The 115,343-nt window shown below is 66.8% G+C and carries 102 protein-coding genes and 1 tRNA gene (2 of these 103 only partly in view); 26 read left to right on the forward strand and 77 right to left on the reverse strand.

All coding sequences use genetic code 11. The annotated features are described in order from the left end of the window. Positions 1-472, forward strand: the 3' portion of a protein-coding gene (locus QQK63_RS03670) for a DedA family protein (protein ID WP_277827439.1). 155 nt of this gene lie to the left of the window's left edge; only the last 472 of its 627 coding nucleotides appear in the window; its start codon lies beyond the left edge, outside the window; its stop codon occupies positions 470-472. A gap of 43 nt (positions 473-515) precedes the next feature. Then, a complete protein-coding gene (locus QQK63_RS03675; protein WP_277827437.1) occupies positions 516-1,214 on the forward strand; it encodes a M48 family metalloprotease in 699 nt (232 codons plus the stop codon). Between the two features lie 58 nt (positions 1,215-1,272). On the opposite strand, the gene QQK63_RS03680 is transcribed toward QQK63_RS03675, so the two are convergent. From QQK63_RS03680 to QQK63_RS03780, 21 genes are all read right to left on the reverse strand, one after another. Further along, on the reverse strand, positions 1,273-1,815 hold the full coding sequence (locus tag QQK63_RS03680; RefSeq protein WP_277827435.1) for an RSP_2648 family PIN domain-containing protein: 543 nt from the start codon (positions 1,813-1,815) through the stop codon (positions 1,273-1,275). Then, positions 1,812-3,020 (reverse strand): RSP_2647 family RNA methyltransferase, encoded by a 1,209-nt coding sequence (locus QQK63_RS03685; RefSeq protein ID WP_277827433.1) that lies wholly within the window; start codon positions 3,018-3,020, stop codon positions 1,812-1,814. The genes QQK63_RS03680 and QQK63_RS03685 overlap by 4 nt, the downstream gene beginning before the upstream one ends. A 37-nt stretch (positions 3,021-3,057) precedes the next feature. Beyond that, positions 3,058-3,690: a DUF6778 family protein gene (locus tag QQK63_RS03690; protein WP_277827431.1), complete on the reverse strand. Its 633-nt coding sequence runs from the start codon at positions 3,688-3,690 to the stop codon at positions 3,058-3,060. Positions 3,691-3,901: 211 nt separating this feature from the next. Continuing rightward, the gene (locus QQK63_RS03695) at positions 3,902-4,663 is read right to left on the reverse strand and encodes an HpcH/HpaI aldolase family protein (protein ID WP_277827429.1); all 762 of its coding nucleotides are present in this window, start codon (positions 4,661-4,663) and stop codon (positions 3,902-3,904) included. Between the two features lie 78 nt (positions 4,664-4,741). Next, positions 4,742-5,761 carry a FliM/FliN family flagellar motor switch protein gene (locus tag QQK63_RS03700; protein WP_277827427.1) on the reverse strand — a complete coding sequence of 340 codons (1,020 nt, stop codon included), beginning with the start codon at positions 5,759-5,761 and terminating at the stop codon, positions 4,742-4,744. Positions 5,762-5,839: 78 nt separating this feature from the next. After that, the gene (locus QQK63_RS03705; RefSeq protein ID WP_277827425.1) at positions 5,840-8,524 is read right to left on the reverse strand and encodes an ATP-binding protein; all 2,685 of its coding nucleotides are present in this window, start codon (positions 8,522-8,524) and stop codon (positions 5,840-5,842) included. Further along, a complete protein-coding gene (locus QQK63_RS03710; RefSeq protein ID WP_277827423.1) occupies positions 8,524-8,811 on the reverse strand; it encodes a hypothetical protein in 288 nt (95 codons plus the stop codon). The genes QQK63_RS03705 and QQK63_RS03710 overlap by 1 nt, the downstream gene beginning before the upstream one ends. Positions 8,812-8,821: 10 nt before the next feature. Continuing rightward, the gene (locus QQK63_RS03715) at positions 8,822-9,217 is read right to left on the reverse strand and encodes a response regulator transcription factor (RefSeq protein ID WP_277827421.1); all 396 of its coding nucleotides are present in this window, start codon (positions 9,215-9,217) and stop codon (positions 8,822-8,824) included. A gap of 173 nt (positions 9,218-9,390) precedes the next feature. Then, positions 9,391-10,083, reverse strand: a complete 693-nt coding sequence (locus tag QQK63_RS03720) for an RraA family protein (RefSeq protein ID WP_277827830.1) — start codon at positions 10,081-10,083, stop codon at positions 9,391-9,393. A 5-nt stretch (positions 10,084-10,088) separates the two neighbouring features. Next, positions 10,089-10,775: an alpha/beta fold hydrolase gene (locus QQK63_RS03725; RefSeq protein ID WP_277827419.1), complete on the reverse strand. Its 687-nt coding sequence runs from the start codon at positions 10,773-10,775 to the stop codon at positions 10,089-10,091. Further along, on the reverse strand, positions 10,772-11,893 hold the full coding sequence (locus tag QQK63_RS03730; RefSeq protein WP_277827417.1) for a cobalamin-independent methionine synthase II family protein: 1,122 nt from the start codon (positions 11,891-11,893) through the stop codon (positions 10,772-10,774). Before QQK63_RS03730 ends, QQK63_RS03725 begins: the two co-directional genes overlap by 4 nt. After that, positions 11,893-12,858, reverse strand: a complete 966-nt coding sequence (locus tag QQK63_RS03735; protein ID WP_277827415.1) for a cupin domain-containing protein — start codon at positions 12,856-12,858, stop codon at positions 11,893-11,895. Before QQK63_RS03735 ends, QQK63_RS03730 begins: the two co-directional genes overlap by 1 nt. After that, complete coding sequence (locus tag QQK63_RS03740) at positions 12,855-13,856, reverse strand: nuclear transport factor 2 family protein (protein ID WP_277827413.1); 1,002 nt, start codon at positions 13,854-13,856, stop codon at positions 12,855-12,857. Before QQK63_RS03740 ends, QQK63_RS03735 begins: the two co-directional genes overlap by 4 nt. Then, a complete protein-coding gene (locus QQK63_RS03745) occupies positions 13,853-14,878 on the reverse strand; it encodes a LacI family DNA-binding transcriptional regulator (RefSeq protein WP_277827411.1) in 1,026 nt (341 codons plus the stop codon). Before QQK63_RS03745 ends, QQK63_RS03740 begins: the two co-directional genes overlap by 4 nt. Further along, positions 14,875-15,639, reverse strand: coding sequence for an SDR family NAD(P)-dependent oxidoreductase (locus QQK63_RS03750; RefSeq protein ID WP_377134768.1), 765 nt, complete (start codon positions 15,637-15,639; stop codon positions 14,875-14,877). Before QQK63_RS03750 ends, QQK63_RS03745 begins: the two co-directional genes overlap by 4 nt. Continuing rightward, positions 15,639-16,142, reverse strand: a complete 504-nt coding sequence (locus QQK63_RS03755) for an ester cyclase (RefSeq protein WP_277827407.1) — start codon at positions 16,140-16,142, stop codon at positions 15,639-15,641. The genes QQK63_RS03750 and QQK63_RS03755 overlap by 1 nt, the downstream gene beginning before the upstream one ends. Further along, positions 16,139-17,449, reverse strand: coding sequence for a histidinol dehydrogenase (gene hisD, locus QQK63_RS03760; protein ID WP_277827406.1), 1,311 nt, complete (start codon positions 17,447-17,449; stop codon positions 16,139-16,141). Before hisD ends, QQK63_RS03755 begins: the two co-directional genes overlap by 4 nt. 25 nt (positions 17,450-17,474) lie before the next feature. Next, positions 17,475-18,527: an ABC transporter ATP-binding protein gene (locus QQK63_RS03765; RefSeq protein ID WP_277827404.1), complete on the reverse strand. Its 1,053-nt coding sequence runs from the start codon at positions 18,525-18,527 to the stop codon at positions 17,475-17,477. Positions 18,528-18,532: 5 nt separating this feature from the next. Beyond that, positions 18,533-19,417, reverse strand: a complete 885-nt coding sequence (locus QQK63_RS03770) for a carbohydrate ABC transporter permease (protein ID WP_277827402.1) — start codon at positions 19,415-19,417, stop codon at positions 18,533-18,535. A 15-nt stretch (positions 19,418-19,432) separates the two neighbouring features. After that, positions 19,433-20,455, reverse strand: a complete 1,023-nt coding sequence (locus QQK63_RS03775) for a carbohydrate ABC transporter permease (protein WP_277827399.1) — start codon at positions 20,453-20,455, stop codon at positions 19,433-19,435. Between the two features lie 154 nt (positions 20,456-20,609). Beyond that, on the reverse strand, positions 20,610-21,866 hold the full coding sequence (locus tag QQK63_RS03780) for an ABC transporter substrate-binding protein (RefSeq protein ID WP_277827397.1): 1,257 nt from the start codon (positions 21,864-21,866) through the stop codon (positions 20,610-20,612). 186 nt (positions 21,867-22,052) lie between these two features. Between QQK63_RS03780 and QQK63_RS03785 the strand changes: the two genes are divergently transcribed. After that, the gene (locus QQK63_RS03785) at positions 22,053-23,132 is read left to right on the forward strand and encodes a nuclear transport factor 2 family protein (RefSeq protein WP_277827395.1); all 1,080 of its coding nucleotides are present in this window, start codon (positions 22,053-22,055) and stop codon (positions 23,130-23,132) included. Positions 23,133-23,183: 51 nt separating this feature from the next. Here the strand turns inward: QQK63_RS03785 and QQK63_RS03790 are convergent, their stop codons facing one another. The 10 genes from QQK63_RS03790 to aptA form a co-directional block, all read right to left on the reverse strand. Further along, the gene (locus QQK63_RS03790) at positions 23,184-24,500 is read right to left on the reverse strand and encodes a helix-turn-helix transcriptional regulator (protein ID WP_277827393.1); all 1,317 of its coding nucleotides are present in this window, start codon (positions 24,498-24,500) and stop codon (positions 23,184-23,186) included. A 530-nt stretch (positions 24,501-25,030) separates the two neighbouring features. Continuing rightward, positions 25,031-26,014, reverse strand: coding sequence for an ABC transporter substrate-binding protein (locus QQK63_RS03795; protein ID WP_277827391.1), 984 nt, complete (start codon positions 26,012-26,014; stop codon positions 25,031-25,033). A gap of 51 nt (positions 26,015-26,065) precedes the next feature. Beyond that, positions 26,066-26,983, reverse strand: coding sequence for an ABC transporter permease (locus QQK63_RS03800; RefSeq protein WP_277827389.1), 918 nt, complete (start codon positions 26,981-26,983; stop codon positions 26,066-26,068). Next, positions 26,980-27,978: an ABC transporter permease gene (locus QQK63_RS03805; protein ID WP_277827387.1), complete on the reverse strand. Its 999-nt coding sequence runs from the start codon at positions 27,976-27,978 to the stop codon at positions 26,980-26,982. The genes QQK63_RS03800 and QQK63_RS03805 overlap by 4 nt, the downstream gene beginning before the upstream one ends. A 10-nt stretch (positions 27,979-27,988) precedes the next feature. Further along, positions 27,989-28,321 carry a hypothetical protein gene (locus QQK63_RS03810; protein ID WP_277827385.1) on the reverse strand — a complete coding sequence of 111 codons (333 nt, stop codon included), beginning with the start codon at positions 28,319-28,321 and terminating at the stop codon, positions 27,989-27,991. Between the two features lie 86 nt (positions 28,322-28,407). Then, the gene (locus QQK63_RS03815; RefSeq protein ID WP_277827383.1) at positions 28,408-29,229 is read right to left on the reverse strand and encodes an ABC transporter ATP-binding protein; all 822 of its coding nucleotides are present in this window, start codon (positions 29,227-29,229) and stop codon (positions 28,408-28,410) included. Continuing rightward, positions 29,229-30,686 carry a dihydropyrimidinase gene (gene hydA / locus QQK63_RS03820; RefSeq protein ID WP_277827381.1) on the reverse strand — a complete coding sequence of 486 codons (1,458 nt, stop codon included), beginning with the start codon at positions 30,684-30,686 and terminating at the stop codon, positions 29,229-29,231. Before hydA ends, QQK63_RS03815 begins: the two co-directional genes overlap by 1 nt. Positions 30,687-30,712: 26 nt before the next feature. Next, a complete protein-coding gene (locus QQK63_RS03825) occupies positions 30,713-30,970 on the reverse strand; it encodes a hypothetical protein (RefSeq protein WP_277827379.1) in 258 nt (85 codons plus the stop codon). Beyond that, positions 30,967-32,217, reverse strand: a complete 1,251-nt coding sequence (locus QQK63_RS03830; protein WP_277827377.1) for a Zn-dependent hydrolase — start codon at positions 32,215-32,217, stop codon at positions 30,967-30,969. The genes QQK63_RS03825 and QQK63_RS03830 overlap by 4 nt, the downstream gene beginning before the upstream one ends. Positions 32,218-32,254: 37 nt before the next feature. Beyond that, complete coding sequence (gene aptA / locus QQK63_RS03835; RefSeq protein WP_277827375.1) at positions 32,255-33,586, reverse strand: omega-aminotransferase AptA; 1,332 nt, start codon at positions 33,584-33,586, stop codon at positions 32,255-32,257. Positions 33,587-33,855: 269 nt separating this feature from the next. Between aptA and QQK63_RS03840 the strand changes: the two genes are divergently transcribed. Next, the gene (locus QQK63_RS03840) at positions 33,856-34,467 is read left to right on the forward strand and encodes a TetR family transcriptional regulator C-terminal domain-containing protein (protein WP_277827373.1); all 612 of its coding nucleotides are present in this window, start codon (positions 33,856-33,858) and stop codon (positions 34,465-34,467) included. A 67-nt stretch (positions 34,468-34,534) separates the two neighbouring features. Here the strand turns inward: QQK63_RS03840 and preA are convergent, their stop codons facing one another. Beyond that, positions 34,535-35,839, reverse strand: coding sequence for an NAD-dependent dihydropyrimidine dehydrogenase subunit PreA (gene preA / locus QQK63_RS03845; protein WP_277827371.1), 1,305 nt, complete (start codon positions 35,837-35,839; stop codon positions 34,535-34,537). Between the two features lie 78 nt (positions 35,840-35,917). Continuing rightward, on the reverse strand, positions 35,918-37,252 hold the full coding sequence (locus tag QQK63_RS03850; RefSeq protein ID WP_277827369.1) for an NAD(P)-dependent oxidoreductase: 1,335 nt from the start codon (positions 37,250-37,252) through the stop codon (positions 35,918-35,920). 285 nt (positions 37,253-37,537) lie between these two features. Between QQK63_RS03850 and accB the strand changes: the two genes are divergently transcribed. The 3 genes from accB (at position 37,538) to aat (ending at position 40,211) form a co-directional block, all read left to right on the forward strand. Then, positions 37,538-38,035 carry an acetyl-CoA carboxylase biotin carboxyl carrier protein gene (accB, locus tag QQK63_RS03855; RefSeq protein WP_277827367.1) on the forward strand — a complete coding sequence of 166 codons (498 nt, stop codon included), beginning with the start codon at positions 37,538-37,540 and terminating at the stop codon, positions 38,033-38,035. A gap of 15 nt (positions 38,036-38,050) precedes the next feature. After that, a complete protein-coding gene (gene accC, locus QQK63_RS03860; protein ID WP_277827365.1) occupies positions 38,051-39,397 on the forward strand; it encodes an acetyl-CoA carboxylase biotin carboxylase subunit in 1,347 nt (448 codons plus the stop codon). Between the two features lie 151 nt (positions 39,398-39,548). Next, complete coding sequence (gene aat / locus QQK63_RS03865; RefSeq protein WP_277827828.1) at positions 39,549-40,211, forward strand: leucyl/phenylalanyl-tRNA--protein transferase; 663 nt, start codon at positions 39,549-39,551, stop codon at positions 40,209-40,211. Here aat and QQK63_RS03870 read toward each other — a convergent pair. The 3 genes from QQK63_RS03870 to QQK63_RS03880 form a co-directional block, all read right to left on the reverse strand. Then, entirely contained in the window at positions 40,175-40,753 is a 579-nt protein-coding gene (locus QQK63_RS03870) for a DUF2155 domain-containing protein (protein WP_277827363.1), read from the reverse strand. The two genes, aat and QQK63_RS03870, sit on opposite strands and share 37 nt — an antisense overlap. Next, a complete protein-coding gene (mlaD, locus tag QQK63_RS03875) occupies positions 40,750-41,208 on the reverse strand; it encodes an outer membrane lipid asymmetry maintenance protein MlaD (RefSeq protein ID WP_277827361.1) in 459 nt (152 codons plus the stop codon). Before mlaD ends, QQK63_RS03870 begins: the two co-directional genes overlap by 4 nt. 101 nt (positions 41,209-41,309) lie before the next feature. Then, positions 41,310-41,687: an NADH:ubiquinone oxidoreductase subunit NDUFA12 gene (locus tag QQK63_RS03880; RefSeq protein ID WP_277827359.1), complete on the reverse strand. Its 378-nt coding sequence runs from the start codon at positions 41,685-41,687 to the stop codon at positions 41,310-41,312. Between the two features lie 378 nt (positions 41,688-42,065). Between QQK63_RS03880 and QQK63_RS03885 the strand changes: the two genes are divergently transcribed. Next, a complete protein-coding gene (locus QQK63_RS03885; protein WP_277827357.1) occupies positions 42,066-43,358 on the forward strand; it encodes an O-acetylhomoserine aminocarboxypropyltransferase/cysteine synthase family protein in 1,293 nt (430 codons plus the stop codon). A 200-nt stretch (positions 43,359-43,558) separates the two neighbouring features. Beyond that, a complete protein-coding gene (locus QQK63_RS03890) occupies positions 43,559-46,969 on the forward strand; it encodes a hypothetical protein (protein WP_277827355.1) in 3,411 nt (1,136 codons plus the stop codon). 134 nt (positions 46,970-47,103) lie between these two features. On the opposite strand, the gene mgtE is transcribed toward QQK63_RS03890, so the two are convergent. After that, complete coding sequence (gene mgtE, locus QQK63_RS03895) at positions 47,104-48,510, reverse strand: magnesium transporter (protein ID WP_277827353.1); 1,407 nt, start codon at positions 48,508-48,510, stop codon at positions 47,104-47,106. A 109-nt stretch (positions 48,511-48,619) separates the two neighbouring features. Here mgtE and guaD point away from each other — a divergent pair, with 109 nt between their 5' ends. Then, positions 48,620-49,906 (forward strand): guanine deaminase, encoded by a 1,287-nt coding sequence (guaD, locus tag QQK63_RS03900; RefSeq protein ID WP_277827351.1) that lies wholly within the window; start codon positions 48,620-48,622, stop codon positions 49,904-49,906. Between the two features lie 52 nt (positions 49,907-49,958). On the opposite strand, the gene glmM is transcribed toward guaD, so the two are convergent. Further along, a complete protein-coding gene (gene glmM / locus QQK63_RS03905) occupies positions 49,959-51,302 on the reverse strand; it encodes a phosphoglucosamine mutase (protein ID WP_277827349.1) in 1,344 nt (447 codons plus the stop codon). Positions 51,303-51,320: 18 nt separating this feature from the next. Next, positions 51,321-52,352, reverse strand: a complete 1,032-nt coding sequence (gene folP, locus QQK63_RS03910) for a dihydropteroate synthase (protein ID WP_277827347.1) — start codon at positions 52,350-52,352, stop codon at positions 51,321-51,323. A 113-nt stretch (positions 52,353-52,465) separates the two neighbouring features. Between folP and QQK63_RS03915 the strand changes: the two genes are divergently transcribed. Next, positions 52,466-52,960, forward strand: a complete 495-nt coding sequence (locus QQK63_RS03915; protein ID WP_277827345.1) for a GNAT family N-acetyltransferase — start codon at positions 52,466-52,468, stop codon at positions 52,958-52,960. Here QQK63_RS03915 and QQK63_RS03920 read toward each other — a convergent pair. The 7 genes from QQK63_RS03920 to QQK63_RS03950 form a co-directional block, all read right to left on the reverse strand. Continuing rightward, positions 52,908-53,852 carry a dihydroneopterin aldolase gene (locus tag QQK63_RS03920; RefSeq protein WP_277827342.1) on the reverse strand — a complete coding sequence of 315 codons (945 nt, stop codon included), beginning with the start codon at positions 53,850-53,852 and terminating at the stop codon, positions 52,908-52,910. The genes QQK63_RS03915 and QQK63_RS03920 overlap by 53 nt on opposite strands. 74 nt (positions 53,853-53,926) lie before the next feature. Continuing rightward, a complete protein-coding gene (locus tag QQK63_RS03925) occupies positions 53,927-54,649 on the reverse strand; it encodes a cell wall hydrolase (RefSeq protein WP_277827340.1) in 723 nt (240 codons plus the stop codon). A 170-nt stretch (positions 54,650-54,819) separates the two neighbouring features. Then, positions 54,820-57,363, reverse strand: coding sequence for a putative PEP-binding protein (locus tag QQK63_RS03930; RefSeq protein WP_277827338.1), 2,544 nt, complete (start codon positions 57,361-57,363; stop codon positions 54,820-54,822). Positions 57,364-57,464: 101 nt separating this feature from the next. Continuing rightward, complete coding sequence (gene glyS, locus QQK63_RS03935; RefSeq protein WP_277827336.1) at positions 57,465-59,678, reverse strand: glycine--tRNA ligase subunit beta; 2,214 nt, start codon at positions 59,676-59,678, stop codon at positions 57,465-57,467. 4 nt (positions 59,679-59,682) lie between these two features. Further along, positions 59,683-60,375: an FkbM family methyltransferase gene (locus tag QQK63_RS03940; protein ID WP_277827333.1), complete on the reverse strand. Its 693-nt coding sequence runs from the start codon at positions 60,373-60,375 to the stop codon at positions 59,683-59,685. 3 nt (positions 60,376-60,378) lie between these two features. Next, entirely contained in the window at positions 60,379-60,846 is a 468-nt protein-coding gene (locus QQK63_RS03945) for a DUF6446 family protein (RefSeq protein WP_277827331.1), read from the reverse strand. Then, on the reverse strand, positions 60,843-61,778 hold the full coding sequence (locus tag QQK63_RS03950; RefSeq protein WP_277827329.1) for a glycine--tRNA ligase subunit alpha: 936 nt from the start codon (positions 61,776-61,778) through the stop codon (positions 60,843-60,845). Before QQK63_RS03950 ends, QQK63_RS03945 begins: the two co-directional genes overlap by 4 nt. Before the next feature lie 226 nt (positions 61,779-62,004). Here QQK63_RS03950 and QQK63_RS03955 point away from each other — a divergent pair, with 226 nt between their 5' ends. Continuing rightward, a complete protein-coding gene (locus QQK63_RS03955; RefSeq protein WP_277827826.1) occupies positions 62,005-63,801 on the forward strand; it encodes a serine protease in 1,797 nt (598 codons plus the stop codon). Positions 63,802-64,031: 230 nt separating this feature from the next. On the opposite strand, the gene QQK63_RS03960 is transcribed toward QQK63_RS03955, so the two are convergent. The 3 genes from QQK63_RS03960 to QQK63_RS03970 form a co-directional block, all read right to left on the reverse strand. Beyond that, positions 64,032-64,586 (reverse strand): fasciclin domain-containing protein, encoded by a 555-nt coding sequence (locus QQK63_RS03960; RefSeq protein ID WP_277827327.1) that lies wholly within the window; start codon positions 64,584-64,586, stop codon positions 64,032-64,034. 132 nt (positions 64,587-64,718) lie between these two features. After that, a complete protein-coding gene (locus QQK63_RS03965) occupies positions 64,719-65,483 on the reverse strand; it encodes an anti-sigma factor (RefSeq protein ID WP_277827325.1) in 765 nt (254 codons plus the stop codon). After that, positions 65,480-66,022 carry a sigma-70 family RNA polymerase sigma factor gene (locus QQK63_RS03970; RefSeq protein WP_277827323.1) on the reverse strand — a complete coding sequence of 181 codons (543 nt, stop codon included), beginning with the start codon at positions 66,020-66,022 and terminating at the stop codon, positions 65,480-65,482. Before QQK63_RS03970 ends, QQK63_RS03965 begins: the two co-directional genes overlap by 4 nt. 149 nt (positions 66,023-66,171) lie before the next feature. Between QQK63_RS03970 and cobS the strand changes: the two genes are divergently transcribed. The 4 genes from cobS (at position 66,172) to QQK63_RS03990 (ending at position 69,129) form a co-directional block, all read left to right on the forward strand. Then, a complete protein-coding gene (gene cobS / locus QQK63_RS03975; RefSeq protein ID WP_277827321.1) occupies positions 66,172-67,158 on the forward strand; it encodes a cobaltochelatase subunit CobS in 987 nt (328 codons plus the stop codon). Further along, positions 67,155-67,565, forward strand: coding sequence for a hypothetical protein (locus QQK63_RS03980; protein ID WP_277827319.1), 411 nt, complete (start codon positions 67,155-67,157; stop codon positions 67,563-67,565). The genes cobS and QQK63_RS03980 overlap by 4 nt, the downstream gene beginning before the upstream one ends. Before the next feature lie 80 nt (positions 67,566-67,645). Continuing rightward, positions 67,646-68,101 carry a thermonuclease family protein gene (locus tag QQK63_RS03985; RefSeq protein ID WP_277827317.1) on the forward strand — a complete coding sequence of 152 codons (456 nt, stop codon included), beginning with the start codon at positions 67,646-67,648 and terminating at the stop codon, positions 68,099-68,101. A gap of 74 nt (positions 68,102-68,175) precedes the next feature. Further along, positions 68,176-69,129 carry a threonine/serine dehydratase gene (locus tag QQK63_RS03990; RefSeq protein ID WP_277827315.1) on the forward strand — a complete coding sequence of 318 codons (954 nt, stop codon included), beginning with the start codon at positions 68,176-68,178 and terminating at the stop codon, positions 69,127-69,129. A gap of 111 nt (positions 69,130-69,240) precedes the next feature. Here QQK63_RS03990 and QQK63_RS03995 read toward each other — a convergent pair whose 3' ends face one another. Next, positions 69,241-70,254 carry an alpha/beta fold hydrolase gene (locus QQK63_RS03995; RefSeq protein WP_277827313.1) on the reverse strand — a complete coding sequence of 338 codons (1,014 nt, stop codon included), beginning with the start codon at positions 70,252-70,254 and terminating at the stop codon, positions 69,241-69,243. 171 nt (positions 70,255-70,425) lie between these two features. Between QQK63_RS03995 and cobT the strand changes: the two genes are divergently transcribed. The 3 genes from cobT (at position 70,426) to QQK63_RS04010 (ending at position 74,660) form a co-directional block, all read left to right on the forward strand. Continuing rightward, complete coding sequence (gene cobT / locus QQK63_RS04000) at positions 70,426-72,300, forward strand: cobaltochelatase subunit CobT (protein WP_277827310.1); 1,875 nt, start codon at positions 70,426-70,428, stop codon at positions 72,298-72,300. 118 nt (positions 72,301-72,418) lie between these two features. After that, positions 72,419-74,227: an aminopeptidase P family protein gene (locus QQK63_RS04005; RefSeq protein ID WP_277827308.1), complete on the forward strand. Its 1,809-nt coding sequence runs from the start codon at positions 72,419-72,421 to the stop codon at positions 74,225-74,227. A gap of 91 nt (positions 74,228-74,318) precedes the next feature. Beyond that, positions 74,319-74,660 (forward strand): DUF427 domain-containing protein, encoded by a 342-nt coding sequence (locus QQK63_RS04010; RefSeq protein WP_277827306.1) that lies wholly within the window; start codon positions 74,319-74,321, stop codon positions 74,658-74,660. On the opposite strand, the gene QQK63_RS04015 is transcribed toward QQK63_RS04010, so the two are convergent. The 25 genes from QQK63_RS04015 to QQK63_RS04135 all read right to left on the reverse strand — a co-directional run bounded on the left by QQK63_RS04015 (position 74,661) and on the right by QQK63_RS04135 (position 104,087). After that, complete coding sequence (locus QQK63_RS04015) at positions 74,661-76,292, reverse strand: chloride channel protein (RefSeq protein WP_277827824.1); 1,632 nt, start codon at positions 76,290-76,292, stop codon at positions 74,661-74,663. A 201-nt stretch (positions 76,293-76,493) separates the two neighbouring features. Further along, positions 76,494-78,143 (reverse strand): DNA repair protein RecN, encoded by a 1,650-nt coding sequence (gene recN, locus QQK63_RS04020; RefSeq protein ID WP_277827304.1) that lies wholly within the window; start codon positions 78,141-78,143, stop codon positions 76,494-76,496. Positions 78,144-78,194: 51 nt separating this feature from the next. Beyond that, entirely contained in the window at positions 78,195-79,067 is an 873-nt protein-coding gene (locus QQK63_RS04025) for an outer membrane protein assembly factor BamD (protein ID WP_277827302.1), read from the reverse strand. Positions 79,068-79,222: 155 nt separating this feature from the next. Next, on the reverse strand, positions 79,223-80,140 hold the full coding sequence (lpxC, locus tag QQK63_RS04030) for a UDP-3-O-acyl-N-acetylglucosamine deacetylase (protein WP_277827300.1): 918 nt from the start codon (positions 80,138-80,140) through the stop codon (positions 79,223-79,225). Positions 80,141-80,413: 273 nt separating this feature from the next. Further along, entirely contained in the window at positions 80,414-82,024 is a 1,611-nt protein-coding gene (ftsZ, locus tag QQK63_RS04035) for a cell division protein FtsZ (protein ID WP_277827298.1), read from the reverse strand. Positions 82,025-82,220: 196 nt separating this feature from the next. Further along, the gene (gene ftsA / locus QQK63_RS04040; RefSeq protein WP_277827296.1) at positions 82,221-83,555 is read right to left on the reverse strand and encodes a cell division protein FtsA; all 1,335 of its coding nucleotides are present in this window, start codon (positions 83,553-83,555) and stop codon (positions 82,221-82,223) included. Continuing rightward, positions 83,552-84,550 carry a cell division protein FtsQ/DivIB gene (locus QQK63_RS04045; protein ID WP_277827294.1) on the reverse strand — a complete coding sequence of 333 codons (999 nt, stop codon included), beginning with the start codon at positions 84,548-84,550 and terminating at the stop codon, positions 83,552-83,554. Before QQK63_RS04045 ends, ftsA begins: the two co-directional genes overlap by 4 nt. After that, on the reverse strand, positions 84,538-85,431 hold the full coding sequence (locus QQK63_RS04050; RefSeq protein ID WP_419789594.1) for a D-alanine--D-alanine ligase: 894 nt from the start codon (positions 85,429-85,431) through the stop codon (positions 84,538-84,540). The genes QQK63_RS04045 and QQK63_RS04050 overlap by 13 nt, the downstream gene beginning before the upstream one ends. Before the next feature lie 128 nt (positions 85,432-85,559). Next, positions 85,560-86,489, reverse strand: a complete 930-nt coding sequence (gene murB, locus QQK63_RS04055; RefSeq protein ID WP_277827290.1) for a UDP-N-acetylmuramate dehydrogenase — start codon at positions 86,487-86,489, stop codon at positions 85,560-85,562. Positions 86,490-86,541: 52 nt separating this feature from the next. Then, on the reverse strand, positions 86,542-86,823 hold the full coding sequence (locus QQK63_RS04060) for a DUF2484 family protein (RefSeq protein WP_277827288.1): 282 nt from the start codon (positions 86,821-86,823) through the stop codon (positions 86,542-86,544). 157 nt (positions 86,824-86,980) lie between these two features. Then, positions 86,981-88,420, reverse strand: coding sequence for a UDP-N-acetylmuramate--L-alanine ligase (gene murC, locus QQK63_RS04065; RefSeq protein ID WP_277827286.1), 1,440 nt, complete (start codon positions 88,418-88,420; stop codon positions 86,981-86,983). Then, complete coding sequence (locus tag QQK63_RS04070; RefSeq protein ID WP_277827284.1) at positions 88,417-89,520, reverse strand: UDP-N-acetylglucosamine--N-acetylmuramyl-(pentapeptide) pyrophosphoryl-undecaprenol N-acetylglucosamine transferase; 1,104 nt, start codon at positions 89,518-89,520, stop codon at positions 88,417-88,419. The genes murC and QQK63_RS04070 overlap by 4 nt, the downstream gene beginning before the upstream one ends. Positions 89,521-89,527: 7 nt before the next feature. Further along, positions 89,528-90,694, reverse strand: a complete 1,167-nt coding sequence (locus QQK63_RS04075; RefSeq protein WP_277827282.1) for a peptidoglycan glycosyltransferase FtsW — start codon at positions 90,692-90,694, stop codon at positions 89,528-89,530. A 128-nt stretch (positions 90,695-90,822) separates the two neighbouring features. After that, the gene (gene murD, locus QQK63_RS04080) at positions 90,823-92,217 is read right to left on the reverse strand and encodes a UDP-N-acetylmuramoyl-L-alanine--D-glutamate ligase (RefSeq protein WP_277827280.1); all 1,395 of its coding nucleotides are present in this window, start codon (positions 92,215-92,217) and stop codon (positions 90,823-90,825) included. Between the two features lie 50 nt (positions 92,218-92,267). After that, complete coding sequence (locus QQK63_RS04085) at positions 92,268-92,747, reverse strand: AAA family ATPase (protein WP_277827278.1); 480 nt, start codon at positions 92,745-92,747, stop codon at positions 92,268-92,270. A 70-nt stretch (positions 92,748-92,817) separates the two neighbouring features. Further along, on the reverse strand, positions 92,818-93,489 hold the full coding sequence (locus QQK63_RS04090; protein WP_277827276.1) for an SDR family NAD(P)-dependent oxidoreductase: 672 nt from the start codon (positions 93,487-93,489) through the stop codon (positions 92,818-92,820). Beyond that, on the reverse strand, positions 93,489-94,574 hold the full coding sequence (mraY, locus tag QQK63_RS04095; RefSeq protein ID WP_277827274.1) for a phospho-N-acetylmuramoyl-pentapeptide-transferase: 1,086 nt from the start codon (positions 94,572-94,574) through the stop codon (positions 93,489-93,491). Before mraY ends, QQK63_RS04090 begins: the two co-directional genes overlap by 1 nt. Further along, on the reverse strand, positions 94,575-95,999 hold the full coding sequence (locus QQK63_RS04100) for a UDP-N-acetylmuramoyl-tripeptide--D-alanyl-D-alanine ligase (protein ID WP_277827272.1): 1,425 nt from the start codon (positions 95,997-95,999) through the stop codon (positions 94,575-94,577). It abuts the gene before it with no gap. A 48-nt stretch (positions 96,000-96,047) separates the two neighbouring features. Beyond that, a complete protein-coding gene (locus QQK63_RS04105; protein ID WP_277827270.1) occupies positions 96,048-97,532 on the reverse strand; it encodes a UDP-N-acetylmuramoyl-L-alanyl-D-glutamate--2,6-diaminopimelate ligase in 1,485 nt (494 codons plus the stop codon). 34 nt (positions 97,533-97,566) lie between these two features. Next, complete coding sequence (locus QQK63_RS04110; RefSeq protein WP_277827267.1) at positions 97,567-99,348, reverse strand: peptidoglycan D,D-transpeptidase FtsI family protein; 1,782 nt, start codon at positions 99,346-99,348, stop codon at positions 97,567-97,569. Further along, complete coding sequence (ftsL, locus tag QQK63_RS04115) at positions 99,345-99,707, reverse strand: cell division protein FtsL (RefSeq protein WP_277827265.1); 363 nt, start codon at positions 99,705-99,707, stop codon at positions 99,345-99,347. Before ftsL ends, QQK63_RS04110 begins: the two co-directional genes overlap by 4 nt. Next, positions 99,707-100,702: a 16S rRNA (cytosine(1402)-N(4))-methyltransferase RsmH gene (gene rsmH / locus QQK63_RS04120; RefSeq protein WP_277827263.1), complete on the reverse strand. Its 996-nt coding sequence runs from the start codon at positions 100,700-100,702 to the stop codon at positions 99,707-99,709. The genes ftsL and rsmH overlap by 1 nt, the downstream gene beginning before the upstream one ends. After that, on the reverse strand, positions 100,699-101,217 hold the full coding sequence (locus QQK63_RS04125) for a division/cell wall cluster transcriptional repressor MraZ (protein ID WP_277827261.1): 519 nt from the start codon (positions 101,215-101,217) through the stop codon (positions 100,699-100,701). Before QQK63_RS04125 ends, rsmH begins: the two co-directional genes overlap by 4 nt. A 561-nt stretch (positions 101,218-101,778) precedes the next feature. After that, a complete protein-coding gene (locus QQK63_RS04130; protein ID WP_277827259.1) occupies positions 101,779-102,852 on the reverse strand; it encodes an Mrp/NBP35 family ATP-binding protein in 1,074 nt (357 codons plus the stop codon). Between the two features lie 38 nt (positions 102,853-102,890). Further along, positions 102,891-104,087 carry an MFS transporter gene (locus QQK63_RS04135; RefSeq protein ID WP_277827257.1) on the reverse strand — a complete coding sequence of 399 codons (1,197 nt, stop codon included), beginning with the start codon at positions 104,085-104,087 and terminating at the stop codon, positions 102,891-102,893. Between the two features lie 196 nt (positions 104,088-104,283). On the opposite strand from QQK63_RS04135, the gene QQK63_RS04140 reads away from it, so the two are divergent. Then, the gene (locus QQK63_RS04140; protein WP_277827255.1) at positions 104,284-104,508 is read left to right on the forward strand and encodes a DUF1127 domain-containing protein; all 225 of its coding nucleotides are present in this window, start codon (positions 104,284-104,286) and stop codon (positions 104,506-104,508) included. 441 nt (positions 104,509-104,949) lie between these two features. On the opposite strand, the gene QQK63_RS04145 is transcribed toward QQK63_RS04140, so the two are convergent. After that, a complete protein-coding gene (locus QQK63_RS04145; protein WP_277827252.1) occupies positions 104,950-105,402 on the reverse strand; it encodes an Lrp/AsnC family transcriptional regulator in 453 nt (150 codons plus the stop codon). 73 nt (positions 105,403-105,475) lie between these two features. Here QQK63_RS04145 and QQK63_RS04150 point away from each other — a divergent pair, with 73 nt between their 5' ends. Further along, entirely contained in the window at positions 105,476-106,072 is a 597-nt protein-coding gene (locus tag QQK63_RS04150; protein WP_277827250.1) for a LysE family translocator, read from the forward strand. 3 nt (positions 106,073-106,075) lie between these two features. Here the strand turns inward: QQK63_RS04150 and QQK63_RS04155 are convergent, their stop codons facing one another. Beyond that, positions 106,076-108,550: an ATP-dependent helicase gene (locus tag QQK63_RS04155; RefSeq protein WP_277827248.1), complete on the reverse strand. Its 2,475-nt coding sequence runs from the start codon at positions 108,548-108,550 to the stop codon at positions 106,076-106,078. 189 nt (positions 108,551-108,739) lie between these two features. Here QQK63_RS04155 and QQK63_RS04160 point away from each other — a divergent pair, with 189 nt between their 5' ends. The 5 genes from QQK63_RS04160 to QQK63_RS04180 all read left to right on the forward strand — a co-directional run. Next, positions 108,740-109,885: an alpha-hydroxy acid oxidase gene (locus QQK63_RS04160; protein WP_277827246.1), complete on the forward strand. Its 1,146-nt coding sequence runs from the start codon at positions 108,740-108,742 to the stop codon at positions 109,883-109,885. Between the two features lie 138 nt (positions 109,886-110,023). Next, positions 110,024-113,464, forward strand: coding sequence for a pyruvate carboxylase (locus QQK63_RS04165; RefSeq protein ID WP_277827244.1), 3,441 nt, complete (start codon positions 110,024-110,026; stop codon positions 113,462-113,464). A 64-nt stretch (positions 113,465-113,528) separates the two neighbouring features. Beyond that, positions 113,529-114,146 carry a glutathione S-transferase family protein gene (locus QQK63_RS04170; RefSeq protein ID WP_277827242.1) on the forward strand — a complete coding sequence of 206 codons (618 nt, stop codon included), beginning with the start codon at positions 113,529-113,531 and terminating at the stop codon, positions 114,144-114,146. A gap of 94 nt (positions 114,147-114,240) precedes the next feature. Further along, positions 114,241-114,315 (forward strand) — tRNA-Gly (locus QQK63_RS04175). 270 nt (positions 114,316-114,585) lie between these two features. Then, on the forward strand, positions 114,586-115,343 hold the 5' portion of the coding sequence (locus tag QQK63_RS04180; RefSeq protein ID WP_277827240.1) for a DUF1972 domain-containing protein. 355 nt of this gene lie beyond the right edge of the window; only the first 758 of its 1,113 coding nucleotides appear in the window; the start codon lies at positions 114,586-114,588; the stop codon falls past the right edge of the window.

Consider the following 115,343-nt stretch of genomic DNA (forward strand, 5'->3'; position numbering starts at 1 on the left):
GGCGGCGGCTGCGGCGCTGGCGGGCGCGGTTCTGGGCGATCAGGCGGGATACCAGATCGGGCGGATCGGTGGGCGGCTGGTGTCGGGGCGCGCGCCATTTGATCGCCGCGCGGCCCCGCGCGCGCCATCTGATCGCCGCGCGGCCCTGCGCGCGAGGGCGACCGAGTATCTGGCAACCCGTGGTAGCTGGGCGGTGTTTTTCAGCCGTTGGCTGGTGTCGCCGCTTGGGCCTTACGTGAATTTTGCGGGTGGGGCGGCGCAACTGGACTGGGGGCGGTTCACCCGGGCGGGGGTGGCGGGCGAGGCGATCTGGGTCGCGCTTTACATCGGTCTTGGCGCGGCCTTTGCCGAGGATATCGTGGCGCTTGCCGATCTTTTGGGCAGCGCCTCGGGGTTGCTGGTGGCCTTGGCGGTGGCCGGGGGTCTGGCGGCATGGCTGCGCGCAGCCCTGCGACATCGGGCGCATCCCTGATTGCGCCGTTGCCGATGCCCGGGGCGCGCCCCATATCCGGTTCATGTTGAAGTTGACCCCGATCCTTCTGGCCATCGGCTACGCGCTGGTGATGTATCAATTCTCGGCTTGGCGCACCAAGCGCGAGCTGGACGCGCGGTCGACCGAACTGGCCGATCCGCGCCTGCGCACGATCATGGCGCGGATGGCCGAGGCGTTGGGGGTCGAGCGCATCCGCGTGAACATCTACGAGGTGGAGCCGGTGAACGGGCTGGCCGCGCCCGATGGGCGGATTTTCCTGACGCGGGGCTTTTACGACAAGTATCGGTCGGGCGAGGTTACGGGCGAGGAATTGGCCAGTGTCGTGGCGCATGAATTGGGCCATGTGGCGCTGGGGCATTCGCGGCGCCGGATGATCGACTTTTCGGGCCAGAACGCTGTGCGCGTGGCGCTGGCCACCGTTCTGGGGCGTCTGGTGCCGGGCGTTGGCGTGTGGATCGCCAACATGCTTGCGGGGCTTTTGGCCGCGCGGCTGAGCCGGCAGGACGAATACGAGGCAGATGCCTATGCCGCGGCCCTTCTGACCAAGGCGGGGATCGGGACGGACGCGCAGAAATCGCTGTTCCTGAAGCTGGAAAGCCTGACGGGGATGGGCGGGCGCGGGATGCCCGCGTGGTTGATGAGCCATCCCAAGACCGCCGACCGCGTCCACGCCATCGAAGCGCTGGAGGCGCGCTGGTCCAAGGAATTGCCGCAGGAGTGAGGGCGTTTTGCTGCGGCAAAACTGCGGGTGGCCCCCCGGCCGCCCGCGCGGTTTGCCTTTATGCCAAAGCCTTGGCGAGCCGTGGCAGGCGCACCCGTTTGAGCAGGGCGCGCTTGTCCAGCTGTTCGCCAGACAGGTGCTGCGCCGTTGCATGAACCCCTGCGACAACCCCGGCCACCTGTTCGGGATGGGAGAGCCAGAGATCGTACAAGGCTGCATCGGGATGAAGCGCCCGCACCCCCTGCCCCGACACTTCACGCGCGGGAAAATCGCGCAGGTTCAGCGTGATGATCGCCTCCGCCTGTCCGGAGACGGCGGTGGCCAGCACATGAACATCGCCCTCGTCGGGGAGCCAAAGCCGCGCCTCGACCCCTAGATCGGCGGGGATCTTGGCTTGCGGAAAGGAGAGCGCAAGCGCCGCGATATCGCCCCGCGCGATGGCCTCGTCGACCGCGCCGCCATGACGGGCGGCCGTGCGCGCCCATTCCTCCAGCAGGCGGTCGGACCAGAGCGGCTCAATCAGGCCCGCACGCGCCACGCCCAACACGATCTCGCGCAGGACCGTGGGATAGAGGACGCAGGCGTCGATCACCGCCCTCATGGCATCAGGCGGAAGACCAGCGCCTTGAGATAGCCCGTTTCCGTGAGCGCCGGATGCTGCGGGTGATCGGGCCCGGCAAAGCCGGTGTGGATCAGGCGCGGATCGCCGCTCGCCCGCCCGATGCCGCGCAAACAGGCGGCGCGGAATTTCGACAGGTCGGCGGCATGAGAACAGGAACACAGGATCAAGATACCGCCCGGTGCCACCAGCGCCGTCGCAAGCCGCGCCACGCGTTCATAGGCGCGCAGGCCCGCCTCGAGCGCCGTCTTGCCGGGGGCAAAGGCGGGCGGGTCGCAGATCACGAGGTCGAACCGCGCGCCTTCGGCGGCCAGCGCCTCCATCTCGGTGAAAGCATCGCCGCGCCGCGTGGTGAATTTTTCCACGACACCCATGGCCGCCGCGCCATCTTGCGCCAGCGCCAAGGCGGGTTCCGACCCGTCGACCGCCACGGCGCTTTCCGCCCCCGCCGCAAGGCAGGCAAGCGCGAAGCCACCGACATGGGAAAACACGTCGAGAACGCGCGCGCCGCGGGCCAGTCGCGCGGCAAAGGCGTGGTTGTCGCGCTGGTCGTAGAAAAGGCCCGTCTTCTGCCCGCCCATGACATCGGCCATGTAGGTCGCGCCATTCATCGGCACGGTGATCGGCCCCTCGGGCGCCTTGCCCGCCAGAACCGCCGTCACCTCGGGCAGACCTTCGGCCAGACGCGCGCGGCCGGTGCCGTTCTTGATGAGCGTGCTGCAGCCCGTCGCCGCCAAGAGGCCACTGACCAGCATCTCTTCGCGGTCTTCGAGCCAGATCGCATTGGGCTGCATCACCAGCGTGTCGCCGAACCGGTCCACGATCAGGCCGGGCAGGCCATCGCCCTCGGCATGGATGAGCCGATAGAAGGGCGCGGCGAAGGCGCGGTCGCGCAACGCCAGCGCCGCCGCGATGCGGGCGGAAAGCCAGGCGGCGTCAATGACTGCGGCGGGATCGCGGTCCAAAAGGCGCAGGCCGATCTTGGCCTCGATCGTGGCGACGCCAAGTCCGAGCGGTTGACGCTCGGCATCTTCCAGCACGGCCAAGGCCCCGGCGGGGATGGCGCGCGACCGGCGGTCGAGGACGAGATCATCCGCCCAGGCCCAGGGGGCGCCGTGGCGGATCTTGCGGGCATCTGCCTTGGGTTTCAGGCGCAGCACCGGATGGGAATGGGGGGGCATGGTCATGCCCCCCCTCTATCCTTGCGCGCGGATCAAAGGAAGATCAGTTCTGCGCCTGAGCCACCGCGATCAGATCGGCGGCGGGCATCGGAAACTCGGCCCGCGCCCAAGCTTGCAGGCGTTCGGTGACGCGGACACGCTGGGTGATGCCCTGCGCCTCTTCGGCAAGCGCGGCCTGCCCACCCGCCGCGCGGAAGGTCAGATCGACGGGGCGCGGTCCGGACAGGACGCGGCCGGTCCGTGCATCGGCCACGGTCAGCATGAAGACGATCTCATGCGCGCCGCCCGTCGTGTAGCGCGCCCGCTCGGTCAGGGCGTGGAATTGCATGACCTCGAGCGAGACGATCACGGGCGTCGAGGCGGCGTCGCGCGGGCGCAGGACCGGCGCCAGCGCCTCGGTCATCAGCGCCTCGACCTGCTCGTAGCGGTCGCCCATCGGATCCTCGCGCCAGACGATATCGGCGAAGGGGCGGATGGAATTGGCTTCGGAGACGGTGAGGCTGCGCGGCACGTCGATGCGCACCTCAACGATCGACCAATCCTGGGTCGGGGTGGCGATCACGGGCGAAATGTTTGTGATCGACGCGTCGCGCGACACGTCGAAGGGCATCGCGCAGGCCGACAGGCCTGTCATGGCCGCAACGATCAGGGCGGATTTGAGAAGTTTTTTCATCATGGCCGTGCCTCCTTGCCGTTCTTGTCGGGCCTGCGGGCGTTTTGTTCGAAATCGGTGCCGTCCGGTGAGGGCCGACAGGATCAAGATCGCCCGTCGAGGCGGCGAAAAGAGGGTCGGACCGCGACAGGGGCGCGATATTCCAGCGGTGATTTCCCGCCCTGTTTGCGTCGGATTTTCGGCAATTGTGGCGGAAAGCGGGTGCTGGCCCGGTTCATTCGGGGGTGAGGCCCGCCTTGGCGGCACGCGCGCCCGCCACGATCCAAGCCTGTTCGGAGGCGACGAACCACGCGTTCACGCCATGGACCGCAAGGGCGCGCCCGGCTTGGGCATCGGTGACGAAGGTCGCGTAGCCCTTGCCCGCGCCGCGCGCCGCCTGCCCCACATGGTCGAAGGCCGCGCGGAGTTCGGCGCTGGATTGATCGGTCTTGCCCAAGGCGACCGAGAGATCGGCGGGACCGAGGAACAGGGCGTCGATGCCGTCCACCGCCGCGATGGCATCGGCCGCGGCCACCGCTTCGGGGTCTTCGATCTGGGCGATGACCACGGTTTCCTCGGCCGAGCGGGCCAGAAGCGTGGCCATGTCCGTCCCGCCGAAACCCGCCCAGCGCGTGGAGCCGGCAAAGCCGCGCCCCTGCGGGCCGAACCGCGCGGCGCGGGCGATGCGCGCGGCCATGGCGGCATCCGTCACATGGGGCACGACGACGCCCGTCGCCCCCAGGTCGAGCGCCGCGCCGATCTGGTCGGGCGCGTCCGAAGGAACGCGCACCAGAAGCGGCAGGCCGGTGGCCCAGGCCAGCGCGCCGCAGGCATTCATCGCGGCGCGGTCGAAGGGCGCGTGTTCCCCGTCGAGGCAGACAAAATCGAGACCGGCATGGATCAGGATCTCGAGCACGTCGAGGGCCGGTGTCTTCATGAAAGTGCCGACCAGTGTTCGCCCCGCGATCAGGTCGCGGCGGAAGGTGGTGTGGCGCATATGACGGCCCCCTTTGTCTATCCCCGGAGGCAGAGTGGCGGCGCGCCCGCAACTTGGCAATCCGTCGTGGGCCCGTGGTCAGGGCGGCGCGGGATCTGGCGGCAGTGTCGGCAGTGGCGGCATCGGGGGTGTTGGCGCGGATTGCACCGCCAAGCCCGGTGGCGGAGCGGGTTCGGGCCGGGGCGTTGCACCGGCCCCGGCCGCGTCGCGGGCCGCAAGACAGATCGCGCGGCGACCGCCCTTTTGCCCCAACCGCCCCGTCGCCAGCGCACGGCCCCCCGGCGCCTCGAGCGTGACCGAGTGCAGATCGGCGGCGTCGAAGCGCATCAGATCCCCGACGGCGAGGCCCTGCACCTCGGCCAAGGGACGGCGCAGGCGCAGCAGAACCGCCTCGAGCGGGAGTTCCAGCGCCTCGACCATCCGGGTGCGCGCGGCGAGCCAGGACGGATCGGGGGAGATCTGCGCCCCATCGGGCCGGGAGGCCCCCATGGCGGTCGGATCAAGCGGGAGGACAAGGACAAGGGGCGCGCGCCGCGTCACCCCGTCGAAACCGACCGTGGCCGAGAGAAGGCGATAGTCGCCTTCGGGGAGCAGGAGCGCGACCTGACCGCGATCCCTGATCCGGCTGGCATAGGAAAACCGGGCAGGCCAGTCGCGGCCGGGGATCCCTGCCAGTTCGCGGCCGAGGGCTGCCAGCGCAAGATCGACGAAATCCCGCGCCAAGGCCTCGTCTATGCGGGTGACGGGGCGCGGCGACATTTCCACCGATTCGATGCGGCCAGTGGTCTGCACCTCGACCAACGCGTCGATCAGGCCATGGCCAAGGGCGATCAGGCCGCGCAGGCCCGCCGCATCCTCGATCACGGCCAAAAGCCCGCGTTCGGGCAAGGCGGAGAGGCAAGCGTCCAGATCGCACGGTGCGCCAAGGGCTGCATCACCGGGCACAAGGCCAAGCCCGTCGAACGGGGTTGCGGCATGGCGCAGGGCGCGGCCGAGCCCGCGCGCGGCCAAGGGCGCGGGATCGGGCCGGGCCGCGGGCGGCCGCCTGTGGGCCGCGATCTTGCGGCGCAGCACGGTGGGATCGACCGGGAATGTCATGCCTGCCAAAGCTCTTGCGACCGGGAAACAGGGCCCGACCCTGCCATGCCGAGGCTTAACAGGGCGTGAACGCCCCCGTCAGGCGGCGCGCAAGGCCCGGGCGGGCAGGCGCACCCGGAAGCGCACCCCGCTGTCACTGGGGATGTAGCTGAGACCGCCGCCCAGCCGCGCCATGATCTCGCGGCTGATGGCAAGCCCGAGGCCCGCGCCCGGTGCGCCCTTGGCGGTATCGGCGCGGGCGAATTTCTCGAAGATCAGGGCGCGTTGCCGGGTCGGGATGCCACTGCCGTTGTCGGCGAATTCCACCTCGACCCGGCCGGGACGCTGCTGGACGGAAATGGTCAGTTCGGGCCGGTCGGCGTCGCAATATTTCTGCGCATTCGAGATCAGGTTGATGAAGACCTGCGCCAGCCGGTCGGCATCGGTCCAGAGCGTGACGGCCTCGGCGGCGGGATCGCGGCGGATCGCGAGCTGTTCGGTGCCGACCTGCGCCCCCGCCGATCGGATCGCGCGGTCGAGCACGTCGCCAAGGCTGGTTTCGCCCTCATGCAGCGTGACGCGGCCATGTTCGAGAACGGCCAGGTCGAGCAGGTCGTCCAAAAGCCGCGTCAGCCGCAGGCTTTCGTCGTGGATGATCCGCGAGAACCGCGCGCGGGCGGCATCGTCGACCGGATCGGCCTGCATCAGGATTTCCGAAAACGCCCGGATGGAGGTCATCGGGGTGCGCAATTCGTGGCTGATCTGGCCGAGGAAAGCATCCTTTTGCCGGGAAAGCTCGGTCAGTTTGGCATTGGCTTCGCGCAGGCGCGCGGCGGTCTGGGCGAGTTCGGTCGATTTCGCCTCGAGCTGGCTGGAATATTCCATGATCTGGGCGGTTTCATCGGCAACCGCCAAGAGATCGCGGACCGAGACGCTGGCCCCGCCGATGATCTGGGCGACCATGGCATGGGCGGTCGCGGCCCCGACGGAACCGGCCATCTCGCGTTCCAGCCGTTGCAGGAAATCGGGTGTCAGATCTGGCAGGGTTCCCGGGCGTCCCTGCGTTTCGGCCGCCGCCTGAAACAGCCGGCCTGCCCGCCCTGCCCCAAGGATGCGCTGCGCCATGATCAAGAGGTCGTCGGCCATGCCCACGGCGCCTTGCCAGCCGTAAAGCGGGCGGGAATGGTCGTAGACATTGACGAATTGCGCGCCCTGCAGGCGTTCCAGGGGGCTCGGGAAGGACAGGAGCGAGCCGAGGATGAACAGGAGCGTGTTGACGCCGAGCGACAGGATCATCGCGGTCAGGAGCGGGTCGGTCGCCTGCAATCCCAGCGGTGTCGCGGGACTGAGCCAGCCGATGCCGAAAGGCCCGGCCTCGAGCACGGGCGTGATCAGGCCACCGGTTTCGGCGACATTGGGGATGAGCAAAAGCCAAGCCCAGATCGCAAAGCCCGAGCCGATGCCCAAGGCAGCCCCGATCCGCGTCGCGCCGCGCCACAAGATCCCCCCCAGAAGGGCGGGCAGGATCTGCGCCACGCCCAGAAAGGCGATCAGCCCGATATCGGCCAGCGCATCGGCCCCGCCCGACAGCCGGTAGTACCCATAGCCAAGGAACAGGACACCCCCGATGGACAGACGCCGCGCCATCAGGGCCACGCGCCGCATATCGCCCGACATCGGGTCGTCATGGCGCGTCAGGCGCAACCACAGGGGCATGATGATGTGGTTGGACAACATGGTCGAGAGCGCGAGGGCCGCCACGATCACCATCGAGGTGGCGGCCGAGAAACCGCCAAGGAACACGAGCAGGGCCAGACCCTGCTGGCCCATGCTGAGCGGCACGGTCAGCACGAAAAGGTCGGGGTTGCCCGAGGTCCCGAAGATCTCGAGCCCCACGACCGCGATGGGCACGACGAAGAGGCTGATGAGAAGGAGATAGAGCGGAAAGGCCCATGCCGCTGTCGCAAGGTGGCGTTCGTCCGAATTCTCGACCACCAGAACCTGAAACATGCGCGGCAGGCACAGGATCGCGGTCGCGGCCAGAACCGTCAGGCCGAGCCAGCGCGCCCCGTTCCAGCTGGCCTGCGAGACCGGGCTCGCCTCGATCCGGGCGAGCATGTCGGCGGGCCCGTCCGCGACACCCCAGACGACGAAAATCCCGACGGTCAGGATCGCGGTGAGTTTCACGATGGCCTCGAGCGCGATGGCCGAGACCAGGCCCGGATGCCGTTCGTTCACGTCGAGCGAGCGTGTGCCGAAGATGATGGTGAAAAGCGCCAGCCCCGCCGCGACCCAGATCGCGGTCTGTTCGGCATCAGGCGTGCCGAAGGCGCCGGGGCTGGCAAAGACCGAGAAGGAGAGCGTGACCGATTGCAGTTGCAGCGCGATATAGGGCGTCGCCCCCAGCACCGAGAGAAGCGTGACGAGCGCTGCCAAGGCACCCGATTTGCCGTAGCGGCTGGAGATCATGTCGGCGATGGAGGTGATGCGCTGCGCGCGCCCGATCCGGACCATTTTCCTGAGGAGCCAGAACCAGCCGATGAAGATGAGCGTCGGCCCGAGGTAGATGGTGAGAAATTCGAGCCCCGTGCGCACCGCCGATCCGACCGCGCCGTAAAAGGTCCAGGCGGTGGTGTAGATCGACAGCGACAGCGTGTAGGTGATGGGCGAGTTGAGCCAGCGCGCCTTGCCTTCGGCCGCGCGTTTCTCGGCCAGGAAGGCGATCCCGAAGAGCATCAGCACATAAAGGACGCAGACGGCGACCAGACCGTCGAAGCTGAGCATCAGGTGCCCCCCTCGCGGTCGGGATCGGGGGAGGCGGCGGCCGCATCGACACGTTCCGTCCGCATCAGCGCCCGGGACAGGAACCCTGCCACGACGATAAGGCCAAACCAGACGCTGAAATAATAGATGAGCCAGCCCGACAAGAGCTCGTCGGAGGCCGGGGCCTCGCCGCGGATGAAGCTGGGGCTGAAGAACAGGACGAGGCCCAACACCGGCAAGAGCCGCGCGGCATCTTGCAGCCGTGCCTGCCGGTAGGTCCGGCGTTCGAGGAAAAGCCGCCGCGCCACGATTGCGGCCCTAGCCCGCGCCGCGCGCGTGACCTGCGGGGTCCGCGGCCAGCCGGTCGATGGTCGCCACGAGATCGGCGTTGGAAAACGGTTTGGTGAGGTAGCCCGTCGCGCCCAGTTCCAGCGCGGTTTCGCGATCCTTGGCCTGACCGCGCGCGGTCAGCATCAGGATCGGCAGATCGGCTGTGGCCGCATCGGCGCGCAGGTCGCGCAGGATGTCGAGGCCGGAGCGACCCGGCAGCATGACGTCGAGCACGACCATGTCGGGCGCGACGCGTCGCACCGCGTCAAGCGCGGTCGCGCCATTGCCATGGCCCTGCACCTCCCATCCCGCGCGGGACAGGATGAAGGTGATGGCCTCGAGGATATTGCCCTCGTCCTCGATCAACAGGATCCGTCCGCCCACGGCTGTCCTCCCTCCGCCTTGGGTGGAGGGAGTGTGCAGCGCGGCGCGGGATTAGGCAATGGGGATGACGGACCGGCCAAGACGGAGGCGCGCGGGATGCCAAGTGGCCATCGGCGCGGGCCGAATGCCCGAGCCCGCCCATTGCAGCGCGACGCCTGTGCCCGTGGCAGGGGTCAGGTACGGGCTTTTTCGAAGGCGCTCCACGCCGCCTCGAAGGCTGCAAAGTCGAAGCCGGGTTGGCGCGCGGGATCGAGGATCAGGCGTTCGGTGTCCAGAAGCTTGCGGATCGCGCCGGCCAGCTGCGGCACGACCTCGGGCGGGATGACGAGCGCGCCGTGGCGATCGGCGTGGATCAGATCCCCCTGGGCGATGGTCAGGCCGAAGATGGTGACAGGCTCCCCGATGCTGCGGACATGGACGAAGCCGTGGCTGGGGCCGACAGAGCCCGCCACCACCGGAAAGCCGTCGGGCAGATCGCCGAGGTCGCGCATGACGCCATTGGTCAGTGCGCCCGACATGCCAAAGCCCTTGTGGATCGTGGTGTTCACCTCGCCCCAATAGGCGCCGATGCAATGGGGGTAATCGAGATCTTCGACCACGGCGACCGACGGTTTGGGGCCGTCGTGCATCGCCTTGTAATAGGCCATGCGACGGGCACGGATCACCTCGGGCGGCTCGGTTGGCGGGGCGAGCGCGGCGATCTGGGCGGTGACGGCAAAGCCCACGATGGCGCGGCCCGGTTCGGAACAGAGCATGGTGCCGCGGGTGAAGGCGGCAAAGCCGCGCTTGCCTTGGGCCACCTCGATGGCGTTGCAGACGGTGGGCGTGTCGACGCGCGACAGGAGATCGAGAAGTTCGGGGGTCAACGGGGTCATGGGTCAAGCCAGTCCTTGAATGTGGCCAGTGTCGGGCCGGGGGTTTCGAGCGGCGGCAGATGGCCCGCGCCGGGCACGATCACCAGCCGCGATTGCGGCATGAGGGCGTGCATCAGGTCATGCCGGTCGCGGGGGCAGAGCCGATCCTCCGCCCCCATCAAAACGAGCGCGGGGCCAGTGAAGCGGGCGAGCGTCGCGGTGCGATCCGCCCTGCCCTGCAAGGCGAGCGACTGGCGGCGGAACACATCGGGGCCGAGCGCCTTGGCCATGGCGAGGCAGAGGTCGAGCGTGGCGGTATCGCCCGCATCGGCGAGGTAATTGGGCTTGAGTTCATCGCGCATCACGCCCGTCAGATCGCCGGACAGGGCGCGCGCGATCTGGGGCGCGCGGCGGGCCGCGACCTCCGCACGCTCAGCGAGCGGATTGGTGTCGAGAAGGGCCAGACGTTCGACCCGCTCGGGTTCCTGTTCGAGCATCTCCATTGCCACGATCCCACCCATCGACAGGCCCGCCAGCGCGAAACGCGGCGGGGCGGCCGACAAGATCGCCGCCGCCATCTCGGGGATGGTGTCACCCGTCACCGGCAAGGCGTGATGCACCGGCCGGGGGGCCAGCGCATCGGGCAGGTCCCCCCACATGCGCGCGTCGCACATCATGCCGGGGATCAGGACAAGGGGTGTCATCCCGCCCGCCTTGCCCCCTCGGACAGGGTGGCGAGCTTGGCCCATGCGATCTCGGGATCGACCGCACCGAAGCCCGCGAAGGTACCGAAACCGCAATCGCTGCCCGCGATCACGCGGTCCTTGCCCACGATCTGGGTGAAGCGTTCCAGCCGCTGAGCGACCAGATCGGGGTGTTCGATGAAATTGGTGGTCGTGTCGACGGCACCGGGGACCAGCACCTTGTCGGACGGGATATCCCCCGCCCGGTCGCGGAAGACGGCCCATTCGTGGCCGTGACGCGGATTGGCGGTTTCGAACAGGACGTAGCGCGCGGGCACCCGCATCAGGAGCGGGAACATCGTGGCCATGTCGATGTCGCAGCAATGCGGCCCTTCGTAATTGCCCCAGCAGATGTGGAGCCGCACCCGGTCGGTCGGCAGACCGTCAAGCGCGCGTTCCAGCGCCTCGACATGGGTTTCCGCCACGGCCACGAATTCGGCATCGCTGAGATCCGTGAAAAGCATGTGCCGCGACAGCGCGAGGTCGGGACAATCGAGTTGCAACTCGAGGCCCGCGTCGAGGATCGTCTTGTATTCGTCGCGCATCGCATCGGCCAGCGCGGCGAGATAGGCGGCGCGGTCGGGGTAATGCGCGTTTTGCAAGAACAGCGAAATGACGCCCGGCGAGGCCGCGTTCATGAAGCCGCGTTCAACCCCGTGGGCGGCCATTGCAGCCTTGAGGTTGGCGATATCCTTTTGCAGCTCCCCCTGCCCTTTCGAGGTCACGGGGCCGGTGCATTGCGGGCGCGCGTAGGTCGGTGTGCCGCCCGATTTCGCCAGACGTTCCAGAAAGGTCGGGAACATCTTGAGATCGGCGGGTGCGTTGCGTTTGCTTTCGCCGGAAAAGCCGGTGTAGCGGTCCTTGACGTAGGTGGCGTAGCTGATCTTGGAGCATTCGCCGTCCGACACGATGTCGATGCCTGCCTCTTTCTGGCGGCGGACATTTTCCATCACGGCCTCGGCCATGCAGGCGTCGAAGGCATCCGCGTCATAATCCTCGCCGCGTTCGCGGGTGAAGAGGAAATCCACGACCTTCTGGCTGCGCGGCAGGCTGCCGACATGGGTGGAAAGAAGCGTCATCACAATCTCCGTGTCAGGCCGGCGGGATCATCGGTGTTGCGCACCCGGTAGAGCGAGGCCTCGCCCGTCATCGAAGGGGTGAGGCTGCGCGCGATGCCGGGGGGCACGGCCATGGTGTCGCCGGGGTTGAGAACGGCCGCGCCACCGTCCCAGGACAGCCGCCAATGGCCGCGCATGGGCATCAGCACCTCGTGCCGGTCGGTGGTGTAGGGCGTATCGGGGATCGAGCCGCGCGAGAGGAATTCGACCTCGAACCCGGGCCGGTCGCGCAAGATGCCGTCGGCGGCGATCACGCGGGCAGGCTGCCGGTCGGACAGCGCCATGAGGTCCCAGTAGCGGGCGACGAATTCGGGCACGACATCGGCGGTGGTGGGTTCGGGGAAAGCGGCCAGTTCCGCATCGGTCAGGAGCGGCATGGGGACCACCCCGTCGGGCAGGTTCTGGCCCTGCTTGGTATCGTAGAGCTTGCCGTTCTTGCCGAGGACAAGGCCATGATCGCGCGCATCCTCGATCACCTGCGGGGCCCAGATCACGCCGCCGCCCGCGTCATCGCCACCCAAAATGGCCATGATCATCCCGTAATCCGTGCCGATATTCTCGAAGCCACGGAAAATGCCGGTGGGAATGTTGAAGATGTCGCCCTCTTCCAGAACGACTTCGCCTGCGTTGCCCCAGCGGCCCCAGAAGAAACGCCAGCGTCCCTTGAGGACGAAGAACACCTCGGCGGTGCGGTGGCTGTGCAGGCTGTTGCGGCATTTGGGCGGCTGGCCTGCCGCACCGATGTTGAAGCCGGGTGTGTCGCGGATATGGACATGTTGATCGGGGCTTTCGCTGACGCCGCCGCCGATGATGGTGAAATTCTCCTTCTGGTTCGAGCCGGGGGTATGGGCGTCGATGAAGGCGGTCTTGCAGGGTCTCAGATCGCCGTAGCGGACGATGCGGGCTTCCATCTCTTGCGGGGTCATTCCGTGTCACCTGTGTGTAGTAGGATTTGTTTCCAGATCGCGATTTCGTCCCAGAGCGCGCATTCACGGCGCAGCCCCCCGGTCTCGCGCGGGCCGTCCGGTCCGAAGGGGCCGAATTCGGCATGGGCCATGCCCATGACATGGACGCGCGCGCCCGTGGGCGGGCCGAAGGCGCCCCAACCGTCATGGATGCCGTCAAGCGACCAGCGGATCGCGGCGCGCGGCGGCATCATCCCGCCCTCCATCCCGATCACGTGGTGGATGGTGAAGCGCGCCGAGGGGAAGGAGGCGCGCAGGGCCATCCAGCTGTCGGCGATGGCACGCGCGCCGACCAGATGCCTGCCGCCCGCGTGGTCCGCCTGTGCGGCGCGGTCGTGGCTGTCAAGCACATGGGCCAGATCGCCCGCCATGATGCGGGTCAGCGTTTCGGCATAGCGCGTGCCCCATGGATTGTCGTTGCCGCGCCCGGTGTAGGGGCCGGGGCAATCGGCATCGGGGGTGAAGGGGCGGCGAGCCTTGTCCGGTCCGCCCGCCCGCATGATGAGGGCGCGGGCGAAATCCCGGGGATCGCCGCCCAGTTGACGGATCAACCCGCCATTGTCGCGCACCAGCCATTCGTCGTCGATGATATCGCCGCGCGCCGCGCAATCGGCGATGACGCGCACGGCGAACCGCCGCCCCGTCGCGGCCCCGAAATAGCCGTCGCCCGTATGGGTGCCGGTGGAGAGGATCCGGTGGGAGGAGAGGTAATGCCCATCGGTTTCGGACCAGATCACATCTTCGCCCAGCAATTCGCGGTCGGGAAATTCATGCAGCGTCGCCATGGTCGAGGCGATGACGCCCGCATTGCCGGTGGCGACCCCCATCGGCGTGCGCACCGGGATGTCGGGTGCGTACCAATGGTCGAGGCCCGCGATGTCGCGGCCTTCCCAGATGTCGCGGGTGATCCCGAGGATGTAATGGGGGAAATCGCTCCAGCGGTTCGAGAAGCCCTTCATGGCTTGTATCCTTGGGGTATGCGGGCCGAGCGGCGCACCATCAGCGGGCCGTCGATGCGGGTTTTCTGGGGGCTGGCCGTGCCATCGATCAGGCCAAGGATGGCGGTCGTGGTCGCCTCGACCATGCGGTTCACGGGTTGGCGGATCGTGGTGAGGTCATAGGCGGGCCAAGCCGCCATCGGCACGTCGTCATAGCCCACGATCGAGATCTCGCCCGGCACGTCGAGACCGAGGCCGAAGCGCAATTCATCCATCACGGCGAAAGCCATGTGATCGTTGCCGACAAAGATCGCGTCGGGCCGGTCGGGACCTTCGCACATGGCGCGGGCGGCGGCGGCAGCGGTGTCGCGCGCAAACATGCCGTCGACCATCGCCACGGGGGCGAGGCCTGCGGCGGCCATCGCCTGCCGGAACCCTTCGGCGCGGTCGCGGCCGGTCGATGACCCCTGCCAGCCCATGACATGGGCGATGCGTTCATGCCCGCCCGCGATCAGGAATTCGGTCGCGCGCCGCCCACCCGCGACATTGTCCGACGTGATGTCGGTCAGCCGCGCGTCATCCTGCCCGCGGTTGAAGTTCACGACCGGGATGCCCAGCGCCAGAAGCCGCGCGGTCAGGTCGTTGGACATGGAGACGGAGGCGGTGATGATCCCGTCGACGCGGTAATCGATCAGTTCCTGCACCACCTCGGCCACTTTCTCGGTCGAGTTCTCGGCCATGAAGACGAGGATGTGGTAGCCGCGATCCTGAAGCGCGCGGCTGAGGCGTTCGAGCGCCATGGGGTAGAACTGGTTTTCGAGATAGGCGACGACGAGCCCGATGATGCGGGTGCGGCCCGTGATCATGGCGCGCGCCAAGGGATCGGGGCGATAGCCCAGTTGTTCGGCCGCCGCGCGCACCTTGGCCACGGTCGCCTTGCTGGCGGAGGCACCGGGGGTGAAGACGCGGCTGACCGCCGATTGGCTGACGCCTGCAAGGCGCGCGACATCATGGGCGGTGACCTTGGCGGGCGCGTCGCTCATTCGGCGGTCCACCCGCCGTCGACGATCAGATGGGTGCCGGTGATCAGTGCCGCTGCGGGCGAGGCGAGAAAGACGACCGGCCCCATGATATCGGCGATCTCGCCGACGCGGCCGAGCTTGATCTTGGACAGGATCCACGCCTTTTTCGCCGGGTCCTTGAGCGTTTGTTCGCCAAGGGGCGTCCGGATGAAGGTGGGGCAGATCGTGTTGACGCGGATGCCCTGCGGGGCCCATTCGAGCGCCATGGCCTTGGTCATCCCCTCGATCGCGTGCTTGGAGGCGCAATAGACGCTGCGGTCGGGGCCGCCGACATGGCCCATCTGGCTGGAGATATTGATGAGGCTGCCGGGTTTACCCGCATCGATCAGGCTGCGCGCCACGGCACGGGTCAGGAAATGCGCGGCCCGCAGGTTCAGGCCCATGACGGCGTCGAAATCCTCGGGCGTGGTGTCGAGCGCGGGGGCGTGGCGGGCGAGCCCTGCCGAATTGACGAGGATGTCGAAGGGGCCATGATCCGCGACGGTCTTGGCCGTGGCGGCGATATCGGTGATGTCGAGGACGAGCGCCTGCGCCTGCCCGCCCGTGGCGCGGATCGCATCGGCCACGGCATCGAGTTCGGCCTGACGGCGGGCGACAAGCGTCACATGCGCCCCGGCCCCTGCCAGCGCGGCTGCAGCGCCAAGCCCGATGCCGGAGGAAGCACCCGTGACGAGCGCGCTGAGACCATCGAGCCGGAAGGAGGGGGTTTGGGGCAGATCGATCATGTCCCCTCCGGCGCGGGCGGGGTGGCGCGGCCCTCGTCATAGGCTTCCCAGCCTTCGCCGCCAAAGACATCGCGGCCAAGCTGGAACAGAACCTCGGCGAAATCGACGAAAACCGGGTTGTCGGCGATGCGCCCCTCCTCGATGCGCCAGAAATCCATGTAGGGGATGCGCACGCGCTGACCCGTCGGCGCGATCCCCATGAAGGGGCCGGAATGGGTCGCCGCGATATGCCCGAAACAGGCGGCCCAATCGCCATCCGCGATCATCTGTTCGGTCTTGTAGACACGCTCGGTAAAGGCCGCGCGCAAGGGGCGTTGCCAGTTGCGGCGAAACTCCTCCAAGCCCCGCTTGGTCCCCGAGCCGCGATTGCCGCGCCACAGGAAATCCGGTGTGAAATGGGGCGTCATGTCGGTCTCGCCGCGGCCAAGCGCCTCCTCCATCGCGCGGACTGCGGCGAGGGAAGCCCGGCTGCGGGCCATGTGTTCTTCCGCGTCGGTCATTCGGCGGCGACCCCGTAGGGCACGTTGCGCCCACCGTAGCGGCGCACGCGGATGTTGCATTGCTCGGCATGGCCCACGAAGCCTTCGAGCATGCAGAGCCGCGAGCCGTATTCGCCCACCATCGCCGCCGCCGCATCGGTCGTGACGCGCTGGTAGCTGTGGGTCTTGAGGAACTTGCCCACCCAGAGCCCGCCGGTATAGCGACCGGCCTTTTTCGTTGGCAGGGTGTGGTTGGTGCCGATGACCTTGTCGCCATTGGCGACATTGGTGCGCGGCCCGAGGAACAGCGCGCCGTAGCTGTGCATGTTCTCGAGATACCAGTCATCGCGGTCGGTCATGACCTGCACATGTTCATAGGCCATGTCATTGGCGACCTTGAGCATCTCGTCATGCGTGTCGCAGACGATCACGTCGCCATAATCGCGCCAGCTGACGGCGGCGGTGTCGCGCGTGGGCAGGATGGTCAGCAGGCGGTCGATTTCGGCCAGCGTCGCCTCGGCCAATTTGCGGGAATTGGTGATAAGGCAGGCGGGCGAATTGTAGCCATGCTCGGCCTGCCCCAGAAGGTCGGTGGCGCACAGTTCTGCGTCGACGGTATCGTCGGCGATCACCATGGTTTCGGTCGGACCGGCGAAAAGGTCGATGCCCACGCGGCCATAAAGCTGCCGCTTGGCCTCGGCCACATAGGCATTGCCGGGGCCCACCAGCATGTGGACGGGTTCGATCGTCTCGGTCCCGATCGCCATGGCGCCGACGGCCTGGATACCGCCCAGCATGTAAATCTCATGCGCGCCGCCCATGTGCATGGCGGCGACGATGGCGGGATGGGGTTCGCCCTTGACCGGGGGGGCGCTGGCGACGATGCGCGGCACACCGGCGACCGAGGCCGTCAGCACCGACATATGCGCCGAGGCGACCATGGGAAACTTGCCGCCCGGCACGTAGCAGCCGACCGATTGCACGGGGATGTTCTTGTGGCCGAGGATCACGCCCGGCAGCGTTTCGACCTCGATATCGGTCATGGAGGCGCGCTGCGCCTGCGCAAAGCGGCGGATCTGGTCCTGCGCGAAGCGGATATCCTCCATGTCGCGGGTCGACACGCGGTTCACCGCTGCCTCGATCTCCGACGTGGTCAGGCGGAAGGCGGGCCGGGTGACGCCGTCGTATTTCTGGCTCAGCTCCGATATGGCGGCATCGCCGCGCGCCGCGATATCGGCCAAGATCCCTTCGACCGTGGCCCGAACGGCGGCGTCATCCTCGGCGCGTTCGGCTTCGGGTTTGCCGGATTTCAGATGCGTGATGGGCATGTCTGTCTCTTCCTTGGCAGAACGATCAGGGGCGTTCGATTCGCTGGCCTGTGGCCGCGTCGAACAGGTGGCAGATATCGGCCGGAACATGGGCGGCAATGGGCTGTCCGATCTGGGCCATGAAATCCTTGGCGGCCTTGATGGCGACCAGCGCGCCGCCGGCCTGAACGGTGGCCATGGAGGCATCGCCCAGAAGTTCCATCGAATAGACGGGGGCAGCGATTTCACCGGTGTCGGCGATGCGCGCATCCTCGGCCCGGAAGCCCAAGGTGACGGGGCCATCGGCGATGCCGCCGAAACCGGGGATGCGGACGCGATCCGCCTCGAACACGCCGCCGGTCATCCGCCCCTCGATCAGGTTCATCGCCGGGCTGCCGATGAAGCCCGCGACGAAGGTGTTGGCGGGCCGGTCGTAGATGTCGAGCGGTGTTCCCACCTGCTGGACCGCGCCCTTGTTCATCACCACGACCCGGTCGGCGAGCGTCATCGCCTCGATCTGGTCGTGGGTGACGTAGATCGTCGTGGTCTTGAGTTCGTGGTGCAGGTTCTTGATCTGCGCCCGTGTCGAGACGCGGAGTTTCGCGTCGAGGTTCGACAGGGGTTCATCCATCAAGAAGACCTTGGGCTTTCTGACGATGGCGCGCGCAAGCGCCACACGCTGTCGCTGCCCGCCCGACAGGGCCGCCGGTTTGCGCTGCAAGAAATCGTCGAGTTCCACCGTGGCCGATGCCCGCATGACACGTTCATGATGTTCGGCTTGCGGGATGCCGCGCACCTTGAGCGGGAAGCGGATGTTCTCGTAGACCGTCATGGTCGGGTAAAGCCCGTAGGACTGGAACACCATGGCGATGTCGCGGTCTTTCGGTTCCAGATCGTTGACGCGCGCGCCGCCGATCAGGATGTCGCCCTCGGTCGTGTCCTCGAGCCCCGCGATCATGCGCATCGTCGTGGTCTTGCCGCAGCCCGATGGCCCGAGCAGCACGAGGAATTCCCCGTCCGCGATATGCAGGTTCATGGTCTGCACACCGACAAAGGTGCCCCAGCGTTTGGACAGGTTCTGCAACTGGATATCGGCCATGTCTGTTATCCTTTCACGGCGCCGGCGGTCAGGCCGCTGACGATTTGGCGCTGGAAGAACATCACGAGGATGAAAAGCGGTGCGGTGACCGACACGACCGAGGCGACGGCGAACATCACGTTGCCCCGCGTCTGGGTGGTGCCAAGGAAGCTTTCGATCTTGGGCACCATGGTCAGGTTCTCGCGGCTGAGGAGCATCGAGGTGACGGCGAAGTCATTGTAGGCAAGCAGGAACGAAAACAGCCCCGTGGTGATGACGCCCGGCCACATCACCGGGATGATCACATGCCGGAACGCCTGGAACCGCGAACAGCCGTCGACCATGGCGCTTTCGTCCAGATCCTTGGGGATGTTGCGGAAGAAGCTGGTCAGCATCCACAGGGTAAAGGGCTGGTTGATCGCAACCAAAACGATGATCGTGGTCGGTAGATGCCCCCAGAGGTTCCATTCGAAGAAGGGCAACAGGTAGCCCGACACGAGCGTGATCGGCGGCATGGCGCGGAAGACCAGGGCGATGATCAGGAGCCAGAAAGCGTAGCGATAGGGCGAGCGCGACAGCGCGTAGCCCCCGAGCGTGCCGAAGGTCAGCGAGATGACTACGACCGACACGGTGACGATCACGGTATTGAGGCCCGCGCGCCAGAATTCTTCCTGCACCCAAGCCCCGTAATAGCCGTCGCCGGTGAAGGGCGCGCCGGTCTCGGCCTCGGTCAGGGTGCCGGAGACGGCATTCATCCAGTCAGCGCGGGAAAAGAAATCACCCTCGACCTTGAAGGAGCCCCAGAGCGTCCAGAGAAACGGAAAGGCCGCGAGGATCAGCCAGAAGACGAGGAAGGCCCCAAGCGCAAGACGAAGGCTGGCGGGACGACGATCGGCGACGGTGGTGGACATGTGCGTGTTCCCCTCTCAGGCCTTGCCGAAACTGCGCCAGGTGCGCACGAGGACCGGCGACAGCAAGATCACGATGCCGATGATCGTCAGCACCGAGGTCGCCGCCGCGGACGACAAAAGCCGCGTTTCCCCGCCAAGGTCGGAATAGATGAAATAGCTCAGCGATTGTGCATGGGCGCTGGCCTGAAAGCTGATGATCGGCTCGAAGACCCGGAAATTGTCCATGATCTTGATCAGCGCCATGAAGGTCGTCAGCGGCAGGAGATGGGGCAGCATCACGTAGCGGATGCGCTGCCAGCGCGTCGCCCCGTCAATCATGGCCGATTCCAGCGTGTCCTGCGGCACCGTCTGAAGCCCCGCGTAATAGACGACGAAGGCGAAGGGGGCGGATGACCAGATGCCGTAGACGATCAGCATCACCCACATCATCGGGGTGGAGGCCTTGACCGACAGGTCGGGATCGCCGCTGAGGTACTGGAAAAAGGCGCCCAGAACACCGCGGCTGTCGATCATCCAAAAGAGGATCAGACCCCCGACGAGCGGCGTTACGATCATCGGCAGGAGCGAAAAGAAAATGGTCGGCCCGCGCAGGATGCGGGGCAGCGCATTGACCGACAGCGCGATGACAAAGCCCAGCATCAGCGAAAAGGGCGTCACGAGGAAGGTATAGGTCAGCGTGAAGGACAGCGCGCCGTAGAACGGCAACCCCAGAAGCCGGGAGAAGAACGTGCCGAGATCGGGTGCGGCAGTCCAGAGCGCGCCGATTTCCGACACGGCCAGATGGGCGCGGTTGAAATAGATGTCGAGCCCGACGAACCGGCCCATCGGCTGCGCCTCGCGCAGCGCGCGGGTCGCCTCCTGATCGACGGTCGTGGTGGCGGTGCAGCCAAAGGGGCCGCAATTCTCCACCTCGATGATCACCTGTTCATGCGGCGCGTAGACCGACTGGATCAGGACCGAGACGATGGGGAACGCGATGAACAGAAGCATCGCGGTCGCCGTCGGCAGGAAGAACCAGAAAAAGCTGCGATGTTTCATGTCGGCTCCGGCTGTCTTCGGGGCAAGCGAAGCCCCTTGGCCTGCGCCCGCGATGGGGGCGGCGGCGGGAGTGCGGGCCAGTCACGGCCGCGGCGATCAAGTATCGGGAAGGCGCGTCGGCGGCAGGAACCCGCCGCCGACGCAAAGCCCAAGATCAGTTCAGGAAACCGCGCTCGCGGGCAGCCGAAGTATAGGCGGCCTCGACGGCTTCCAGCACTTCGGTGGCGCTGGCACGACCCTGAAGGAAGGGCGCAAGGTTATCGCCGAGCGCCGTGTGCAGCAGGCCCATGTAGGGCAGCATCGGATAGGGCTGCGCCTGCGCCGAGATGGTATCGAGAACACCAGAGGACACCGGCGTCGGCTCGTAGCCTTCGATCATCCAGACGGCCATCTGTTGCGTCTCGTCGTTCAGGAGATCGGGCTGGATCGCATGGGCGAGCGCGCGGAAGGTCGCCTCCGCATCGGCGTCGGAGGCGTTCTTGGCCACCGTCCAGCCATCCCACCACAGCGTCGTCGCGGGCACGCCGCTGTCACCGACCATCAGAGGGCCGCCGACGCGGGTGTTGGTGTGGACCTCGGGCGCGGAGCCTTCGGGCTCCATCAGGACCTGCGTGCGCGACCCCCACATGTTCATCAGCGCCACGTTGCCCGCCATCCATTCGGTCGAGGTGGCGTTGCTGTCATGGGTCAGGAAATCGGGGTTCATGTATTCGGTCAGGGCCGCCATCATCTCGAGCGCGGCAACGCCGGCCTCGTTGTTGATGGTCACTTCGGCCGAACCGGGCGCGAAGAACTGCCCGCCATGGCCAAGATACATGTTCACGAATTCCTGCGCGAGGTTCCAGCCCGAGGCATAGGCCCCGCCCACCGGATACTGCATCACGCCTGCGGCGCGAATCTGTTCGGCGGCGGCCAGAACTTCCTCGTAGGAGGTCGGAACGGCGATACCCAGATCGTTCAACACATCCTCGCGGTACACGAGGTGCTGCGCGTTGGCCATGAAGGCGACGGCCATGATGTCGCCGTTGATGGTGATCAGCTGGTGGGGCTGAAGTCCGTCGCCATAGGCCGCGACCAGATCGTTCAGCGGGCGGATCACGTCGTCGTTGATCAGCGCCACGATGGACGAGTTCGCGATGATGGCGCTGGTGTATTCGGGCGGCGTCGTCGACATGCCGGCCACGTTCAGCGTCTGGTGCTGCGAGGTGAGGTTGGCGTTCACCTCGACGCCGCCTGCCGCGCATTCGGCGGCACGGTCGGCGACGGCGCGGATCGCCGGGAATTCATTGCCGATGATGGACACGCGGCCTTCGGCGAAACCGCAATCGGCCAGCGCGGTCCCGGCCGTCATGGCCAGCGCGCTGCCCCCCAGAAGGGCCGAAAGCGTCAGCCCGCGAAGCGTCTTGTTCATGTCTTTCTCCCTGTACTCGGCGCCCGTTCGGTCCACGGCGTTCCCGACGGGGGAATCGCTTGCGCGGCTGGCTCCATGAAGAAGGCTCGGTGTTTTTGCATGCGTATGCAAGAAAAAAGTTGCGCGCCCCGCGGGCCTCGGACAAGGCTGCGCCGACAGGAGTGGACAGCCAGAGGAACCGCACCCGTGTTGTCAGATGGATTCGATCCCCATGCCGCGCCCGACAGCGCGACGCGCACCGCCTTCAAGGCCCGGCTTGACGCGCTGGCCGAGGCCCCGCAGGCCGGGATGGCCGCGGCGCTTGACCGGCTGGCGCGGCCCGATGCCCAGTGGCGCGCCGCCCACCCGATGAACGAGAGCGCGGGCAATGCGGCCGCCCTTCAGGCGATCTGGGCCCCGCTCAAAACCGCCCTGCCCGACCTCGAACGCCGCGACCTGATCCTTGTCGGGGGCAGCTACCTTGGCCGAACCTACATCGCGGCCATGGGCCATTATTGCGGCACGATGCGGGGCGATTGGTTGGGCATCCCCGCCACCGGAAAGACCGTGACGCTGCGCTATGGCGAGGTCTGGCAGATCGACGCGGCCGGTCATGTGGTGCAGGCCAACCTGCTTTGGGATGTTCTGGACGTGATGCGGCAGGTGGGTCTCTGGCCGCTTGCCCCGTCGCTCGGCGTGGAGGAGCCTTGGCAGGGGCCGATCACGGCGGATGGGTTGCGCCTGGACCTGTCCGACCCGGAAGATGGCCGCGCGAGCCTCGAACAGACGCTGGCCATGCACAAGTCGCTGGCCGAATTCGACGACAGGGGCCGCCTGTCGCGCGAGGCGCTGATCGCCATGCCCCAGCGCGACCACTGGCATCTCAAGATGATGTGGTACGGCCCTGCGGGCATCGGCACGACGCGCGGGCTGGACGGCTTTGTCGACGGCCACCAGTTGCCGTTCCGCATCGCGTTTAACAGGCCGCAAGGGACATTCGAAGAGGTCACCGCCGAACGCGCCCGCCATGGCGCGGGCCATTACATCCGGATCGGGGACGGCCACTATTCGGTCACGGGCGGCTGGCCCTCGGTCTATGCCATGCACATGGGGGGCGGGTTCTGCGGGATGCCGCCCACGGGCAAGCCGGTCTTCATGCGGGTGATGGATTTCTACCTGCACCATGAAGGGTTGATCCGCGAGAACTGGGTGCCGCTCGACATGCTGGACCTGTTTTGCCAGATGGGTGTGGATATGCTGGGCCGGTCGCTGAACGCCATCCGATAAGGGGCGTAATGCCGACACGCCCGGACGCCTGTCGCCTCATGGTCCCGGCGCTCAGCGCCGGGCCGCGCAATCCCGCCGGGGACACAGGTGGCAGCCCGGTCCGGCCGCGATGATCTCTGTCCCGGTGCCGGACGGTGCCGGTGTGACCAGCATCACCGCCTGCATCACCGGCACCGCCCCGAACCCCGCAGGCGCGACGGCCTGACTGACGGCCCAGACGCGAAACCGCGCGCCTTGCGGCATCTCGATCAGCCCCGCCTCGGGTTGGCCCGGTCGCGACAACGCCCGGTAGAGCGGCCAGAGCGGGCAACCCGCGCCGAACCGGGGAATGGAAAAGGCGGTCAGGCGGCGGCGAAAGATCAACGCGCCCGAGGCATCGCAGACCGCAAGGCCGAAGGGCGGCGGCCCCTCGCCCGCAGCACCCGTGCGCGGCAAGGTCGCAAGGCGGCGCAGGACAAGCGCCACATCGCCCTGCCCCAAGGCGAGCAGCGCGGCAGGGTCATGGCCCGCGGCCTGTGCGGCGGGCTGGATCACCGCAAGCGGCAGACGCGCGGCATCGGCGGCATAGGCGGCCAGCCACCGCTCGGCCAGCGCGCGCGTGGCGGGATCGTCCATCCCGGCCGCCCGGGCGAGCACCGCGGGAATGGCGGCGGCCCCCATCGCCTCGATCTGCGGGAAGTGATGGCCCGCGGCCTCGAACATCGCCTCAACCGTTTCGATCGGGGTCGAGGCAGCGCGGGGTCCGGTCTCTTCCTCGGCCTCGAAATGGCGCAACAGAGCCGTGGCGCGGACCGACAGACGCTCGGCCTCTTCGTGGAGGTTGCGGTGAAATCGGGCGCGCCACGCCGGGTCGATATCGGCTTCGCGCACGAGAATGTCGGCGGTCGACCGGATGGCGGCGACGGTCGACAGCACCTCGTGCATCGCATCGGCCAGAACCGGATCATGTCCCAGGCGGTCGCGCAACCCTTCGACCAGCGCCTCCAGCCCGGCATTGCGGCGTTGCTGCGCCGCGATCAGGCTTGCCCAACCGGGGTAGCGGCCTGCGAATTCGTCGATCCGGTCGGTTTCGGGCCCGCTGCCCGGGGCAACGGGAAGGCTCGATGCGGCAGACTGCAGGGCGTCTTGCAGGCTTGCATCCGCACCTTCGGATAATTGTGCGGGTTCCACGTCGAGCGCGCGGGCGATGGCGACCAGAAGCTTGCCACCGATCCGGCGGCGGTTGTGTTCGATCAGGTTCAGGTAGGAGGGCGAGATCGCGACGCGAAGGGCCAGATCGGCCTGTTTGAGCCCCATGACCAGCCGCCGTTCCCGGATGCGCGATCCGGTCAGCTGTGCGCGGCGCGGGGTGGAATGGGCCTGAACCATCGGGTCGCCTTGCGGGATTTGGGGCCTGATTGACAGGAAAATCCATGGTTGGTCTGGGTTTGTCCAGAGATTTACAAGCTGGGGCAGGACAGGTGCCCTGAAATGCACAGCAATTTAGGGATCGCATTGGCCACTGCCTGCCGCGCTGGCATGATGGCCGCAGGTGGGGGCGCGCCGGGACCGGAGGCCCCAGATGGTGAATTTTACCCTTCCGCCGATGGGACAGATCCCCGCGATCCCCGCTGCGGGGGCGCAGGCGGCAACGACAAGCCCGCCCGACCTGGGGACGCGCGCGGTGACGGCACCCGCCAAGGGCAAGATGCTGCGACATGATCCGGGGGGATCGCCTGCGCAACCCCTGCCCGCCAAACCCCCGCCCACACCGATCAAAGGCTTGGGGGTGGATCCACTCGACACCAGACAGGTGGGAGACCGGGACCGGCCACGCGCACTCGACCTCAGGCGCTGAAACGCACACGGCCCCGGACTATACCGGGGCCGTGGCAAGGAGTGTTGGCGAAAATGTGGGCTCAGTTGCCCAGCGCAGCCTCGGTCACCGCATGGGTCCATGCGCCCATGGGTTCGGTGGTGATGACGGCATCGCCGCCTTCCAGAAGGGTGCGCACCGTGCGCTCGTAGCTTTCGACATCGAGCGTGCCATTGCCGCCTTCGACCAGAAGCGCAACCTCGCCCATCATGCGCAGTTGATGCTCTTCGGTCTGGGCGCCGGTCTCGTCATAGTCGAGCACGATCATCGCAGCCTCGGTCGGGTTGGCTGCTGCCCATTCCCAGCCACGCATAGAGGCGCGGACAAAGCGGACCATCTTGTCGAAGAAGGCGGGATCCTCGAGGTTTTCCTCCAGCACCCAGATGCCGTCTTCCAGCGTGTCGACGCCGTAATCCGAATAGCGGAAGGTCACCAGTTCCTCGGGCGAGATGCCCGCATCGATGATCTGCCAGTATTCGTTGTAGGTCATGGTCGAGATGCAATCGGCCTGACGCTGCAGAAGCGGATCGACGTTGAAGCCCGCCTGCAACAGCGTGACGCCGCCTTCGGAGCCGTCGACCGGGATGCCCAGCTGGTTCATCCAGCCCATGAACGGGTATTCGTTGCCGAAGAACCAATGCGCGACCGTGTGGCCCGCAAGATCGGCGGGTTCCGCGATGCCCGCATCGGCCCAGCACGACAGCATCAGGCCCGACCGCACGAAGGGCTGGGCGATATTGACGACCGGCAGGCCGCGTTCACGTGCCGCCAGCGCCGAGGGCATCCAGTTCAGCATGGCATCCGCGCCGCCACCCGCCAGAACCTGCGGGGGTGCGATATCGGGGCCGCCCGGCAGGATCGTGACGTCGAGGTTCTCTTCCTCGTAATAGCCGTTCTCGAGCGCGACGTAGTAGCCCGCGAACTGCGATTGGGTCACCCATTGCAGTTGCAGCCGAACCTCGTCCTGTGCCTGCGCCGCGGTGGCCGCGAGGCCGAGGGCGATGGCCGGGATCAGTGTCTTTTTCATGGTTTCAGTTCCTCCTGTTGGTCTTGCTGTTGGTTTTGGTCTTTGGTGCCGTCACCCTCGCCGTTGCGAGGGATGCCAGAATGTCAGCCGTTTCTCGATCAGGGCCACCAGCCCGTAAAAGCCCGAGCCCGCCAAGGCCGCTACTGCGATTTCCGCCCAGACCATGTCCATGGCAAGGCGTCCCATCTCGATCTTGATGCGGAAGCCCATCCCCACGGTGGGAGAGCCGAAAAATTCGGCAACGATGGCCCCGATCAGCGCAAGGGTCGTGCAGATCTTCAATCCGTTGAAGACGAAGGGCATGGCGGTCGGCAGGCGCAGTTTCACGAGCGTCTGGCCGTAGCTGGCCGCATAGGTCCGCATGAGATCGCGCTGCATGGCGTCGCTGGCCTTCAGCCCCTGCACGCAATTGACCAGCATCGGGAAGAAGACCATGGCGACCACGACCGCCGATTTCGATTGCCAGCCGAAACCGAACCACATCACGAAAATGGGTGCTGTGCCGACGATGGGCAGGGCCGCGATGAAATTGCCGACCGGCAAAAGGCCCTTTTGCAAGAAGGGGGAGCGGTCGACGGCAAGTGCGGCAAGAAAGGCCGCGCCGCACCCCATGATATAGCCCGCCAGCGCGCCCTTGAGGATCGTCTGCTGGAAATCGGCCCAGAGCGTCGGCGTCTCCGTCACCATGCGCGCCCAGATCGCCGATGGCGCGGGCAGGATGACGAAGGAAATGTCGTAAAGCTGCACCGCCATCTCCCAGAGCGCGAGCAGCGTCACCCCGAAGAGGAGCGGGACGAAAAAGCGCGCACCCCTGCCACGCGCCCGCTCTGCGAGGACCGCATTGAGCGCCCACGCGCCGAACCAGACGGCCAGGATGAGTGCCAGCCTTGCGTCGGTCAGCGCCGCCAACGCGATCAACGCGGCACCGAGTGCAGGCAGACCCCATTGGGGGATGGCGGAGGCTCTCATGATCGCGCCCCCATCCGCTTGAGCACAATTTTTTCCAGCGCGCCGAGCAAGATCACAAGCGCCGCCGCACAGATGGCCGCCATGAAGAGCGCCGACCAGATCTGGATCGTCTGCCCGTAATAGCTGCCCGTCAAAAGCCGCGCACCAAGGCCGAACCGCGCCCCCGTGGGCAGTTCGGCGACAATCGTGCCGACCAGCGCGGCGGCGATCGACACCTTGAGCGAGGTGAAGAGGAAGGGCACCGAGGCCGGCAGCCGAAGTTTCCAGAAGGTCTGGCCCCGGCTTGCGGAATAGGTGCGCATCAGGTCGAGGTCGGTTGCCTGCGGGCTGCGCAGGCCAGCGACCATCCCGACGACGACGGGGAAAAAGCTGAGATAGGCCGAGATCAGCGCCTTGGGCACCAGAAGCTTGGTATCCTCGGATATCCAGCCTTGGGAGACGGCGTTGTTGAGGGCGGGAAGGTTCGACACCACGACCACGATGATCGGCGCGATGGCGAGGATCGGGATGGTCTGGCTGGCGATGGCCCATGGCATGACGCTCATGTCCATGGCGCGCGAATGGGTGATGCCGATGGCCAGCAGGATGCCGAGAAAGCTGCCGATGCCAAAACCGAGGATCGTGGGCCAAAGCGTGTGATAGGCATGGAAGACGAGGTTGCGGGGGTTGCCCTGCATTTCACCGCGCCGTTCACGCATCACGGGCTCGCCCACGGTGGTGGACCATAACTCGTCGAACACCTGATGCGGCGTGGGCAGGACGGGCCGTTCCTGGTTCATCGCGTCGGACACGATCTCCATCACGGTCAACTGGACGCCGCGGCGCTCCGCCTCGTCCAGCGTCCAGGCGCGGTTCATCATCACGCTGGCGGCATACCAGATGGCGACGATGGCCAGAACGATGGTCAGGACAGGCAGGACGGTCGAAGACAGCGCCGCGATCCAGCCTGCCGCGCCCGACCTGTCATTGGCCCCATATGCGGTTGCGGCACTCATGCCGCCGCTCTCAGCCCGGGCGTGTCGGCCAGACGATCAGCGCCACCGCAACGACACCGAGGACAAGGCCCATGGATTGCAGCATCCCCGGCCTTTCGCCGAACAGCACCATGCCGACACCCGCGGCCAGAACCAGTTGCAAGACCGCAGAGATCGAGATGGCTACTGCCATCCCCGTCTCGCGCATCAACCGGACCATGATGAGGTTGCCGATCGTGTAGAGCAGCAAGGCCCCGACCAGCAACGCAAGCTTGGGCGCGGCCACATAGCTCCGCAAGGCCGTGCTGCCGGTCAGGAAGACGACCATCGCCACGCCAAGCCAGGCGAAGAACCCTGCACTCATCCATCGCGCCTTTCGAAACGATCACGATGGCTTGTGCGCCGACACGACGGCCCGCGCGCGCCGGATTGCGACCTGCGGATGCGTCGTTAATCGTCATAGGCATGCCCCGCTCGCAGCCCTTCGCGGACACGATGGGCGATTGCCAGGAATTCGGGAGTGTCGCGGATGTCGAGCGGCCGCTCGCGCGGCAGGTCGCTTTCGATCACATCGGTGATGCGCCCCGGACGCGGCGACATGACGACGATCTTGGTCGACAAATAGACCGCCTCGGGGATCGAATGGGTGACGAAGCCGATGGTCTTTTCGGTGCGCGCCCAGAGCTTCAGAAGCTGTTCGTTCAGGTGATCGCGCACGATCTCGTCGAGCGCGCCGAAGGGTTCGTCCATCAGGAGGATATCGGCATCGAAGGCCAGCGCGCGGGCGATGGAGGCGCGCTGCTGCATGCCCCCCGAGAGCTGCCATGGAAATTTCTTGCCGAACCCTTCAAGATCAACAAGTCGCAGAACATTCCTCACGCGTTTTTCCTGCTCGGCGCGGTCAAAGCCCATGATCTCGAGCGGCAGGGCGACGTTCTTTTCGATGGTCCGCCACGGGTAAAGGCCCGCGGCCTGAAAGACATAGCCATAGGCGCGCTTGAGCCGCGCCTCTTCGGGCGTCATGCCGTTGACGGTGATGGTGCCGCCTGTGGGCTGTTCGAGCGCCGCGATCACGCGCAGAAAGGTGGTCTTGCCGCAGCCCGAGGGACCGATGAAGCTGACGAAATCCCCCTTGTCGATGGTGAGGGACACATCGCGCAGCGCCTGCACCGGCCCATCGGCAGTCTGGAACACAAGATCGAGGTTTTTTGCCGCAATCACGGGGCTTTGCGGGGCGGTATTCATCTCGATCGCGCGGGCGGCTTCGGCCATCACACCCCCGTTGCCGGAATGCCCGACCGCTCGACAGGCCGGGGTGCGGTCAGCTCTTTCCAGGTCGACAAGGCGCGGTTGACCGTGCCGTTGCCGGGACGCTTCACGAATTGCCCATGCCCTTCTTGTGTGCGGATTTCGCCGTCATGGACGGCAACATGTCCGCGCGTGAGGGTGAAGCGCGGCAGGCCCTTGACCTTGTGCCCTTCGAAGACGTTGTAATCGATGGCAGATTGCTGGGCGCTGGCGGTGATGGTCTTTTCCTTGGTCGGGTCCCAGACCACGATATCGGCATCTGCCCCCACAAGGATCGCACCCTTTTTCGGATAGCAATTCAAGACCTTGGCGATGTTCGTTGATGTGACGGCGACGAATTCGTTGGGGGTAAGCCGCCCGGTCGCAACGCCATGGGTCCAAAGCATCGGCATCCGGTCCTCGAGCCCGCCGGTGCCATTGGGGATTTTCGAAAAATCGCCGATGCCATAACGCTTCTGCTCGGTGGTGAAGGCGCAATGATCGGTCGCCACGACAGAGAGCGACCCCGACATGAGGCCCGCCCAGAGACTGTCTTGATGTTTCTTGTTGCGGAAGGGCGGCGACATGACGCGGCGGGCGGCATGGTCCCAATCGGGATGGAAATATTCGCTTTCATCCAGCGTCAGGTGCTGGATCAAGGGCTCGCCCCAGACACGTTTGCCCAAGGATCGCGCGCGCCGGATCGCCTCATGCGCGTCCTCCGACGAGACATGGACGACGTAGAGCGGAACACCGGTCATGTCGGCGATCATGATGGCGCGGTTCGTCGCCTCCCCCTCGACCTGCGCGGGGCGGGAATAGGCGTGGGCCTCGGGGCCGCTGTTGCCCTCGGCCAGCAGCTTTGCGGTCAGTTCGGCCACCACGTCGCCATTCTCGGCATGGACCATAGCGATCCCGCCCAATTCCGCCAGACGGCTGAAGGAGGCGTACATCTCATCGTCATTGACCATGAGCGCGCCCTTGTAGGCCATGAAATGCTTGAACGTGTTGATGCCGCGATCCTCGATCACGGGCTTCATCTCGTTGAAGACCTGCTCGCCCCACCATGTCACGGCCATATGGTAGGAATAATCGCAATTGGCGCGGCCCGCCTTGTTGTCCCACATCTGGAGCGCGTCGAGCAGCCCCTGACCCGGCGAGGGCAGCGCGAAATCGACAACCATGGTGGTGCCGCCCGAAAGGGCCGCGCGCGTACCGCTTTCGAAATCATCGGCGGAATAGGTGCCCATGAAGGGCATTTCGAGATGGGTATGGGGGTCGATCCCGCCGGGCATCACATAGCAGCCGGTTGCATCGAGCACCGTGTCGCCCGAAAGGTTGGGGCCGATCTCGGTGATGCGGCCGCCCTCGACCCGGACATCGGCGGTATAGGTCAGATCGGCGGTAACGATGGTGCCGCCCTTGATAACCGTGCTGCTCATCCGTGGTTCCCCCGTGTTGCGTGGTCTCAGGTTGTGGGCGTCCGGACGCAGATCATCCGGTTGTCGCGCGTCATCAGCGGCAGGAAGGTCGTTTCGACCCGACCCTCGTAGCGATACCAATAGCAGCCGTCGCTTTCGATGCGGACCTGCGCAAGGTTCTGGCCCGGTGCTGCCAGCGCCCGTACCTCTTCGCTCAATTCCTCGGTCTGACCTTCGGGCGTGGTCGTGGCACAGGCCGACAAAACAAGAATTCCGGCCAGACCGGCAAGGCGCATCAGGGTCATTCTACTATCTCCGCGGTGTCCACGACGGCGTGGAACAAGACGTTGCAGCCGGCGGCGGCCCATTCGGGGCTGATCTCCTCGGCCTCGTTATGGGACAGCCCGTCGACACAAGGGCACATGACCATCGCCGTGGGGGCCACGTCGTTGATCCAGCAGGCATCGTGCCCCGCGCCGGAAACGATGTCCATGTGGGAATATCCAAGCCGCACGGCCGCTTGGCGGATCGCGTTCACGCACCCCTCGTCAAAGGCGGGCGGATCGAATTGGCCCACGATCTGCGCCTCGAAACTGACGCCGATCCCCTCGCAAAGCGCGGGCGCACGTTCCATGAACTCCGCGACCATGGCGTTGAGCTTGGGCAGGATGTGGGTCCGCATGTCGACGGTGAAGACGACCTTGCCGGGGATGATGTTGCGGCTGTTGGGGTAGACGTCGATCTGCCCGATGGCGCCCACGGCATTGGGCTGGTTCTTCATTGCGATCTCGTGGACAAGCTCGGTCACCAGCGCGAGGCCCCTGCCCGCATTCTTGCGCATGTGCATCGGCGTGGAGCCCGTGTGGCTTTCCTTGCCCGTCACCGTGCATTCGATCCAGCGCAGGCCCTGCCCATGGGTGACGACGCCGATATCCTTGCCCTCGGCCTCGAGGATCGGACCCTGTTCGATATGCAACTCGAACATGGCGTGCATCTTGCGGTCACCGACCTTTTCGTCGCCCTTCCAGCCGATCCGTTCCAGTTCGTCGCCGAAACGCTTGCCCTTGGCGTCCACCCGGTCATAGGCCCAGTCAAGGTTATGGCGGCCCGCAAAAACGCCCGAGGCGAGCATGGCCGGCGCGAACCGCGTGCCTTCCTCGTTCGTCCAGTTCACGACGACAATGGGATGTTTCGTCTTGATGTTCAGATCGTTGAGAGTGCGGATCACTTCGAGGCCGCCCAGAACGCCCAGCACCCCATCATACTTGCCGCCCGTGGGCTGCGTATCGAGGTGGGACCCGACATAGACCGGCAGCGCGTCGGGATCGGTGCCTTCACGGCGGGCGAACATGTTGCCCATCTCGTCAAGACCCATGGTGCAACCCGCCGCCTCGCACCAGGACTGGAACAGCGCGCGGCCGCGGGCATCCTCGTCGGTCAGGGTCTGGCGGTTGTTGCCGCCCGCCACACCCGGCCCGATCTTGGCCATTTCCATCAACGAATCCCACAGCCGCTCGCCGTCGATCCTCATGTTCTCGGCTGGTGCCGGCATGACTTCACCTTCCCTATCAGCGTCTTGGCAGCCGTTCTCAATGCAGCCGCTGCAAGATGTCCCTCAGCGTCCCCACCAGCGTATCGATATGCGCCTTTTCGATGATCAACGGCGGCGACATGGCGATGATGTCGCCCGTGGTCCGGATCAGCACGCCCTTGTCATAGGCCTCCAGAAACGCGCTGAAGGCGCGCTTGGTCGGCTCTCCCGCGATGGGTTCCAGTTCGATCCCCGCAATCAGGCCCATGTTGCGGATGTCGATGACATGCGGGCAATCGCGCAAGGAATGCACCGCCTCTTCCCAATAGGGCGCCATCTCGGCGGCGCGTTCGAACAGGCCTTCCTCCTTGTAGGTTTCCAGCGTCGCAAGGCCAGCGGCCGAGGCGATCGGATTGCCCGAATAGGTGTAGCCATGGAACAGCTCGATCAGATGCTCGGGCCCCTGCATGAAGGCGTCGTGGATCTCCTTGGTCGCCAGCACCGCGCCCATCGGGATGACGCCGTTGGTCAGGCCCTTGGCACAGGTGATCATGTCGGGCATCACCCCGAAATGATCGGCGGCAAAGGGGCTGCCCAGACGGCCGAACCCGGTGATGACCTCGTCAAAGATCAACAAGATGCCGTGCTTGGTGCAGATGGAACGCAGCTTTTCCAGATAACCCTTGGGTGGCATCAGAACGCCGGTCGAGCCTGCCATGGGTTCCACGATCACGGCCGCAATGGTCTCTGGCCCGTGCAGCGCCACGATGCGCTCCAACTCATCGGCCAGATGCGCGCCATGTTCCGGCTGGCCGCGCGAAAACGCGTTCTGCGCTGGCAGGTGGGTGTGCGGCAGGTGGTCGACGCCGGTCATCAGCGTGCCGAAGAACTTGCGGTTGTTGACGATCCCGCCCACGGAAATACCGCCGAAGCCCACGCCGTGATAGCCGCGTTCGCGCCCGATCAGGCGCGTCCGCGTGCCTTGGCCGATAGCGCGCTGATAGGCGATGGCGATCTTCAGCGCGGTATCGACGGCCTCCGAGCCGGAATTGGTGAAGAACACATGTTCGAAGGGCTGGGGCGCCAGATCGCGCAGCCGGTTGGCGAGTTCGAACGCCTTGGGATGGCCCATCTGGAACGCGGGCGCGTAATCCAGTTCGCCGGCCTGCTGGCGGATCGCCTCGACGATCTTGGGGCGGTTGTGACCCGCGTTGCAGCACCAAAGGCCTGCGGTCCCGTCCAGCACCTCGCGCCCGTCGGCGGTCTTGTAGTGCATCCGGTCCGCGCTCACGAACATCCGCGGCGTCTTCTTGAACTGCCGGTTCGCGGTAAAGGGCATCCAGAATGCGGACAGATCGTTGGGCACCGGGTTGGAACGGTCGAGCGCCATGGCGGCTTTCCCTGTCTTGCGCCCCCGGTCGCGCGCCGCCGGAGGCTTGGATTGGTATCGACCAGAGGGTCAAGGTCGTGTTTTGACCAAATGGTCAAGGCCACGCTAGCAGAGGCGCTGTGCCAGTCAACGAATTGTCCGCGACGCCATGCGCAAAGACAAGGCAAATGATGGTCAAATGATCGCTCTGCCCGTGTCGCTGCCCGATGGCTGGGCAGCGGGCGAAAGCGCCTCTTGTCTCCGCCCGCGCAGACGGGTCTGATGCAGCCATGCCCAGCGCCCGCCCCCGCACCCGGATCCAGACCAAGAACCGCGAAACGATCCTCGACGCGGCGCTGGAGGTGTTTTCCCAACACGGATTCCGGGGCGCGACGCTCGACATGATCGCGGCCGAGGCCGGGCTGTCGAAACCCAACCTGCTTTACTATTTCCCGTCCAAGGAAGCGATCCACGTGACGCTCTTGAGCCAATTGATGAACACTTGGCTCGATCCGCTGCGCGCACTCGACCCCGACGGCGATCCGGTGGCCGAGATTCTCGCCTATGCGCGGCGCAAGCTGGAGATGAGCCGGGATTTCCCCCGCGAATCGCGGCTTTTCGCCAATGAGATCGTGCAGGGCGCGCCCCGGATGCAGGCGGCGCTGGCGGGTGATCTGAAAAACCTCGTGGACGAAAAAGCCAAGGTCATCCGAGCTTGGGCAGCCGAGGGGCGGATCGCCGATATCGACCCGCATCATCTCATCTTCTCGATCTGGTCGCTGACACAGCACTATGCGGATTTCGACGTGCAGGTCCGCGCCGTTCTGGGCACCGGGCGCGATCCCATCGCCGAGGCGGACCTGTTTCTCGACAGGCTGTTCCGCCGGCTTCTGGCCCCCTGATCCCTTCATCTTTCCACAAATACGGTCGGGGGAGCCCGAGGGGGCCGACAGCCCCCTCGGTTCCGTCCTATTCCGCCGCGCTGCGGGCCGCGGGGTTGTTGGGATGCGTCGTCCAGTTGGCGTAGTCATCGGACACGGTCACGCCCGTGCGCGGATCGACGGCGCCCGCCTCCATCTGCTCCATCGTGATGCAGCCCTCGACCGGGCAGACGTTCACGCAGAGATTGCAGGCGACGCATTCATCATCCTGCACCTCGAACACGCGGTCGGGCGACATGGTGATCGCTTGGTGGCTGGTATCCTCGCAGGCCGCGTAGCAGCGGCCGCACTTGATGCAGGCGTCCTGATCTATGCGGGCCTTGGTCACGTAATTGAGGTTCAGATACTGCCAATCGGTGACATTCGGGGTCGCGCGACCGATCAGGTCGGACAGTGCCATGTCCTTTTCATCAAGATATTGCGACAGGCCCGAGATCATCTCCTGCACGATCTTGAACCCATAGGTCATGGCGGCGGTGCAGACCTGCACGTTGCCTGCACCCAAGGCCAGGAATTCGGCCGCATCGCGCCATGTGGTGACGCCGCCGATGCCGGAAATCGGCAGGCCATGGGTTTCGGGGTCGCGCGCGATTTCGGCCACCATGTTGAGCGCGATGGGTTTGACCGCCGGGCCGCAATAGCCGCCGTGGCTGCCCTTGCCGTCGATCGACGGCTCCGGGCTGAAATTGTCGAGGTTCACGGAGGTGATGGACGACACGGTGTTGATGAGCGACACGGCATCCGCCCCACCCTTTTTCGCCGCCCTTGCGGGGCCACGGATATCGGTGATGTTGGGCGTCAGCTTCACGATCACGGGCATCCGCGTGGTCTGCTTGCACCAGCGGGTGATAGCCTCGATCAAATCGGGCGCCTGACCCACGGCGCTGCCCATGCCGCGCTCGCTCATTCCGTGCGGGCAGCCGCAGTTGAGTTCGATCCCGTCCGCGCCGGTTTCCTCGACCAGCGGCAGGATGGCTTTCCACGCCTGTTCCTCGCAGGGCACCATGAGCGAGACGATCATCGCGCGGTCGGGCCACTTGCGCTTGACCTCCTTGATCTCGCGCAGATTCACCTCCAGCGGGCGGTCGGTGATCAATTCGATGTTGTTGAGACCCAGAAGGCGGCGGTCGGCGCCCCAGATCGCGCCGTAGCGCGGGCCGTTGACGTTCACGACCGGCGGCCCGGCCTCGCCCAGCGTCTTCCAGACTACGCCGCCCCAACCCGCCTGAAAGGCACGCTCGACGTTATAGGCCTTGTCGGTCGGCGGGGCCGAGGCCAGCCAGAACGGGTTGGGCGACTTGATGCCCAGGAAGGTGGAGGTAAGATCTGCCATGGTCCCGGTCTCCCTTTTGCCTGTCAGAATTTTCGCTGGAAAATTCATGAGTTGCGGATAATCGACTGAATGGTCCCATCAGCCCATGAGGCTGGAGTGGATATCTTCGGCAGCGTCGCGGCCTTCGGCGACGGCGGTGACGGTCAAATCTTCGCCGCCACTGGCGCAATCGCCGCCCGCCCAGATGCCCTTCAGGGTTGTGCGGCCCGGACCGTTGACCGCGATCTTGCCGCCGGTGATGTCCAGCCCGTCCGGTGCGCCGTCGAGCGTCTGGCCGATGGCCTTGAGAACCTGGTCGGCGGGAATGTCGAAGGTTTCGCCCGTGCCGACGAGGGACCGACCCTCGGACCTTGTGTATTCGACCCGGACGCCGGTGACCGCGCCATTGCCGAGGATTGCGACGGGCATGGCGTTGAAGACGAAGCGCACGCCCTTGGATGCTGCAAGGTCCTGTTCGTAGCGGCTGGCAGGCATCGCGTCGCGTCCGCGCCGGTAGAGAACCGTCACGCTTTCCGCGCCCAGAAGCTTGGATTGCACAGCCGCGTCGATGGCGGTCATGCCACCACCGATGACGACGACATTGCGCCCGACAGGCAGCGCGGCAAGATCGGACGATTGACGCAGGTCCGCAATGAAATCGACGGCATCGCGAACACCAGACCGATCTTCGCCTGTGGCGCGCAGCGCGTTCACCCCGCCAAGACCCATGCCGAGGAACACCGCGTCGAACTCGGCGCGGAGCCCGTCGAGCGTGATGTCGCGGCCCAGCGCCTTGCCGGTTTCCATCGTGATGCCGCCGATCTCGAGCAGCCAATCGACCTCGGCCTTGGCGAAATTTCCAACGGATTTGTAGTAGGCGATGCCGTATTCGTTCAGCCCGCCGCCCTTGGGTTTGGCGTCGTAGATCGTCACGTCATGCCCGTGCAGGGCAAGGCGATGGGCACATGCTAGACCCGCAGGCCCCGCGCCCACGACCGCCACGCGCTTGCCGGTGGCAGCGGCGCGGGTGAAGGGGTGGATGCCCTGCTCCATCAGCGTGTCGGTGGCGAAGCGTTGCAGGCGGCCGATCTCGACCGGTTTGCCCTCGGCGGCCTCGCGCACGCAGGCTTCTTCGCACAAGGTCTCGGTCGGGCAGACGCGGGCGCACATGCCGCCAAGAATGTTTTGATCGAAAATGGTTTTGGCCGCTGCCTCGGGCGTACCCGTGGCGATCTGGCGGATGAACAGCGGGATGTCGATCGAGGTGGGGCAGGCCGTGATGCAGGGCGCGTCATGGCAGAAATAACAGCGGTCGGCGGCCACCAGCGCCTCGTGCGCATCGAGCGGCGCGTGCAGATCGGAAAAGTTTTCGGCCAGCGTCGCCGGGTCGAGACGGGCGGGCGCGATGCCGGGGGTGAAAGGGCTGTTCGTCATCGGGTGCATCTCCCTGCAGGCGAATGGCTGTGATCTGATCGGAGGCTGGCACGGGTCCCAAATTTTATCAAATGGTAAATTTCTGCGGGGAGGTGTTTCGCAAAGGTTAACGCCACAAGCCGATCGTCGTGCCGAAAAAACGGGCAGCTCCGGGATGGGTCGGGATGCACGGGGCGGGTTTTCCCCGCACGACGCCTGCGCTATACGCGTCAGCCAGACGGACCCGACGAGAGGGTGGAGCGCGGCCAAGGTCTTTTGACCCGCCGCCGAGCTGCGAGGACAAAGATGAGCGACAAGAACGATGCAACCCGCGCCAGCGACGTGGCCTTCATCAAGGCGCTTGCCGAGCTGCTGGACACGAGTGACCTGACCGAGATTCAGGTCAAGCGCGAATACGGCGAGAATGACTGGCTAAACGTGCGCGTGGCGCGCGGCGGCGCGGTCATGATGCAGGCCCCGATGGCGATGGCGCAGGCGCCGATGGCCGCGGCCCCCGTCGTTGGAGCGGCGGCCCCTGCCCCGGCCGCGGTGAGCGATCCCGCGCAAGCGCCCGGCGCCGTGACCTCGCCCATGGTCGGCACCGTCTATCTTCAGGCCGAACCCGGCTCGAAACCCTTTGTCGCGGTCGGCGACCAGGTGGCCGAAGGGCAGACGCTGCTGATCGTCGAGGCGATGAAGACGATGAACCAGATCCCCGCGCCGCGCGCGGGCATTGTCAAGCGGATCCTCGTCGAGGATGGGGCGCCCGTCGAATACGGCGCGCCGCTCATGATCATCGAGTGAGCGGGGCGTAGCGCAATGTTCAACAAGATCCTCATCGCCAACCGCGGCGAGATCGCGCTGCGCGTCATCCGGGCCGCGCGCGAGATGGGGGTGGCCACCGTCGCCGTGCATTCCACCGCCGACAGCGACGCGATGCATGTGCGCATGGCCGACGAGGCGATCTGCATCGGGCCGCCGCCCTCCGGGCAATCCTACCTGTCGATGCCCGCGCTGATTTCGGCCTGCGAGATCACCGGCGCGGAAGCGATCCACCCCGGCTACGGCTTCCTGTCGGAGAACGCCAATTTCGTTCAGGCGGTCGAGGATCATGGCATCAAGTTCATCGGCCCCTCGGCGGAACACATCCGCCTGATGGGCGACAAGATCACCGCCAAGGACACGATGAAGAAGCTTGGTGTGCCTTGCGTTCCGGGATCGGAAGGCGGCGTCCATCATCTCGACACCGCCTATGCGGTCGCCAAGGAGGCGGGCTATCCGGTCATCGTGAAGGCCACGGCAGGCGGCGGCGGGCGCGGCATGAAGCTCGCGCGGACCGAAGCGGAGCTGGAAACGGCCTTTCGCACCGCGCGGAGCGAGGCCAAGGCCGCCTTCGGCAATGACGAGGTCTATATCGAGAAATACCTCGGGCGGCCCCGCCATATCGAGGTGCAGGTCTTTGGCGACGGCAAGGGCCGCGCCGTGCATCTGGGCGAACGGGATTGTTCGCTGCAGCGCCGCCACCAGAAGGTGTTCGAGGAGGCCCCCGGCCCCGCCATCGACCGCGAGACGCGCGACCGGATCGGGGCGACTTGCGCGAAGGCCGTGGCCGATCTGGGCTACGAAGGTGCGGGCACGATCGAGTTTCTGTACGAGGACGGCGAGTTCTTCTTCATCGAGATGAACACGCGGCTTCAGGTCGAACATCCGGTGACGGAGGCGATTTTCGGCGTCGACCTTGTGCGCGAGCAGATCCGCGTGGCGGCGGGCCTGCCCATGTCCTTCGAACAGGGCGATCTGGAAGTGAACGGGCATGCGATCGAAGTGCGCATCAACGCCGAGAAGCTGCCGAATTTCTCGCCTTCGCCGGGACGGATCACCCAGTATCACGCGCCGGGGGGATTGGGCGTTCGGATGGACAGTGCCATTTACGACGGCTACCGCATCCCGCCCTATTACGACAGCCTGATCGGCAAGCTGATCGTGCATGGCCGTGACCGGCCCGAGGCGCTGGCGCGTCTGAAGCGCGCCTTGGGCGAGCTGATCGTGGATGGTGTCGACACGACCGTGCCGCTGTTCCACGCGTTGCTGGAAGAACCGGCGATACTATCGGGCGATTACACGATCCACTGGCTGGAAGGCTGGCTTGCCGAGAACCTCGGCTGAGGATTGGCCCGTCTCGGGGCGGTATCCGCCCGAGCGCATCCCGGCCCTGCCCGAGGGCGGGCCGGTGGTGGACTTGGGCCATGGCCTGCCGCCTGCAAGACTTTTGCGTTTCCCCCATGACTTTCCGGGCGGGCATCCCATATCACGGGGCATGGCACATGACATGTTCGCGTCGGCCAGACCGACGCTGACGCCGGAGCTGATGATACGGGCCTACGCGGCCGGCATCTTCCCGATGTCGGACGGCGCGGATGACGACAGCATTTTCTGGGTCGATCCGCAGCGGCGGGGCGTGTTCCCGCTGGACCGGTTCCACGTCTCGCGCAGTCTGTCACGCCGGATCCGCCAAGGCGGCTTCGAGATCGCGATCAATCGCGATTTCGGGGGTGTGGTGGAGGCCTGCGCCGACCGGCCCGAGACATGGATCAATGCCGATATCTTTCGCACCTACACGGCGCTTCAAGCGATGGGACAGGCCCATTCCGTCGAGGTCTGGATCGATGGCGCGCTGGCGGGGGGTGTGTTCGGCGTGACGCTGGGGGCGGCGTTTTTCGGCGAATCCATGTTCTCGCGCCAGAGGGACGGATCGAAGCTGGCGCTGGTGCATCTGATCGAGCGGCTGCGCGCGGGCGGCTTTCAATTGTTCGACACGCAATTCACGACGACGCATCTGGAAAGCCTCGGCGCGGTGGAAATTCCCCGTGCGGAATATCGGCGGCAGTTGCAATTGGCACTGGCGAGCGAGGCGGATTTCTTTGCGATGGATCGCCAGCGCGTTCAACCGTCCGAGCAGCGCAGCGCCCAGACATCGTAGCGGGGGTGTTCGAGGGCCACGAGCGCGGGGGATGAGGCGACCATCCAGCCGTCGAAGACCGGGGCCCCCGCATCGGTCAGCACCTCGAGATGAACGAAGGCATCCGATGACGGATCCTCGACCGGGTAGCGGCATTCGATGGCCCGGATCGCCAGCCGCCCGAACATGATTGTCTCGCCCATGGCGAGGTCGATGTCGATGGGCCGTCCCAGCATCTTGTCGAGGGCGCGCAGGACCACCCGCGGCGCTTGCGCGGTTTCGGGCTGGAACACGGAGGTGATGGGCGAGCCGGTTCCGGGAAAGCTGCGCAGGGTGACATCGGGTTGGCCTTCGGTGATCTGCAACTGGATCTCGGGGCCGGTGGTGGGCAGGCCGTCATCGGTGCCGAGCGAGGGCGCATCGGGGTCGATCGCCGCGTCGGGGTTGAGTGCAAAACCTTCGAGCGTGCCCCCGCCGAGGCTGTCGAATTGCTGGGCCGGGACAGGATGCCCCGCCACGGCCAAGAGCAGCGCGAAGGCCGAGACCGCGCCGCGCCCGATCATTCGGCGTCGCTGCCCGAAACGAAGCGCATCAGGAGCGTCACGAGGCTGACCGAGCCTTGGGTGTCCATGATCTGGTCGCCGGGGGCATAGGTAAAGGGCGAGCCACCCGGCAGGATCTCGACGAAATTGCCGCCCAGAAGGCCTTCGGACGAGATGGCGATGGCGCTGTCGTCGGGCAATTCGATGTCGTCTCGGAGCGTGAAGGTGGTTTCGGCCCGGAAGGTTTCGGGGTTGAGCGCCATGTCCGTGACGGTGCCGACCCGAACGCCCGCCATCCGCACCTCGGTGCCGACCGAGATGCCGTCGGCAGAGCGGAAGGAGGCGGTGAGCGGGTAGGACCCCCCCGCGGGGCCCGAACCGGTGCTGTTCGCGGCATAGAGAAAGAAGCCCACGGCGACCGCCATGACGGCGGCACCCACCAGAACCTCGGTGATCGTGTTGTCCTGCGTGGCCATGCTTTGTGCCCCCTCGTCAGCCTTCGGTCACCCGGCGCTTATCGCAACTGGGCGCGGACGATCCAAGGGGTCTTGGGCCTGCGCGGCCGCGAAAGTGCCGCTCACTCGGGCGTCCAGGCCTCGTAATCGCGACGCTCGACCGGGTCGGCGCGGCGAATCGAGCCCGCGGGCAGATGCGCGAGCGGCGTGCCGGTCGGGTTGGCGAGATGGGGTTTTTCCCACGCTTTGTGCGGCAACGGGCGTTCATCGGGCGTTTCCGCCCAGGTGTGATGCAGCCAGCCGTGCCAATCGGGGCTGATGCGGCTTGCCTCGGCCTCGCCGTTGAAGATGACCCAGCGGCGTTTGCCGTCGCGTGTGCGATAGAAAACGTTGCCCTGGTCGTCCTGCCCGACCTTGACGCCGTTGCGCGCGGTCCAGAGCTGGGTTCCGACCGTCTGGCCGTTCCACCAGGTCACGAGGCGGTTGAGAAAGCTGAGCATGGGCGGCACCGTCGGGGCGTTGAGGTCAGTTGCGGGTCGTTCTGCCCCATGTGGCGCGGGGCGTCCAGTGCCATGGGGTCGCGCTTCGGGGGCTTGGGCCCCCTCATTGCGGCGGGGGCTGTCGGCGGGGGGCTGTCTGCCCCTCGTTCCGGAGGAATGGCTCAAGCCGGGGGGGGGCTGTCTGCCCCCCGCACCCCCCGAGAGTATTTGCAAAGCAAAGACGGAAAGAACGCGGGGTGGATGCGCGGGGGCGGAGCTGGAACATCTGTCGGGGGTGGTGGGGGGTGCGCGGACGGGCGGCCTTTCCTTGTGCGGGGCGATTGAAGGCGGGGCGCGCTTTGCCTAATGCTGCGCGGGAAGGCCTTGAGGGAGAGACACATGACCGACGCACCAACCTACGGGTTCGACACGCTGCAGATCCACGCGGGCGCGCGGCCCGACCCGGCGACGGGGGCACGGCAGACGCCCATCTACCAGACCACGGCCTATGTGTTCCGCGATGCCGAACATGCCGCGGCTCTCTTCAACCTGCAGGAAGTGGGCTACATCTATTCGCGGCTGACGAACCCCACTGTCGCCGTGTTGCAGGAGCGGATCGCGACGCTGGAAGGCGGCGTGGGCGCGGTCTGCTGTTCCTCGGGCCATGCGGCGCAGATCATGGCGCTGTTCCCGCTGATGGCGCCGGGGCGCAACATCGTCGCCTCGACACGGCTTTACGGCGGCACGGTCACGCAGTTCAGCCAGACGATCAAGCGCTTCGGCTGGTCGGCGAAATTCGTCGATTTCGATGATCTGGAGGCGGTGAAGGCGGCCATCGACGGCGACACGCGGGCGGTGTTTTGCGAGGCGATCGCCAATCCGGGCGGCTATATCACCGATCTGCGGGCCATTGCGGATGTGGCCGATGCGGCGGGCCTGCCGCTGATCGTCGACAACACGACGGCCACGCCCTACCTGTGCCGCCCGATCGAGCATGGCGCGACGCTGGTCGTGCATTCGACGACCAAGTACCTGACCGGCAACGGCACGGTCACGGGCGGGGCCATCGTCGATTCGGGGAAATTCGACTGGTCGGCGAGCGACAAGTTCCCCTCGCTGTCGGCGCCCGAGCCCGCCTATCACGGGTTGAAGTTCCACGAGACCTTCGGCCCCTTGGCCTACACGTTCCACGGGATCGCCATCGGGTTGCGCGACCTTGGCATGACGATGAACCCGCAGGCCGCGCATTACACGCTGATGGGGATCGAGACGCTGTCGCTCAGGATGCAGCGCCATGTCGAGAATGCGGTGACGATCGCGAAATGGCTGGAGGCAGATCCGCGGGTCGATTTCGTGACCTATGCCGGGCTGCCGTCCTCGCCCTATTTCGAGCGGGCCAAGAGCGTTTGCCCCAAGGGGGCGGGGGCGCTGTTCACCTTCGGGCTGAAGGGCGGCTATGAGGCCTGCGTGAAGCTGGTCGATTCGCTCCAGATCTTCAGCCATGTCGCCAACCTTGGCGATACGCGCAGCCTGATCATTCATTCGGCCTCGACCACGCACCGGCAGCTGACGCCGGAGCAGCAGGTTGCGGCAGGCGCTGCGCCCAACGTGGTGCGCCTGTCGATCGGGATCGAGGATCCGGCAGACCTGATTGCCGATCTGGATCAGGCGCTGGCCAAGGCCGTCGGCTGACGAGGGCGTGCCGGAGGCAGGGGGGCGCGGCTTTTCGCGCCCCTTTTTTCTGGCGCCGTTTGGACATAGACTGATTTCCGCCGATACCGGACGCACCCTGCGGGCAAGTGTTTTCCCCGCGCGTCTTGTCATGTAGACCGGCGTGACGAAAAGGGGCGACGCGCACGGCGCGCCCCGATGGCTAGGACCCGAGGTCGGATGTGACAGTCGAATTCGCGCTTTTCCTGTCGCCGGAAGGCATCGCGCTGGCGCATCGCCAGCAGGCCGGCCATTGGGCACTGGTGGCGGAGGCCCGCCCCGAGGGCGATGACCTTGGCGCGGCCATGGCCGAATTGCGCGGGGCGGCGGAGGCACGGGGCGGCGGCGATGCGCCTGTCGTGCTGGTTCTGCCCGATGACCAAGTTCTTTACACCTCGTTCATGGCCCCGACCCATGACGCCGAGCTTGTGGCGGCGCGGATCACCGAAGCGCTGGACGGTCTGACGCCCTATGCGGTCGAGGATCTGGTCCATGACTGGCGCGCGGTCGAGGAGGACCGGGTGAAGGTCGCCGTCGTGGCGCGCGAAACACTGGACGAAGCCCGAGATTTCGCGCTGTCGCATGGCTTTACCACGGCGGGCTTTGCCGCGATGCCGCCGGCCGAGCGTTTCCCCGCGATGCCCGTCTTTGGAGACAGCGCGGCGGCACTAGGGATGGATCCGGGCGGGATGGCCTTTGGATCGGACGATTGGACGCCACCCGAATCGTCGCCCGAGGTGGAGGCGGAGACACCCGAGGCGGAAGCCCGCGATGACGCGGAGGCAGAGGGTGAGGCCGAGGCGGCGTCGACATCCGGTCCGGAGACCGCGCCCGAGGCGGGTGCTGGCCCGGATGCGGAAGCAGACGCGGATGCCGGGGCCAAGGCGGCCGATAGCACGCCGGATGATGCGGCGGCGGATGCTGGAGAGGCGGCGGCCAAGGCCAAAGCCGAAGTCGCGCCCGAGGTCCCCGCCGAAGATGCGGCGCTGGGTGAGACGGGGCCGCGCGATGCCGAGGGTCGTGATGCGCCCGACGCAGCCGATCTGGCGGAAGCGGCGAAAGAGGCCGGCGAACCCGAGGCGGGAGCGGACGCAGCCGCAGAGCAGGACGCGCGCCCCGTGGCGCAGGCGGCCGAACCCGAAGCCGATGTGGCCGCAGAGGCCAAACCCGATGCCGCACCCCTGGCGGAAGAGGTGGCGGCGGAACCTGCCCCGGAGGTGAAGGCCGCCGATCCCACACCGACCGACGAGGGTGTGGAGGAGACGCCCGATCCGATCGTGGATCCGACACTGAACCAGCCGATCACGCCCCTTGCGGCGGAGCCTGACCTGCCCCTGCCCGATGCTGCGGATGAACCAACCCCGGAGTCGGAGCGGGACGCCGCGCCGGAACAAGATCCCGAGCCCCTGCCGCAGCCCAAGGCCGCGAAAGAAACCGCCCCGGCCGATAGCCCAGAGGGTAAGGCCGCGCGCGGCAAGGGCGAGGGCCGGATGCAGCGCCCGTTGAGCGCCGAGCGCCCCGATGGGGCCGCCGCCCGGCCCGCAGCAGGCCCCAGCCTGTCCACCGCGCCTGAAGGCGCTGCTGAGACGGGCGAGGACGGGTCGGAGGGCGGCAGCGGTCCCGTGCTGGGCTTTGCGGCCCGTCGGGGCAAGGTGCCAAAGCCCGATGCGGGCGCTGGCGATCTGTTGTCCGGGCGACCCTCGCGGCTTGGTTTTGGCAGCGCGGGCACTGGCACGGGCACGGGCACGACCCCGCCTGTCCTGCATCCCGATGCGACGGTAGGCCCTGCGACGCCTGCCCCGGTGCGGCCCGGTCACCGTCTGGCCGCGCAACTGGCGCGGGTGAGGGACGCAAGCAAGCTGTCGGGCCAATCCGGCGCGGTGCAGGCGTCAGATGCGGCCTTTACCCCTGCCCCTGCATCGCGCGCGACCGCTGCACCGGCTGCACCGGTCGACGCGGCGGCGCCTGCCGCGGCCCCGGCGAAACGGGGCACCCCGATCTCGGCGCGGCTGGGCCTGTCCCGTCGCCGTCAGGCCGAGACCGACACGACACAGACGCCGACGCACACGCCGACACCCGGAGGCGACAGCGCCGCAGCCTTTTCCAGCGGGCTTTTGGCGCGCAAGCCGGTGGACAGCGCCGGACCGTCCTTCAAGACCGGCCTGATCCTGACGGTGATCTTGCTGGTGCTTCTGGCGTTGATTGCGATCTGGTCGGCCTTGTTCCTGCCTGACAGCCCAATTGCCCGGCTATTGGGCGGCGGGAACGAGCGCGAGGATGTCGTGCTGGTGGACCCGCCGCGCGACACCCTTGCACCGCCGATGGCAATCACCGCGCCCCCGGCGATGGGTGCGCTGGATACGGGCACAGCCCTCCCCGAAGACGCGGCGGAGACCTTGGCGCAGGCAGCAGAGGTTTTGCCCGAAGCGGTCCCCGCCGACACGGAAACCGGCACCTTGGAGACTGCCGCGCTGGAGGCCCCCTTGGCCGAGGGTGTCGTCGATGCGGGGCCGGACGCGCCATCGGTGCCAGTCCTGCCCGATATCGACGCCGATCTGGACCTGCCCCCCCTGCCGCCCCTGCCCGAGGATATGCTGCCTTCGGTCGAGGAAACGGAGCGGATCTATGCCGAGGACGGGATCTGGCCCCGGACGCCCGACCGCCCCACGCTTGGCAGTCTGAGTACGTCGAACGAGATCTACGTCGCCTCGATCGACCCGGAAGTGCCGGTGACCGATGCGATCGCGTTGGCGGATCCGGCGCTGGATCCGGGGGAAATCCTGCGCCGTGTGCCGCCACCGCCGCCTTTCGGCGTCACGCCGGATCGAGATGCCAGCGGCCTTGTCACACCAACGCCCGAAGGCGTTCTGACCCCCGAGGGGGCTTTTGTCATTCTGGGCCGCCCCGCGGTCGATGCCATCCCGCGCCCGCGCGAGATCGTATTCGAGACCGTGCCGGACCTGCCGCAGATCGACGTACAGGATGCGATCCTCGGAACGGTTCAGCCCACCCCGCGCCCCTCGGATCTGGACGAGACGCGGGAACGTCAGATCCTCGGTGGGTTCTCGGCCAGCGAACTGGCGGCATTGCGCCCCGAGGCACGCCCGGTCTCGGCACAGGAAGCGGCGGCGCAGGCTTCGCTTTTCCCGCAAGGGGCGGACGGTGCGGCGGAGGTCGCGGAAACGACGCCAGAGGCAGCGCCTGCGGTCGTGGACGCAACAGCATTGGCGGTGGCAAGCTCGCGCCTGCCACGGGCGCGACCGGGCAATATCGAAGAGATGGTGGCGGCTGCCGTCGTCGCCGCCCCTGCGGTGCCGCAAGAGGCCATCGCGCGGGCGCCCTCGATCCCGTCGAATGCCGATGTGACCCGCGCCGCGACAGAGCGCAACGCGATCCGGCTGCGCGACATCAACCTGATCGGTGTGACCGGCACGCCCAACGACCGGCGCGCGCTGGTGCGCCTGCCCTCGGGACGGTTCGTTCGGGTGGCCGTGGGCGACCGGCTGGATGGCGGACGGGTGGCGGCGATCGGAGAAACCTCGCTGCAATATGTCCGCAACGGTCGGAACGTGACGCTGGAGATCCCGGGGTAAGGCCAACTGCGTCGGCGAGTCTTGTGTCGCTCCGCGCAGCCTGACGATCCGGGCCGCGCAGGCGGCCGCGAAGAGCGGTGGCGCGTCTGAAGGCGCAGGCTAGAGAGCCGTCAGCGGCACTCGGCAGGCCAAGATCACAGCAGGAGCACGACCGCCAACCCGAGGAAGGCGAAAAAGCCCACCACATCCGTTACGGTCGTAACGAAGGCCCCGGACGCCAGCGCCGGATCGATGTTGAGCCGGTCGAGCGCCACGGGGATCAAGATGCCCGCAAGCCCCGCCACCAGCAGGTTGATGACCATCGCACTGGCGATCACCACGCCCAACATCGGGCTGCCGAACCAAAACAGTCCGATCACCCCCATGACCACGGCGAAGACTGCGCCGTTGATCAGGCCCACGGCCGCCTCGCGCATAACCACGCGCATCAGGTTGGACCGTGTTAGGTCGCGCGTCGCGATGGCGCGCACCGCGACGGTCAGGGATTGCGTCCCCGCATTGCCGCCCATGGAGGCGACGATGGGCATCAGAACCGCCAGCGCCACGATCTGGGTGATCGCCGCCTCGAATTGCGAAATCACGAGAGAGGCGAGGATCGCCGTGATCAGGTTCACGAAGAGCCACGGAAAGCGCTGCCGCGTCGTTTCGATCACGCGATCCGAGAGGCTCGATTCCTCGCCCACGCCCGCGAGTTTCAGAAGATCCTCCTCGGCCGCTTCATCCAGCACGATCATCGCGTCGTCGATGGTGATGACACCGACCAGCCGCCCATCCTCGTCCACCACGGGGGCGGAAATCAGGTGGTACTGGTTGAAGGCATAGGCCACGTCATCCTCGTGCTGGGTCGCGGGGATGGCGCGGAAACTGTCCTCCGTGATCTCGCGCAGTTCCGTCTTGCGCCCGGAGGACAGGAGCCGCCCGAGCGTGACATAGCCCGTGGGCTTCATGCGCGGATCGGTCAGGATCACGTGGTAGAATTGTTCGGGCAGGTCGCGCTTGTGGGCGCGCAGGTGGTCGATCATCTCGCCCACGGTCCAATGCTCGGGCGCATGGACCACCTCGCGCTGCATCAGGCGGCCGGCGGTTTCCTCGGGGTAGGCGAGCGCGCGTTCGACGGCGACCCGGTCGGCGGGTTCGAGCGCGTCGAGGATCTGCTCGATCTGGTCATCCTCGAGATCTTCGACGAGGTCGACCACATCATCCGAATCAAGCTCGCGCACGGCATCGGCCAGAACCTGTTCCGGCAGCAGGCCGATGACCTCTTCGCGCAGACCCCAATCAAGCTCGGACAGGACCTCGCCGTCGATCCCCTTGGACCAGAGCGCGAGCCAGGCCGCGCGTTCCCCGTCCGAGACCTGTTCCAGAAGGTCGGCGATATCGGCGGCATGGAGCGGTTCCATCAGCGCATCGATGGCCGCGACATCGCCGGTAGCCACCAGCGCCTTCAGCTGTCCGCGCAGTCCTTCGTCGAGCGCATAGGCATCGCGGCCCTCGTCGGCCTCCCGATCGCGCAGGATCGTCTCGTCGTCCTGGTCCGCCATGCCTGCCCCCAATTCACTCGTGCCGCGTCGTCGGTTTGCCCCTAACATAGGACGCGGGGGGCGGCTATCACCGGGGCGGGAATATCGACGTGAAAGAGGCAGGTGCGCCATGCATGACAGGCTGATCCTGGGCCAGACGCTGGCCTTTGCGGGCGATCCGTTCCTGCTGGGCCCCGAGGCCGCGGACCACGAGCGGCGGGGCGCCATCCTGATCCGCGATGGCAAGATCGCGGCCATGGGCGATGGCGCAGCGCTGCGCGCGGCGCATCCCGGGGCCGATGTCACAGATCATGGCGCGGGACTGATCCTGCCCGGTTTCGTCGATGCCCATGCCCATTACCCCCAGACCGCGATCATCGCGAGTTGGGGCAAGCGGCTGATCGATTGGCTGAACAGCTATACCTTTCCCGAAGAGGCGCGGTTTTCCGATCCGGCCTATGCGGCGGAGGTGGCGGGCCGATACCTGGACCTGATCCTTGCCCATGGCACGACGACGGTCGCCAGCTACGGCACGATCCATCCCCAAAGCGTGGAGGCTTTTTTCGAAGCTTCGCAAGCGCGGGGAATGCGGGCGCTGGCGGGCAAGACCTGCATGGATCGCGACACGGCCCCCGCCTATCTGCGCGACACGGCGCAATCGGCCTATGACGATACGGCGGCTTTGATCGCACGCTGGCACGGGGTGGACCGGCTGTCCTACATCATCACGCCGCGGTTTTCGCCCACCTCGACACCCGAACAGCTGGAGGCGCTGGGGGCGCTTTGGGCGGCGCATCCCGATTGCCTGATGCAGACGCATTTGAGCGAACAGACCGACGAGATCGCCTGGGTGAAATCGCTTTACCCGCAGGCGCGCGATTACCTCGACACCTACGAGGCGCATGGGCTTTTGCGGCCGAACGGACTTTACGGCCATGCGATCCATCTGGAGCCGCGCGAGATCGACCGGCTGGCCGAGGTGGGCGCGGCGGTGGTGCATTGTCCGACCTCCAACACCTTCATCGGATCGGGGCTCTTCGACATGGGGCTGCGCGCGCGGATGCGGGTGGGGCTGGCCACGGATACGGGCGGTGGATCCTCCTTTTCCATGCTGCGCACGATGGCCGCAGCCTACGAGATCGCGCAGTTGCGCGGGCAGGCGCTGCACCCGTCCGAATTGTTATGGCTGGCGACCGGCGGCTCGGCGGAAGCCTTGCGGCTGGGGGACCGGATCGGGCGGCTGGCCTTGGGGCGCGAGGCGGATCTGGTGGTGCTCGACCTTGGCTCCACCCCCGGCATCGCGCAGGCCGCGGCGCGGGCGGAGGATATCTGGCAGGCGGTCTTTCCCACGATCATGATGGGCGATGACCGCGCAATCGCGCAGGTTTATGTCGCGGGACGGGCGGTCAAGGGCTGAAGCCCGCTTCTCTGCTTCCCGAATATCCCGAGCGCTCCCGTTGGGTCGGCGTTCAGACAGCCGCCTCGACCGCGCCGACGATCTCTTCGACCACGGCGACCATCAGGGCCTCGTCCTCGGCCTCGGCCATGACGCGGATGAGCGGCTCGGTCCCCGATTTGCGGATCAGGAGACGCCCCTGCCCGTTCAACCTCGCCTCGCCCGCGGCGATGGCGGCCTGCACGGTGGGTGCGTCGAGCGGGGTCTGACCGGCGGCGAAGCGCACGTTGCGCAGAAGCTGCGGCACGGTTTCGAAACTGCGCGACAGCGCGCTGGCGGGCTGGCCCGTGCGCACCATCTCGGCCAGGAACTGGAGGCCCGCGATCAGCCCGTCGCCCGTGGTCGCGTAATCGGTCATCACGATATGGCCCGATTGCTCACCGCCGAGGTTCAGGCCATGGGCGCGCATCGCCTCGACCACGTAGCGGTCGCCCACGGGGGTGCGATGAAGGCGCAAGCCGCGCGCATCGAGGAACCGTTCGAGGCCGAGGTTCGACATGACGGTGGCGGCCAGCGTCTGCCCCTTGAGGCGCCCCTCCGCCGCCCAGCGCTGCGCGAAAAGCGCCATGATCTGGTCGCCATCGGCAACCTTCCCCGTCTCGTCGAGCAAGATCACGCGGTCGGCGTCGCCATCAAGGCAGATGCCCACATCGGCCCCGGTCTCGCGGATCTTGGCCGCCGCCGCTTCGGGCGCGGTCGAACCGACGCCTGCGTTGATGTTGCGCCCGTCAGGGGTGACGCCGATGGCGATCACCTCGGCCCCCAATTCCCACAAAACCTCGGGGGCGGCGCGATAGGCCGCGCCATTGGCGCAATCGATCACGACCTTGAGCCCGTCGAGCGTGAGGCCCTGCGGAAAGGTCCCCTTGACGCGTTCGACATAGCGGAAGCGGCCATCGTCGATCCGCTTGGCGCGGCCGATGTTCTGGGCTTGAGCGGGCTGGATTTCGGCTTCGACCAGCGCCTCGATCTCCATCTCGGCCTCGTCCGAGAGCTTGAAGCCGTCGGGGCCGAAGAACTTGATCCCGTTGTCTTCGGCCGGGTTGTGGCTGGCCGAGATCATCACGCCCACATCGGCGCGCATCGAGGGCGTCAGAAGCCCCACGGCGGGCGTCGGCACCGGGCCGAGCAAGAGCACGTTCATGCCCGTCGAGGTGAAGCCCGCGGTCAGTGCGTTTTCGAGCATGTAGCCCGACAGGCGCGTGTCCTTGCCGATCACGACGCGATGGGCCCGGCTTCCGTCGCGGCGGAAATAGCGCCCGGCGGCCGCGCCGAGGCGCAGCGCCATCTCGGCGGTCATCGGATAGGAATTGGCGCGCCCGCGGACGCCGTCTGTGCCGAACAGCTTGCGTGTCATTTCTGCCCTCGTCCTTTTTTATGGCCCCGTGGGGCCTGCCGCGGCGAGCGCCTGCCAGAGCGCCAGCGCCTGCCGGTGCTGTTCCATATCATGAACGCGCAGCATCTGCATGCCCTGCGCGATCCCCCACAGGCCGATTGCCGCCGATCCGGGCGCGCGGGCGGCGGCCTCGGGCACGCCCGCGATGGTGCCGATCATGCCCTTGCGCGACACGCCCAGCAAAACGCCGCAGCCCAGCCCGTGAAACAGGCTGAGCCGGCGCAGGAGGGCAAGGTTCTGGTCCAGCGTCTTGCCGAAGCCGATGCCGGGGTCGACCATGATGCGCGCACGCGGCAGGCCCGCCGCTTCGGCCTGCGCGACGCATTGGGCCAGCGCGTCATAGACATCAAGGAGCACGTCGCCATAGGCCTCGGCGGCAAGCCCCTGCATGGTTTCGGGCGTGCCGATGGAATGCATCACGATCAGCCCCGCGCCCGCAGCGGCGGTCACACCGGCCAGATCGGGATCGTGGCGCAGGCCCGAGACATCGTTGACGATGCCCACCCCCGCCGCGAGCCCTGCGCGGGCGACGGCCGATTTGCGGGTGTCGAGGCTGAGGGGCAAAGGGAAAGCGCGCGCGGCCAAGGCTTCGATCACCGGGGCGACGCGGGCGATTTCCTCGGCCACGGGCAGGTCGGGCGCGCCCGGGCGCGTGGATTCGCCGCCGATGTCGATCAGGTCCGCGCCTTGGGCGCGCATCGCCTCGGCCCTGGCCAAGGCATCTTCGGTCGCGGCGTGGCGGCCGCCGTCCGAGAAACTGTCGGGCGTGACATTGAGGATGCCCATCAGGCGCGGGCGGTCCAGCGTCAGCCCGCCAAAGGGCGCGCGAGGCGCGAGGAACGGGGCCAGCGCCTCGGGCGCGACATCGGCGGCGGGCACGATGCGGGGCGCGGCGTGGCGCGACAGCACCTCGACATGGGTGAATCTCACCCAGCCCCCGGCAAGGGTCAGGGCGGCATCCGTCCGGGCCGGGTCGGTCAGGGGGATCGGGCGCAGGTATTCCGTGGTCATGGCGCGCGCCTAGCGGGCAGGATGCGCGGTGACAAGAGCGAGAATGGCCCGCACGCGCCCTTGGCGAAGACTGCTTATTGACGCAACGTCACTTTCCCCTTCAGATGCAGGCCATGGACGCGCCCATTCTATTCCGAACCGCCCGCCTGTCAGGGTGCGCGCCAAGGGGCGCGGCGGCCCCGCTATACGCGGCGCTGTTCGGGCCCGAGGGCGGGGCGAACCGATTGGCGGCGGACATGCTGGACTGGTCTCGGCACGGGGTTGCGCCATGGACCTTGTCCCATGCCGGACACGCGGTCGGCGTCGCGGGCTTTCGCATCGGGTTCGGCGGAAAGGGGTTGGACCTGTCGTTTCATTTCCTGCCCGATGTGGCGGGACAGGGGCTGGCCAGCGAATTCGTGCAGGCCGCGCTGGACCACGGCACGATGACGCTCCGCGAGGATCGGTTCTTTGCCCGTGTCGGCGCGGACAACGCGGTCTCGATCCGCATCCTTGAAAAGGCCGGGTTCCGCCGCGAGGCGGATGAGGGTGGGGGCCTGGTGATGCGCCTGTCGATCAGGATGCCGACGTCGGCACCGGAGCTAAGGCATCCAGCCGCGTCAGCCTGAGACCTGCGGGCGGGTCCAAGCCCGCGGGCGCGCCGAAGGCCACGACCTCGACCGCGACGAAAGCCTGCGCGAGCCAGAGCGCGAGGGCAAAGGGATCGCGGACCGCCGCCCCCGGCCCGTCATGGGCATCCAGCACCAGTTTCGAAGGGGCCCAGACGCTGATCTGGCCATGGCGCATGGCCCAATCCAGTTCCGTGCGGCTGTCCACGACCACGCAGCGCGGATCGCGCGCGGCAAGGACCCAAGCCGATTGTTCGATGGCCAGAAGGTCGATGCGCCGTTGCGGCATGGCATGGGCCGCCTGTGGCGCAGGCAGATCGGGGCGACCGACACAGAGGATCACGGGCGCGCCGCCTTCCTCCAGCCGGTCGAGGAGCTGGGAGAGATCGGGGCGCGCGATGGCCTCGGACGACAGGTAGACGACGCGGGGATGGGGCGCATCATCGGGCAAGAGGCGCAGGCGACGCCGCGTGGGCGGCGCGTTGCGCAAGATCTCCACGCCCAGCACATAGGGGCCGCGGTCGAGCTTGCCGATGCGGACGAAACAGCGCGCGGCAAGAGGATGGGCAAGGATGTGGTCGGCGATGCGAGCGGCCAGCGTTTCCAGCAGGTTGACCCGTTCGGCGGCCAGTGCCGCATCGATCGCCTCGACGATCGTGTCGTAGCTGAGGATGCGGTCGACATCGTCCACGGCCTGTTCGGCGCGGGTCTCGACCTCGACCACCACGTCGAATTGCACGGTCTGGGTGATGCCGCGTTCGGCCTGAAAGGCTCCGATCTCGACCTCACGGCGGTGGTCGGTCATCGAAATGCGGTCGCGCGGCGGATCGCCTGCCAGCGCCTTTGCGCGTTCGGACGGGTGGCGGAAGGCCTGGGCAATCTCGTCGGTCATGACCCTCGGCCTAGCATGGGGCAGGCGCCCGCGCCAAGGCTGCCGGCGGCGCATCGGGGGCGATCCGCGACGCCTCAGTATTGCTGGCGGTAGAAGATGTGGCTGCCGTAGCGGGCCGTACGCGGATAGACCCGGGCCCAATGCGGGCTGACGTAATGGGCATGGTAATGTGTGGCCCCGGCGGTCAGGTCGCGCGGCGCGTCATCGAGCATGATGCGCGCGATATTGCCCGCACGGTTCCATGCCCGTTGGTCGGTCACGATCTCGGGGATGCCGTCGCAGGTATAGGTAAACTGGCAGGCGTAGCGCCGCCCGGTGCCCTGATTGACCACGCCACAGACGCTGTCGGGGTAATTGGCGCTGTCGACGCGGTTCAAGATGACCTCGGCCACGGCATACTGACCTTCGATGGTTTCGCCGCGGGCCTCGAAATAGATCGCTTCGGTCATGCAGCGCCATTGCGCGTTGCCCCGCGGACGCGGCAGCGCATCGAGCCGTTGCACAGACATGACGCGGTTGTCGCGTCCGGATCGGGTCGCGCCGGTGAAAGGCGCGCCGATCTGGCGGACCCTGTCGCCCGAGAGCCCCGAGAGCGAGGCGGTTTCGATGCCCATAAGCGCGCCGAGCCTGCTGCCGATCTCGCTGTCGATCTCGGTATCGAGACCGGTCGCAAAGCCGCTGTCGATCTCGATCGCGATGCCCGGGGTCGAGGAACTGGCCGTGACATCGGCCCGTGCGCCCGCACCCAGCAATAGCATGGCAGCGCAAAGTGCTGCGCCTGTCCGACGGTTTGCCATCTCGTCACCCTTTCCGGGGTCTTTTGCCCCGCTTCGGTCTGCTCAGCCTCTGACCGCGAATCGGGTTTTACCCGCGCTTGGCAAAAGCGCAAAACCGACACCGGGTCTTGCGGGTGGCGCCATCGAGATGACTAGAAATTGATGTGATGACTTGGAGTTCGGCGTCGATCTTAACGCGATGCCTTAGGATCGGCGGGCAAATCCCTGTCCTGAATGGACAACTGCGCGGCCGCCAATTTCGCCACCGGAACCCGGAAGGGGGAACACGATACGTAGTCGAAGCCAGCCTTGCGGCTGAAGGCGATGGCGGAGGGCTGGCCCGCATGTTCGCCGCAGATCGAGATGATCAGATCGGGACGGGCGGCGCGCCCTCTTGCAGCGCCAAGATGCATCAATTCGCCCACACCGTCGACATCGAGCTGGGTGAACGGGTCCTCTGGAAAGACACCCTGTTGCACATAAGCCGACATGAACCGCCCCGCATCGTCGCGCGACAGGCCATAGGTCATCTGCGTCAGGTCGTTGGTGCCGAAGGACAGGAAGGCGGAATGTTCCGCGATCTCGCCCGCCCGAAGCGCCGCGCGGGGCGTTTCCACCATGACGCCGAGGCGATAGGTGAAATCCTGCCCGGTCTTGAAGCGCACCTCGGCGGCGATGGCATCGACGCGGCCCTTGACCAGCTCCACTTCGCGCCGGGCCGAGACCAGCGGGATCATGATCTCGGGCACCACGGGAGCGCCTTTGCGCGAGGCCTTGATGGTGGCCTCGAAAATGGCGCGCGCTTGCATTTCGTAAATCTCGGGCACGGTCACGCCCAGTCTGACGCCCCGCATCCCGAGCATCGGGTTGAATTCCTGCAAGCTCTCGATCCGGGATTGGACGCGCGACACGGGCAGATCCAACGCCTCGGCCAGCGCGCGGATGCCGTCGCGGTCGCCGGGCAGGAATTCGTGGAGCGGCGGATCGAACAGGCGGATCGTGACCGGCTGGCCCTGCATCATCTGGAACAATTCGATGAAATCGGCGCGCTGCATCGGCAGGAGACGGTCAAGCGCGGCGGCGCGATCGGCCGGGTTCTCGGCAAAGATCATCTCGCGCATCACGGTGAGGCGCGCAGCGTCGAAGAACATGTGTTCGGTCCGGCACAGCCCGATCCCGTCGACGCCGAACCGCTGCGCCATGGCCGCATCCTCGGGTGTGTCGGCATTGGCGCGAATGCCGATGTCGCGGGCGGCATCGGCCCAATCCATCAGCGTGGCAAAGGCCCCGCCAAGCGCGGGTTCGACCATCGCGGCCGCCCCCGCCAGCACATCGCCGGTGGACCCGTCGACGGTGATCACGTCGCCCTCGTGGAAGATCTTGCGACCCGGGACGGTCAGCGTCTTCTTGCGGCTGTCGAGCATGAGGCGCGTGGCCCCGGTGACGCAAGGCAGGCCAAGGCCGCGCGCGATCACGGCGGCGTGGCTGGTCATGCCGCCGCGTTCGGTCAGGACGGCCTGCGCCGCGTGCATTCCGCGAATATCCTCGGGCGAGGTTTCGCGGCGGACAAGGATGCAGGGCTCACCCTGCGCGGCCATGGCCTGTGCGGCGCTGGCGGAAAAGACGATCTTGCCGGTCGCGGCCCCGGGCGAGGCGGCGATGCCCCGGGTCAGCACGTCGCGCGCGGCGGTCGGGCTGACCTGCCGGTGCAGGAGCTGGTTGAGCGTGAAGGGTGGGATGCGCAACAGCGCCTCGTCGCTGGTGATGATGCCATCCTCGGCCAGCGCCACGGCAATGGCGACCTCGGCCCGGCCCGAGCGGGGACATTTCACCGCGTCGAGGATCGAGAGATGCCCGTTCATCAAGGTGAACTCGATCTGCATTTCCTCGCGCAGGCGTTGGCGCATCTGGGCACCTGCGGATTTCAGCGCGGCGACCTGTTCGGGGGCCACATCCTGAAGCGATTTGCCGCGTTTGTCCGAGACGATGAATTGCGCATCGCTTTCCGACAGCGCGGCACGGCCCTGCGCCTGCGGCAGCCAGCGGCCCGTCACCTGCGCCTCGCCGGTTTCGGGGGAGGCGAATTGCACCACGCCCGATCCCGACAGCCCCTGCCCGATGCCAAGCGCCATTTCCTGCACGACAAGGCCAAGGCCCGCATCGACAGGTGCGCCCTGCGCCTGCCGAAGGAGGCGGGCGGTCGTGCCTTCCCAGGCGCGGGCCATGGATTTCAGCACCTCGGCCAGCTGTTCGCAGGGATCTTGGGGAAAGGGTTCGTCCATCTCCGCCTCGAAGGCGGATTTGGCGAGGCGGGGGGTGATCGGCCCTTCGAAGGCGTCGGCATCGAGGCGCAGAACATCGACCGCATAGGCGCGGATGAAGCTGACATAAAGCGCATCGGCGGCCGAGGGGCCGTGTGTCTTGGCCAGTTCGGCGGCCTTGTCGTCGTTCATCCCGATGTTGAGGATCGTGCCCGGCCCGCCCCAATCGGGCATCTGCGAGGACGACCGCACCGACAAAAGCGCGCCCGGCCCGAAAACATCGAGAAGCGCGCGGATATCGGGCATCCGCCCACCCGCGATGGCGCGCACGGTGTCGAAGCGAAGCGCGACGGTTTTCGGCACGGGCAAGTCGAGCCGCACCAGCCGCTGCAGGCATTTCGCACGGTTCCCATGGGTCGAGGTGCGAATCTCGGCCGTGGGCGTGATCGTGGTGAAGTCGGGCGTACTCAACATGCGGGAACCTTGTGCATCCGCAGCAATAGATACAACCGATGCGCGAACTGTCCAGAGAAATGGACAGATCGACCGTCACGTCGCCCGATTTGTCGCCCGTCTCAGCCCTCGATCCGCGACAGGTCTGCCACCGCGCCGCAGGTATCCACGATCCGGTAGAGCAGGTTGAGGCGGTTGCGCCGCACGACCTGATTGTCGGCATTGACCTGCACGGCGGTGAAGAAGGCGTCGATGGGGGCGCGAAGGCTGGCCATATGGGTCATGGCAGCGGCGAAATCCTCGGCCTCGAGGGCGGGTTTGATCGCAGCCTGTGCGGTGGCGAGCGCGTCGAACAGCGCGCGTTCCTCGTCCGTTTCGGCGAATTTCGGATCGGCCCCGTAGCGGTATTCGACGCCGTCCTTTTCCTCGGCCTGCGTCAGGATATTGGCCGCGCGGCGGTAGCCCTGGACAAGGTTTTCGCCATCGGGCGTGGCGAGGAAAGCGGCCAAGGCGCGGGCGCGGGCGACGACGAGGAAAAGGTCGTCGGCGGGCGGTTTGGCGAGCGCCGCATCGATGATGTCGTGGCGGATGCCCTCGTCGCGGAGATGGACCTTGAGGCGGTCATGGAAGAAGGCGAGGAGGTCATCCGACTTATTCATTGTCTCGCTAAAGTAGTGCCCCAGGGATTCCTTAAATTTCTCAAGATTCTCTGATTTATATGCTTCGAGGAGATTTTCCGCACGCTGATCACGAAGCGACTCGAGAGCTTCCATTTCTCGCCCGAGTGGCTGGCCGGCGTTAATGGCAATTCTGCGGATGATCGGATTGCCAAAGCGCCCTTTTAGGTCGATCCGAACCCCATTCTCCAGCACCATCCGCACCACGCCCAAGGCCGCCCGGCGCAGCGCATAGGGGTCCTTCGACCCTGTGGGCTTCTCGTCAATCGCCCAGAACCCTGTCAGCGTGTCGATCTTGTCGGCCAGCGCCACGGCGAGCGCGACGGGGGCTGTCGGCACCTCATCCCCCTGCCCCATCGGTTTCCAGTGGTCTCGGGCTGCATCCGCGACCTCTGCCGCGCGGCCTGCGGCCAGCGCGTAATAGCGGCCCATCACGCCCTGCAATTCCGGGAATTCGCCCACCATTTCCGAGCGCAGATCGGCCTTGGCGATCCGCGCGGCTTCCTCGGCCAGATCGGCATCCGCGCCCACCATCGGCGCGATTTCGCGCGCCAAGGCGGCGATGCGGTCGATCCGCGCGGCCTGCGAGCCGAGTTTCGCGTGGAAGGTCACCGATGCCAGACCGTCGAGCCAGTCGCCCATCCCCGCCTTGGCCACGCGCAGGTCGTTTTCCCAGAAAAACGCCGCATCCGACAGCCGGGCCGAGAGAACCTTTTGATTGCCCGCAAGGATCGTCGCGCCCTGATCGGCGGTTTCGCGGTTGGCGACGGTGATGAAGCGCTCGATCCGGCCCGTTTTCGGATTGCGGACGGAAAAGAATTTCTGATGCTCGCGCATGGAGGTTTGCAGCACCTCGGGCGGCAGGTCGAGGAAGCGATCCTCGATCCGTCCCATCAGCACCACGGGCCATTCGACCAGCCCCGCAACCTCGGCCAGAAGGCCGGCGTCAGCCACCAATTCAAGACCGGCGGCGAAAGCCATCTGTTCGGCCTCGTGCTGGATATGTTCGGCGCGCTCGGCGGCCGACAGGATCACATGGGCGCGTTTGAGCTTGGCCTCGTAATCGGCGAAGCCTGCGACGGTGAAACGGGCCGGCGCCATGAAGCGATGCCCCTCGGTCGTGTTGCCCGAGACGATGCCATCGACCTCGAAGGGCACGATGTCCGATCCGGTTTCCGAGCTCAGCAGGCACAGAATGGATTGCAGCGGCCGCACCCAGCGCAAGGAGCCCGCGCCCCAGCGCATGGATTTGGGCCATGGGAAATCGCGGATCACGCGGGTGACCACATCGGCGATGATCTCGGGCGCGGGGCGGCCCGGTTTCTCGATCACGGCGACATAGACCTCGCCCTTTTTCTCGGACCGGGTCTGCAACTGGTCGCGGGTCAGGCCCGCGCCGCGCAAGAACCCCTCGATCGCCTGATCGGACGCGTCGGTGCGGGGGCCGCGCCGTTCCTCGCGCGTGGTGGGGCTATGGGCGGTCAGCCCCTCGATGGTCAGGGCCAGACGGCGGGGCGTGGCGAAGGCCCCTGCACTGGCATAGGTCAGCCCCGCCTCGACAAGACCATCGGTCACGAGCCGTTTGAGGTCATCCGCGGCACGGGCCTGCATGCGGGCGGGAATTTCCTCGGAAAAGAGTTCGAGGAGAAGATCGGGCATGGTTTCAGATCCAGTCGAGGTTGACGCGGGTGACGGGGTATTCTGCGGCGATGGTCTCGCGCAGGGCGGCAAAGCGGGGGCGCAAGTCGCGGAATTTCATCTCGTGGGTTTCGGCCACGGTCAGACCGACGAGGTCAAAGAGGCGATGGGCCTGCATGTGTTCCAAGAGGTCAAGCTCCGCCCCCTCGATATCCATCTTGAGGAAGGCGATGCGACCCGATTTGGCAGCCAGATCGCGGATCATGTCGGGCAGTGCGATCATCGCGACCTCGATGGTCGCGCCCTCGGCTTCGTCGATGTTGCGCCCGCCGGAGATGACGGTCGATTTCACCGAACCGCTCATCGGGTTGTCGTCGAAATTGGCGGCGCGCATCAGGCGAACGGTCCCGGCTGTGACACCCACGGCCGCATTGTGAAGCGTCACGTTGGGCTTGTCCGCGACGCGGGCTGACAATTGACCGAAGGCGAACGGGTCGGGCTCGAAGGCATGAACGGTCGCGCCCGTCTCGGCCAAGGGGCCGGTGACGGCACCCACATTCGCGCCGCAATCCAGAACCACGTCGCCGGGTTGCAGCATCGACAAGATACCCTGCAACAGACCGCGGGCGAATTGCGCGCGCTCGTTGCGCTGCGCGCGGCGCTTGAGCTTGTCGTGGGCGGCTTTGAGCGCCTCGAACTCGGCCTGAAGGTCTGCCATGCCCTACCCCTCCAACCGTCCGTTCCACTGGTGCCAGACATAGGCGCGGCCATCGGGATAGACGGCGATGACACGGTCGGCACCGGGGCGCACCTCGGTCTGCGCGAGGATTGCCTGTGCCGCGCCGCTTTCGAGATCAGCGCCGATGACCTCGGCATCGAAACAGCCGAACCAATCGGGCGCGATGAGCGGTACGGCCTCGGCCACGGGCGCGGCCCCTGCCACAAGGCGCGCGGCGACATCGGGGGCGATGGTCAGGCAAGCGCGGAAGCGCAGCGGCGAGGTGTCGGCGTCGATCGCCTCGGCGCTCAGGGGGCGGAGGGTTTCCAAAGTGCCGTCGGCAAAGGTGATGTCGAGCGTCTGGAGTGCAACGGGTGCGTAATAGGCGCGCGTCTGGAAATACCATTGCGCCGCCCCGAAGACGGCGGTGATGCCGAGGATGGCCAAGACGATCCAGCGCCCTGAGGTCATGCCCCCGCCGCCTCCGGCACCCAGCCGCCCGCGCGGGTCTGGACGAAGGCGTCGGCGCAGAGTTTGGCAAGCGTGCGGACGCGGCCGATGTAGGCCTGACGCTCGGTCACCGAGATGACGCCGCGCGCGTCGAGCAGGTTGAAAAGATGGCTCGCCTTGATGCACTGGTCATAGGCCGGGTGGACCATCAAGATGCGCTTGCCGGTCTTGGGGTCATCGGCGCCAGCCTCGAGCAGGCGGCGGCATTCGGCCTCGGCATCCTCGAAATGGCGGAGCAGCTTTTCGGTGCTGGCGGCATCGAAGTTGTGGCGGGAATATTCCTCCTCGGTCTGGCGGAAGACATCGCCGTAGCTGAGCGGGATCGGCGCGGCAGGGTCGTTGAAGGGCATGTCCATGACGTGGTCGATGCCCAGCACATACATCGCCAGACGTTCCAGCCCGTAGGTCAATTCGCCCGATACCGGGTGACAATCATGCCCGCCGACCTGCTGGAAATAGGTGAATTGCGACACTTCCATACCGTCGCACCAGACCTCCCAGCCGAGGCCCCAAGCCCCCAGCGTCGGGCTTTCCCAATCGTCCTCGACAAAGCGGATGTCGTGCAGCGCCATGTCGATCCCGATGGCCTGAAGCGAGCCGAGATAGAGCTCCTGCAGGTTCGGGGGCGAGGGTTTGATGATGACCTGATACTGATAATAATGCTGGAGCCGGTTGGGGTTTTCGCCGTAGCGCCCGTCCGTCGGGCGGCGCGAGGGCTGGATATAGGCGGCCGCCCAGGCCTGCGTGCCCAAGGATCGCAGCGTGGTGGCGGGGTGAAAGGTACCTGCCCCCACCTCCATGTCGTAGGGTTGCAGGATCGCGCATCCCTGCGCGGCCCAATACGCCTGCAGGCGCAAGATGATCTCCTGGAAACTCCGGGGGGTGTCGGACATGGGCTGCACCGGTCTTTCTGGCTGCGTCGGGATCTGGTTGGCGATCTGGGGCCGGGTCTCTCTAGTGTCACAGGTGGGCACGGTCAACGCGCAGCCTGCGCCAAGTGGCTTGCGGTGTCCGGTTTTTATGGTGCATTCGGACCTTGCTTTGATAACGTCCGACGCGGCGGCGCCCGGCGCCTCTGGCGCGGTCCCAGAAACGTAAGACGCAGGGAATTTGAGCGAGATGCAAGTGAACGGATTTCGGCGGCTGCTGGCAATCATGCTGGCGGCGATGGTTTATGTAACGCTCGTCCTGCCGGGTCCCGCCCATGCGCAACAGGGCGTCTTCATCCAGATCGAAAGCCACGCCGCCCTGACCGAAGCCGAAAGTCGGGCGCGCGCCTATGCCCAGATCGTGCCCGATGTGAACGCGTTCCGCGCCAATACCGGGCTTTATGCCGTAGCGCTTGGCCCCTACGCGCCCAATGATGCGCAGGGGCTGTTGCGGCAGCTGCTGGCCCAAGGGCTGGTGCCGCGCGACAGTTTCGTGGTGACGGGGGAACCCTACGTCACGCAGGTCTATCCGGTGGGGGCCAATGTCTTGGCCAATCCGGCGCAGACCCTGACGGAACCCGACGCCACACCGCCCAGCATCGAGCAGAGCATCCTGCCGCAGCCCGGCACGCCCGTGGCCGAAACCGTGATCGAGGAACCTGAGGAAACGCTGCAGCAGGCCCGCCAGAGCGAGGCGCAACTGGACCGCGCGGGGCGCGATGCCCTTCAGATCGCGCTGCAATGGTTCGGCTTCTACAATTCGACGATCGACGGTGCCTTCGGCCCCGGTACGCGTAATGCCATGTCGTCTTGGCAGGCGGATCGCGGCTTCGAAGCGACCGGCGTTCTGACCACGCGCCAACGCGCGCAATTGCTGGAGGAATACAGCTCCGAACTGGCCGCCCTCGGGATGGAAAACGTCACCGAGGAACGGGCCGGGATCCGGATCGACCTGCCGCTCGCGATGGTGCGCTTTGCCGATTACAACTTCCCCTTCGTCCAGTACGAGAGCGTCGGTGACAGCGGGGTGCAGGTGCTGCTGATCAGCCAGCCGGGCGACCGCAACACATTGTTCGGGCTTTACGAGATCATGCAGACGCTCGAGATCGTGCCGCTGGACGGTCAGCGCGAACGGCAGGGCGACCGGTTCCTTCTGACCGGGCAATCCGACAATTTGCGCAGCCATACCGAGGCGCGGCTGACGGGCGGCGCGGTGAAGGGTTTCACGCTGGTCTGGCCGCCGGAGCGTGACGCGGAAATCGCCCGCGTCCTGCCGATGATGCGCGACAGCTTTGCCGCGCTTGACGGCGTGCTGGATCCCGGCGCGATCCCCGAGGGCGTGGAGAACGACATCGACACGATTTCGGGCCTCGACGTGCGGCGGCCCGCACGGGTGCGCTCGGGCTTTTACGTCGATGCTCAGGGCAGTGTCCTGACCACGACCGAGGCCGTCGAGGGACAATGCGCGCAGGTGCTGATCGACGAGGCCTACGAGGCCGATATCGCCTATCGCGACGATGCGCTGGGTCTTGCCGTGCTGCGCCCGCGCCAGCGGCTCGCGCCCATCGCCTTTGCCCAGATGGCCCCCGCCCCCGGGCGGCTGCGCGCCGATGTGGCGGTTGCGGGCTTCCCCTTTGACGGGGCGCTCGGCACGGCCTCGATGGTCTTCGGCACGCTGGCCGAGTTGCAGGGCATCGACGGCGAACAGACGCTGCAGCGTCTTGCGCTGCCCACCGCCGACAGCGAGGCGGGCGGGCCCGTCTTCGACCTGACGGGATCGGTTCTGGGGATGGTGCTGCCGGGCGTCAGCGGGGCGCGCGCCCTGCCCGAGGATGTGACCCTTGCGCTGCGGGCGGATCAGTTGGGCGATGTCTTCGCCGCGGCGGGGCTGAACCCCACGCTGTCGACACGGACCGAAACCCTCAGCCGTGACAGGCTGGCGCGGCTTGGGGCCGACATGACCGTGACCGTCACCTGCTGGAACTGACCGGACCAAGAAAAAGGGGGCCGCAGCGATCGCGCGGCCCCCGGACTGGTTCCGGACAGGGAAGGTGCAAGACTTACGCAACAGTACCTGGGGTTGCACCACATGATCCGCGTTGGGACATACGCGCGGATCACGCCCCGTCCGGAAGGGGTCGGCCAGCCTCCGGGTTTGGCACATGAGAGGCCGACCTGACACCGCGAGCGATGGCTGGCGCGCGGTGTTTCGAAAGATCAGTTCGCGTCGGGCAGAAGCACCGTGTCGATGACGTGGATCACGCCGTTCGACTGGTCGACATCGGCCTGAGTGACCGTGGCCATCCGGCCCTGTTCGTCCTCGATCATGACGCGACCGTTGACCATGCGCGCGGTGAAGGTGCAGCCGCCGACGGTCTCGATCGGATGCGCGCCACCCGAGTCGCGGATCATGCCCACGATATCGGTCGAAAAGGCCTCGGCCGCGACGACGTGGCAGGTCAGGATCTCGACCAGACGGTTGCGGTTGCGCGGCTCCAGAAGGGCGGCGACCTGATCTTGCGGCAGGGCGGCGAAAGCGTCGTTGACGGGCGCAAAGACGGTGAAGGGACCAGCACTCTGAAGCGTCTCGACAAGGCCCGCGGCCTGAACGGCGGCGACAAGCGTGGTGTGGTCGGCCGAATTGACCGCATTCTCAACGATGTTGCGCTCGGGGAACATCGGCGCACCGCCGACCATCGGAACATTCTGTGCGACGGCTGCGCCGGCGATCAGCGTGGCGGTCAGGGCCGCCGTTAAGGTCGTCTTTTTCATGTCGTCTCTCCATCTGTTGGTCTACGACCACCGCCCAAGGTCGGGGGTGGCGATGTCCAAACCACGAAGAGACGGACCGGAGGGTTTCAGAAAGATCGCAGCGACATGTTCACGCTTGCGTGAGTGCCGCGGTCAGAGCGCGACAAGACGGCCCAGCGCAAGGATCGCACCGGTGGGCTGGCCGGTGGGGGAACCGCCGACGGGTTCGTCGGAAATGGCGATGGCGGCACCGGCCCCGAACCTTTGCGAGACTTCGGGCGGGGGGGTCAGCGTGGTCAGAGGCTCTTCCCCCAAGAGGCCGAGCGAGATGGGCGGCGTGCCCTTGTCGAGCACCAGCCAGACCTCTTGCGCGCGGCCGTCGGTCGGGCCGCCCGCGACACGACGAATTTGCAGGGCGCCGCCCGGTTCGCGGGTCACGGCGAGACCCAGACCCGATCCCTCGAGCGGCAGAATATGCGTCATCAGGATCGTGCCGGGCGGGATGCCCCCGATCTCGGTCGCGCCCGCGTCCACGGGCGGCGCATCGGGCCGGTCGAGCACGGGCAGGACGGCCACGCCGACGGCCAAGGCCGCAACCGCGCCGCTGAGCGCGGTCAGGCCGCGCCAGAAAGCCACCCGATCCCACAGCGAGACGGCCGCCGATGCGGAAGGCGTCCCGGGCGCAATCAGGGCCATCACCGCGGCCTCGAGCCGCTGCGGCGGGGCAACCGGAGCGACCTCGGCTTCGGCCATGGTGGCGAAACGCGCCTGCCAATCGACCACGGCGCGCGACAGCACCGGATCGCGCCGCAGGCGCGCCTCGAACGCCGCGCGTTCGGTCCCATCGAGAAGCCCAAGCGCGTATTCCGCGGCAAGAACCTCGTCTTCGGGCATCTGGTCGTCGGGCCGCCCGGTCATCGCGACAGGCACTCCTTCAGGCTCAAAAGGCTGCGGCGCAGCCATGTCTTCATTGTATTGAGCGGCACATCGTGCAACTCGGCCAGTTCCTTGTAGGACTGGCCTTCCAGATAGGCCCCGCGCACCGCGTCGGCGCGATCGGGGGGCAATTCGTCAAGGCAGCCGGAGATCCGGCGCGCCTCTCCCGCAGCGATGGCGCTGGCCTCGGGCGTGGGCCCGGGTGCGGCCATCGGGGCCACGGCATCCAGATCGGCGGTCGGCGGCCCTTCGGCACGCAGGCGGTCGATGGCGTGGTTGCGCGCCACCGTGATCAACCATGTCATCGGGCTGTGGCCTGTGACCCGGTACCGGTCGGCGCGGTTCCATATCTTGACGTAGACCTCTTGCAACACCTCTTCGGCTCTCGACCGATTGACCAACACACGCAGGCAGATGCCGAAAAGTTTCGCCGAGGTTGCGCGATAAAGTTCGGAAAACGCCTCTTGGTCGCGCAAGGCGACGCGGGACAGGAGGTATTCGAGATGATCGCGGTCAGACATGGCCGCAAGATGCGCGTTTCATGCCTTGCTGATAGCGCGGGGCCCCCCGCCTTGACCAGCCCGGTTTTTGTCCCTTCCCCTTGCGGCCCCGGGCGATATGTTGCATCCCCGAGACCACGCCCAAAACCCCAGCAACACCCGAGGACTTCATGGCAGACGGCAGCTTGAGCATGGACGCGAAACCGACCGAGGAGATCTCGGTCCGCGAGGTGTTCGGCATCGACACCGACATGAAGGTCAAGGGGTTCGCCGACCGCAGCGACCGCGTGCCGGAATTGGACAGCACTTACAAGTTCGATCCCGACACGACGATGGCGATCCTGGCGGGCTTTGGCTACAACCGCCGCGTCATGATCCAGGGCTATCACGGCACCGGCAAGTCGACCCATATCGAACAGGTCGCCGCCCGCCTGAACTGGCCCGCCGTGCGCGTGAACCTCGACAGCCACATCAGCCGGATCGACCTGATCGGCAAGGATGCGATCAAGCTGCGCGACGGCAAGCAGGTGACCGAATTCCACGAGGGCATCCTGCCCTGGGCGCTGCGCAATCCCGTCGCCATCGTCTTTGACGAATACGACGCGGGCCGCGCCGACGTGATGTTCGTGATCCAGCGGGTTCTGGAACATGACGGCAAGCTGACGCTGCTCGACCAGAACGAGATCATCACGCCGCACAAATATTTCCGTTTGTTTGCAACGGCGAACACCGTGGGGCTTGGTGATACGACCGGCCTGTACCACGGGGTGCAGCAGATCAACCAGGCGCAGATGGACCGTTGGTCGCTTGTCGCCACGCTGAACTACCTGCGCCACGACGCGGAGGCCGCGATCGTTCTGGCCAAGAACCCGCATTACAACACTGAAAAAGGGCGCAAGACCGTGGGCCAGATGGTGACGGTCGCCGATCTGACGCGGACCGCCTTCATGAATGGCGAATTGTCGACCGTCATGTCGCCGCGTACGGTCATCACTTGGGCGCAGAATGCCGAAATCTTCCGCGATGTCGGCTATGCGTTCCGCCTGTCCTTCCTCAACAAATGCGACGAGTTGGAGCGGCAGACGGTCGCCGAATTCTACCAGCGCTGCTTTGATGAGGAATTGCCGGAAAGCGCGGCCTCGATGAGCCTCGGATGACGCTGCGGGGTCTTGTTGGGGCGATCTGTTTGGCCGCCCTGCCCGCCCTTGCCCAAGCGCAGGAAACGCCAACTCTGCGCGATGCCGTCGCGGCGGGCGAGCCACCTGCCTATATCGGGATGCGCTGCGCGGGGTTTTTTGCCGGTGGATTGGCGGTCTTCGGCCCGGATCTGCCCGAGGATCTGCGCGAGCGCACCGCGACCTTCATGGGGCTTTTGGTGGTCACGACCGTGCGGACGCTGGAAGAGGGCGGGATCGATCGCACCACGGCCGAGGCGCAGGTGGGCGAGGGCCTGATGCAATGGTCGGCCTTTTACGAGACACTGATGCGCGAGACGCCGGATCTCGATGCCGAGCCGCTTTACGTCGCCGACAGCGCCGACTGCCTGTCTGTCGTGAGCGGCTGACGCGCACTGTTCGCAGGGCTTTACGCGACCGGCAAAGTGTTAACAAAAGGTTAATTTTTCGCTCGACAGGTTAAGGTTTGGTGCCCATCTATCCGGGCATGCAGCACATCCTTAACCTTGCTTTTGCGCTGATCGTCCTTGGCGGTGCAGTCACCCTGACCACCCCCGCCACAGCCAGTACGGACACCCCGCCCTGCGTCGTCATCCGGGTGGTCGACGGCGATACTGTCGATCTGGACTGCCTCGGCGAAGGCCGGTTTCGCGCGCGGCTGACGGGCTATGACACGCCCGAAACCCACAACCCGCGCTGTTCGGCCGAAGCTGTCCACGGGCAGGCGGCGACATGGCGTCTGCGGGCGCTGGTCGCGGAGGCCCGCCGGATCGAAGCGCGGCTGGGAAGATGGGACCGCTACGAGCGGCGGTTGGTGCAATTGTCGGTCGATGGGCGCGACGTCGGCCAACGGCTGATCGCCGAGGGGCTGGCGCTTCCCTATGATGGCGGGCGCAGGCCCGATTGGTGCGCGCGCCTACGCTGAGGCGCGGTTGGTCTGTGCGCCTGTACAGAGGCGCGGTTGACCCGGCAGCAGGGCCGGTCCATCGTCGCGTCACCATGACATATCCCACACCCGACGACATCACCGCCGCCGCCGCCCGGATCGCGGGCCGCGTGCGCCGCACCCCCATCTTGCAGGTGGAGGGCGCGGCGCTGGACCTGCCCTGCCCTGTCACGCTGAAACTGGAACACACGCAGGTCACCGGATCCTTCAAGGTCCGGGGCGCGTTCAACACGATGCTGGCGGCGGGCGTGCCGCCTGCGGGCGTCGTCGCGGCCTCGGGCGGGAACCATGGCGCGGCGGTCGCCTATGCGGCGACGGAGTTGGGCCACCGATCCGTCATCTTTGTCCCCAAGGCCATCGCCAAGGAGGAAAAGCTGCGCCGGATGCGGATGTTCGGGGCCGAGGTGATCCTGACGGAGGGGTCCGTCGCCGATTGCATGGCGGCCTATGCCGCCCATGCGGAGGATACCGGCGCGCTGTCGGTCCATCCCTATGACACCTTCCCGACGCTGGCGGGCCAAGGCACCGTGGCGCGCGAGATCGAAGCGCAGATGACCGAGGGCGAGGCTGGCGGGATCGACACGATCCTTGTCTCGACCGGCGGCGGCGGGCTGATCGGGGGCGTGGCCGCGTGGTTCCGGGACCGGGTGAAAGTGGTGTCGGTCGAGACGCATGACACCAACACGCTCGAACGCTCGCTGCGCGAGGGGCCGGAGTTCAGCGCCAGCCCCTCGGGCGTGGCCGCCAGTTCGTTGGGCGGGCCGAGGTTGGGCGTGATGTCCTATGACGTGATCCGCGATTTCGTCGATCAGGCGATCCTTGTGGACGATGCCGCCGTATATGACGCGGCCAAGCGCCTTTGGGAGGCCACGCGGCTGATCGGGGAACCGGGTGCGGCCGTGGCGCTGGCGGCGCTGACCTCGGGCGCCTATGTGCCGGAGCCGGGCGAGCGGGTCTGTGTGCTGCTGTGTGGGGGGAATGCGGAACCCGGTTGGTTCGGGGGGTAAGGGGCCCCGTATGTGATGGTCGGGACGCCCTTGTCGCGGTGAGACCACGACCATTCCGGCCAGAGAACCACCGCGCGGTCGCAGCGGCCCGGAAGGCCCTGTATCCACCGCTCAATCCGCGAGCAATTGGTCCACCGCCTTGCGGATCGCGATCAGATCCTCGTGCGAATTCTGCGGGTTACCGGCACGGTGTCCCCAATTCGAGCGGATGGGCCGAAGCTCTGCATTCGGCATCATGGCGGTTTCGATCCGGCTGTCCTCGACCGTGAAATAGAGGTCTGTTGTCGAGGGCATGATGATGGACGGCGCTGTGATCGCGCCGAGGGCAGCCTCGAGGTTGCCGCCGAAGACGGCATTGTCGGAAATATCGGAGTCGATCCAAGTCTGGATCATCGACAACAGATCCATCGGATCGCGGCGCAGGAAATTCCCCTCCCAGGCGCGGGTCACGTAATCCTCGCGCGAGGTGAAGCCCGCGTCGGCCCACAGTTCTTCGCGGTAAAACGCTTGGCTCAACGCCCATCCCGCATAGACGCGCGCGAATGCCCGCAGACCGCGGATCGGACGTTGGGTGAACCATTCGCCGTTCCAGCCGGGATCGGCCGTCAGCGCGGCGCGCAAACCCTCGAGAAAGAGCTTGTTGTGCGGGCTGGTGCGGGCGGAGGTACAGGTTGCGCAAATGCGCGCGACCCGGTCCGGATGGAGCGCGCCCCAGTGCAGCGCCTGCTGACCGCCCATCGACCAGCCATAAATCAGGGCGATACGCTCGACCCCGAGCACCTCTCGCAACAGGCGGTCTTGCGCCGCGATGTTGTCGAGGTGTGAAAATGTGGGCGCGCGACCATGCGTGAATGGATCGGCAAATGTGCTTGGGCTGCTCGACAGCCCATTCCCCAACTGGTTGGGGATCACGATGCAGTAGCGTTCCGGATCGAGGATGCCTTTCGGACCGATCAGCCAGTCGATGTCGGAATGCTGCGCCCCGTAGGACGTGGGGTAGAGGATCAGGTTCGACCTCTGCGCGTTCAACTGTCCGTAGGTTTTGTAGGCAAGGTGAAGAGAGGGGACGACCACACCACAGGCAAGCCTGGTGGGACCAAGATTGAAGGTCTCGTGATCGGTCATACCGGTGCCTTTCGGTGAACTGAAGGGAAACGGTAGAGAGCGGGAAGAACCCTGTCCACAGGTCAGCTTGGGCAAGCCTGCCAGGACGGGAGATTGTCTTGACCACCGGGGGCGGCCGGACCTGCGCGACGGCCCTTGCCCTCCCCCCGCCTTCGCGCCACATTCCCGGCCATGGCAAAGCACCCCACCGACAACCCGGCAGACCCGTTCAAGAAGGCGCTCGCGGAAGCGACCCGCGTTCTGGCGGATGATCCCGAACTCGCCGTCACCTATTCGGTCGATCCGCCGGGTATTTCGGGCGACAGCGTCCGCCTGCCGCAGGTGAGCCGCCGGATGACGCGCGAGGAAGTGCTGCTTGCGCGCGGCACCGCCGATGCGCTGGCGTTGCGCCACCGCTACCACGATGCGGGCACGGCGGCGCGCTATGCCCCGCAGGGCGCCATGGCGCGCGACCTGATGGAGGCGATGGAGATCGCCCGTTGCGAGGCCGTGGGCGCGCGCACCATGCCGGGCACGGCCGGCAATATCGACGCCAAGATCGGGCACGAGGCGCGGCGCAAGGGCTATGGAGATATCCGCGACCCGGCCGATGCGCCGCTGGCCACCGCCGCGGGCTACCTGATCCGGCATCTGGCCACGGGCCGCGCGCTGCCGCCCGAGGCCGCGAACGTGATGGAGCTGTGGCGCGGCTTCATCGAGGATCGCTGCGACGGCACGCTGGAGGATCTGGACAAGGTTCTGGGCGATCAGGCAGCCTTTGCCCGGTTCGCGCGGCGCATGATCGACGACCTTGGCTATGGCGACCAACTGGGCGACGACCCCGACGAGATGGATGACGAGGGAGAGGACGAGGCCTCGGACGAGCAGGACGACCAGCCCGACTCGACCGGCGAGGACGACAGCCAGGAAGAGGATGCCGAGGCCAATCCCGAGCGCAGCCAGGAGCAGCAGCAAGACCAATCGCAGGCCCAGGTCCAGATGGACGACCAGGGCGATATGGACGAGGCCGACGAGCAGGAACTGCCCGATGGCGAGGCCCCGCAAGAGCCGCCGCCTGTCCCGCCCCATTCGGATGCGGATCCGACCTATGCGGTCTTTACCACCGCGCATGACGAGGAAATCGCCGCCGAGGATCTGGCCGAGGCGCAGGAACTGGAACGGTTGCGCGCCTATCTCGACCAGCAGCTGGAGCCCCTGAAGGGGGCGGTGTCGCGGCTGGCCAACAAGCTGCAGCGGCGGTTGCAGGCCCAGCAGAACCGCAGCTGGGAATTCGATCTGGAGGAAGGCACGCTGGATGCGGGTCGGTTGGCGCGCGTGGTGGCCAACCCGACGACGCCGCTCTCGTTCAAGATCGAGAAGGATACCGAGTTCCGCGACACGGTGGTGACGCTGCTGTTGGACAATTCGGGGTCGATGCGCGGCCGGCCGATTTCGATCGCGGCAATCTGTGCCGATGTTCTGGCGCGCACGTTGGAGCGCTGCGGCGTGAAGGTCGAGATCCTGGGCTTCACCACGCGGGCCTGGAAAGGCGGCAAGGCGCGCGAGGAATGGCTGGCGCAGGGGCGCCCGCAGCAACCGGGCCGCCTGAACGATTTGCGCCACATCGTCTACAAGAGTGCGGATGCGCCGTGGCGGCGGGTGCGCGACAACCTCGGGCTGATGATGAAAGAGGGGCTCTTGAAGGAAAACATCGACGGCGAGGCGCTGGAATGGGCGCATCGCCGGATGGCGGGCCGCCCCGAGGCGCGCAAGATCTTGATGGTGATTTCCGATGGCGCGCCGGTCGATGACAGCACCTTGAGCGTGAACCCGGCCAATTACCTTGAAAAGCATCTGCGCGATGTGATCGCGATGGTGGAAAAGCGGCGCGCGGTCGAATTGCTGGCGATCGGGATCGGCCATGACGTGACGCGCTATTACCAGCGCGCGGTCACGATCACCGATGCCGAGCAATTGGCGGGCGCGATCACCGAGCAGCTGGCCAGCCTGTTCGACAGCGACCCGCGCGCACGGGCCCGCGTCATGGGCATGAAGCGCGCAGGCTGAGCGGGGCGGAAAACGCCGCGTTTTCCGGGCGCGCGGCGGCGGCTGCGCGTACGGGCAGCGTGGGAGATGTGGCTGCCGCGGGGCTGTCCGTATTTTCGGGAAGATGAAGGGGAAAGCGGTGTTCCAGGATTTCGAGGTCAGGAGCCGGCCCGAGGATGGTGTGCCGCGGGTGGCGGCGCTCAGGGCGGCGATGGCGGAGGCGGGGCTCGACGGGTTCCTCGTGCCGCGCGCGGACCGGTTTCAGGGCGAATATGTTGCGCCTTGCGATGACCGGCTGGCCTGGCTGACCGGGTTTACCGGATCGGCGGGATTTGCCGCCGTGCTGGCGGATCGGGCGTGCGTTTTCGTCGACGGGCGCTACCGGGTGCAGGTGAAGGCGCAGGTGGCGCTGGCGGTTTATACACCTGTCGATTGGCCGGAGGTGAAGCTGGCCGATTGGCTGCGCGACGCCCTGCCCGCAGGCGGCAGGGTCGGGTTCGATCCCTGGCTCCACACGATCGAGGAGATGGCCACGCTGCGCGCGGCGCTGGCAGGATCGGGGGTGGAGCTGGTTGGGACGGCAAACCTCGTCGATGCGATCTGGAGCGATCGGCCCGGTCCGCCAGCAGGCGCAATCGAGGTGTTTCCGGACGATCTGGCCGGGAGAAGCGCGGCAGAGAAGCGCGCGGATTGCGCTGCGGCGCTGATCAAGGCGGGGGAAGCCGCGGCGGTTCTGACATTGCCCGACGGGATCAACTGGCTTTTGAACATTCGCGGGCGCGATATCCCCCGCAACCCGGTGGTTCAGGCCATGGCAATCCTGCATGCCGACGGCGGTGTGGACCTGTTTCTTGATCCGGGGCGGGTGGATGCGGCCTTGGCGGGTCATCTTGGGCCGGAGGTGCGGGTGCGCGCGCCCGAGGAGATGGAGACCGCACTGACGGGTCTGGGCGGGCCGGTGCGGCTGGACAGGTCGAGCGCGCCACAGGCGCTTGCCGATCTGCTGGAGGCGGCGGGGATCGCCGTGAGCCATGAGCGCGACCCGACGGTCCTGCCCAAGGCGCGCAAGACCGCGGCCGAGATCGCGGCGACGCGGGCCGCGCATCTGCGCGACGGGGCGGCGATGGTGCGGTTCCTCAGCTGGCTCGATGCCGAGGCCCCCAAGGGCGGGCTGACCGAGATCGACGTGGTGCGGCGGCTGGAAGGGGTCCGGCGCGACACCAATGCGCTGCGCGATATCTCCTTTGACACGATCTGCGGCGCGGGCCCGAACGGGGCCATCGTGCATTACCGCGTGAGCGAGGAAACGAACCGCCCCGTGCGGGCGGGCGAGGTGCTGCTGGTCGACAGCGGCGGGCAATATGCCGACGGGACGACCGACATCACCCGCACCATCGCGGTGGGCGATGTGCCGCAAGAGGCGCGCGAGGCCTTTACGCAGGTGTTGCAGGGCATGATCGCGATCCACCGGGCGCGGTTCCCCAAGGGGGTTTCGGGCGCGCATCTCGATGCGCTGGCGCGGGCGCCGCTTTGGGCGGCGGGGCGGGATTTCGACCATGGCACGGGTCATGGCGTGGGCGTCTACCTGTCGGTCCATGAGGGGCCGCAGCGCCTGAGCCGGGTGTCGACCGTGCCGCTGGACCCCGGCATGATCCTGTCGAACGAGCCGGGCTATTACCGCGAAGGGGCATTCGGCATCCGGATCGAGAACCTGATCGTGGTGGTCGAGGCCCCGCCCCTGCCCGGCGGCGACGCACATCGCGCGCAATTGGCCTTCGAGACGCTGACATGGGTGCCGATCGACCGGAGGATGGTGGTGGCCGAGCGCCTGTCGCCCGCCGAGCGTAACTGGCTGAACGGCTATCACGCGGAGGTTCTGGCGCGGATCGGACCCTTGGTTGAGGGCGAGGTGCTGGCGTGGCTGGAGCGGGCCTGCGCGGCGATCTGACATCACCCTGTCACGCGGAAGGGGCAACCCGGCCCTTGGCAACCGGGACAGCGCCGCCGTAGAAGGGGCGCAACCAAGAGGAGGAGCGTGCATGGCCGACCATATCAGGATCCGCAAGGCGACCGGCAAATGGGTCGTGCGCGCAGGCGGCGCGGTTCTGGGCGAAAGCGACCGGGCGCTGGAACTGACCGAGGGCGATTATCCCCCGGTCATCTATTTCCCGCGCGAAGACATCGGCATGGCGTTTCTGGAGAAGACCGCCAGTTCGACGACCTGCCCGTGGAAGGGTGTCGCGAGCTATTTCACCGTCTCGAGTGCGGCGGGCGATATTCCGGATGCGGCCTGGTCCTATGAGGATCCGTCCGAATCCGTGGCGGCGATCAAGGATCACATCGCCTTTTACATCGACCGTGTGACGGTCGAGCAGCTCTGATCAGCTGTGTTCCTCGGCCGCTGTGGCGGCAAGCGCCCGGTTATAGGCCTTGAGCGCATCGACATGGAACAAGGCCCCTTCGAGCGCGGGGGGGCCATCGCCCGGGGCAAGCTGCACCACTGGCACGTAATCGAGGCCCGTCCGTTCGAAGATCGGCAGGGCGCGTTCGAGCGTCGCATTGGTGTCGGTGTAGATGCCCTGTTCGACCAAGGTCAGCAGCCTGTCATGCGGGGCCGCGTTCTCGTGATCCATGGGGCGCATCACCTTGCCGACGCGGAACATGGCCAGAAGATAGGCCTGCGGCCCGGCGGCGAGGTGGATGTTGCGCCGTTCCAGTTGCGTCAGGAAGAAGGATCGGTCGACCAGCCGTGACGACAGGGCGGTCGACATCGAGACAGCCACCATCACGGCCAGACCCGTCTGCCAGTCGCCGGTCAGTTCGAAAACGATCAGCGTGGTGGAGATCGGCGCGCCGAGGACGGCGGCGGCAACGGCCCCCATGCCCGCCAGCGCGTAAAGCGTGCCTTCGCCCGATTGGTCGGGAAAGATCGCGGTCGCCACGATCCCGAAGGCAAGACCCGTCATCGCCCCGATCATCAGCGAGGGCGAGAAGATGCCGCCGCCCATCCGGCCGCCGATGGTGATGGCCGCCGCCGTGACCTTGAGGATGGTGAAGACCACCGCCTCCCACAGGAGCAATTCGCCGGTCAGCGCGGCCGAGGTCGTCTCGTATCCGACCCCGATGATATGGGGAAACCAGATCGCGAGCGCGCCGAGCAGGAGCCCGGCGAGGGCGGGCCGGAGCCAGCGCGGCATTCCCGACAGGCGCTGGATCATGTTGCCCATATCCTCGGCCCAGAAGGTCGCGCGCATGAAGACGACGGCGACAAGCCCGCACAGGAGGCCGAGGATCAGGAAGGCGGGCAATTCGGTGTAGAATTGCAAAACGCCGTCGCCGCCCAAGGTGTATTCTGTGACCCCCCCGAATTCGAGGCGGTTGATCACCGTGCCCGCAGCGCTGGCGATGACGATGGGGGCAAAGGCATGGACCGCGAAATGGCGCAGCACCACTTCGAGCGCGAAAAGCGCGCCGGCTATGGGCGCGTTGAAACTGGCCGAGACGGCGGCGGCCACGGCACAGCCCAGAAGGTCGCGGCCGGTGATGCCATCGGCCTTGATCCTGTCACTGACCCAGCTGGAGATCACGGCGGCCAGATGCACGACCGGCCCTTCACGACCCGAGGAGCCGCCCGAGCCGAGCGTGATGAGCGAGGCGAGCGCGGAGGCAAGGCCCGCGCGGATTTCCACACGGCCATTGGCGAGCGCCGCGCCCTCGATCACGTCGGCGACCGAGCGCACCCGGCCGTCGGGCGTGAACCAATGCAGGATCAGGCCCACGACAAGCCCGCCCAGAACCGGGATCAGGAGGATCAATTGCCATGGCAGACCTTCGGCGAAGGAATGCAGGAGGCGGACGTCCTCCACGCCGTAGAGCGTTTCCTGAAGCAGGCTGATGCCCTTGCGGAACAAAAGCGCGGCAAAGCCTGCCGCCACCCCGATCAGAAGCGCGATGACCCAGAACTGGATCTGGGTCGGCCCCTTTTGCCGCAACAGGTGCCAGCCGCGACGCACCGCATCGACGGCCTCGGTTGCCACCTGCCCCGGAATGCCGCGCCCGAACCCTGCCACGCCCGTTCCTTCCCTTGCGCAACCGCCCGGTCGCGCTGATCCAGCTTTAGGCGAGTGGGTGGCGGGTGAAAAGACCGGCGTTGGTCACGATGTGGGGGCCAAGCGTCGGGATATGCAGGATTTCGTGAGGGCGCCGGGCGCGCGTCACCCTTCCAGCAGGGCGCGGGCCGCCGCGCGCGCGGCCTCGGTGACGGTATCGCCCGAGAGCATCCGGGCCACCTCGTCGATCCGGGCGGGCGGATCGAGCGGCATCACGCAGCTCAGCGTCACCTCGCCCTCGACCTGCTTGGCCACGCGCCAGTGATGTGCCCCGAGGGCCGCCACCTGTGGCGAATGGGTGACGACCAGAACCTGACCGTTCGCGGCCAGCGCCTTGAGCCTGCGGCCCACGGCATCGGCGGTCGCCCCGCCCACGCCGCGGTCGATCTCGTCGAAGATCATGGTCAGCCCGCTGTCATCGCCCGTCAGGCAGACCTTGAGCGCCAGAAGGAAGCGCGACAATTCCCCGCCCGAGGCGATCTTGTTCAAGGGGCCAGCCGGTGCGCCGGGATTGGTGGCGACGGTGAAGGTGACAAGGTCCACCCCGTCGGGACCGGGCGGCGCGGGGTCGATCACAGTGGTGAAGACCGCGCGCTCCATCTTGAGCGGGGCCAGTTCCTCGGCCATGGCGGTGTCGAGCCGTGCGGCGGCTGCGCGCCGTGCGGCACCAAGCGCCTCGGCGGCGGCGTCATAGGCGGCCCCTGCCCTGTCGGCGGCGGCTTTCAGCCCCGCGATTTCGCCCGCGCCACCGTCCAACCGGGCCAGACGTTCGCGCAGCGTGTCGGCAAGGCCCGCGAGGTCATCGGGGGCGACGGAATGTTTCCGGGCCAGCGCGCGGAGCGCGAAGAGCCGTTCCTCGGTCTCTTCCAGTTCGGAGGGGTTGAAGCTGAGGGCGTCGGCAAAGCGTTCGACGCCCGATTGCGCCTCGGTCAATTCGACAAGGGCGCGGTCGAGCGCGGCAAGCGCCTCGTCCAGCCCGCCCTCGGCGCGGTCGGCCACGCCGTCGAGCCAGCGCCGCGCATCGCCCATCGCGCCCTCGGCCCCGTCGGTTCCGAGGGCTGCGGCGGCGCGGGCGACATCGGCACGCATCCGTTCGGCGGCCTGCATCAGGCGGCGGCGGGCGTCGAGCGTTTCTTCCTCGCCGGGTTGGGGATCGAGTTTGTCGAGTTCAGCCACGGCATGGCGCAGGAAATCCTCCTCGGCACGCATGGTGGCGAGCCGTGCCTCGGCGGCCTCGAGGGCTGCGAGCGCGCGGCGGCGGTCGGTCCATGCGGCGCGTGTGGCGGCGAGCCGGTCGTCGAGCGCCCCGAAGCGGTCCAGAAGCGCCCGGTGCTGGCGCGGGTCCAGAAGGCCGCGATCATCTTGCTGGCCGTGCAATTCCACCAGCGTGTCGGAAAGGGCGCGCAAAAGCTCGCCGGTGGCGCGGCGGTCGTTGACCCAAGCCGTCTTGCGCCCCTCGGGCGTGTTCACGCGGCGCAGGATCAGCGTCTCGTCCGGCTCGAAGCCCGCTTCCTCCAGCACGGCAAGGGCGGGATGGCCCGGCGCAAGCTCGAATTCCGCGACCACCTCGCCCTGTTCGGCGCCGCTGCGGACCAGATCGGCGCGTCCACGCCAGCCGAGGACAAAGCCGAGACTGTCCAGAAGGATCGATTTGCCCGCGCCGGTTTCACCGGTCAGCACGTTGAGACCCGGCTGGAAGGCAAGCTCCAGCCGGTCGATGATCAGCATGTCGCGGATGTCGAGGTGTCGCAGCATCGCCGCCCGGTTTCCCCTAGCGTCCGCGCCCCGTCAAGGGCGCGCGCCGCATCACAACCAGGCGCCCCGGACGGTTTGCTGCCAGATCTCGCTCAACCAGCCTTCGCCCTGCGCCTCGGGGGCGAGGTTTTGCCCCGTGAGCTGCCGGAAGGCATCGTCGTAGAAGGGCGAGGACTGGAAATTGTAGCCAAGGATCGCGCCCGCGGTCTGCGCCTCGTCCGTCAGGCCGAGCGCAAGATAGGCCTCCACCAGACGCATCAGAGCCTCGGGCGTGTGGCTGGTGGTCTCGAACTGTTCGACCACGACGCGGAAGCGGTTGATCGCGGCAGCATGGTGACCCCGGCGCAGGTAATAGCGCCCGATCTCCATCTCCTTGCCGGCGAGATGGTCGAAGGCCACCTCGAACCGCAAGATCGCATCCTGCGTGTATTCGCTATCGGGGTAGCGTTCGATCACTTCGCGGAGCGCCTGCAAGGCCTGGAACGTTACGCCCTGATCGCGGCCGACCTCGTCGATCTGGTCGTAATAGCTGAGCGCCAGAAGGTATTGGGCATAGGCGGCATCTTCTTCACCGGGGTAGAAGTCGAGGTAACGCTGCGCCGCGATGCGCGCATTCTCGTAATCCTCGTCCTCGTGATAGGCGAAGGCGGCCATGATCAAGCCGCGGCTGGCCCATTCCGAATAGGGATGCAGCCGTTCGACCTCGATGAAGAGGGCGGCGGCGCGGTCGGGGCGGCCGTTTTCCAGCTCGGCCTCGCCCTGCTGGTAGATCGTGAGCGCGTCCTGCTCTTCCAACGGCACGGTCGCGTTGCGGCTGGCGAAGAAACCGCCACCTCCGCCGCCACCGAACAATCCGCCGCCACCGCAGGCCGAAAGCGCCATCACCATCGCGAGACCGGTGAAAAGGCCCGTCTTCCGGATCATGGCGCTGCCACGGCTGTGCATGCTCGAAACCCCAAGTTTTTCAGGAACGTCCCGCCTGAGCCGGTCCATCTGGGACTGGTCCTAGCATATTCTTTCTGAGGGCAAAACGCCTGAAATCCGCTTTTCGACGCAGCAGCGCGATAGGCGTGCAGCGCTCAGGCCACATCGGCAAGGTCCGCGACCTTGACGCCCATGCCGGGCAGGCGCGCGGCCTGTTCCGGGGTGCATTCCACGAAACGCCACGCATCGGGCCGCGAGAAGAGTGCGCGGAGCAATTGATTGGTCATCATGTGGCCCGCCCGAACACCGGTGTAGCGCCCGAGGATGGGCGCACCCGCCAGCGCGAGATCGCCAAGCGCATCGAGCATCTTGTGGCGCACAGCCTCGTCGGCGTGACGCAGACCACCCGGGCTGAGCACGACGCCGCCATCGACCACGACCGCATTTTCATAGGTGCCGCCCAGGGCAAGGCCCGCAGCCCACATCGCATCCACATCGGCCTGACGGCAGAAGGTGCGGCTGTCGCAGAGTTCGCGCACGAAACGCCCGTTGGCGAGGCTGGCGACACGGCGCTGACGGCCGATGGCCGCATCCTCGAAATCGATGGTGAAATCCATCTCGAGCCCCGGCGCAGGCGACAGGCTGGCCCATGCGTCCCCTTCGGACACGGCGACTTCGCGCAGGATTTCGATCGCGTGGATCGGGGCGGATTGGCGCACGATACCGGCATCGAGAAACGCGCGGACGAAGGGCGCGGCGGATCCGTCGAGGATCGGTGCCTCGGGCCCGTCCAGTTCGACATGCGCGTTGTGAATGCCGCACCCGGCAAGGGCCGCCATCACATGTTCGACGGTCGACACCTCGGCCCCGTCCTCGCCCTGCAGCTTGGTGCAGAGGCGGCTCATCGGGACGACGTCATAGCGGGCGGGGATCGGCGCGCTGCCCTCAAGGTCGGTACGCTGGAACCACAGGCCCATATGCGCCGCCTTCGGGCGCACAATCATGCGCACGGGTCCACCGGTGTGAAGACCCACACCCGTGAAAGCGACCGGTTGCCGAAGCGTTGCCTGCATGAACGTTCTTATCTCCGCTCCGTCCGCGTGTGCCATGCGGATCGTGCCCTGCGCGCTTGTGCGTCGTGTCGACGCAATGCCCGCTTTTGCCATGGAGATCGGATACAGGGGCGGCGGGAAAGGAACAATTCAACCTTTATGACTCCCTGCAACAATGCCGAAACCTATCGGCAAGGTTTCGCCGATTGCCCGCCGACACCCGGCCAAACCGCTGTTTACAAAACGAAAAAGGCCGACACGCGGTCGGCCTTTCGAGATGTGTTGTGATGGGTGTCAGTTCGCCTGACGCCGCAGGAAGGCCGGGATCTCGATCCGTTCCTGATCGGGGTCGACAATCCCGTCATCCACCGCGTGATGCGGCGGCGGGGCCGAGGCGCGACCGACCGACATCGGGGGCTGGCGACGCTCGGTGGCGGGGGCCGCATCTTCGGCGTGGCCCGTCATGCGGTTGATCAGGGACCCGATCCCGAGGCGGGCGCGCTGCGGCGCTTCGGCCTGCGGTTCGGCGGCGGGTGCGTTGCGTGGCGCATCTTTCTGGATTGCGGCGCGCAGCCGGGCGAGCGCCTCGGGCGTCGGTTTGCCGGCGGCGGGCGGACGGGGCGCGACGAATTCGGGCTGCGACGTGGCGGTCATGCGCGGATCAGGGCGCGAAGCGGCGGTTTGGGCTGCCGGGCGATAGGCCGGCGGCGGCACCATGTCGTCATCGGCCAGATCATCCTCGAGATCGTCGCCCATCATGCTGGTGAAGAGCGACGGCTCTTCGCCGGTCATCATCTCTTCTTCCTCGACGTAGTCCTGAACCGGCTCGGGGCGCGGGGCCGGAGCCTCGGCGGCCGGTGCGGGCGCGGGGGCCGCGCGGCTTGCCACGGCGGCGGCGGCAAAGCTGCGCGCCGGTGCCATCTGGACCTGCGCCTCGCCCACGTCGATGCCGGTGGCCACGACGCTGACGCGCATCTTGCCTTCCATGTCGGGATCGAGCGTCGAGCCGACGATGATGTTGGCGTCCGGGTCCACTTCCTCGCGGATGCGGTTGGCGGCCTCGTCCAGTTCGAACAGGGTCAGGTCATAGCCGCCGGTCACGTTGATCAACACGCCGCGCGCACCCTTGAGGCTGATTTCGTCGAGGAGCGGGTTGGCGATGGCCTTTTCGGCGGCCTGCAAGGCGCGGCTGTCGCCCTCGGCCTCGCCGGTGCCCATCATCGCCTTGCCCATCTCGTTCATCACGGCGCGGACATCGGCGAAATCGAGGTTGATGAGACCGGGGCGCACCATCAGGTCGGTCACGCCCTTGACGCCCTGGTAGAGCACGTCGTCGGCCATGGCGAAGGCTTCGGTGAAGGTGGTCTTTTCATTGGCCAGCCGGAACAGGTTCTGGTTGGGAATGATGATCAGCGTATCGACGACCTTTTGCAGCTGCTCGATGCCCTCATCGGCCTGCCGCATCCGCTTGGTGCCTTCGAACTGGAAGGGCTTGGTCACGACGCCGACGGTCAGAACGCCCAGCTCGCGCGCGGCCTGTGCGATGATCGGCGCGGCGCCGGTGCCGGTGCCGCCGCCCATCCCGGCGGTGATGAAGCACATATGCGCGCCGGCCAGATGATCGACGATTTCCTCGATGCTTTCCTCGGCGGCGCTGGCACCCACGGCGGGCCGTGCGCCTGCGCCCAGGCCCTCGGTCACGCGGGCGCCCATCTGGATCTTGGCGGTGGCGCGCGACTGGGTCAGCGCCTGCGCATCGGTGTTGGCGACCACGAACTCGCACCCGTCGAGGTTCTGGTCGATCATGTTGTTGACGGCATTGCCGCCCGCGCCACCCACGCCGAACACGGTGATCCGCGGCTTCAGGTCGGGCTGGCTGTTCGGCATCATCAGGTTGAGTGTCATGGATCTGTCCGCCTGTTTTTCGATCTTGAGATCCGGCCGCAGTCTTGTCGCCGACGGTCCGCTTCTGCCTCTGTTTCAGGCAAACTTACCTGTTTCCACAGGGCACGTCACGAGGAATTTCAAGAAATGACGCGAAATATGGGGCGGAAATCCGCCCATTCACCCGCCTTTTGCGATGTGACACCAGATCCGGGGGTTACCAGTTGTCCCGAAACCATTTGACGGCCCGTTTCAGGCTGCGCGCCGGAAGGCGGTCGGCGGGGGTCTCGAAATCCCACCATTCGTCCTGCGGATAGGCCGCGAAAAGCGCCAGCCCCACGCAGGCCGAAAAGGCCGGTCCGCAGGTTGATTGCGGCAGGCCCTGCACCCGCAACGGACGGCCCAGACGCACCTGGTTGCCGAGGATGCGGCTGGCCAGCCCGTCGAGGCCGGGGATCTGGCTGGCCCCGCCGGTCAGAACGATCCGCTGGCTGGGCAGATGGTCGAAGCCCGCCGCCTCCAGCCGGGCCTGCACCTCTTCGAGGATTTCCTCGACGCGGGGGCGCATGACGCCGATCAGTTCGGCGCGCGTGACGGTGCGCCGGTCGTGATGCCAATCGCCCGTCTCGCTTTCCAGTTCGATGATCTCGCGGTCATCCATGCCGGTGGCGATCACGCCGCCGAAGCGGGTCTTGATCTTTTCGGCATGGGCCATCGGGATATGGAGACCCTGGCTGATGTCGCCGGTCACATGATCGCCGCCCATCCGCACGGTATCGGCGTAGATCATGTGTTTCTTCATGAAGATCGAGAGGCTGGTGGTGCCGCCGCCCATGTCGATACAGGCCGCGCCCAGTTCCTGCTCGTCCTCGACCAGGCTGGAGACAGCGGCGACATAGGGCGCGCTGGCCAGACCGGCCAGTTCGAGATCACAGCGTTTGACGCAGTAAAGCAGCGTCTCGATGGCATGGGCCTCGATCGTCAGGAGATGCATGTCGACGGACAGGCGGTTGCCGACATGGCCGCGCGGATCGGTCAGACCGGTGCGATGGTCGAGCGAGAAATTCACCGGCTGGGCGTGCAGCACCTCGCGGCCCTGACCCAGATCGGGCAGGTCGCATTCGGCCAGAACCTGCGCCACGTCGTGATCGGTCACGGTGCCGGTGGTCAGCGTCACCTCGCCATCGAGCCCGTAGCTGCGCGGGCGCGCACCGGCCAACGCGACGATGACGTGATCGACGCGCACCTGCGCCATCTTCTGCGCGCCCTGCACCGCGGTACGGATCGCGCGCTCGGTCTCCTGCACCATGTCGATTTCGCCAAAGCGCACGCCGCGCGAGCGGGTCGTGGCCGCGCCGATGATGCGGAAACTGGCCTGCCCCGCCATCGCGCCGATCCCTTCGGCGGGACCCATCGTGTTGGTCTGATCGAATTTCAGGATCAGGCACGATGTCTTGTGCGTGCCGATGTCGAGCACGGCGATCACGCCCCGGCGCATCGCCTCCTGCCGCTTGGCCCGCATGGCCCGCTGCGACTGGTACAGAATGGTCATCCGTTTTGCTCTCCGGTCAGGGTTTCGCGTTCCAACTCGCGGAGGCGGTGCATTTCCTCCAGCGCGGGACGGGTCAGTTGCACGGTCAATCGGTCGGGGTTGCGCAGGTCGATGCGCAGCACGTCGCGGTCGAGGATCTGGGACGCGTCCTGCAAGGCCAGCGCCCGGTCCAGCGCCTGCACCGCGCCCTGCGCGGGCAAAAGGATCCGCCGCCCATCGGTCAGCACGACGTCCCACCGCCGTTCGCCCACCCGCACAAGGCCGCGCAACCGATCGCCCAAAGGCGCGGCGGCGGCATGGAGCGCCAGCGCCTCGCCCACCACGAGGTCGGCCCCGTCGCCCGCCACGGCGGGCAGCGGCCGGTCGAGAACATGGTCATCCAAGCTTGCCACGAAATGCCCCTCGGCATCGATCAGCGACAGGCCGTCGCGCGTCTGCCAGATCAGCGCGGGCACCCGTTCCACCACGCGCACGGCAAGATACCCGCCCGACTGGATGCGCAATTCGGCCGAGGCGACCGAGGGCAAGGCCTCCACCCGGTCGCGCAGGGCGGCAAGATCCAGATCGAAGGACGACATCGGGAGTTGCAGGCCCATCGCGGCCCGCACCTCGGCGATCACCCGGTCGCTGGCCCCTTCGACGCCAACGACGGCCACGCGGAATTCGGGGCGGCTTTCGATTTCGCGGCGGATCTCCTGCCCTGCGTCCCAGATCGCCGCGCGGCGTTCGGCATCGCCGAAATAGGCCAAAGCCCCGAAACACAGGACGAAGGCCGGGACACCGACGCGCAAGAGCTTGCGGAAGAGCGGCGTAAGCCAGAGCCGCTGGACACGATAGGACCAGATCGAGGGCGCGGGATCGCGCGGGGCCTCGGGCACGAGGGCGGGCGCGGTACGGGCGACCGGCGGCTCGATGGCGCGCGGCGGTGCTTGCGTCGGCACATCGCGGCACTGCCCCGGCGGGATCGGTTCGCGGCGGGCGATCAGCGGTCGCATGACGCATCCTCCACCAGCCAGCGGCACAGGGTGCCGAAGGAGATGCCGCAAGCCGCCGCCTGTTCCGGCGTCAGCGAGGTCGGCGTCATCCCCGGTTGCGTGTTGGTTTCCAGCAAGACCAGCCCCGCGAGGCCGCGGCTTTCGTCCCAGCGGAAATCGGTGCGGCTGACACCCCGGCAGCCCAGCACGCGGTGCGCGGTCACGGCCATGTCCATGCAGGCGTCGAAAATCGTCTGCGGCACCTCAGCGGGCACGACATGGCGCGATCCGCCAGCCACATATTTGGCGGCGTAATCGTACCAGCCCTCGGTCAGGATATCGGTGACGGTCAGCGCGCCGGGATCATCCGGCCCGGTCCCCATCACCGAACAGGTCAGTTCGCGGCCGGGCACATAGGTCTCGACCATGACGGTGTCGGGCATGGTGTCGGCCAGTTGCGGCGGGCCGTTCGCGCCCTCGGTCACGAGATAGACGCCGACCGAGGACCCTTCGTTGTTGGGTTTGACGACATAGGGCGGTTGCAGGGCATGAGCGGCCATCACCTGCGCCTTGGGCAGGATCAGGCTGTCGACCACCGGCAGGCCATGGGCGCGGTAGACTTCCTTGGTGCGAGCCTTGTCCATGGCCAGCGCCGAGGCCAGCACGCCCGAATGGGTATAGGGAATGCGAAGCCATTCGAGGAGGCCCTGAACGCAGCCATCCTCGCCCCAGCGGCCATGAAGAGCGTTGAAACAGACATCGGGCTTCAGATCCGACAGCCGCGCAGGCAGGTCGGGGCCGCAATCGACCTCGATCACCGCGTAGCCTTCGCCCCGAAGCGCCTCAGCGCAGCCACGGCCCGTCGAGAGCGACACCTCGCGCTCGGACGAGGGGCCACCCATAAGGACCGCGACACGGGGGGTTTTTCCGCTCGAACCCGCCACCTGTGCCTCACGATGCCGTCGGGTTCTTTTGCCCGATCAGCTGCTTGTTTTCCGCCCGGTTGGCCCGGGTCGGTCTTATGCCTGTGTCATGCGCGCGGTCGCCCGACGCGCATGATTTCCCATTGTAGCTCTATTCCCTGTGTCTCGAAAACCCTTTTTCGGACCTCTTCCCCCAAACCTTCCAGATCGGCCGCCGTGGCCCCTCCGGTGTTGATGAGGAAGTTGGAATGTTTCTCCGACATCTGCGCGCCCCCCCGGCGCGCGCCGCGCAACCCGGCGGCGTCGATCACGGCCCAGGCCTTGAGGTCATGCACGTCATCGGCGCGGCCCGTCGAGGAATAGCCGGCCGGGTTGCGGAACGTGCTGCCCGCGCTGCGGTCCTTGGTGGGTTGGGTCGCATCACGCCGCGCCAGTTGATCCTCCATCCGGGCGGCCAGCGCGGCAGGATCGCCCTCGGCCGCGCGAAACGTCACCTCGGTGATCACCGCGCCTTCGGGCAGGTCGGTCTGGCGATAGGCAAAGGCGATGTCGCCGGGGCCGAACGTCACCCGCCGCCCATTGCGCAGGACGCCGCGCGCGGAGACGAAATGATCGGCAACATAGCTGCCATAACAGCCCGCATTCATCCGGAGCGCGCCCCCCACCGAACCGGGGATGGTGCGCAGAAAGGTCAGGTCGCGCCCCGCCTCGGCGGCCTTTCGCGCGACATGGGCATCGAGGGCGGCGGCCCCCGCGATGACCAGATCGCCCTCGACCCGGATCGCGTTGAAGCCACGCCCCAGCCGGATCACGACGCCGGGAAGGCCACCGTCGCGCACGATGAGGTTCGAACCCACCCCCATCGGAAAGACCGGCACAGCCGGGTCGAGTGCGGCCAGAAAACCGCACAAGTCGTCTTCGTCGGCGGGCTGGATCAGCCAATCGGCGGGGCCGCCCACGCGCAACCACGTCAGATCGGCAAGAGAGCGGTCCGGCGTCTTGGTGCCGCGCAGGGGAATGTCGGGAATGGCTGTCATGGCCTGCCTGCTAACCGCGCGCCCCGCGCCTGTCCAGCCGGGCCGCGCCGGGTCATTCGCCGGGATGCTCGCGCGGCTGTTCGATCTCCTGCGGCGCCAGGAGCCCCGCCAGCCGCTGCCCCGCCCGCAAGATGGGCCAGCGCAGGAGCGTGGCCCCGGCCACCAGCCCGATCACCCCCATGGCAGGCCCCATGCTGAGCGTCACGAACCCCAGAAGCGGGATGCCCGTCGCGATCAGCACCCAGGCGAAGGGCCAGTGATAGCGTCGCGGCGCAAGACCCGCGGCGCAGGCGGCCGCCCCCCACAGACAGACAAGGAGAAGAGCGACAGGCATCACGCGGCACTCCTGACGGGACCAGAACCAAAACAAACGGGATCGTGGATTGCGGGACCCGCGGCCCGGCGCTTGGCCGGGGCACAAGTTGCACGAGGGCCCATCCACTTGGGCATTCTCGTCATGGTCCCTTCATCCTCCATCCCGGTCATCACCATCACCCGGCCGCGGCTTGCGTGTCCAGATCCTTCAATCGGGCGGGCAAACCATGCGCCCATGCCGAAATCGTGCCCGCGCCCAGACAGACGACCATGTCGCCCGGCCGCGCCTGTTCGCGCACCAGCCGTTCCAGATCGTCCTCGGACAGGATCGCGCGGGCGTGGCGGTGCCCGTGCCGGATCAGGCCCGCCACCAGATCATCGCGGCTTGCACCGGGGATCGGGGCCTCGCCCGCGGCATAGACTTCGGCGATGGCGACCACGTCGGCGTCGTTGAAACAGCCGCAGAAATCCTCGAACAGGCTCGAGAGGCGGGAATAGCGATGCGGCTGATGCACCGCGATGACGCGCCCCGCGCCCTCGGTCCCGATGGCTTGGCGCGCCGCGCGCAGCACGGCCGCGATCTCGACCGGGTGGTGGCCGTAATCGTCGATGATCGTCACGCCGCCGACATCGCCCACCTTGGTGAAGCGGCGGTTGACGCCCTTGAAGCCCGCCAGCGCGGCGCGGATTTCCTCGGCCTTCATGCCCAGATGCCGGGCCACGGCCACGGCGGCCAGCGCGTTCGACACGTTATGATCGCCCGGCATCGGCAGGGTGCAGCCCTCGATCACCTGCCCCTCGGCCTGAAGCGCGATGTCGAACTGCGCGACCCCCGCCTTGTAGGTCAGGTTGATCGCCCGCACATCCGCCTGCGCGTTGAAGCCGAAGGTGACGATCCGCCGGTCGGTGACGCGGCCCACCAGCGCGCGGACCTCGGGGTGATCGGTGCAGCAGACGGCGATGCCGTAGAAAGGAATGTTCGACACGAAATCGGTGAAGCCCTGCCGCAGGTTCTCGATCGTGCCCCAATGTTCCATATGCTCGGGGTCGATGTTGGTGACGATGGCGATGGTCGCGGGCAGGCGGTTGAAGGTGCCGTCGCTTTCATCCGCCTCGACGACCATCCAGTCGCCCTGCCCCACCCGTGCGTTCGACCCATAGGCATGGATCACGCCGCCGTTGATCACCGTCGGATCGACACCGCCCGCATCCAGAAGCGTCGCCACCAGCGTCGTCGTCGTGGTCTTGCCGTGCGTTCCCGCGACCGCGATGTTGGAGCGCAGGCGCATCAATTCGGCCAGCATCTCGGCCCGGCGCACCACCGGCAGGCCGCGCGCGCGGGCGGCGTCCAGTTCCGGGTTGCCGGTCTTGATCGCGCTCGAGATCACCACGACCTCGGCATTTTCGAGGTTCTCGGCCTTTTGTCCGATGAAGATGCGCGCGCCCAGATCCGCCAGCCGATCCGTGATCTTGCTGGCCTTCAGGTCGGAGCCCTGCACTTGGTAGCCGTGGTTGAGCAGCACCTCGGCGATGCCCGACATGCCGATCCCGCCGATGCCGACGAAATGGATCGCGCCCAGTTGGGTGGGGAGTTTGGTGACGGCGGCGGCGTTCATGAGGCTCCTTTCCGCGCCAGTTCCTCGACCAGCGCGGCAAGCCGTGTCGCGGCATCGGGAACGCCGACGGACAGGGCCCCTCGCGCCATCGTATCGGCGGCGTCGGGTTGGGTGAGAATGGTTTCGATCGCCTGCGCCAGCGTCTGGGGCGTCAGGCGGGCTTCGGGGATCATCACGGCTGCATTCGCCTCGACCAGGCCGCGCGCATTGGCGCTTTGGTGATCGGCGGTCGCTGCGGCATAGGGGATCAGGATCGCGGGCCGCCCGATCACCGAGATATCGGCGACGGACGACGCCCCGGCGCGGCTGATGACGAGCTGGGCCTCGGACAGGCGGCGCGGCATATCCCGGAAAAATGGTTCGATCTCGGCGCGCACGCCCAGCGCGGCATAGGCCCCGGCGACACGCTCGTGATCCTCGGGGCGGGCCTGCTGGGCGATGCGCAACTGCCCGCGCAACCCCTCGGGCAAGAGCGCGATGGCGGCAGGCACGGTATCGGCCAGGATACGCGCGCCCTGGCTGCCGCCGAAGACCAACAGGCTCATCGGCCAGTCGCCGGGCGGCATATAGGGCGCGCCCGCGCGCTCCAGCACGGCGGCGCGAACCGGGTTGCCGGTCTGCACCCCCTCGATGCCGGAGGGCAGCTCGGTGGGCCAAGTCCCGCAGGCCACGACATCGACGCGACGGGCGAAGACGCGATTGACCCGGCCCAGCACGCCGTTTTGTTCGTGGATCATGCAAGGCGTGCGCGTGATCCAGGCGGCGGCCAGCGCGGGGATCGTCGGATAGCCGCCGAAACCCACCACCACATCGGGCCGCTCGCGCCACATCTTCAGCGTCGCCGCCAAGATCCCGCCGAGAATGCGGAAGGGCGCGGTCAGTTTCGCCATCACCCCGCCCCGCGCGAAGGTGGCCGAGGTCACCTGTCGCACCTCGACTGCATGGGAATAGCCATCGGTGTAGCGGGCGCCGCGCGCATCGGTCGACAAGGTCACGCGCCAGCCGCGGCGGATCATCACCTCGGACAGGGCTTGGGCGGGGAACATGTGCCCCCCGGTGCCACCGGCCGCGATGATCAGATGGGGATGGGCGGGGGTCATGGCGGGCCTACCTCTGCCGCGACAGGAGGATGTCGCCGATCTCGCCCTGCGGCCGCAACCGGGTGAAGGCCAGGAGCATTCCCACCGCGATCCCCGTCGCGATGACCGAGGAGCCGCCATAGCTGACAAAGGGCAGCGTCATCCCCTTGGCCGGCAAGAGCCGCGCCGCAACGCCGAGGTTGATGAAGGCCTGAAGCGCCAAAAGGCTCGCGATGCCCGTCCCCGCCAGCCGGATGAACGGATCGCGTTCGCGCATCAGCCGGAAAAAGGCGCGCAGCGTGATGGTCGCGAACAGCGCGATGATCAGGAACACCAGCACGACGCCATATTCCTCGGCCGCGACCGCGATGATGAAATCGGTATGGGCATCGGGCAGCGTCCAGCGCACCGTCCCCTCGCCCAGTCCCGCGCCGAACACCCCGCCGTTGCGGATCGCATCGGCGGCATAGGCGATCTGGGTGTTGGGGTCGATTTCCGCCGACAGGAACCCGTCGATGCGGCGCGCGACATGTTCGGAATTGTTGTAGGCCACAACGCCGCCAAGGCCCACCAGACCCATCAGCGCGAAAAGCAGGGTCATGGGCGCGCCCGCCACGAAATAGATCACCGACCAAGCGAAGATGATCAGCGCGGCCTGCCCGAAATCGGGCTGCATCACAAGAAAGCCCACGATCACGATCATGGCGAAAAGAGAGACGGTCTTGCCGGGTGGCCCCGCGACCTCCTGGCTTGACGCGATCATCCATGCGGTGAAGATGACGAAGACGGGCTTGAGGAATTCCGCCGGCTGCACCGAGGCGAAGCCGAGCGAAAACCACCGCACCGCGCCTTGCCCGAAATCCGTCCCGAAGGCGGGCAGCATGGCCAAGGCCAGCGTCGCCCCGAAAAAGCCCAAGACACCGAGACGGCGGATCGTGACCGGCCCCATCATCGAGACAAGGATCATCACGGATAGGCCCATGGCTCCGAAAGCGCCTTGCCGGATGACGTAATGGAACGGATCGAGCCCGTTGCGTTCGGCCAGCGGTGTCGAGGCCGCGAATCCCAGCAAGATGCCGATGGCAAACAGCGTCAGCACGCAAAAGATCGTCACCCGGTCGACCGTCCGCCACCAACGTGGAAGAACCGCCTCGCCCGATTGCACGATCACCGTGCCATGCGCGATTTCTGTCATGGGGTCTGCCCGCCCGTTGTCTTGTCGTTGCCTGCCTCAGGATCGCCCGGTTTTCCGGGTCGTGTGGTTGAGCCTAACCTGAAATCGCGCGCAGGGCCAGCCTTTCGCTTGACCGTGGCCGATTTGCGTCAGGTCAATTTGGCGACCTGCTCCATGAAATCCCGCCCGCGATGCTCGAAACTGTCGTATTGGTCGAAACTCGCAGCAGCAGGCGCAAGGAGCACGGTCTCCCCCGGCTCGGCCTCGGCCGCCGCGCGCGCGACGGCGGAGGCCATGTCGCCGCAGATCTCGTGCGGCACGTCGCCCAGATGCAGGGCAAAGGCCGCGGCTTCGCGCCCGATCACATAGGCCTTCACCACCTCGCCCATGGCAGAGGCAAGCGCGAACATCCCCCCCTCCTTCTCCAGCCCGCCGCAGATCCAGCGGATGCGCTTGAAGGCGCCCAGCGCCTTGACGGCGGCATCGACATTCGTGGCCTTGCTGTCATTGACGAAGGACACGCCACCGATCTCCGCCACCCGCTGCGAGCGATGCGGCAACCCCTCGAAGGAATGGAACGCCGCCTCGATCTCCTTGGGGTTCACACCCAGCGCGCGCGCCACGCCATAGGCGCAGGCCGCGTTCTGATGGTTGTGCGCGCCGGGCAGGCCGCGCACCTCGCGCAGATCGATGGAGGCCACTTGCCGCCCCTTGCGCATCTCCGACAGCCAGCCCTTGCGCGCCACCAGATCCCAGCCCGGCCCCGCGATCTTGTGGCACGAGACCCGGATCAGGCGCATGTCACCCGGCCCTTCGGCCACTTGGTTGGCCAGATACCGCCCCTCGTCCTCGTCGACACCGATCACGGCGCGGTCGGGTCCCCCCATGGTGAACAGCCGCGCCTTGGCGGCGAAATAGCCGCCCATGCCGCCATGCCGGTCGAGGTGATCGGGCGAAAGGTTGGTGAAGACCGCGATATCGGGGGTCAAGGCGCGCGCAAGGTCGATCTGGTAGGAGGACAGCTCCAACACCACAACGCCCCCCTCGCCCGGAGGCTCGATGTCAAGCACACCGCGCCCGATATTGCCGGCAAGCTGCACCGGCCGCCCCGCCGCCGTCAGAACATGGGCGATCAGCGCGGAGGTGGTGGATTTTCCATTGGACCCGGTGACGGCCACGACCTTTGGCGGCTCGTCCAGATCGCCCCAGTCGCTGAGTGCGAGCGACCGAAAGAACAGGCCCACATCGTTGTCGACCGGCACACCCGCCGCCCAAGCGGCGGCAATGGCGCGGTGCGGCTTTGGGTAGAGATGCGGGATACCGGGCGAGGTGATGAGCGCCGTGACCCCCTCAAGCGCGCCCTCGGCACAGGGGTCATGCACCGTGAAGCCCTCGCCTGCCGCCGCTTCGCGCGCCGCCGCGCCATCGTCCCAGCACAAGGCCTCGGCCCCGCCCGCGCGGAGCGCCCGCGCCGTGGCCAGGCCCGACCGCCCGAGACCCAGCACCGCCACGCGTTGCCCGTCGAACCCCTGAACCGGTATCATGCTCTCTCCCCCGTTGCGCGCCCTGCCGCCGGTCCGATCCGCGCCTCGATCTATGCGACGCGCTCGGCCACCGAAGCCTTGGGCATGATCTCTACCGCATATCCCGCCGCAGGAAAGGCCTGCGACAGCCGCTCGTATTCCGCAACAGCCGCCGCGAACCCGTGCCGGCGCTCTGGCTCGCTGGCGAAAAGCTCGGGCCAGGGCGGCGCCAGAAAGACCGGGCTTGCATAGCGCAGCCCGGGATCGCGCACGACCTCGCCCAGCGCCGCCAACCCCGACATCGCATCGATGGCGCAGCGGTCGAAGATCACCGGCCCCGCCATACCGCAGGCCCGCGCATGATCCTCGATAGCCAAATCCAGACAGGCCCGCAGGAACCCCGCCAGATCCTCCCACGGCTTGGGCCCACCGCCACGCAAGACCCGCCGACCCGGCTCGGCCACGGTCGCGTATCCCCGCTCCGCCAAGGCCGCGATCAGCGTCGACTTGCCCCCACCCGAACAGCCCGACAGCACGAAAAACCGCTCCATGCCCTTCATCTTCCCAAAAATACGGATCGCCGACGCCCAACCAGCAATCGCGCCGCCGGAGCGATGCGCCCTACCAGCGCACCGACAACCCGTCGCGGAAAAACCGCCCCGTCGGCCCGTCCTCGGGCAGATCGGCCAGCCAGATGGCCGTTTCCGCCCCCTCTTCGGGGGTGCGGGTCGCCGCTTCTCCGCCCATCCGCGTCCTGACCCAGCCGGGATCGACCGCGTTGATCTTCACGCAATCGGGCAGGTCGCGCACCATCGCCTTGGTCAGCGCGTTCAGCGCCGCCTTGGCCACGCCATAGGCCCCCGGCCCTTCCAGCCCTTGCGCGAAACTGCCCCATTCCGACGAAACATTGACGATGCGGCCCCAACCTTGCGCACCCATATGGGGCGCACAGGTCCGGATCAGTTCGTAGGGGCCGCGCAACATCACGTCGAGCGACATGTGGAACCCGCCCGAATCCTCCAACATGCTGGTGTCGATCAGCACGCCCGCATTGTTCACCAGAACATCGACGCCGCCGATCTTGTCGACCGCCGCCCCGAGGCTGTCGATGCGCGCCACATCCATCCGGAAGGCCTGCGCGCCGATCTCTTCGGCCACAGCGCGCCCGGCTTCGAGGTCACGCACGCCGATCACCACGCGCATGCCGCGCGCGACGAGCCCCGCCGCGATGGCGCGCCCGATGCCGCGGTTGCCGCCGGTGACCAGAGCGGTCGGTCTGTCGGGACGTCCCATCAGCGCAGCTTCAACGTGGCAAGCCCGATCAGAGCAAGGATCAGCGAGATGATCCAGAAGCGGATCACCACCTGCGGTTCGGCCCAGCCCTTTTTCTCGAAATGATGGTGGATCGGCGCCATCAGGAAGACGCGCTTGCCCGTCGCCTTGAAATAGCCGACCTGCACGATCACGCTGACAGCCTCGGCCACGAAAAGCCCGCCGACGATGGCCAGGACGATCTCGTGCTTGGTCGACACGGCAATCGCGCCCAGCGCGCCGCCCAGCGCCAGCGACCCCGTATCGCCCATGAACACGGCGGCAGGCGGCGCGTTATACCACAAGAACCCCAGCCCCCCACCGATCAGGCCCGCGACGAAGACCAGCAATTCCCCCGTGCCGGGTACGTAATGCACATCGAGATATTCGGTGAAATCGACCCGGCCCACGGCATAGGCGATCACGCCCAGCGTTCCGGCCGCGATCATCACCGGCATGATGGCCAGCCCGTCCAGACCGTCGGTCAGGTTCACCGCATTGGCCGATCCCACGATCACGACCATGGCAAAGGGGATGAAGAGCCAGCCCATGTTGAACAAGACGTCCTTGAACACCGGCACGGCCAGTTGCGCGGCCAATTCCGGCGGATGCGCCCAGACCGCCACACCGGCTGCGACCGCCGCGATGGCAAAGCCGATCAGCAACCGGACCCGCCCCGACACGCCCTTGCTGGTCTGGCGGCTGACCTTGGCCCAATCATCGGCGAAACCGACAAGTCCGAAGGCCACCGTCGTGCCCAGCACGATCCAGACATAGACATTGTCGAGCCGCGCCCAAAGGAGCGTCGACAGCGTCAGCGCGGCGAGGATCAGCAAACCGCCCATCGTGGGCGTGCCCGCCTTGGTCGCGATGTGATGGGCCGGGCCATCCTCGCGGATCGGTTGCCCTTGCGCGTATTTGCGGCGCAGCGCGTTGATCAGGGGCCGCCCGAAGATGAAGCCGAAGATGAGCGCGGTGAAAAACGCGGCGCCTGCGCGAAAGGTGATGTAGCGAAACAGGTTGAAGACATCGCCGCCATCGGACAGCTCACTCAGCCAATACAACATCTAGCGGGGCCCCCGAGCCTGATCCACCGCCGCTTGCCCCAGTTTGCGCAGGGCGTCAACCACGCGGCTTACCTTGATACCCTTGCTGCCTTTTATCAGCAACACATCCCCCGTGCGCAGACGTTGCGGCAGGCTCGCCGCCATCTCCTCGGCGGTCTCGGCATGACGGCCCCGCACCCGACCGGGCAGCGCCTTGTGCAGGTTTTCCATCAGCGGGCCGACCGTGTGGACAAGCGCGATGGAGCCAAGCGCCGGATGCTCGGCAATGGCCCTGTGCAGCGCAGGGCCAGTCGGCCCGAGTTCCAGCATGTCGCCCAGAACCGCGATCCGCCGCCCCTGCCCGTTCGGCTGAACCGCCGCAAGCATGTCCAGCGCCGCGGCGATCGAGGCCGGGTTGGCATTGAAGGCGTCGTCGATCAGCTCGATCTCCAGATCGTCGGTGGCGCTCAGGACCAGACGCTCACGCGTGCCGCGCCCCTCGAAGGGCGTCCAGCCCGCAAGCGCCAGCGCGGCCTCGGTCGCATCGGCGCCCGCCGCCTCGGCCGCGGTCAGCGCGATCAGCGCGTTCATCGCATAATGCCGTCCCGGCGCGCCGATCTTGATCAGCCGCTCGGTCCCGAGGATCTCGGCCCGGATCACCGTCGCGGCCTCGACCACCTGCGCCTCGACCAGCCGCGCCTCGACCCCTTTGGCCACGCCGAACCGGATCAGTCTTTCGGCACAATCCCGTGCCTTGTCGAACAAGATGCCCGAGGTCTCCACATCGGCATGGGCGAGCGCGATGCCGCCCGGCTCCAGACCTTCGTAGATCGCAGCCTTTTCGTGGGCGATCCCCTCGATGACGCCGAAAGCCTCAAGGTGCGCGGGCGCAACTGTCGTCACGACCGCCACATGGGGCCGCGCCAGACGGGCCAGCGGCGCGATCTCGCCGGGGTGGTTCATGCCGATCTCGATCACGGCAAACTCGGTATCGGCGGGCATCCGGGCGAGCGTGACCGGCACACCCCAATGATTGTTGAAGCTCGCTTCGGCGGCATGGGTGCGCCCCTGCGTCGACAGCGCGCGACGCAGCATTTCCTTGACGGTGGTCTTGCCGACAGAGCCGGTCACCGCGATGACCCGCGCCTTTGACCGCGCGCGCCCCGCAGTTCCCAAGGCGCGCAGGCCGTCCATCACGTCCTCCACGATCAGGCACGCTGCCGGGTCGACCCCGTCGGGCACGCGCGCGACCAACGCCGCGACGGCGCCGCGCGCCAGCGCATCGGCGACGAAATCATGGCCGTCCCGCGCGGCCGAGAGCGCGACGAACAGATCCCCCGGGGCCACGTTGCGGCTGTCGATGGAAATGCCGGTGACGGACCAATCGCCCGCAACCTGTCCGCCCGTCGCCGCCGCCGCTTCTGCCGCCGTCCAAAGGGTGCTCATGCGATCCCCTCCCGATGCGCGCTCATGCGATCCCCCCAAGATGCGCGCTCATGCGCGACCCTCCAGCGCGGCCACAGCCACGCTCGCCTGTTCCACATCGTCAAAAGGATAGACCACATCGCCCACAGTCTGGCCGGTCTCGTGCCCCTTGCCCGCGATCAACAGGGCATCGCCCGGTTCCAGCGCATCCACCCCGCGCAAGATCGCCTCGGCCCGGTCGCTGACCTCGATCGCCTCGGGACAAGCGGCCAGAATGGCGGCGCGGATCGTGGCCGGATCCTCCGACCTGGGGTTGTCGTCGGTGACGAAGACGACATCCGCATTCTCGGCGGCGGCCTTGCCCATCAGGGGCCTTTTGCCTCTGTCGCGGTCACCGCCCGCGCCGAAAACGACGACAAGCCGCCCAAGGACATGCGGCCGCAGCGCCTTGAGCGCGGTTTCCAACGCGTCGGGCGTATGCGCGTAATCGACGAAAACCGGGGCGCCATTGGCCCTGCGGCCCGCAAGCTGCATCCGCCCGCGCACACCGGTCAGCCGCGGAAGGACGGAAAACACCACTTCCGGCGTCTCTCCCGCCGCGATCACAAGGCCCGCGGCCGTCAGCACGTTCATCGCCTGAAAGGCCCCGATCAGCGGCAGGCGCGTCTGCACCGGTTGGCCCTGCCAGCGGAACAGGACATCCTGTCCGGTCTCATCCAGCCGCCGCCCGGTGATCTTCAACCCTGCGTCATCGGCATATTGCGCAACCCCGATCACCTCGATCTCGCGCCGCGTGCAGGCGTCGCGCACGCGCGCGCCATAATTGTCGTCAAGGTTCACCACCGCCACGCCATCCTCCGGCAAAAGCTCGGTGAACAGCCTGAGCTTGGCTTGGAAGTAGCTTTCCATGTCGCCGTGGTAATCGAGGTGGTCCTGCGTCAGGTTGGTGAAGCCCGCGGCCGCAAGATTGACCGCCTCCATCCGCCGCTGGTCCAACCCATGCGACGAGGCTTCCATCGCCACATGGTTCACGCCCGCCGCCGCCATATCCGCCAGAACCCGGTGTAGCGTCAGGGGGTCGGGCGTCGTGTGCAGCCCCAGCGCAGCAAAGGCGCCCTCCACCCCGGTCGTGCCGATATTGACCGCGTCATGGCCAAGGGCTGACCAGATCTGCCGCGTGAAACTGGCGACGCTGGTCTTGCCGTTGGTGCCGGTGACGGCCACCACCGTGTCGGGCTGTGCCCCGAACCACAGCGCGCTGGCATGGGCAAGGGCCGCGCGGGCATCCTCAACCACCACCAGTGCCGCGCGTGATCCCGCCATGGCACCGGCGGCGATCTCTGCGCCCACCCGATCGGTCAGGATGGCCCCCGCCCCAAGGCTCAGCGCGGTGGGGATGAATTCCGCTCCGTGGACCCGCGTGCCGGGAAGTGCCGCGAAAAGCGTGCCACGCTCGACCTTGCGACTGTCAAGCGCCACGCCCGTCACCACGACATCGCCGCCGCTGCGCGCCGTCAGGCCAAGGTCGGACAATGCCCGTGTTTTTTGCGCCATGCCCGTCCCCCGGCCCATCGCCCCGGCGATGCGCTCATCTCGAGGCGCTGGATAGCGCATCGAGGGCGGAAGGTTCAATCTCCGGCCTCAATCCCATCAGCGGTGCGGTGCGGCGGATGATCTCGGCCGCCACGGGAACGGCGGTCCAACCGGCCGTGCGGCGCGGCTCCGATCCCGAGGTCTCAACGGGTTCTTGCAAGGTGGTGATCAGGACGTAGCGCGGATCATGCATCGGAAAGGCCGCGGCAAAGGTCACGAGGTTGCGATCGTCGTAATAGCCCCCTGAGGCGCGCGGCATGTCGGCGGTGCCGGTCTTGCCGCCCACGGCATAGCCTGCGACCTCACCGAAACTGGCGGTGCCCTCGGTCACGGTGGCGCGCATCAGCCCGCGCATCGCGGCGCTCGTCGCCTCCGAGATCACCCGCTGCCCCTGCTGGGGCGCATCCTGCCGCATCAGCGTCGGACGGATCAACGTGCCGCCATTCACCAACGAGGCATAGGCCGCCGCAAGGCTGACGGGCGAGGTCGACAGACCATGGCCATAGGAAATCGTCATCGTCGCCAGATCGCCCCAGCGCTGCGGCAACAGCGGGCGCGCATTGGCGGCTTCGACCAGTTCCACGGGCGCTGGCTCCAACAGGCCCAGCAGATCGAGGAAGGCGCGCTGCCGTTCGCCGCCGATCACCTGCGCCATCCGCGCCGTGCCGATGTTGGAGGAATGGATGAACACGTCATGCACCGATTGCGACGGGCCATAGCTGCGGAAATCGCGGATGTTGAACCCCGCCATCCGCAAGGGTCCCCGCGTGTCGATCATGTCGGCCGTGTTGAAAAGCCCAAGGTCCAGCGCCTGCGCCACGGTAAAGGCCTTGAACACGCTGCCCAGTTCATAGACGCCCTGCACCGTGCGATTGAACAGCGGGCTGTCCGCCGGATCGCCCTCCAGCGCCGGACGTGGGCGGTTGTTGGGGTCGAAATCGGGCAGGCTCGCCATGGCGATGATCTCGCCGGTATGGGCATCCATCATCACCGCCGCAGCACCCTGCGCGTTCAACAGCGCCATGCCGCCCGCCAGAACCTCCTCGACCGTGGCCTGCACCGTCAGGTCGAGCGACAGCGTCAGCGGGCCCGTCTGGCCCGGATCGCGCAACACCGCGTCGAATTGCGCCTCGACGCCCGCGATGCCGATGACCTCGGCTGCGTTAACCGCCTCTTGCCCGAAGCCCGCGCCGCCCAGAACATGGGCCGCGATCGGGCCGTTGGGGTAAAGCCGCATCTCGCGCGGGCCGAACAAAAGCCCCGGTTCGCCCAGATCATGCACCGCCTGTTCCTGCTCGGGCGACAAGTAGCGGCGAAGCCACAGGAACCGCCGCTCCGAGGTGAAGCGCTGATAAAGCGTCTCGGCATCCATCTCGGGAAAGATCTCGGCCAATCCATCGGCGGCGGCGCGGGCATCCACGATCTCGTGGGGATGGGCATAGAGCGCATTGGTGGCGAAATTCGTCGCCAGAACCCGCCCCTGCCGATCCACGATATCGGCCCGCGTGGTGTGGATCACCGCGCCGGAACTCGCGACGCGCGGCTCCTCGGCCTCGGTGGTGGCAAGGGCTGCCATCCGCGCGCCCACCGCGCCAAAAGCCAAAAGGAACACAAGCGACATCAGCAACAACCGGCTTTCGGCCCGCTGTCGCAGCTTGTCGCGGCCCGCCTCGTGGCGCAAGCGCAGGTTCTCGCGTTCGATCGCGTCGGGGTTCTCGCCCTTGGCGCGGGCATCCAGCACGCGGGCCAGCGGGCGAAGCGGCGTGCGCAGGCTCATGGCACCGGGTCTCCGTCGGGGCCGGCCTCGGGGCCCGAGGCGTTTTCCAGAAGCGTTTCCTCGGGCTCGGGCGGCAGGGGATAGGGGATCTGCGCCGCGCGGCCGAATTGCTCGGGCGCCAGCGGCAGCAATTGCAGGCGTTCGAAATTGAAATCTGCCAGTTCGCGCAGCCGGTCGGGGCGGTTCAGATAGGCCCATTCCGCGCGCAGGATCGCCAGCCGTTCACGCGTCGCGCCGATGTCGCGCTGCAACTGCTCGACCCGGCGCTCGGCCTGCTGGGTCAGGATCGTCTGGTGATAGGCCCAATAGCCCAACGCCACGACCCCCAGAAGAAAGACAAGCGTCGACAGACCGCGCATCAAAACACCTCCGTCATCTGCGGCAGGCCCAGCACCGAGCGATCGACCGGGGCGGCGGGCGCCTCGGTCCGGGTCGCCACGCGCAGCCGCGCGGAGCGTGCGCGCGGATTGACCGCCAATTCCGTCTCGTCGGGCGCGATGGCCTTTTTCGGCGTCAGATCAAAGGTCGGCACCCGCGCCTGTTCCATCGGCGCATGGCGCGAGCCGCCGCCGCCCTCGCTGGAGCGGTCGGCGAGATAGCGTTTCACCACCCGGTCCTCCAACGAATGAAAGGTCACGACAGCCAGCTTGCCGCCGGGCTTCAGCGCACGTTCGGCGGCATCAAGCCCGTCGGCCAGTTGCCGGAATTCGTCATTCACCGCGATCCGGATCGCCTGGAAGGCGCGCGTCGCCGGATGGCTTTGCCCCGGCTTCTTGCGCGGCAGGCAACCCTCGACCACGCGCGCCAGATGCAGGGTCGAGGTGATCCGCCCCTTGGTGCGTTCCGTGACGATGGCCTTGGCGATGCGCCGTGCCGCGCGTTCCTCGCCGTAATGATAGAGCACATCGGCGATCAACGCCTCGGGCGCCTCGTTCACTAGATCCTCGGCCGACGGCCCGCTTTGTCCCATCCGCATGTCGAGCGGCCCATCCTTCATGAAGGAAAACCCCCGCTCCGCCCGGTCGAGCTGCATCGAGGATACGCCCAGATCCAGCGCCACACCGTCCACCGGCTCGCCCGCCAGCCGGTCAAGTTCGGAAAATGTCCCCGCCACCAGCCGCAGACGGTCGCCGTAGCCGCCGATCCAAGGCTCGGCCAGATCGAAGGCCAGCGGATCGCGGTCAATGCCGATCACCCGCGCGGCCCCCGCCTGCAGCAGTCCACGGGAATACCCGCCCGCTCCAAACGTGCCGTCGACCCAGACACCCGTGACAGGGGCCACCGTCTCCAGAAGCGCGCGCAACAGGACCGGGACATGCGGCGCGCCTTCGGTCTGCCGCTCCGCGCCCGTCATTCCGCGCCGACCGGGTCGTCGTCAGGCAAGAGCGACAGCGCGTCGAAATGCGCGGCCCCCTGCGCCAGATCCTTGAGGATCGCGGCAAAGGCATCGGCCTGCGCATCGGCCTGAGCCGGGTTCAGAATGTGGAATTTCTCGCCATGGCCCTCAAAGACCGCCTCTTCGGACAGGTCGATCTTGTCGCGCAGCTCGGGCGACAGAACCAGTCGCCCGGTCTCGTCCAGCGTGACCGTGTCCGACATGGACTTGTAGTAATAAACCATGATCCGCTGCGCATCGGTTCCCGATTTCATCCGGGAAATCTTGCCCATCAACCGCCCGTAACTGTCCGCCGACCAGCATTCGAGATGCTTTTTCGTCGGATCGCCAAAGGTGATGTGCATTTTGAGCGGATCGCCCGGCGCATACTCGGCATCGCAGTTCTGCAAGACGCGACGAAACTTGGCCGGGATAGACACCCGGCCCTTTCCATCCACCTTGTTCCGGCTGATGCCGGTGAACTCGCGTTCCACGGGACGTTGCCCTTATGCTGCCTCATTCCGGCCTTAGTCTGGCCGCCGGAACGGAAACGGCGGATCGAGCAAGCTGCCACTGCCCGATCCGCCGCTCTCGTCCCATTGCTGGGTGTCCGACTGCGCAGGCCACCTGGGGGGATGTCTGCTCGCTTGCGCGCCGGATCTCTTTTTTGGCGTTGGAGATGCCTGTATGAACCTGCCGTTTTTTGTTTTTGGTTCAGGCCGTTGCGGCCTGTCGTTTATCTCGTCTGCCGATGCACAATAGATGCCACGGGAGGATTTCCCACGCAAACCCTTTTTTTGGGAAATGCTCCCAAGATGTGGGATTTGAGCTGGCCACAAAACATCATATTGGGCCCAAACGGCCCTGAGCGCGCCCACCTGTTGTGTGTTGCTGAATAGAGGACCCAAGATATGGGGCCGATCCCACGCATGGGCGGGCATGGGACAAAAGCCCAAAAAACTTGGGACAGACCGGCGAAACCCTCAAAAAATCGGGCTTGGTGGGGCGGGGCCGGGGCGAATCACCCCCGTATCCCCCCCGCATCCCCGGTTGGATCAGACGATGCCGCCCTCGATGAACCGCCGCGCGAGCGCGGCATAGGCCTCGGCCATGGGGCTGTCACCCGCCGCGATGGGCACGCCTGCATCGCCCGCCACCCGCGTCTCCAGATCGATGGGAAGCGATCCCAGATAGGGCAGGCCCAGCTTGTCGGCCTCGGCCTTAACGCCGCCCTGGCCGAAAATATGCGCCTCGTGCCCGCAGTTGGGGCAGCAATAGACGCCCATGTTCTCGATCAGGCCCAGAACCGGCGTCTTGAGCAGCTCGAACATGTTCAGCGCCTTGCGCGCATCCAGAAGCGCCACATCCTGCGGGGTCGAGACCACGATCGCGCCCGTCACATCGGATTTCTGGCAGAGCGTCATCGCCACATCGCCCGTCCCCGGCGGCAGGTCGACCAAAAGCACGTCCAACTCGCCCCATTCCACCTGCGTCAGCATCTGCTGCAACGCCCCCATCAGCATCGGCCCCCGCCAGACGACGGCCTTGTCCTCGGCCAGCATGAACCCGATGGACATCAGCGTGACGCCATGCCCCTCCAGCGGGATGATCGTCTTGCCATCGGGGGATGCAGGCCGCTTGTTCACGCCCATCATGCGCGGTTGGCTCGGCCCGTAGATATCGGCATCGAGCAGCCCGACCTTCTTGCCCTGCCGCGACAGCGCCACCGCCAGGTTGGACGAGACGGTGGATTTCCCGACGCCGCCCTTGCCCGATCCGATGGCGATGATCCGCTTGACGCCGGCCGGTTTCATCGGCCCGGCCTGCGGCGTCGGATGGCCGCCGAATTTCAGGCTCGGCGCGGGCGGGGCCTTGGGCGCGGGGCCATGCGCGGTCAGCGCGACACTCACCTGTTCCACGCCGGGGAGCTTGCGCAACATCCCCTCGCAGGCCAGCCGAACCGGCTCCATCCTGCCTGCCTGTTCGGGGCTTTCGGCCTCCAGCACGAAACTGATCCGCCCGCCCTCGACCTTGAGCGCGCGCACCATGTCGCGGCTCACCACGTCGCCGCCATCGGGCAGCGTCAATCCGCGGAGCGCCTCGAGGATCGTGTCGCGGGTCTGGGTCATGTCATGCCTCCTGCCGTGTTTGCCGCAGACATAGGGCCTCAGCCCCGCCTCTGCATCCCCAGAATGATCGCGCCCTGCGCGGCGGCCCCGGCCACGCCCGCCAGCGCCAACGCCGCCGAAATGCCGATCCATTCCGCAAGGCCGCCGACGGCAAAGGCGCCCAGCGCCACGCTCCCGAATCCCATCACGATCCACAGGCTCATCACCCGGCCCCGATAGCCATCAGGCAAATCGGTCTGGATCGCGGCCTGCATGCTGACTCCCACCCATGTCGAACAGAACCCCGCCACCACGGTCGCGGCCAATGCCATGGGCCAGACAGGCGCCAGCCCCATCGCCACCACCGCGCCCTGCCCCGCCATCGCGGCCCACAAGACGGCAGGCGCTATCCGCGCACCAAAAGCGCCCAATCCCACCGCCTTCAGGAAAGCCGAGGATATCGCCCCTGCCCCCGCCGCCGCCGTCAGCATGCCCAAACCGGCGGCCCCCCGCCCGAATGCCCCGTCGGCCAGCACCGGCAAGACCTCCAGCGCGCCCCGGACCACCATGGCAAAAGCCAGCGTCAAGAGCAGCGCATCGCGCACCAAGGGCGCGGTCACGGCATAGCGCATCCCGTCCAGCAGATCGGAAAAGACCGAGGCGCGTGGGCGCGGCGGCAGATCGCGGGGCTTGAGCCGCGGCAACACCAGCAGCATCGGCATGTAGCACGCGACCGACACCCACAGCGCCACCTCCGCCCCCGCCGTGGCGATCACCCAGCCCGCAAGCACCGGCGCGACCAGCCGGGCAAGGTTGAAATTGAGCGCCGTGATGCTGACGACATGCTGCACGATATCTGCCGGCACCAGCCGCGGCCCCAGCGACATCCGCACCGGATGATGCGCCGAGGAAATCACCCCGATCGCCAGCGCCGCCAGAACCAGCGCGACAGGCCCTGTCCAAGGCAAGGCCAGCGCCAGCGCCGCCAGAACGGCGGCCATCGACCCGTTCGTGATGAGCGAGGCGCGGCGGATGTCCACCCGATCCGCCATCACCCCGAACAGCGGCCCGAGGACCAAAGTCGGCGCAAGGCTCAAACCCGCGACCAATCCCACGAAACCCGCCGAACCCGTCCGCTCCCACGCCAGCCAGCCCAGCGTTACCCGCTGCACCCAGATCGCCTGCACCGCAAAGAAGATACCAAGGAAAAACAGGCGGAACTGCGGGTTCGAAAAGGCACCCCCCGCAAGGCTCATCCTGTCAAGATCCGGCTTACGCAACGTCACGCCCAGCCATGCATCTGCTGCAAAGCAGCATTGAATCATCGGGCATTGTGCAGTCGCAGCATTCGCTTATCTTCGGTTTCAACAGAGGCGAAAACAAACGCGCCTCTCGGGGAACGATGTTAGCGCAATCCGGCGCAGCCCCGATCGACGAGGAAAGGTAAAAGACATGGCATATGTTTCGAGCAACCGTAACACCGCCGCGCTGAGCTTCGGGGACCGCATCGCGGACATCCGCAAGGATTTGGCAGATGCATGGCGCGCCCACCGCATCTATCGGCAGACCCTGCGTGAATTGCAAGGGCTGTCGATGCGCGAACTGAACGACCTTGGCCTGAACCCCACGATGCTGCGCTCCATCGCGCTCGAGGCGGCCTACGGCAAGCGCGCCTGAGGCGCGGCACAGAAATTGCAGGCTTTTGCCTGACACGACACGGCGCGGCGATCCTTCTCCTGCCTTTAGGTCGCCCCGCTCGCGGATCCGCCCCCCTCCTCCCTTGGGTGGGTTCGCAAATACCCGGTCCGGCAACGGACCACCGGATCGGTTCCTTCCTCCTCCCTTGGGAACCGTGACGACCGGCGGCGGGGTTCTCCTCCTCCCTTGGCCCCGCCGCCACGATTTCCGCAGGGCACGCGCTCTGCACATCTGATCGGCGCCTCCTCCTCCCTTGGCGCTGAGACCCGGCGGCGGGGTTCTCCTCCTCCCTTGACCCCGCCGCCACACCTTCGCAGGGCAGATGCCTTGCAAACCGGATCGGCGCCGCCTCCTCCCTAGGCGCTGAGACGCGGCGGCGGACCTCTCCTCCTCCCTTGGGGTCCGCCGCCACACTTTCCCTCAGCCGCGATCATCCTTGGGCGACCCCATGACCACATAGGTCGTGATCGTCGCCACCTGCGGCAGCGCGCCAAGGATGTCGGTGTGAAACCGCTTGTAGGCGCGCAGGTCCGTCACCTCGACGCGCAGCAGGTACTCCACCGCCCCCGTGATGTTGTGGCATTCCCGCACCTCCGGCGCGGCGCGCATCGCGCGCTCGAACGCCTCCTGCACCCGCTTGGTATGTTCGGACAGGCCGACGGTCAGATAGGCGGTGAAGCCCACCCCCATCCGGTCGGCCGACAGCACCGCCCGGTAGCCCGCGATCACGCCCGCCGCCTCCAGCGCCTGCACACGGCGCGAACAGGCCGAAGGGCTCAGCGCCACGCGCTCGGCCAGCTCCAGGTTGCTGATCCGCCCCTCCTGCGTCAGGATGCGCAATATCTGCCGATCTTTTTCGTCTATTTCTGTCATTCGTTGCACCGCTACGTGATTTTCCTCACGATTAGCGGTTTCATTGCACGAGGTCGCGCGCAATCTGCCCGCCATGACCCTTGACCTGACCCTTGCCCTGATCGTCTTCGCATTCGCCTCGTCCATCACGCCGGGGCCGAACAACATCATGCTTCTGGCCTCGGGCGCGAATTTCGGTCTGCGCCGCACGATCCCGCACATGCTGGGCATCTCGATCGGCCATGCGGTGATGGTGGCCCTGATCGGGCTGGGGTTGTTGCGATTGTTCGAGCTTCTGCCGTGGCTCCGGCCCGCACTGATGGCCGCCTGCGCCGCCTATCTCTTGTGGCTTGCGTGGAAAATCGCCAATGCCGCGGCCCCCGACGCGGCCCGCGCCGCGGGGCGGCCCTTCACCTTCGTGCAGGCGGCGGGGTTTCAATGGGTAAATCCCAAAGCATGGTACATGGGCATCTATGCCCAGACCTATTACGCGCCTGCCGATGCCGGATGGCTGGGCGCGCTCTTCGTACCCGTGGTCTTTGCGCTGGTGAACCTGCCGTCGGTCGCGATCTGGGCGGCGGCGGGAACGGCGCTGCGCCGCTGGCTGGCGGAGCCCGAACGCCTGCGCGTCTTCAACATCACCATGGCGCTGTTGCTCGTGGCCTCGCTCTACCCGATGCTGAGCCTTTGAGCCTCAAAAAGGCACATCATCGGCGGCATCCGCGCTGACAAGGTAGCTGGCCAGCACCTTCTTCTCGCCCGCCTTGTCAAAGGCCACTTCCATCTTGTCGCCCTCGATCCCGATCACCGCGCCATAGCCGAATTTCTGGTGAAACACCCGGTCGCCCAAGCCAAAGACGCTGACGGCCTCGGCGTCGATCGTCATGTTCCGCGCCTCCGAGGGTTGGCGCAATCCCGGCCGGGTCTGATTCTGCTGCAAGCGCCGCCAACCCGGCGAGTTGTAGACATCGGCCCGCGCGGCGGCCTCGTGCAGCGCGCTGCCCTGCATCATTCCCGCCACGGGGCTCGCGCTCGACGACATGTTCTGGTGCCCGTGCAGCCCCGATGGCGTCAGCACCTCGACATGTTCGGCCGGCAATTCGTCGACGAAACGGCTCGCCATCTGGCTCTGCCACTGGCCATAGACGCGGCGGTTGCTGGCGAAACTGATGGTGCAGACCTCCTCGGCGCGCGTGATGCCCACATAGGCCAGCCGCCGTTCCTCCTCCAATCCCTTGACGCCGCTCTCGTCCATCGCGCGCTGGGACGGGAAAAGCCCATCCTCCCACCCCGGCAGGAAAACGGCGGGAAACTCCAACCCCTTGGCGGCATGGAGCGTCATCAGCGTGACCTTTTCCTCTTGGTCGTCGCTTTCATTGTCCATGATCAGGCTGACATGTTCGAGAAACCCTTGCAGGTTCTCGAAGCCTTCCAAGGCCTTGACCAGTTCCTTGAGGTTCTCGAGCCGCCCCGGCGCCTCGGGCGTCTTGTCGTTCTGCCACATCGCCGTGTAGCCCGACTCGTCCAAGATCTGCTCGGCCAGTTCGATATGGCTGATCCGTTCCGGGCTTGCGCCCTCGTCCTTAACCAGATCGTCGTCCGCCCCCGGCCCGACCGCCCGCAGACCGCCCAACATCAACCCGCGCCAGCGCGCCAACCCCTCGACGAAGGCGCGCAATTCACGGGCCCCCTTGCCGCCGATGGCACCCGTCTCGACCGCCAACCGAGCGCCCTCGACAAGGCTCACGCCATTGGATCGCGCCATGCGCTGGATCACCTGCTGCGCCTTGTCGCCCAAGCCCCGCTTGGGCGTATTCACCACCCGCTCAAAGGCCAGATCGTCATCGGGACTGACCACCAGCCGGAAATAGGCCATGGCATCGCGGATCTCCAACCGCTCGTAGAAGCGCGGGCCACCGATCACGCGATAGGGCAGACCGATGGTCAGGAACCGATCCTCGAAGGCGCGCATCTGGTGCGACGCCCGGACAAGGATCGCGATGCCATCGGGGCTGACCGGGGCCATGCCGCGCGTGCCGCGCCCCATCGCCTCAATCTCTTCGCCGACCCAGCGCGCCTCTTCCTCGCCATCCCAATGGCCGATCAGGCGCACGCGCGCGCCGTCCTCGCCCACGCTGCGCAGCGATTTGCCCAGACGCTCGCGGTTATGCGCGATGACCCCGTTCGCGGCTTCCAGGATATGCATGGTCGAGCGGTAATTCTGTTCCAGCCGCACGACCTTGGCGCCCGGAAAATCCTTTTCGAAGCGCAGGATGTTGCCCACCTCGGCCCCGCGCCAGCCATAGATCGACTGGTCATCGTCGCCCACCACGCAGATGTTGGAATGCCCCTGCGCCAAAAGCCTCAGCCACAGGTATTGGGCGACGTTCGTGTCCTGATACTCGTCGACCAGAATGTAGCGGAACCAGCGTTGGTATTGCGCCAAAAGGTCGGGATGCGCCTGAAAGATCGTGACCATGTGCAACAACAGATCGCCAAAATCGACGGCGTTCAGCTCCCGCAGACGAGTCTGGTACTGGGCGTAAAGCTCGGGGCCGCGATGGTTGAAGGCCCCCGCATCCGCCGCCGGCACCTTTTCGGGCGTCACCGCGCGGTTCTTCCACCCGTCGATGATCCCGGCCAATTGCCGCGCGGGCCAGCGTTTCTCGTCGATCTCGGCGGCCAGGATCAGCTGTTTCATCAGCCGCACCTGGTCGTCGGTGTCGAGGATGGTGAAATTCGACTTCAACCCCGCCAGTTCCGCGTGGCGGCGCAACAGCTTCACGCAGATCGCGTGGAACGTGCCGAGCCACGGCATCCCCTCCACCGGCTGGCCCATCAGATTGGCGACCCGCAACTTCATCTCGCGCGCGGCCTTGTTGGTGAAGGTGACGGCAAGGATTTCATTGGGCCGCGCCGTGCCGGTCAGGAGCAGATGCGCGATCCGCGCGGTCAAGGCCCGCGTCTTGCCCGTGCCCGCACCCGCCAGCATCAGAACCGGCCCCTCCAGCGCCTCGACAGCCGCGCGCTGTTCGGGGTTCAACCCGTCCAGATAGGGCGTGGGCCGCGCGGCCATGGCTTGCGCGGACAAAGAACCAGCGGAAAGGGGACGGGCGGCGGCGGCCTCGAAGGCGTCCGACTCACCCATGTCGTCATCGAACCTGCTCATGTGCAGACGATATAGCCATCCGCTGCGCGTTTAAAGGTTTGTTCTTATAATGTTCCGATTTCGCCTTTGGCAGGCGTTACAGTGCATATTTGTGGAAAGATGAAGGGACAGATCGTCTGCCCCTTGGGGATGGCATGAGGTGCGGCGCGGCTCTGGACAATTCCGCCGCTTAAGGTTGTCTTGCGCGCCATGGACCTTCATGCACGCTACCCCGCCCTTTCCGACCTCAAGGCCCGCGCGCGGCGCCGCATCCCGCATTTCGTCTGGGAATATCTCGACAGCGCGACCGGGGCCGAGACCAGCACCATCCGCAACCGCGCCGCGCTCGACGCCGTGCTGTTCCGCCCCGCCGCGCTGCGGGGCGAGATCACACCAGACCTGTCCACCAACCTGATGGGCCGCACCTATCCCGCGCCCTTCGGGATCGCACCCCTTGGCATGTCGGGGCTGATCTGGCCCGAGGCGGAACGCCTCCTTGCCCGCCATGGCGCGCGCGCGGGGATCCCCTACACGCTCTCGACCGTGGCCACCCGCACGCCCGAGGATCTGAAGGCCGAGATCGGCGACCAGGGCTGGTTCCAGATGTATCCGCCCCGCGCCCCCGAGATGCGCGACGACATGCTGCGCCGCGCCCTTGAGGCCGGATTTCACACCCTCGTCCTGACCGTGGATGTGCCCGCCGCCTCGCGCCGCGAACGCCAGACGCGCGGCGGCCTCGTGCAGCCCCCGCGCCTGACGCCGCGCTTGCTGGCGCAAGTGGCGCTTTGCCCAGCCTGGGCCATCGGCATACAGGCGACGGGAATGCCGCGGATGCGCCTGATGGACAGCTATGCCGACCAGACCAAGACCGGGCCGCTGCCCTCGACCGCGCATGTGGGCTACCTTTTGCGCGCCGCCCCCGATTGGGAATACGTCCGTGCGCTTCGTGACGGCTGGCAGGGCAAGTTGGTGCTCAAGGGCGTGATGGAGGAAGAGGTGGCCGCCAAGGCAAAAGGCGCGGGCGTCGATGCCGTCTGGGTCTCGAACCATGCCGGCCGCCAGTTCGACGGCGCACCCGCAAGCCTCGATGTCCTTCCCGGCATCCGCGCCGCGACCGACCTGCCGATCCTCTTCGACAGCGGCATCACCGGCGGGCTTGACGTGATGCGCGCCCTCGCGCTGGGGGCGGATTTCGTGATGATGGGCCGGCCGTGGCATTACGCGCTCGGCGCGCTGGGACGCGAAGGACCCGCCCATTGGCACGACATCCTTGTCAAGGACATGACCTCCAACATGGCGCAGATCGGCGCCAACAGCCTTTCCGACCTGCCCGCACGGCTGGCCGGCAAGACCTGAGCGGGGCGCGCCCGCCCCACAGATTTCACCTGAAAACAAAGGCCCCGCAATCCGCGGCAGGGACGCACTCAACCGTTGCCGCAGTGCGGAATGCCCCTTACACAAGCATGAGTTGCAAGACGAAAGGCGCGTGTGCAGATGGCCGAATTCAAGAAAATCCTCATCGCCAACCGTGGCGAGATCGCGATCCGCGTCATGCGCGCGGCGAACGAACTGGGCAAGCGCACCGTCGCCGTCTACGCCGAAGAGGACAAGCTGAGCCTGCACCGCTTCAAGGCGGACGAAGCCTACAAGATCGGCGAAGGGCTGGGCCCCGTCGCGGCCTATCTCTCGATCCCGGAAATCATCCGCGTCGCCAAGGCGAGCGGCGCCGATGCGATCCATCCGGGCTACGGGCTTTTGTCCGAAAACCCCGATTTCGTCGACGCCTGCACCAAGGCGGGCATTACCTTCATCGGTCCCAAGGCCGAAACCATGCGCGCGCTGGGGGACAAGGCCAGCGCACGCCGCGTCGCGATCGAGGCGGGCGTGCCGGTCATCCCTGCGACCGACGTGCTCGGCGACGACATGGAGACCATCGCACGGGAAGCCGCCGAGATCGGCTATCCCCTGATGCTCAAGGCCAGCTGGGGCGGCGGTGGCCGGGGCATGCGCCCGATCCAGTCGGAAAAGGAATTGGCCGAAAAGGTCCGCGAGGGCCGGCGCGAGGCCGAGGCCGCCTTCGGCAATGGCGAGGGCTATCTCGAAAAGATGATCCTGCGCGCCCGCCACGTCGAGGTGCAGATCCTCGGCGACAGCCATGGCAACATCTACCACCTCTACGAGCGCGATTGCTCGGTTCAGCGCCGCAACCAAAAGGTCGTGGAACGCGCCCCCGCGCCCTACCTGTCCGAGGCCCAGCGCGAGGAAATCTGCATGCTGGGCAAGAAGATCTGCGAGCATGTGAATTACGAATGCGCGGGCACCGTCGAATTCCTGATGGATATGGAGACGGGCAAATTCTACTTCATCGAGGTGAACCCCCGTGTGCAGGTTGAACATACCGTAACCGAAGAGGTGACGGGCATCGACATCGTGCGCGCCCAGATCCTCATCGCCGAAGGCAAGAGCCTGACCGAGGCGACGGGAACGGCCAGCCAATATGACGTGAAGCTGGACGGCCACGCGATCCAGTGCCGGATCACGACCGAGGATCCGACCAACAATTTCATCCCCGATTACGGCCGCATCACCGCCTATCGCGGTGCGACGGGCATGGGCATCCGGCTGGACGGCGGCACGGCCTATTCGGGGGCGGTGATCACCCGGTATTACGACAGCCTTCTGGAAAAAGTCACTGCATGGGCGCCCACGCCCGAGGCGGCCATCGCCCGCATGGACCGCGCGCTGCGCGAATTCCGCATCCGGGGCGTGTCGACGAACATCGCCTTCGTCGAGAACCTGCTGAAACACCCGACCTTCCTGAACTACCAGTACCACACGAAATTCATCGACCAGACGCCCGAGCTGTTCGATTTCAAGCCGCGCCGCGACCGCGCGACGCGCATCTTGACCTATATCGCCGACATCACCGTGAACGGTCACCCCGAGACCGAGGGGCGCCCCCTGCCCGCCGCCCATGCGCGCGACCCCAAGCCCCCGGCGCTGCGCGCGGAAACCCCGCCCTCGGGCACCCGGAACCTGCTGGAACAGCACGGGCCCGAGGCGGTGGCGAACTGGATGAAGGAGCAGACGCGCCTTCTGATCACCGACACGACCATGCGCGACGGCCATCAATCGCTTCTGGCCACCCGGATGCGCTCGATCGACATGATCAAGGCCGCCCCCGCCTATGCCGCGAACCTGCCCGAACTCTTCAGCGTCGAATGCTGGGGCGGCGCGACCTTCGATGTCGCCTACCGCTTCTTGCAGGAATGCCCGTGGCAGCGCCTGCGCGACATCCGCGCGGCCATGCCCAACATCATGACCCAGATGCTTTTGCGCGGTGCGAACGGGGTGGGCTACACCAATTACCCCGACAACGTGGTGCAGGGCTTCGTCAAACAGGCGGCCGACAGCGGCGTCGACATCTTCCGGGTCTTCGACAGCCTCAACTGGGTCGAGAACATGCGCGTCGCCATGGATGCCGTGCAGGACGCTGGCAAGATCTGCGAGGGCACGATCTGCTATACCGGCAATATCCTCGATCCCGACCGCGCCAAGTATGACCTCAAATACTACGTGAAAATGGCCAAGGAGCTGGAGGCCGCGGGCGCCCATGTATTGGGTCTCAAGGATATGGCGGGCCTTTTGAAACCGGCCTCTGCCGCCGTGCTGATCCCGGCGCTCAAGGATGCGGTGGACCTGCCCATCCATTTCCACACCCATGACACGGCGGGCATCGCCTGCGGCACGATCCTTGCGGCCTCCGCGGCGGGCGTCGATGCGGTCGATTGCGCGATGGATGCGCTGTCGGGGAACACGTCACAGGCCACGCTCGGCACCATCGTCGAGGCGCTGCAATTCACCGACCGCGACACCGGCCTCGACATCAAGGCGATCCGCGAGATCAGCGATTACTGGGAGGCCGTCCGCGCCCATTACGCCGCGTTTGAATCCGGCATGCAGGCCCCGGCGTCGGAGGTCTATCTGCACGAGATGCCGGGCGGCCAGTTCACCAACCTCAAGGCGCAGGCGCGCTCCATGGGGCTGGAAGACCGCTGGCACGAGGTCGCCCAGACCTATGCCGATGTGAACCGGATGTTCGGCGATATCGTCAAGGTCACGCCCTCCTCCAAGGTGGTGGGCGACATGGCTCTGATGATGGTCTCTCAGGGCCTGACGCGCGACGACGTGGAAAACCCGGAAAAAGAGGTCGCTTTCCCGGATTCGGTCATCGACATGATGCGCGGCAATCTGGGCCAGCCGCCGGGCGGCTTTCCTCCCGGCATCCTGAAAAAGATCCTCAAGGACGAGGCGCCGGTGCTCGACCGCCCCGGCCTGCGCGTGCCGCCGGTCGATCTCGACAAGACCCGCGCCGAGCTTTCCGACACGCTCGAGATGGAGGTCGATGGCGAGGATCTGATGGGCTATCTCATGTATCCCAAGGTCTTCACCGACTATGCCGCGCGCCACAAGGTCTATGGCCCGGTCCGCACCCTGCCCACCCGCACCTTCTTTTATGGGATGGAACCCGGCGAACAGATCGAGGCGGAAATCGACCCCGGCGTGACACTGGTGATCCAGCTTCAGGCCGTGGGCGAGACCACCGATGACGGCGAGGTCAAGGTCTTCTTCGAACTTAACGGCCAACCCCGGATGATCCGCGTCCCCAACCGCAAGATCGCGGCCAAGACCGTCAAGCGCGCCAAGGCAGAGACCGGCAACCCGGCCCATATCGGCGCGCCGATGCCGGGCGTCGTGGCCTCGGTCGCCGTCACGGCGGGGTCCAAGATCAAGACGGGCGATCTTCTACTAACCATCGAGGCGATGAAGATGGAAACCGGCCTTCACGCCGAACGCGACGCGGTGGTCAAAGCCATCCATGTCACCCCCGGCGGCCAGATCGACGCCAAGGACCTGCTGATCGAACTGGAATGATCCCACATGGCGCCCCGGCCGGGCCATGTCCCGGTCGGCCGCGCGCAGCGCAAAGGGCCAAGTTGTGACCGACCTCCTGCTCTACGGCCATGCCGACTCGGGCCATGCCTGCAAGGTGGCGCTGGCACTGTCCCTTGCGGGCCTGCCCCATGAGACGGTCACCGTCGACATCTGGGCCCCGGCCGAGACGCGGCCCGCGGCCTTTCTCGCAGCCAATCCCGCCGCCGAGGTGCCGGTCCTGATGATCGACGGCGCGGCCCATGTGCAATCGGGCGCAATCTTGCTGGAGCTTGCCACGCGCTTTGCCTGCCTCGGCGGCGACACCCCGCAAGGTCTGCGTCGGGGTCGCGAATTGCTCCTGTGGGAGGCGAACCGCATCGGCATGTGCCTGCCGCAACTCAAACAGGCCCGCCTGGACGACGGCCGTGGCTATCCGCCCGATGTGATCGACTGGCTGACCGCCCGCTACCGCACCGATTGTGCCCGCTTCGACCTCCTGCTGGGGGCGGGTCCGTTCTTTCACGGGCAGGCGCCCGGCATCGGCGATTGCGCCATCTGGGGCTATACCCAATGGCTCCCCGAGGCCGGGATGACCCCCACGCCCGCGATGAAAGACTGGCTTGACCGGATGCGCGCCCTTCCCCAGATGCGCCCGCCCGCGGCCTTCTTTCCCCCCGCCTGAGACAGGCCGCGGCGGCCGCGCGAAAACCGCGCCCGGGGGCGCAAATTCCCCCTTGCACGCCCCCGCACTTGGCCCTAAACACCGCCTCCACAGAGCGGGTGTAGCTCAGGGGTAGAGCATTACCTTGCCAAGGTAAGGGTCGTGAGTTCGAATCTCATCACCCGCTCCAGTCGCAAGAAGCCGGGTCCGAAAGGTCCCGGCTTCTTCCGTTTCAGCCCCCCCCCTCATGCGGCCCCGGCCCTGCGCGTCCGGCTTGAACCCCGCCCCGATCCTGATAGCCTCGCACCCGTAGAACCAGCCTACCATCAGTGTGTAACCAGTCAGGTTCTCGTCATGCCCACATCCCCCCGGACCGTCCGGTGCCCCCAGCCCTCGTCCCGCCCGGCCTGACGCGCCGCGCCGGGACAGCACACCGCCCCCCGGCCCCGCGCCCGCATCCATGACCGGCTCCACCCCGACCACGGGTCGAATCGCCCTCCTCGGCACGGTGGGCGTGCCCGCCCGCTACGGCGGCTTCGAAACGCTCGCGACCGAGCTTATCCACGCCGCCGAAGCGCAGGGCCTCTCGGACAGGTTCACCGTCTGGTGCAGCGCCAAGCAAACCGGCCCCGAGCGTCCGGCAAGCTACCGAGGCGCGCATCTGCACTACCTCCCGCTGTCGGCCAATGGCGCGCAATCCATCGCCTATGACGCGCTGTCGCTGCGGCAGGCCGCGCAAACCGACCATGACGCGGCGCTGCTTCTGGGGGTCTCGGGGGCCATGGCCCTGCCCTTCATCCGCGCCCGCTCGCGCATGCGGATCATCGCCCATCTCGACGGCATCGAATGGCAGCGCCCCAAATGGGGCCGCCTCGCCCGCACCATCCTCCGGCGCTCCGAGGCGATGGCTGCCCGCCACGCCGATGTGATCATCGCCGACAATCCCGAGATCGCCACCCATATCCGCCAAAGCTACGGCCGCGAGCCGGTCGAAATCGCCTATGGCCACGAACATGCGCTGTCCACAACACCCGCGCCCATCGACGATCTCGCCCTGCCGCCCGCCTATGCCTTCGCGCTGGCGCGCGCCGAACCCGAGAACAACCTCGCCACCATCCTCGCGGCCTTCACCGAAAACCCGTCCCATCTGCCGCTCGTGGCCATGGCCAATTGGCAGGCGACGGGCCATGGCCGCGCGCTCCGCAGCCGCTACGCGGA

Origin of the sequence: Roseicyclus marinus, assembly GCF_030163795.1 — a bacterium.
GTDB classification, from domain to species: domain Bacteria; phylum Pseudomonadota; class Alphaproteobacteria; order Rhodobacterales; family Rhodobacteraceae; genus Roseicyclus; species Roseicyclus marinus.

Coding starts and splice junctions, on each gene's coding strand:
- QQK63_RS04050 (WP_419789594.1), bottom strand. CDS start 85,431: ATGGGTGGCCCCTCGTCCGAGCGCGAGGTGTCGCTCTCGACGGGCCGT.
- folP (WP_277827347.1), bottom strand. CDS start 52,352: ATGACCACGGAATACCTGCGCCCGATCCCCCTGACCGACCCGGCCCGG.
- cobS (WP_277827321.1), top strand. CDS start 66,172: ATGGCAGACGGCAGCTTGAGCATGGACGCGAAACCGACCGAGGAGATC.
- QQK63_RS04140 (WP_277827255.1), top strand. CDS start 104,284: ATGGCATATGTTTCGAGCAACCGTAACACCGCCGCGCTGAGCTTCGGG.
- QQK63_RS03775 (WP_277827399.1), bottom strand. CDS start 20,455: ATGAAACATCGCAGCTTTTTCTGGTTCTTCCTGCCGACGGCGACCGCG.
- QQK63_RS04110 (WP_277827267.1), bottom strand. CDS start 99,348: ATGAGCCTGCGCACGCCGCTTCGCCCGCTGGCCCGCGTGCTGGATGCC.
- QQK63_RS04085 (WP_277827278.1), bottom strand. CDS start 92,747: ATGGAGCGGTTTTTCGTGCTGTCGGGCTGTTCGGGTGGGGGCAAGTCG.
- recN (WP_277827304.1), bottom strand. CDS start 78,143: ATGCTGCGACACCTCGACATCCGCGACATGCTGATCATCGACCGGCTG.
- QQK63_RS03695 (WP_277827429.1), bottom strand. CDS start 4,663: ATGCGCCACACCACCTTCCGCCGCGACCTGATCGCGGGGCGAACACTG.
- QQK63_RS04025 (WP_277827302.1), bottom strand. CDS start 79,067: ATGATCCGGAAGACGGGCCTTTTCACCGGTCTCGCGATGGTGATGGCG.
- glmM (WP_277827349.1), bottom strand. CDS start 51,302: ATGACACGCAAGCTGTTCGGCACAGACGGCGTCCGCGGGCGCGCCAAT.
- QQK63_RS03745 (WP_277827411.1), bottom strand. CDS start 14,878: ATGAGCGACGCGCCCGCCAAGGTCACCGCCCATGATGTCGCGCGCCTT.
- QQK63_RS03990 (WP_277827315.1), top strand. CDS start 68,176: ATGACATATCCCACACCCGACGACATCACCGCCGCCGCCGCCCGGATC.
- QQK63_RS03980 (WP_277827319.1), top strand. CDS start 67,155: ATGACGCTGCGGGGTCTTGTTGGGGCGATCTGTTTGGCCGCCCTGCCC.
- QQK63_RS03825 (WP_277827379.1), bottom strand. CDS start 30,970: ATGACCCTGATGCGCCTTGCCGGTCTGGCCGGAATTCTTGTTTTGTCG.
- murC (WP_277827286.1), bottom strand. CDS start 88,420: ATGAACGCCGCCGCCGTCACCAAACTCCCCACCCAACTGGGCGCGATC.
- aptA (WP_277827375.1), bottom strand. CDS start 33,586: ATGGCGCTCGACCGTTCCAACCCGGTGCCCAACGATCTGTCCGCATTC.
- QQK63_RS04160 (WP_277827246.1), top strand. CDS start 108,740: ATGGACCTTCATGCACGCTACCCCGCCCTTTCCGACCTCAAGGCCCGC.
- QQK63_RS03675 (WP_277827437.1), top strand. CDS start 516: ATGTTGAAGTTGACCCCGATCCTTCTGGCCATCGGCTACGCGCTGGTG.
- QQK63_RS03840 (WP_277827373.1), top strand. CDS start 33,856: ATGCCCAGCGCCCGCCCCCGCACCCGGATCCAGACCAAGAACCGCGAA.
- accB (WP_277827367.1), top strand. CDS start 37,538: ATGAGCGACAAGAACGATGCAACCCGCGCCAGCGACGTGGCCTTCATC.
- QQK63_RS04135 (WP_277827257.1), bottom strand. CDS start 104,087: ATGAGCCTTGCGGGGGGTGCCTTTTCGAACCCGCAGTTCCGCCTGTTT.
- QQK63_RS03730 (WP_277827417.1), bottom strand. CDS start 11,893: ATGACGCTTCTTTCCACCCATGTCGGCAGCCTGCCGCGCAGCCAGAAG.
- QQK63_RS03995 (WP_277827313.1), bottom strand. CDS start 70,254: ATGACCGATCACGAGACCTTCAATCTTGGTCCCACCAGGCTTGCCTGT.
- QQK63_RS03755 (WP_277827407.1), bottom strand. CDS start 16,142: ATGACCGACGCGGAAGAACACATGGCCCGCAGCCGGGCTTCCCTCGCC.
- QQK63_RS03700 (WP_277827427.1), bottom strand. CDS start 5,761: ATGACATTCCCGGTCGATCCCACCGTGCTGCGCCGCAAGATCGCGGCC.
- murB (WP_277827290.1), bottom strand. CDS start 86,489: ATGACAGCCATTCCCGACATTCCCCTGCGCGGCACCAAGACGCCGGAC.
- ftsZ (WP_277827298.1), bottom strand. CDS start 82,024: ATGACACTCAACCTGATGATGCCGAACAGCCAGCCCGACCTGAAGCCG.
- QQK63_RS03970 (WP_277827323.1), bottom strand. CDS start 66,022: ATGTCTGACCGCGATCATCTCGAATACCTCCTGTCCCGCGTCGCCTTG.
- lpxC (WP_277827300.1), bottom strand. CDS start 80,140: ATGCAGGCAACGCTTCGGCAACCGGTCGCTTTCACGGGTGTGGGTCTT.
- preA (WP_277827371.1), bottom strand. CDS start 35,839: ATGGCAGATCTTACCTCCACCTTCCTGGGCATCAAGTCGCCCAACCCG.
- QQK63_RS03735 (WP_277827415.1), bottom strand. CDS start 12,858: ATGACCCCGCAAGAGATGGAAGCCCGCATCGTCCGCTACGGCGATCTG.
- QQK63_RS04060 (WP_277827288.1), bottom strand. CDS start 86,823: ATGCCTGTCGCTCTTCTCCTTGTCTGTCTGTGGGGGGCGGCCGCCTGC.
- QQK63_RS04100 (WP_277827272.1), bottom strand. CDS start 95,999: ATGAGCACCCTTTGGACGGCGGCAGAAGCGGCGGCGGCGACGGGCGGA.
- QQK63_RS03940 (WP_277827333.1), bottom strand. CDS start 60,375: ATGGCAGACCTTCAGGCCGAGTTCGAGGCGCTCAAAGCCGCCCACGAC.
- glyS (WP_277827336.1), bottom strand. CDS start 59,678: ATGCCCGATCTTCTCCTCGAACTCTTTTCCGAGGAAATTCCCGCCCGC.
- ftsA (WP_277827296.1), bottom strand. CDS start 83,555: ATGACCATTCTGTACCAGTCGCAGCGGGCCATGCGGGCCAAGCGGCAG.
- QQK63_RS03705 (WP_277827425.1), bottom strand. CDS start 8,524: ATGCTCAGCTTCGACGGTCTGGTCGCCGTCTGCGTCCTTTATGTGCTG.
- accC (WP_277827365.1), top strand. CDS start 38,051: ATGTTCAACAAGATCCTCATCGCCAACCGCGGCGAGATCGCGCTGCGC.
- QQK63_RS04070 (WP_277827284.1), bottom strand. CDS start 89,520: ATGACCCCCGCCCATCCCCATCTGATCATCGCGGCCGGTGGCACCGGG.
- QQK63_RS03765 (WP_277827404.1), bottom strand. CDS start 18,527: ATGGCCGATATCCAGTTGCAGAACCTGTCCAAACGCTGGGGCACCTTT.
- cobT (WP_277827310.1), top strand. CDS start 70,426: ATGGCAAAGCACCCCACCGACAACCCGGCAGACCCGTTCAAGAAGGCG.
- mgtE (WP_277827353.1), bottom strand. CDS start 48,510: ATGGCGGACCAGGACGACGAGACGATCCTGCGCGATCGGGAGGCCGAC.
- ftsL (WP_277827265.1), bottom strand. CDS start 99,707: ATGCGCGGTCTGTCGACGCTTGTCTTTCTTCTGGGGGTCGTGGCGTTG.
- QQK63_RS03850 (WP_277827369.1), bottom strand. CDS start 37,252: ATGACGAACAGCCCTTTCACCCCCGGCATCGCGCCCGCCCGTCTCGAC.
- QQK63_RS03815 (WP_277827383.1), bottom strand. CDS start 29,229: ATGGCCGAAGCCGCCCGCGCGATCGAGATGAATACCGCCCCGCAAAGC.
- QQK63_RS03885 (WP_277827357.1), top strand. CDS start 42,066: ATGACCGACGCACCAACCTACGGGTTCGACACGCTGCAGATCCACGCG.
- QQK63_RS04155 (WP_277827248.1), bottom strand. CDS start 108,550: ATGAGCAGGTTCGATGACGACATGGGTGAGTCGGACGCCTTCGAGGCC.
- QQK63_RS03960 (WP_277827327.1), bottom strand. CDS start 64,586: ATGAAAAAGACGACCTTAACGGCGGCCCTGACCGCCACGCTGATCGCC.
- QQK63_RS03965 (WP_277827325.1), bottom strand. CDS start 65,483: ATGACCGGGCGGCCCGACGACCAGATGCCCGAAGACGAGGTTCTTGCC.
- QQK63_RS03800 (WP_277827389.1), bottom strand. CDS start 26,983: ATGAGAGCCTCCGCCATCCCCCAATGGGGTCTGCCTGCACTCGGTGCC.
- QQK63_RS04165 (WP_277827244.1), top strand. CDS start 110,024: ATGGCCGAATTCAAGAAAATCCTCATCGCCAACCGTGGCGAGATCGCG.
- QQK63_RS03680 (WP_277827435.1), bottom strand. CDS start 1,815: ATGAGGGCGGTGATCGACGCCTGCGTCCTCTATCCCACGGTCCTGCGC.
- guaD (WP_277827351.1), top strand. CDS start 48,620: ATGCATGACAGGCTGATCCTGGGCCAGACGCTGGCCTTTGCGGGCGAT.
- QQK63_RS03880 (WP_277827359.1), bottom strand. CDS start 41,687: ATGCTCAGCTTTCTCAACCGCCTCGTGACCTGGTGGAACGGCCAGACG.
- QQK63_RS03740 (WP_277827413.1), bottom strand. CDS start 13,856: ATGAAGGGCTTCTCGAACCGCTGGAGCGATTTCCCCCATTACATCCTC.
- QQK63_RS03725 (WP_277827419.1), bottom strand. CDS start 10,775: ATGACACCCCTTGTCCTGATCCCCGGCATGATGTGCGACGCGCGCATG.
- QQK63_RS04090 (WP_277827276.1), bottom strand. CDS start 93,489: ATGGGACGTCCCGACAGACCGACCGCTCTGGTCACCGGCGGCAACCGC.
- murD (WP_277827280.1), bottom strand. CDS start 92,217: ATGATACCGGTTCAGGGGTTCGACGGGCAACGCGTGGCGGTGCTGGGT.
- QQK63_RS03920 (WP_277827342.1), bottom strand. CDS start 53,852: ATGACCGACGAGATTGCCCAGGCCTTCCGCCACCCGTCCGAACGCGCA.
- QQK63_RS04150 (WP_277827250.1), top strand. CDS start 105,476: ATGACCCTTGACCTGACCCTTGCCCTGATCGTCTTCGCATTCGCCTCG.
- QQK63_RS03915 (WP_277827345.1), top strand. CDS start 52,466: ATGGACGCGCCCATTCTATTCCGAACCGCCCGCCTGTCAGGGTGCGCG.
- QQK63_RS03685 (WP_277827433.1), bottom strand. CDS start 3,020: ATGACCATGCCCCCCCATTCCCATCCGGTGCTGCGCCTGAAACCCAAG.
- QQK63_RS03950 (WP_277827329.1), bottom strand. CDS start 61,778: ATGTCCGACACCCCCCGGAGTTTCCAGGAGATCATCTTGCGCCTGCAG.
- QQK63_RS03830 (WP_277827377.1), bottom strand. CDS start 32,217: ATGCCGGCACCAGCCGAGAACATGAGGATCGACGGCGAGCGGCTGTGG.
- QQK63_RS04130 (WP_277827259.1), bottom strand. CDS start 102,852: ATGACCCAGACCCGCGACACGATCCTCGAGGCGCTCCGCGGATTGACG.
- QQK63_RS03795 (WP_277827391.1), bottom strand. CDS start 26,014: ATGAAAAAGACACTGATCCCGGCCATCGCCCTCGGCCTCGCGGCCACC.
- QQK63_RS04145 (WP_277827252.1), bottom strand. CDS start 105,402: ATGACAGAAATAGACGAAAAAGATCGGCAGATATTGCGCATCCTGACG.
- QQK63_RS03805 (WP_277827387.1), bottom strand. CDS start 27,978: ATGAGTGCCGCAACCGCATATGGGGCCAATGACAGGTCGGGCGCGGCA.
- QQK63_RS03930 (WP_277827338.1), bottom strand. CDS start 57,363: ATGTTGAGTACGCCCGACTTCACCACGATCACGCCCACGGCCGAGATT.
- QQK63_RS03810 (WP_277827385.1), bottom strand. CDS start 28,321: ATGAGTGCAGGGTTCTTCGCCTGGCTTGGCGTGGCGATGGTCGTCTTC.
- hydA (WP_277827381.1), bottom strand. CDS start 30,686: ATGAGCAGCACGGTTATCAAGGGCGGCACCATCGTTACCGCCGATCTG.
- QQK63_RS04075 (WP_277827282.1), bottom strand. CDS start 90,694: ATGACAGAAATCGCGCATGGCACGGTGATCGTGCAATCGGGCGAGGCG.
- QQK63_RS03870 (WP_277827363.1), bottom strand. CDS start 40,753: ATGATCGGGCGCGGCGCGGTCTCGGCCTTCGCGCTGCTCTTGGCCGTG.
- mraY (WP_277827274.1), bottom strand. CDS start 94,574: ATGTTGTATTGGCTGAGTGAGCTGTCCGATGGCGGCGATGTCTTCAAC.
- QQK63_RS03690 (WP_277827431.1), bottom strand. CDS start 3,690: ATGATGAAAAAACTTCTCAAATCCGCCCTGATCGTTGCGGCCATGACA.
- mlaD (WP_277827361.1), bottom strand. CDS start 41,208: ATGGCCACGCAGGACAACACGATCACCGAGGTTCTGGTGGGTGCCGCC.
- QQK63_RS04105 (WP_277827270.1), bottom strand. CDS start 97,532: ATGGCGCAAAAAACACGGGCATTGTCCGACCTTGGCCTGACGGCGCGC.
- QQK63_RS04045 (WP_277827294.1), bottom strand. CDS start 84,550: ATGCGACCGCTGATCGCCCGCCGCGAACCGATCCCGCCGGGGCAGTGC.
- QQK63_RS03780 (WP_277827397.1), bottom strand. CDS start 21,866: ATGAACAAGACGCTTCGCGGGCTGACGCTTTCGGCCCTTCTGGGGGGC.
- aat (WP_277827828.1), top strand. CDS start 39,549: ATGGCACATGACATGTTCGCGTCGGCCAGACCGACGCTGACGCCGGAG.
- QQK63_RS03790 (WP_277827393.1), bottom strand. CDS start 24,500: ATGGTTCAGGCCCATTCCACCCCGCGCCGCGCACAGCTGACCGGATCG.
- QQK63_RS03770 (WP_277827402.1), bottom strand. CDS start 19,417: ATGTCCACCACCGTCGCCGATCGTCGTCCCGCCAGCCTTCGTCTTGCG.
- QQK63_RS04010 (WP_277827306.1), top strand. CDS start 74,319: ATGGCCGACCATATCAGGATCCGCAAGGCGACCGGCAAATGGGTCGTG.
- QQK63_RS03945 (WP_277827331.1), bottom strand. CDS start 60,846: ATGACCTCAGGGCGCTGGATCGTCTTGGCCATCCTCGGCATCACCGCC.
- rsmH (WP_277827263.1), bottom strand. CDS start 100,702: ATGACGGGCGCGGAGCGGCAGACCGAAGGCGCGCCGCATGTCCCGGTC.
- QQK63_RS03925 (WP_277827340.1), bottom strand. CDS start 54,649: ATGGCAAACCGTCGGACAGGCGCAGCACTTTGCGCTGCCATGCTATTG.
- hisD (WP_277827406.1), bottom strand. CDS start 17,449: ATGCCCATCACGCATCTGAAATCCGGCAAACCCGAAGCCGAACGCGCC.
- QQK63_RS03955 (WP_277827826.1), top strand. CDS start 62,005: ATGCAAGTGAACGGATTTCGGCGGCTGCTGGCAATCATGCTGGCGGCG.